This window comes from Micromonospora zhanjiangensis (assembly GCF_042650605.1).
GTDB classification, from domain to species: Bacteria; Actinomycetota; Actinomycetes; order Mycobacteriales; family Micromonosporaceae; genus Micromonospora_J; species Micromonospora_J zhanjiangensis.
Window position 1 is genome coordinate 1 of sequence record NZ_JBHSBN010000001.1, and the last position, 113,040, is coordinate 113,040.

The window sequence follows — 113,040 nt, forward strand, 5'->3', positions numbered from 1 at the left end:
CGCTGGGACAACTCAAACGCCTGTGGAGCGCAGGTAAGACCGGACCCCGTGCCGGCACCGCGCCGAGAAGCAGGAATCCACCCGGACGCCGCGTGTTCCACGCGCAGCGTGGAGGGAATCTCCGTCCTTTAGGGCGGAGAGATCGTCAACCGTGGGAACACCGGCGGGCGTACGAGGACGAGATGCTCGGGGTGCTGTTGGCCGACGCCCGGCCCGGGCAGCGACGCCCCACGGTCGGGGAGGCCGCCGACCTCGTGCTGTCCGGCCTGGGTACCCGGCTCGCCGCGGGGCTGCGCGGCTTTCGCGACCGGAGCTGGGCCGAGGCGGCGGCCACCGTCGGCCTGCTCGGTGCGTCTCTGCTGCTGTTGCACCGGCTGCTGCGGCTGACCGGCCCGCTCATCGCGGGCGCGTACTGGCCGCCGCCGAACGGCCCGGCCGGTCCGTCCGTCCAGCTCGGGCTGAGCGTCCTGACCTGCCTTGCCGTGGTCATCGCGGCGGCCACGGGACTGCGCCGGACCGCGGCCGTCCTCGGCTGGGCGGTGGCGATCGCCCAGGCGCTGACGGTGGTGACGTACCTGCCGGCCAACCCGATGGCACCCTCCTACGCGGTGTGGCCGGTGGCCCTCGGGTTGGTCACCGCAGCCGCGCTGTCGGTGCCGGCGGCCGGGGTCGTCGCCACCCGGATCATCGGCGGACGTGGCCTGGTGCTCTTCGGGGTGGCTGCCGTGGCGGTGCTCGCTGCCGGCGTGTTCCGGGACGCCACGATCGTCGGAACCGCCTTCTCCTGGCCGGGTGGGCTGGCACTGTACGGCCGGGTCTTCTTCGTACCCGACCTGCTGCTGTATCTCGTCGCGGGCCTGTGCGCCCTGCTGGCAGTGGCGCGCGTTCCGGGACCGGTCCGGCGCCGGATGGCGTTGATCCTGCTGCCCGTGCCGGTGGCGGTGCTGGCGGCCGACAGCTGGGGAGCCGGCTTCCTCGACGCCCAACTCGGGGACGTGAGCTACGTGAGCGCCGACCGGTGGGTGACGATGGCCATGGCGCCCGTACTGACCTTCCTGATCGGAGTCGCCCTGCTCCGGCGGCGGGAGCGGACCCTGCGCCTGCTTGCGCTCGGCCGTCGGGCCGACCATCCGGACTGGACCGCCGGCCGGCCGGACGAGGGGACGGATCGGGGTCGGTAGGGTGACCGCGTGACGAGCCAGCCTGTGACGTACGGGGCGCCGATCCTGCGCACCGACTTCTCCGCCGACTCCGCCTGGGCGGCGTTGTGCGCGGCCGTCGCCGGCGCGGCCGACGATGGCGAGGGACCGGACTGCGTCAGCGATCCGGAGTACGACGGGCTGACCGTCGAGGAGCTGGTCGCCGTCGGGCGGGACGACCGGGACTGCGCGTACGCCTTCGTGGCCGACCGGCGGACGATGACCGACCCCGAGCTGTCGGTGCTGGTGGTCGACCTGGACCGCGAGCCGGGCCGCACCTTCCGGGCCGTTCCGTCGCTGCTGATCGCGATCGACGGCAACCTGTCCTCGTCCGGGGTGGACTTCCACCGGTACGCCGAGAGCATCGACGCCGACGGGGTCCTCCGCGTCCTTCGGTAGTTCCCACGCTGTTGCCGGGACGGAGCCCTAGCTCTGGGGCGGCTGGCGGCTGCGCCAGAGCAGACTGATCGGTAGTGCATGTCGGGCGGGCCGACGCGGGCGGGCGGGATCGGAGTCGAGGATGGCGGAACAGGCGGCGGCGGGACAGGTCCGACTGGTGCCGTGGACGGCGGCCGACCTGGAACTGGAACGGCGGTTCAACGTACCGGAGATGAAGCTGCACCTGGGCGGGCCAGAACCGGACGAGCGCATCGTCGGCCGGCACCGGCGGATGCTGGAGATGGCCGAGCGCGGCACCGGCCTGATGTTCCGGGTGGAGGCGCCGCCGACCGGCGAGGTTGCCGGCAGCGTGGGCTACTGGGAGCGGGAGTGGGGCGGCGAGACCGTCTACGAGATGGGTTGGAGCGTGCTGCCGGAGTTCCAGGGCCGGGGAATCGCCGGTGCCGCCGTGGTGACCGTCCTCGCGGGTCTGCGGGAGAACGGCCGGCACCGGTACGTGTTCGCCTATCCCTCGGTCACGAATGGCGCGTCCAACGCACTGTGTCGAAAGGCCGGTTTCACGCTGCTCGGCGAGTGCGACTTCGAGTTTCCCAAGGACCATCAGTTGCGCTGCAACGAGTGGCGGCTCGATCTGGAACCAACGACCTGACCGTTCCGGGTTCCGTCGGTGCAGGTACGGGTGCGCGGCACGCACGCCTCGGCCGACCGGGTGCCGTGCGCGGGCCGGCACACCTGGGAGAGTTACGCGCTGGTGACCTGCCGGTCGCCGCGACCGCCGACGACTACCAGACCGTCAAGGCCGAGCCGGCGGTGCGGTTGGTCTGCGGCGCCGGCACCTTCAAGCAGAGCATCGGGCTGCCCGCCGCGGCGGACTGGAAGTTCGAGGTGCTTCCGCCGACGCCCGAGGCGACGGCCGGCGGTGAACGCACCTACCGCTGCCTCGCCGGTAAGGGCGCGGGTGCCCTGGCCGGTCCGACCCTCGGCCGCTGACCGGGCCGGGTTTCCCACCGAAGTCCCGCCCGGCCGGTGTCCCCCTCCCGCGTCTCCCTCCCGCCGGCTGCTCCGTCCCGGTGTCGCTTCCCGTCGGCTTCGACGACGCCGTACCGGACAGTCCCGGACGACGCGGTGATCAGAACCGCGTCCCGTGCCGTCCGGCTCTGTCCTGTTCCGTCCCGTACCGCCCTGGACAGCGGGTGGAGAACGTCTTTACATTGGACGGCCGCCGGGGTGAACTGTTCGACGAAACGGGACAGGTCCCGTTCTGCTGTGCACTGACGGGGGATCGGTCGGAAATGGGTGATGCGGGGGCCGCACCACGGGCCGAGGGCGGGACGCCGCCCGAGCGGGACGTCGGTCGGATCGCTCCGGCGCCGGACCACGCGTCCTCGCCGGCGGAGTTCATCGGCGTCATGCGGGCGTTGAAGGAGTGGTCCGGACTCACCTACCGGCAACTCCAACGCCGGGCCGGAAAGACCGGTGACACTCTCCCGCACAGCACCATCGCCGCCGTGCTGAGCCGCGGCACCCTGCCTCGCGAGGAGCTGGTCGCCGCCTTCGTGCGGGCCTGCGGCCAGGACGAGACGGCGGTGACGATCTGGCTGGCCGCCCGAAAACGACTGGCCGCGCAGGCCGCGCTGGACACCCCCGTCCCGGGTGCCCCGGCCGTCCCCGAGCCACCCGCCGGTGGCTCCGCTCCGGACCCTGCCGACCTCCCCGCCCCGGCCGCCGTGGATGTCCCGCGCCCGGTGGCCCAGCACCGACCGACCCCGCCGGCGGCCAGCCTGCCGAACCTGCCCGCCGTCGAGAGTCCGACCCCGGGCGTGCCGGTCGTCGAGGAACGGTCCGCGGCCGCCCCGGAGGTGACCGCGGTCGACACCGTGCGCCCGGCCGCGGCGGGCGGTCCGGACCGTCCGGACGCGCCGATGGCCGAGATCGGGTTCCCGGCCGTGGCCGGCCCCGGTCCGGAACAGCCGGGCCCGGTTCCGGCTCAGTCGCCGGTCCCGCCGGAACGGCCGGTGACCCGGGCCGAGGCCCGGAACTCGGCGCCGGTCTTCGCCTCGGGCCGGCTGGCGTCGGTGGCGGCGCGGCGGAAGAAGGAGGGGTGGGTCGGCATGCACCGGCACGACCCCGCCACCGAGGTACCGCGCCCGGCCGGACTGCGCTGGCTGGTGCCCCCGATCATGTACCGGACCGGCTGGGCCAGCCGGGTGCTCTCCGGCGTACTGGTGCTGGTAATGGCGGCGGTCGCCGTGGCGGTGATCGCCCGGGCGGTGCGTGACTCGCACCCGCCCGAGGGTGCCGTGCAGGATCAGGGCCTGTCGGTCGAGGAGTCGGATCAGCCCGGTGAGGCGCCGAAGCAGACGCCGACCGGTTCACCGACCAGCCCGCGCACCCAGGCGAAACCGGCGGCTACCGGATCGAAGGCGACTGGCGCGCCGTCGCCGACCAATCGACCTGCCGCGGCGCCGCTCGCCGGACCGTACCGGATTCATCTCGCGCACACCGGGCTGTGTGTCGGCGAAGGGCCGGAGCTCTATACCGCCAAGCCGAGGACCGTGCTCGGCCAGCACACCTGCTCGACCGCCGGTCCGCCGACCAGCCTCGAACACGTCTCCGGGAACATCTACCGGATCAAGCTCGACCATCCGCAGTACGGGATCGGCTGCGCCACCGTCGACTACGGTGCCCAGGGCGACGGTCTGTTGATCGCCGGGGACGACTGCGGTAAGGACCGCAATGACCAGAAGTTCAGCCTGGAGCCGGTCAAGTCCCCCGTCGGGGGGTACCGGATGCGCTCGGCGGCCGGGGCGGGCTACTGCATCGGCATTTACGACGCCCGTCGGGACAACGGGGTCCAACTGGTCCAGACCAAGTGCTACGGGGGCCCGGAGCAGACCTTCACCTTCGAACGCCGCTGACCCCCGATCGGACGAGAACGTCTCGCACGCAACGGCCCGGTGCCGCCGCTCGGCGACACCGGGCCGTCCTCATCCGGTGCAGGCTATCTGCCGTAGTTGTACGGCAGCCGGTCGCAGGTGAAGGCCGCGAGGCAGTTCGGGTTCAGGTACTGGTGGGTGAAGATCCTGGTCAGCTTGGTGTGTCCGTCCGAATAGATGTCCTGCCGGTACACCTCGTGATTGGGCATCTGGTCATGCGTGCCGTGGATTTCGTACGTTCCGTTCTGCCGGAACGTCACGTAGGCGACGTAATCGATCGAGGCGACCCGGCTGCAGTACGGATTGGTCGCGCTGTGCCGGATCGCCGCAGAGCCGACGGATCCGGTGCTCTTCACGCCGACCAGGGTGATGCCCTTGGTGCTCTCGGTGCGAGCCGAGTCGTACACCAACTTGCCCTTCACCTTCTTGTACCGCTTGGTGGGGCTGATCGCCTTGTAGGCGTGGGCCGTTTTCTTCGAGAAGTCGAACTCGATCGCCACTCGGGTACGGTACTTGCCCGTGTTGAAACCGGGCCCCCGGTTGTCACCGGAGTACCACCAGTCGGCGCCGCCCTCGCAGGTGAGCGGCAGTCCTTCGGGAGCGTCCAGGTAGGCCATCGGAATGTAGGTCTCGTAGGTGAGCCACGACTTGGTGAGGTAGACCCGCCGCTTGTTGGCGGCGTGCCCGATCGTGGCGATTCCGGCGATCAGGCTCGATATCACCAGTAGCGCGGCGAGCAGCAGGAAAGTCTGACCGGGATGCCTTCTGACAAGTGCGGGAAATCGCGTCATGGCGAATAGGCAAGCTGTCCGCCGGATGTCTGTCGAGGAGCTTCGGTGTATCGGCCTGTCCCGGACCGGTGGCGGGAGTCCGGCCCGCCCGGCCGCTGTCCGAGCGAGTCCGGGTTGCTTGTCCGAAACAGTTCCGAGCAGCGGAATCACTGGCTGGACAGGATGGTCGGGGGTGCACTGATGGCTCACCACGACGACCTATGGGAGCACGCTGTGCAGCCAATCGATCCGACGAACGGCCGGCGCCGGCCGGCTCTTCCGTCCATCATCAAGCTGTTTCTCGCCCTCTTCGTGATCGGTGGCGCGATCGCCGCAGTGGGAAGTCTGGCCAGCGCGGCGAGCCGGTCCTGCAGCGGCGATCTCGGCGAACGGGCGGTTTGCCAGGCGGAGCGGCAGACCGGCGACCGATACGTCTGGGGTGCGGAGGGACCGAGCGTCTTCGACTGCTCCGGCCTGACCTACTTCGCGTACAAGCAGGCCGGGCTGAACTGGGGACGTCAGACTGCGGCCGGCCAGTACGAGTTCGGCCGCAAGAAAAAATTGACCGTTCCGACCAGCAAACTGCGACCGGGTGATCTCATCTTCTTCGACTGGAAGGGCGATGGCATCGACCACGTCGGCATCTATGCCGGAAAGGGCAAGATGGTGCACGCTTCCAGCACTTCCGGGAAGGTCAAAAAGGTGACCCTCAGCAAGTACTACCGCGACCACATGAAGCCTTATGCGGTCCGGCCGGAGGCGGCCCACAAGACCAAAGCGACGAAGCCCGACACCAAGCGTACGGAACCCACCTCGCCGAAGACCAAGTCGCCGGAGACAAAGTCGCCGGAGGTCAAGTCACCGAAGGTGAAGGAGAAGTCGCCGAAGCCCAAGCGGTCCGGATCAAAGAAGCCGGAGGACAAGGAGACCGATTCCACGGTAACGCCGATCTACGTGATCACCGGGATCGGAGGGGTGCTCCAATGAGGTCGCGGATGGTGGCGAAACTGTTGCCGTTGCTGCTCGCGCTCGGGGCGATCGGCGGTGGCGTGGCGGTGACCGCCGGGCTGGCCAGCGCCAGCTCGGGCTGCAAGGGGGAATTGAACCAGCAGGCGGTGTGCCACGCCCAGGAGATGGTCGGCAAGAAGTGCGTCTGGGGCACGCCGAAGAAGCAGGACGATCGCCGCTGTGCCCGGTTGACGTACGACGCGTACACCAAGGCTGGGCTGAAGATCTCGTACCGTGCGCCGGCCGCCGAGTACCGGTACGCGGCGCAGCGGAAGTGGACGGTTCCGGTCGGCGACCGCCGGCCCGGAGACCTGCTGTATTTCGGCGCGAGCGCCAAGAAGATCAACCGGACCGGGATCTACGTCGGCTACGGCCGGATGGTCTTCTCGAGCGGGCAGCCCGGCGGCAAGGCGGCCAAGTCGGCGACCATCGAACTGGTGGAACTGACCCCGGCCCGGCTCAAGCAACTGCAGAAGTTGGCGGTCCGCCCGGTCGCCAAGGTCGCCGGCCCCAAGCCCGACAAGACCGCCGTCCAGAAGGTCGCCGATCCACCGTCAACCGACGACGGCGGCACGGCGGACGGCCCGTCAACGCAGGCACCCACCGATACCTGTGCCGAGCCCGACGCGCAGCCGACCGACGGCGAGCCGAAGAGCGACGCTCAGCCGACGGGTGACGGTGAGACGTCGACGGACGATTCGACGGGTGACGGTGAGACGTCGACGGACGATTCGACGGGTGACGGTGAGACGTCGACGGACGATCCGACGAGTGACGATGGGACGTCGACGGACGATTCGACGGGCGACGATGGGACGTCGACGGACGATTCGACGGGTGACGGTGAGACGTCGACGGACGATTCGACGGGCGATGGCGAGCCGGTGGCCGAGGGCGAGCCGACCAGCGATGGGGAGCCGACCAGCGATGGGGAGCCGACGGCCGATGGGAAGCCGACGACGGACACGCCGACCGGGGACGGGCAGCCGGACGGTGCGGGTCAGCCCGACCGCGACGGAGGGCCGACGGCCGACGCGTGTGCCGGAGACAACGACGGCAAAGACGCAGGCGACACCGCGACCGCGTGCCCGGAGTTGGACACCCGGAGCGTCCCGAACCGGATCGTGATCATCGACCCGAAGGCGGACGACGGCAAACCGGGACAGGTGGAGCCGGGACGGGCCAGCGGGAGCGGCGACACCGCGCTGCGCGACGCGGGTGGTGCCGACCCGACGCGGTCCGGCGGGTCGGCCAGGAAGTCCTGTCAGGGGGTACCACTTTGAGCGGCGGGGATCTGATCCGAACGAGATGATCACCCCGGGTGCCCGGCCTGATGGCCGGGCACCCGCCGGTTCCGCCGCCAGCGCCAGGCCCGTTCGCCGGCCTCCGGCGCCGGACCGGGCGGCGGCGGTCTCTCGGGGTGTACGTCACGCGGCCGTTCTCGTTCCCGTCCGGCGATCCGGCCGAGTTCGCCGACCTGTCCGAGGCGGATCAGGCTGCGCTGGCCCCCTGCAATGAACCTTTTTCAACCTCCCCTTGCGTTCCGGCGTCGGCCGAGGTCGAAGACGCGGCTTGCGCACCGCCCTGCCCGTCCGGCCCGGATCCGGACGGGCAGGCACCTGCCACGGGACAGTCCCGGACGATCCACATTGGTAGAGTCCGTTGCCCAGGGATCTGCTGGCTCGACAGGGAGACTTCGACGTGGCGGGGGACGACGGGGTGGAATCCGTCCGACCGGCACACGGCGGCGGGCTTCCCGGACCACCGGGCGACGGGGCGACGCCGGCTGGCTACGTGATCGCGCTCCGGGCGCTCAAGCAGTGGTCCGGACTCACCTACCGGCAGTTGCAGCGCCAGGCGGAAGCGGTGGGCGACGCCTTGCCGCACAGCACCGTCGCGGCGGCCCTCGGTCGGGGCACGCTGCCCCGCCCGGATCTGGTTCGCGCCCTGGTCCGCGCCTGCGGTGCCGGGGAGGCCGCCGTGGACGGCTGGCTCGCGGCCCGGGACCGGATCGCCGCGGCGGTCGAATCCCCCGCCGCCACGACCGCCGTACCGCCCGCCCGGCCGGCGACCACCCCGCCGACCGACGTCCCGGAGCCGGCTCCGACCGCCTCCGTCGCCGCCGGCTCCGATCCGGCCGCGGCGACCGCTGCCGGCTCCGACCCGACCGCCTTCAGCGTCGCCGGGTCCGACCTGACGGCTCCGGCCGCCGGCGTGGCCGACCAGCGCGACCAGCACGACCAGCGCGAGGAGCGCGAGGAGCGCGACCGGCCGGGGGCGGGAACGATCGGGCCGACCGCCGACCAGGCCGCGCGGCCGGTCACCGGGGCTGACGCGTCGGACCGCGACCTTGTCCCGGTCGCGTCGGACCGCGACCTTGTCCCGGCGGCGTCGGACCGCGACCTTGTCCCGGTCGCGTCGGACCGCGACCTTGTCCCGGCGGCGTCGGACCGCGACCTTGTCCCGGTCGCGTCGGACCGCGACCTCGTCCCGGCCGTGACGAAGCGGGAGCGGCGGGACCGGCCGGTCGGCCGGCACCGGCAGCACGACCCGGCCGACGACGTGCCAAAGCCGGCTGGCTTCGGCTGGCTGTTGCCGCCGATCCTGTACCGCGCCGGCTGGGCGGCGCGGGTGCTCTCGGTGGGGATGGTGCTGCTGCTCGTCCTGGTCGCGATCGGGTTCACCGTCCGGGCGTTGCGGGACGGTGGGGAGTCCGGCGGCGGTACCGCGATCGGCACCCCGACGCCACCGACGGAGGAACTGCCGCCGGTAGTCCCGTCCGGTTCTTCGCCGGCCGCGCCGGGCACCACGAAACCGGCGACCGCCGGGCCGGCCCGCGGTCCCGTCCGGTCCACCACACCGGGCGCCAACAATGGGACCGGCGCCAGCCGGACCACCCCGAAGTCATCGGATCCGGCCCCGGCGGCCCAGCCGGCCCAGGCGTACCTGACGGCCTCGGCGAGCGCCTTCTGCCGCGGCGACGGGAGTTGGGCGTTCACCATCTCCGGGCGGCTGCACAACGCCTCCGTGGGGTACGACCCGACCGGCTATGCCGACCACGGGAATGGCACCAGCTACGGATATCCGATCAGCGGCGACGGGTCGACCAGCTTCTCGGGAAGCGTCCCACCCTTGGCGTACGGCGGCGAGCACCGGCTGACCTCCGCCACCGCCGGCTGGCGGCTGGACGTCTACGTCGACGGCGATCTGGTGACCGGCCGCCGGATCTCGGTCTCCGGCACGACGAGCCGACCGTCGGGCTGCTGATCGCGGCCCGGCCGAGGCGCACCCGCCCGACTCGTCGGCTACCCCGTGGCCGGGCACCGGGGACCGGGTCGGCGGGTACCGGACTGTCCCACCCGCCGTCCGGGCCGCCGGCCGCGGTCCCGCCGCGCTCCGGACTGTCCCGTACGTCGTCCGGCCTGGTGGGACGCTGTCGCTCGGGTTGAGCTTGGTCTGCCTGTCGATCACCTGGCGAACCGGACCGCCGGTCAGCCGATCGACCCGGCACGTTCATCACCCAACCCGATTCAAGGGAGCATCATGAGGTTTCTCCCGCGCTCAGCGGAGTACACGAAGCGGTTCCTCGGACTGGCCGTCGCCGCGCTGGCCGTCACCGGGCTGCTGATCGGCACCGTGCAGCTCAGCAGCGCCAAGGCGAAGGCGAAGGCCGGGGTCTGGCACTCCGTCTCGATCGACAAGCACCCGCAGCAGGACTCGACCTGGTGCGGCCCGGCCGCCGGCGAGACGTTGCTCAGCGCCTTCGGTCTCAGGTTCAAGCAGCAGAAGACCCTGGCCGACCAGATGCACACCGGGTTCCTCGGCACTGCGCCGAGCGATGCGACCGCCGCACTGAACGCCCAGTTGAAGAAGAACAACAAGAGCATCCGGTACGGCCACAAGGCGGGCATCGGTCCGAACGAGCTCTACACCGCCGCGAAACGCGGGCTCGATCACGGCGCACCCTCGATGATCGTCGTGAAGTCCCGCAACATCTGGTACCCGCACGCCTCGATCGGCACCGCGCACTACCTCGTCATCTACGGCTACAACGACAACTGGGTGGTGGGTAAGAAGTCCTACGGCAAGACGTGGGCGGTGTACGACCCGGCCGACAACACCCTGCACCATCTCGCGGTCAAGGACTACGGCTCCGAAGGCAAGAACGCCGGCTACTGGGGCGGCGACGTCATCGTCCCGCTGATCTGACGACCCTCCGGTCCGGCCGACCCGGAAGGATCGGCCGGACCGGCGCCGACCCGCCGGCCACCGTTCGCGCTCGGCCGTAAGGCCGATCGACCGTCCGGACCGGACCGGACCGAGGCGGACGAGCGGCCGGATCCGGGGTCGGTAGGGTGAGCCGCGTGACGAGCCAGCCTGTGACGTACGGGGCGCCGATCCTGCGTACCGACTTCTCCGCCGACTCCGCCTGGGCGGCGTTGTGCGCGGCCGTCGCCGGCGCGGCCGACGATGGCGAGGGACCGGACTGCGTCAGCGATCCGGAGTACGACGGGCTGACCGTCGAGGAGCTGGTCGCCGTCGGGCGGGACGACCGGGACTGCGCGTACGCCTTCGTGGCCGACCGGCGGACGATGACCGACCCCGAGCTGTCGGTGCTGGTGGTCGACCTGGACCGCGAGCCGGGCCGCACCTTCCGGGCCGTTCCGGCCGCGTTGATCGCCATTGACGACGCCCTCTCGGCGTCCGGGGTGGACTTCCACCGGTACGCCGAGAGCGCCGACGCCGACGGGGTCCTCCGCGTCCTTCGTTAACTCGACGGAAAGTGCCCTGGCGAGTTCGCTCAGATTCACTTCCTGGGCCGTGCGGGCTGCGATTGACTTTCTCCACCGCCATGAATGGCGGGGATTCCCTCCACCCTCGGACCGTTCGATCTTGTCGGTGTCGTGCGCTTTGCTGTCCGTCGGCGACGCGTCGGACGGGCCGACGCGGGCCGGCGGGATCGGAGTCGAGGATGGCGGAACGGGCGGCGATGGGACAGGTCCGATGCCGTGGATGGCGGCCGACCTGGAACTGGAACGGCGGATCAACGAACCGGAGATGAAGCTGCACCTCGGTGGCCCGGAACCAGACGAGCGCATCGTCGGCCGGCGTCGGCGGATGCTGGAGATGCCGAGCGCGGCACCGGCCTGATGTTCCGGGTGGAGGCGGCCGGCGAGGCGGCCGGCAGCGTGGGCTACTGGGAGCGGGAGTGGGGCGGCGAGACCGCTCGGCGAGTGTGACTTCGAGTTTCCCAAGGACAAGCAGTTGCGCTGCGACGAGTGGCGGCTCGATCTGGAACCCACGACCTGACCGTTCCGGGTTCACCGCAGTGGCGTCGAACGAATACGCTGGGTGCTCATTCCGCTCCAGTTTCGACGGACCGAGGTCAGCCGATGAACGTGACGCCCGTAGCCACGCGCCTCCGGTCGGTCGCCACCGCCGTCGCCGTCGTCCTGTCGCTGACCCTGGCGGCCGGCGCGAGCTGCGACAGCCAGAAGAAGCCGCAACTGCCGTCGGTGCAGGAGAAGCTGAAGAAGACGCACATCTACGGACAGCCCAAGCTCAAGATCGGCGTGGCGACCATCGAGCCGCTGATGGGCACCCTGACCAACGGCGTGTACGCGGGCTTCGACATCGAGATCGCCCGGTACATCGCGGCCTCCCTCGGCTACGTCGGCGACGAGGGGCTCCAGTTCGTACCGCTCGCCACCGAGGACCGGATCCAGGCGTTGCAGGGCGGCCGGGTCGACCTGGTGGTGTCCAGTTTCTCGATGACCGAGGAGCGGGCCAAGCTGGTGAGTTTCGCCGGTCCGTACTTCGTCACCACCCAGGAGGCGCTGGTACCGACCCGGCTGAAGGAGAAGATCCGCACCATCGAGGACCTGCGCAACTACCGGGTCTGCACCAGCGGCGGCTCGACCAGCGAGGCGGAGTTGGGGAAGCACCAGATCAAGGTGCTGGTGGTGAAGACCGTGGGTGACTGCGTGGCCGGTATCCGGCAGGGCAGGTACGACACGGTCAGCTCCGACGAGACCATCCTGGCCGGCTTCCGCTCGCAGTATCCGAAGGAGTTCGAGATCGTCGACATGCCGTTCGGCACCAGCGAGTCGTTGGGCGTCGGCGTGCCGATCACCGATCCGGACCTGCGGGACCTGGTCGCGTACTTCCTCAACAAGAGCTATCTGATGGGGCGGAACGGCAAGAGCAGTCCGTGGTTGACGGCGTACAACAAGACCCTCGGGCCGTGGCTGGACGCGGACCGGCCGCAGCCACCCCCGCTGAATGTGCCGGACCTGGTCGACTTCGACAACAAGTCGCCCAACCGATGAGCACCCTGCCCGAGCAACGACACCCGCCCGACCCGGCCGGCACCGGTGACGTCGAGGCGCGACCCGGGTACGATCCGGCCGACCGTCGGGCCCGGGCGAGCCAGTCGTTCTGGACGCTGGTGGTCGGCGTACCGGCGATCTTCTCGGTCCTGCGGCTCGGCGTGGAGGCCGGCGGCGAGTTGCAGACCACTCTGCTCCTGGTCGCCAACGTCGGTCCGGTCAACCTGGTGGCCGCGCTGTTCACCACGGCCGCCCGGCTGGTCTCCACCGGCCTGGTCGTGATCTTCGCGCTCGGCGCGGTGCTGTCGGTCAGCGCGGACCACGCTCCCGGCCGCCGGGTCGCCCGGCGTCGACCCCTGTTCGCCCGCTGGTCGGAGATGACCCCGACCTGGCTGGTGATGGCCACCTTCGCGGTGGCGCTGGCCACCTGGAAGATCCTCTACCTGCCGCTGCTGGTGCCGGCGCTGGTGGCCGCCTTCCAGGTGTCACCCGGCCGCCTGCACGAGCACCCGGCCGTGCGGACCGTGCTGGTCGTGGTGCCGCTCGCGGCGTACGGGTGGTTGGTCCTGCCCACCCTGGCCGACGCCGCCGGGCAGCACGAGTACCTGGTCGTCGCCCTGCTTGCCGTCCCGCCGCTGCTGGCCCCCTTCGTCGCCGGGCCGGTTCCCGTGCTGGTCGCGCGGACGTTGGCGGTGACCGCGCAGCCGGCCGTGCTGGCGCTGCTGGTCTGGGCGGCCGTGCCGGTGCTGACCACGCCGATCCTGCCGTTGACGGTGACCACGGTGCGCACGGACGGCGGCGGCACCGAGGACATCCGCGGCCATGTCATCACGGTCGACGACGTGGACACCGTGATCCTCCAGGAACGCGGTGGCGTGCGGTACGTGCCGGTCGACACGGTGAAGTCGCAGGTGCTCTGCCCGAGCGAGGGGGAGTTGCCCCGGCACCGGCTGCGGGTGCGTGACTTCCACGTCGAGGACTCGCTGCTGGAAGGGCTCGGTCGCCGGGTCCGCCCGGTGACCCGGATCGACGCCGCGTGCCGGGCCATCCCGCCCGGCTGAGAGACGCCTCGCCGGTACCGGTTCCGGTCAGTACGACTTTTCCTGTCCGAGGACGTGCTGGGCGACGAAGTTGAGGATCATCTCCCGGCTGACCGGGGCGATCCGCCCGGCCCGGACGGCGCCGAGCAGGGTGGCGACGCCGTACTCGGTGGTCATGCCGTTTCCGCCGAGCACCTGGATGGCGGTGTCCACGGCCAGCGTGGTCGCCTCGCCGACGGCGTACTTGGCCATGTTGCCGCAGACGCCGGCCTCCAGGTCCCGACCCGCGTCGTACAGGGTGGCCGCCTTGTAGACCATCAGCCGGGCCAGTTCCACCTGGATCGCCGCGTGGGCGAGCGGGTGCGCCACCCCCTGGTGCGAGCCGATGGTCCGACCGCCCCACACCTTGCGGCCGGCGGTGTACTCGCCGGCCCGCTCGACGGCGTACCGGCCGGTGCCGGCGCCCATCGCGGCCACCGTGATCCGTTCCGGGTTCAGCCCGGAGAACAGGGCCGGCAGGCCGGCGTCCAGCGACTCGCCGACCAGCGCGTCGGCCGGCAGCCGGACGTCGTCGAGGTAGAGCAGGAACTGGTTCTCCGGCGAGAGGATCTCCATGTCCAGCTTGGATGTCGCCAACCCGGGCGCGTCGGTCGGCACGACGAACAACGCCGGCTTCAACCGCTGCCCGGCCGTCCCCGCGGTGCCGGCCGGTCCGTCGTCGACCGCAATCCGCGCCACCACCAGCACGTACGACGCCTCGTCGACCCCGGAGATGTAGCACTTCCGGCCGGACAGCAACCAGTCGTCGCCGTCCCGGCGGGCCACCGTGCCGAGCCGGTGGAAGTTGGAACCGGCCTCCGGCTCGGTGATCGCGAAGACCACCTTCAGTGACCCGTCGGCGAAGCCGGGCAGGAACCTCGCCCGCTGTGCCTCGGTGCCGTGCCTGGCGATCACCGTCGCGGCGATGGCCGGGGAGACGACCAGCAGCAGCAGCGGGCAGCCGGCGGCGGCCAACTCCTCGCAGACGATGGCCAGTTCGGTGATCCCGCCACCACCCCCGCCGTACTCGGCGGGGACGCTGACGCCCAGGTAGCCGAGCCGGCCGGCCTCGTCCCACAGCTCGGTGGTGTGCCCGCCGGTCTTGGCCTTGTCGACGAAGTAGCCGTGCCCGTAGCGCCGGCCGAGGGCCCGGACGGCGTCGCGGAGCTGGTCCTGTTCCGGGGTGAGATCGAAGTCCACGGGAGCCTCCAGGGGATTGTCGGGACGGGTCCCCGCCGGAGCGGAGGCGACGGGGACCCGTTCGCTCACTCGGTGTCGAGCACGGCGAGAACGGCGCCGGTGTCGACCTGGGCGCCGACGGCCACCGGCAGCTCGGTCACGGTGCCGTCCGCCGGGGCGAGTACGGGGTGTTCGAGCTTCATCGCCTCCAGGGTGAGCAGCAGGTGGCCCCGCTCGACCCGCTGACCGGCGACGACGTGCACCCGGCCGACCGTGCCGGGCAGCGGGGCGAGCAGCGAGCCTGCGGCCGGGTCCGGCGTCGGGTCGGGGAACCGGGGCAGCTCGGTCAGCGTCACCGATCCGTCCGGCCCGTCCACGAAGGACGCCTCGCCCACCCGGTGTACCCGCAGCTCGTGCCGCACCCCGGCCACGTCGAGCAGCACCGACGACGGGCCCGCCGACAGCACCTCCACCGCCGGCAGGCCGATCTCGGCGTCGGCGGTCGGCGTGGCGTCGGCGGTCGGCGTGGCGTCGGCCGGGGCGAGCCGGTCGAACGACCAGTCGGCCAGCCGGCCGGTCCGGTCGAGCCGGTAACCGATCTCGATCGGGCCGGCCGTGGAGTCGTACCGGATGGTCTGCCGGGCGGACGGGACGTTGCGCCAACCGGACGGCAGCGAGCGCAGCACCGGCGCGGCCGCGCGCCGGGCCGCGGCCCCGGCCAGCGCGGCGGCCAGCCCGGCCACGGCGAGTCGTGCCGGCTCGGCCAGCAGCGGGGCGAACACCTCGGGATGCCGGTCGAGGAACCCGGTGTCCACCTCGGCCCGGCCGAACTCCGCCGACCGCAGCACCCGGACCAGCAGGTCCCGGTTGGTGGTCACGCCGTGCAACTCGGCCCGACTCAACGCCCCGGCCAGCAGGCGCACCGCCTCGGCCCGGGTCGGTGCCCAGGCGATCAGCTTGGCCAGCATCGAGTCGTAGTGCACGCCCACCACCGACCCGTCCGTCACCCCGGAGTCCAGTCGCAGCCCTGGCCGGTCCGGCACCCCGAACTCGGTGGACACCCCGGGGATCGCGAACCGGTGCAACACCCCGGTCGACGGCAGGTAGCCGTTCGCCGGATCCTCCGCACACAACCGCACCTCGACCGCGTGCCCGCGTACCGGAAGCGGAGCGGCGGGGTCCGCGGACCCGGCGCTGGAGACCGCGACCGCGCCGGCGGCGGGGCCGCCGTGCCCACCGCCCAGCAGGCCGCCGTGCCCACCGCCCAGCAGGTCGGCCAGCGCGCCACCCTCGGCCACCAGCAACTGCAGCCGGACCAGGTCGAGACCGGTCACGCACTCGGTCACCGGGTGCTCGACCTGCAGCCGGGTGTTCATCTCCAGGAAGAAGAACTCGCCGGTCGGTGCCAGCAGGAACTCGACCGTGCCGGCGCCCACGTAGCCGACCGCCCGGCCGGCGGCCACCGCCGCCTCGGCCAGCGCGGTACGCAGGTCGGCGGGGATGACCGCCGGGGACTCCTCCACCAGCTTCTGGTGCCGCCGCTGGATCGAGCACTCCCGCTCGCCGAGGGAGACGACGGCGCCGTGCGTGTCGCCGAAGATCTGCACCTCGACGTGCCGGGCCCGCTCGACGTACCGCTCGATGAAGACCGTCCCGTCGCCGAACGCGCCGGCCGCCTCGCGGCGGGCCGAGACGACCGCCTCGGCGAGTCCGGCCGGGTCCCGGACGATCCGCATGCCCCGGCCCCCACCGCCGGCGGACGCCTTCACCAGCACCGGGAATTCGGTGACCCGGTCGAGGTCGGTGTGGCTGGGCAACATCGGCACGCCGGCCTCGGCGAGCAGCGCCTTCGCCCCGATCTTCGATCCCAGCACCGCGATCACCCCGGCGGGCGGCCCGATCCAGGTCAGCCCGGCGTCGACCACGGCGGCGGCGAACCCGGCGTTCTCGGCGAGGAATCCGTAACCCGGATGCACCGCGTCCGCCCCGGCCCGCCGCGCCGCCTCGACCAGCAGATCCCCCCGCAGGTACGTGTCCCCCGGCGCCTCCCCCGGCAACCGCACCGCCCGATCCGCCTCCCGCACATGCCGCCCCCCGACATCCGCGTCCGAATAGACCGCCACCGCCTCAACCCCACCCCCCCGACAGGCGGCGATGACCCGACAAGCGACCTCCCCCCGATTGGCCACCAGGACCCTACGAACCACCCCAACCACCCACCCTCCCCAACCGGTCCCTCCAGATTCGGTTGATCATGAAGTTGTTGTCGCGACACGCCGTGCCCGTCGACAACAACTTCATGATCAACGCTTCGGTCACATGCGGAAGACGCCGAAACCTTTGGCGCCGTTGATCGGGGCGTTGTGGGTTGCGGAGAGGGCCAGGGCCAGGACCGTGCGGGTGTCCCGGGGGTCGATCACGCCGTCGTCGTAGAGGCGGCCGGAGAGGAACAGGGCGCCGGACTGCGACTCGATCTGCTGCTCGACCATCATCCGCATGGCGGCGTCGGAGTCCTCGTCGTAGTCGCGGCCGCGGGCGGCGGCCGCCTGCCTCGCCACGATCGACAGCACCCCGGCCAACTGCGTCGGACCCATCACCGCCGACTTGGCGTTCGGCCAGGTGAACAGGAACCTCGGCTCGTACGCCCGGCCGCACATGCCGTAGTTGCCGGCACCGTACGAGGCGCCCAGGTTGACCGTCAGGTGCGGAACGGTGGAGTTCGACACCGCGTTGATCATCAGGGCCCCGTGCTTGATGATGCCGCGCTGCTCGTACTCGGTGCCGACCATGTAGCCGGTGGTGTTCTGCAGGAAGACCAGCGGGGTGTCGGTGGCGTTGGCGAGCTGGATGAACTGGGTGGCCTTCTGCGCCTCCTCGGAGAACAGCACGCCCCGGGCGTTGGCCAGCACCCCGACCGGGTAGCCGTGCAGCTCACCCCAGCCGGTCACCAGCGCCGTCCCGTACGCCGGCTTGAACTCGTCGAAGTCGCTGCCGTCCAGGATCCGGGCCAGCACCTCGCGCGGGTCGAACGGCACCTTCAGGTCGGCCGAGGCGATGTCCAGCAACTCCTCCGGGTCGTACCGGGGTGGGGCCGGGTCGGCGGTACGGGGCGGCAGTCCCTGCTTACGCCAGTTCAGCCGGCGTACGCACCGGCGGGCCAGCCGGATGCCGTCCGGCTCGTCCTCGGCCATGAAGTCCGCCAGGCCGGACCGGGTGGCGTGCATGGCCGCGCCGCCCAGCGACTCGTCGTCGGTGACCTCGCCGGTGGCCATCCTCACCAGGGGCGGTCCGGCCAGATACACCTGGGAGCGGTCCCGGATCATGATCGTGTAGTCGGACATGCCCGGCACGTACGCCCCGCCGGCGGTGGCGTTGCCGAACACCACCGACACGGTCGGGACGCCGGCGGCGGAGAGTCGGGTCAGGTCGCGGAACACCCGACCGCCCGGGATGAAGATGTCCGCCTGGCTGGGCAGGTCCGCACCGGCCGACTCGACCAGGTTGACCATCGGCAGCCGGTTGGCCAGCGCGATCTCGCCGGCCCGCCGGGTCTTCGCCAGCGACCACGGGTTGACCGCGCCGCCGCGTACCGTCGGGTCGTTGGCGACGATCAGGCACTCCACGCCCTCGACCACGCCGACGCCGGTCACCACGCTCGCCCCGACCGGGAAGTCGGTGCCGAAGCCGGCCACCGGAGACAGCTCCAGGAACGGCGCGTCCCGGTCCAGCAGCAGCTCGATCCGCTCGCGGGGGAGCAGCTTGCCCCGGGCGTGGTGCCGGGTCACGTACTTCTCCCCGCCACCGGCCCGCGCGGTGTCCAGGGCGTCCGCCAGCTCGGCCAGCCGGTCCAGCATCGCGGCCCGGTTGGCGCCGTCGGTCCCGGCGAGGGCGGTCCGCAGCGTGGTCATCAGATCCCCAGGCCCTTCGCGATCAGTTCGTTCATGATCTCGGTGGTGCCGCCGCCGATGCCCAGGATCCGGGCGTCCCGGTAGTGCCGTTCCACCTCGGCGTCGCGCAGGTAGCCGTAGCCGCCGTGCAGTTGCAGGGCCGCGTCGACCACCTGGTCGCAGGCGGCCACCGCGACGTTCTTGGCCATCGCCACCTCGGTCACCACCGGCTCGCCGGCGGCCACCCGGGCCGCCACCTCGTGCACGTACGCCCGGGCGGACTCGGCGCGGGTGTGCATCTCGGCCAGCCGGTGCCGGACCACCTGCCGACTGGCCAGCGGCCGGCCGAAGGTGGTCCGGTCCCGGCACCAGCGCACGGTCAGCTCGACGCAGCGCTGCGCGGTCGCGTACGCGCTGGTGGCCAGCGTCAGCCGCTCGGCGGCGAACTGCTGCATGATGGCGAGAAAGCCGGTGTCCTGCGCGCCGATCCGGTTACGCACCGGCACCCGGACGTCCACGAAGGACAGCTCGGCGGTGTCCGAACAGTGCCAGCCCAGCTTCTCCAGCCGCCGGCCCACGGTGAAGCCGGGGGTACCCTTGTCGATCACCAGCAGGCTGAGCGCACCGCTGCCCGGCAGCATGGTGCAGACGGCGGTGGTGACGAAGTCGGCCCGTACCCCGCTGGTGATGTAGGTCTTCGACCCGTTCACCACGTAGTGGTCGCCGTCGAGCCGGGCGAAGGTGCGGATGCCGGCCACGTCCGAGCCGCCGTCCGGCTCGGTGATCGCCAACGCGCCGATCATCGTCCCGGCGAGGGTGGGCCGGACGTACCGGTCGATCAGGTCGTCGTCGGCGTCGGGGGTCCGGCCCAGCCGACCGCCGAGGGAGCCGACCTGCCGGGCGCCGGCCGCCGCGACCATGTGCGGCAGCGCGATGCCGTGCGTGAAGAGCGCCGCGACCAGGCCCGACGAGCCACCCGACCGGATGATCTCCTCGGTGACCACGATGGAGTCGAGCAGGTTCCCGCCGCTGCCGCCGACCGACTCGGGGAAGCCGATACCGAGCAGGCCGATCTTCGCGGCGGTGGCGTGCAACTCGCGCGGGACCTCGCCGGCGCGTTCCCAGTCGGCCAGGTGGGGCAGGACCTCCCGGGTGACGAAGGCCCGGGTCAGCTCGCGCAGCTGCCGCCGTTCCGGGGTGTCCGCGATGGTCATGGCCGGTCCTCCCGGGAGGGTGTCGGCGGTGGTGCCGGCGCCGAGGTCGCTGCCCGGACGGCGGCGGGACCGTCGGCGTCCGGCGTGATCGGACCGGTCGAAAGCTGGGCCGGCAGGTCGACGATCCGGGACCGCAGCAGCTCGCCGAGGGCCTTGGCCTGCGGGTCGAACCGGGTGGACCCGGCCACCCCCGGCCCGAGCAGGCCGGGCAGGACGAAGTTGACCGCGCGCAGGTTGGCCAGCTCGTACCGCTCGACGGCCAGCCCCGCGGTCTCCGGCAGCAGGTCGGCCAGCCGCCCGACGGTCAGCCAGGAGCGCAGCCAGGCCCAACCGGCGTCGTCGCGGGCCCACACCCCCAGGTTCGCGTTTCCGCCCTTGTCCCCCGACCGCGCCCCGACCAGCTCGCCGAGCGGGCCCCGCCGGATCCCCCCGCCGGTCCCGCCGGCAGTCGGACCCGTGGCGTCGGCCGCCGGCGCCGGGCCCGCACCGACCGCGGTCGGCGGGGGCGGGATCGGGACCCGCTCGCCGGTGGGCAGGACGGCGACGTGGGCGACCGCGTCCTGCGGCGTCCGGTGCGAGGTGAAGACGCCGTACGGGGTGGCGTCGCCGGGCAGGGTGGTCAGCGTACAACCGGGGTAGGAGACCAGCGCCAGCTCCACCGCGGCCGCCGAGAAGGCCCGCCCGGCCCGTGCCTTGTCGCCGTCCCGCAGGTGTACGTGCAGCAGCGCGCTCGCCGTCTCGGTGTCCGTGGCGTCCGGGTGGTCGGTGCGGGCCAGGGTGAACTCCAGCCCGTCCGGTCCGACCGCGTCGGTGAGCTGGGCGCGGACCAGGTCGGCCTTGGCCTCGACGGCCAGTCCGCACAGGACGAAGGTCATCGAGTTGCGGAACCCGCCGAGGTTGTTGACGCCGACCTTGAGGGTGGCCGGTGGCGGCTCGCCGCGCACCCCGCTGACGCGTACCCGGTCCGGGCCGTCGGCGGTGAGGGTGACCGTGTCCAGTCGGGTCACCACGTCCGGACCGAGGTACGCCGGTCCGCCGACCTCGTACAGCAGTTGGGCGGTGACGGTTTCCGGGGTGACCGCGCCGCCGGTGCCGGGGTGTTTGGTCAGCACCGCCGAGCCGTCGGCGTGCAGCTCGGCGATGGGGAACCCGGGCCGCCGGCCGCCGTCCGGCAGCTCGGTGAAGAAGCTGAAGTTGCCGCCGGTGACCTGCGCGCCGCACTCGATCAGGTGCCCGGCGACCGTGGCGCCGGCCAGCGCGTCGAGGTCGTCGCGACCCCAGCCGAAGTGCGCGATGCCGGGACCGACCAGCAACGACGCGTCGGTGATCCGGCCGGTGACCACCACGTCCGCGCCGGCGGACAGGCAGGCCGCGATGCCGAACCCGCCGAGGTAGGCGTTCGCCGTCAACGCGTCCGGCCGGTCGACCGCGTCGCCCTCGACGTACCCGATGGCGGCGCGGACGCCGAGCCGGGCGGCGAGTTTCTCCAGCGCGGCGGCCAACCCGGCCGGGTTGAGGCCACCCGCGTTGGTCACGATCCGCACGCCGCGATCGACCGCGGTGCCCAGGCAGGTCTCCATCTGTCGCAGGAAGGTGCGGGCGTAGCCGAGGTCCCGGTCCCGCAGCCGGTCCCGGCCCAGGATCAACATGGTCAACTCGGCCAGGTAGTCGCCGGTCAGCACGTCCAGTTCGCCGCCGTCGAGCATCTCCCGCCAGGCCGTGAACCGGTCGCCGTAGAAGCCGGAAGCGTTGCCGACCCGGATCACGCGGCGTTCACCGCACCCGGCTGCCGGCCGGCGCCGGGCGGCCCGGCGAACGCCTGGGCCACGTCCAGCCACTCGTCGGCGACCGGCCCGGTGGCCACCAGGGCCAGGTCGGCCCGGTGCCGTCGCTGGGTGACCAGCAGGCAGAAGTCCAGCGCCGGCCCGGTGACCCGGTCGGCCGCGTCCGCCGGTCCGAAGTGCCAGGTGGCACCGTCCGGCGCGGTCAACTCGACGTGTACGGGGGCCTCGGGCACCGCCCGGCCGTGCGCGGCGAAGCCGTGACCGAGGGTACGGGTGCCCAGGTGGGCGACGTGCCGGAGCCGACCGGTCGGGGTACGGGCGACGCCGAGCGCGTCGGCCACGTCCTGACCGTGCGCCCAGGTCTCCATGATCCGTCCGGTGACCATCGACGCGGGTGACATCCGGGTGCCGTACCAGGGCAGCGTGGTGCCGACGGGGACGGCGGCGAGGGCGCCGGCCAGCGCGGTCCGACCGTCCCGCCACCGGGCGAGCAGGGTGGCCGGCGGCGCCAGGAACTCCTCGGCGCCCCGGTCGACGAAGCCACCCGGGTCGGTGGCGGCGCGCGAGACGGAGGCGAGGAAGCCGGCGGGGTCGGTGGCGGCCAGCCGGGCGACGTGATCGGTCCAGGCGAGGTGGGCGATCTGGTGGGCCACCGTCCAGCCCGGTGCCGGGGTCCGGCGCTGCCAGTCGACCGCCGGCAGCGGTGCGACCAGCGCGTCGAGGTCGGCGGACTCGTCGGTCAGGTCGGTCAGCAGGCGGTTCAGGTCGACCATGATGCCTCCGGATTCGGGGATGTGCCCTGGTCGCCGGTGAGCATCGCGGCGAGCTGTCGTTTCCAGGTGTCGAGCAGCGCGCCGCGGCGGGCCGAGTCGTCCGAGAGGAGGTTGGCCACGCCGAGCCCGCGCAGCAGGTCGAGGGTGGCCTGCACCGCCTCCCGTACGCCCGGGGTCCGCTCGTCGGCGCCGAGCAGCTCCACGGTGAGCCGGTGCATCTCCCGGCCGACCCGGGCCTCCAGCGGCACCAGCGCGTCCCGCAGTTCCGGGTCGGTCCGGGCGGCGACCCAGACCTCCAGGCCGGCCACGTAGAGCGGGCCGGTGAAGACGGCGGCCAGCATGTCGATGACCCGGTCCAGCCGGCCGGCGCCGGCGGGCAGGACGGCCGCCTCGGCCCGGATCTCGGCGGCCCGGCGCTCGGCGAGGTGTTCGACCGCGGCCATCACCAGGGTCGCCTTGGTGGGGTAGTGGTGCAGTTGGGCACCCCGGGAGACGCCGGCCCGGGTGGCGACCACGGTGGTGGTGGTGCCGGACCAGCCGTGCTCGACCAGGCATTCGACGGTCGCCTCCAGCAACCGGGCCTGGGTCGCCCGGCTGCGCTCCTGCTGCGGCGTCCGGGTCGGGCTGGCGGGCATGCGGACAGCGTGCCCCGAGCGAAACAAACAGTCAAGACTGCTTTTTTCTGGCTCGGCCGCACCGGCGGCCCGGCTCGGCCGGATCGCTGTCACAGCTCCAGATCGGCCAGCTCGGTGCGGCTGGACACCCCCAACTTCGGGTACGCCTTGTAGAGGTGGTACGCGACGGTCTTGGGGCTGAGGAAGAGCTGCGCCGCGATGTCCTTGTTGGACAGCCTCTGCCCCGCGAGCCGGGCGATCTGCAACTCCTGCGGGGTGAGGTCGGCGGTCACCGACCGGATCGCCTGCGGGGCGGCGAGCCCGGTGGCGTTCAGCTCGGTGCGCGCCCGCGCCGCCCAGGGCGCCGCGCCGAGCCGGTCGAAGGTGTCCAGCGCCCGGTGCAGCCAGCCGCGGGCGTCGGTCCGGCGGCGGGCCCGGCGCAACCACTCGCCGTACAGCAGCTCCGTGCGGGCCTGCTCGAAGGGGCGGCCACCGATCTTGAGAGCCAGCAGGTAGTCCTGTTCGTCGCCGGTCAACAGCGCCCGGCACCGGTGTGCCGACGCCCGGGCCCACGGCCGGTCCACCCGTTCCGCCCAGCCGGTGAAGCGGGTGGCCGCCTCCCGCGCCCGCTCGGGCACGCCGGCCCGGACGGCCGCCTCGACCAGGTCGGGCACGCTGCGGTAGGCGCAGACCTGGTGGGCGTACGGCTCCTCGCGCAGGGTGGCGAGGTGGGCCACGGCCGACTCGGCCCGGCCCAGGCCGAGGTCGAGCAGGCCGAGTGCCCAGAACGTCCAGGCCCGCCCGCCGGCCTCGCCGACCGTGCGGGCATCGGACAGGGCCGCCGCGACCTGCTCCCGGCAGCGCGGTTCGTCGCCGGCGACGGCGGACAACACCGCCTGCACGGCGAGCAGTTGGCTGTTCCACAGTGGCTGGTCGGCGTCCCGGGCGATCTGGACGGCCTCGTCCAGACTGACCGCCGCGTCCCGGTGCCGGCTGTGGAAGAACTCCGCCTCGGCGAGGAAGAACAGCAGGGTGGGCAGCAGCCCGACGACGCCATCCGCGCGGCACCGGGCGACCAGGGCCGCGGCCATCTCGTACGTCTCGGCGTCCTGCCCGGCGACGAAACCGAGCCCGCAGAGCTGCACCCGGTCGCGGGGTTCGGCACCGATCCGGGCGGCCGCCTCGGCCAACGGCACCGGTCGACCCCGCAGCGCGGCGACCTGGTACCGGGCGACGGGGTGGTCGAGCGTGGCGAGCCGGTCCAGGCAGGCGCCCAACCAGGGCTCGCCGAGATACCAGGCCGGATGGAAGGCCGCCACCAGCAACTCGGCGCGTCGCCGGGGGTCCAGGTCCGCGCCACCGGTCATCAGGTCGTACGCGGTCCGGTGGCCGCCCTGCCAGAACCAGGCGTGTCCCTCGACCCAGGCGACCCGGGCGTGGAACTCCGGGTCGTCGACCAGGCCGGCGGCCCGCTCCGCGAGTCGGACGGCGTCGCCGAGGTGACCCGACTGCAGGCCGCTCTCAGCGGCCAGCAGCAGCCGGCGCGCTCGCGCGTCGTCCTGCTCGCTGAGCTCGGCGGCGCGCTCCAACGCGGTCAGCGCGGCGAGCTGACCGTTGCGGTCGCGAGCCTGCTCGGCGGTGCGTTCCAGGGCACCGGCCACGTCCTCGTCCGGCCCGGTGGCCGCCGCGGCCCGGTGCCACGCCCGCCGGTCCGCGGTGTCCGGACCGGTGAGCGCGTCCGCGAGCGCCCGGTGCACGGCGAGCCGCCGCGGGTACGTCGCGGCGGCGTGCACGGCGGCGCGGACCAGCGGATGACGGAACCGTAGCCGTCCGTCCCGGACCTCGACGAGCCGAGCCTGCTCCGCCGGTGGCAGGTCGGCCGGACCCGCACCGAGCGAACCGGCGGCGCGCAGTAGTACGGCCAGCTCACCGGTGTCCTCGGCGGCGGCGACGAGCAGCAGTGTCCGGGTACCGACGGGCAACGCCGCCACCTGACCGTGGAACGCGTCCCGCAACCGGTCGGTCAGCGGCAGCATGCCGCCGGACCCGCCGGACGGCAGCACGCGGGGCAGTTCGACGAGCGCGAGCGGGTTGCCCCGCGCCTCGCCCAGTACCCGCATCCGCACGTCCGGGGCGAGCGTCGGGTCGAGCAGCCGGACCGCGTCCGCCGGGGCGAGCCCACCGAGGGCCAGTTCGGGCAGGCCCGGGGCCGCCAGGGCGCCGTCCCGGGCGGCGAAGATCAGCACCACCCCCTCCGCGCGCAGCCGGCGGGCGGCGAACAGCAGCGCCGCCGCGGAGACGGTGTCCAGCCAGTGCGCGTCGTCGACCAGGCAGAGCAGCGGGCCGTCCTCGGCCAGGTCGGCCAGGAGGGACAGTACCGCCAGGCCGACCAGCAGCCGGTCGGCCGGCTCGCCGCTGCCCAGCCCGAACGCCGCGGCGAGCGCCCGCCGCTGCGGTTCCGGCAGCCGGTCGAGGCGGTCCAGAGCGGGCCGGAGCAGTTGGCTCAGCCCCGCGAAGGGCAACTCGGCCTCGAACTCGACCGCGTCGGCCCGCAGCACGCGCAGCGGCCGGTCGGTGGGCGAGGGCAACCGGGCGGCCCAGTCCAGCAGGGCGGTCTTGCCGATACCGGGCCCACCGCGCAGCACCAACGCCGCGCTCACCCCCTCGGCGGTGCCGGCCAGCAGGGCTGCGATCCGGTCCTGCTCCTGCGCCCGGCCGTGCAACATGTCCGCACTCTATCCAGGTACCCGGTACCTAAGCGCTACCGATTCCGCGAGCCCGGATCGCCCATAGCGTCGTACCCATGGAACTGATCGAGAAGTACCTGGCCACCTGGAACACCACCGACCCCACCGCCCGCCGGGCCCTCATCGACGAGGTCTGGACGGTCGACGGCAGTTACACCGACCCGCTGGCCGCCGTCGCGGGACGGGACGCGATCGACGCCCTGATCGCGGCCGTGCAACAGCAGTTCGCCGGCCTGGAGTTCCGGCTCGCCGGCCCGGTCGACGCGCACCACGACCTGGCCCGGTTCACCTGGCACCTCGGCCCGGACGGCGCCGAGCCGATCGTCATCGGCTTCGACGTCGCGGTCATCGCCGACGGCCGGATCGCGAAGGTGCACGGCTTCCTGGACCGGGTGCCGGCGTGAGCGTCCTGGCCACCACCGCACCGGTGACGGGGGCGGCTCCGGCCGCCCCGTCCCGGGGTTTCCTGCCGGTCCTGCTCACCCCGATCTTCATGACCTCGATCGACGCGTTCATCGTCAACGTCGCCATGCCGGTCATCCAACGCGACCTGCGTACCGGTCCGGCCGGGCTGGCGTGGGTGGTGGCGAGCTTCGTCCTGGCGCTGGCCGCCGGTCTGATCATCGGCGGCCGGCTCGGCGACCGGTACGGCCGTCGCCGCGTCTTCGGCCTCGGCACCGGGCTGTTCACCCTCGCCTCGGTGCTCTGCGGACTGGCGCCCACCGTGGGCGTGCTGATCGGCGCCCGGGCCCTGCAAGGGCTGGCCGCCGCGCTGCTCATGCCGCAGGTGCTGGCCATCGTGCGGACCGGCGTCGCGCCGGCCGAACAGCCCAGGGCGTTCGCCCGGTACGGCCTGACGATGGGCCTGGGTGCCGTGTTCGGCCAGGTGATCGGCGGACTGCTGATCAAGGCGGACCTGTTCGGCCTGGACTGGCGGATGTGTTTCCTGATCAACCTGCCGGTCGGGCTGGCCGCGCTGCCGCTCCTGCGGCGGATCCCGGAATCGCGTCAGCCGGCGACCCGGCTCGACCTGATCGGCGTGGCCCTGATCAGTGCCGCCCTGGTGGCGCTGGTACTGCCGCTGATCCAGGGCCGCGAGCAGGGCTGGCCGGTCTGGACCTGGCTGAGCCTGGCCGCCTCGGTGCTGCTGTTCGCGCTCTTCGCGGTGAGCCAGCGCAGGACCGGGCAGCCGCTGGTGGACCTGGCCCTGTTCCGGGAACGGGCGTTCTCGGTGGGGCTGCTGGCCACCCAGGTGTTCTGGATGGGGCAGGCGTCCTTCTTCCTCATCCTCGCCCTCTACCTCCAGGTGGGACGGGGGCTGTCGGCCCTGGAGTCGGGCACCGTGTTCATGGCGATCGGCGCCGGCTACCTGCTCACCTCGATGTACGCCGACCGGCTCGCCGCCCGGCTCGGCCGACAGGTCGTCAGCATCGGTGCGCTGGTGATGGCGGTCGGCCTGTTCGGGATGTGGGCGGCGGCGGGGCACGGGAACGGCTGGCTGGTCCCGGGGCTCGCCGTTGACGGCATCGGGATGGGCATGGCGATCGCACCGCTGACCACGACGGTGCTGTCCCGGGTCACGCCACGGCACACCGGGGCCGCTGCGGGAGTGCTGGCCACCGTGAACCAGACCGGCAACGCGGTCGGGGTCGCCCTGATCGGGATCGTGTTCTACCAGGGCGTCGACCTGGTCGACGGGTTCCGGATCGGGCTGGTCGCGCTGATGGTGCTCGAGCTGGCGCTGGCCGGAATGGTCCAGCTGCTGCCGAGAAGGTGACGCCCCGGATCACCGGCCGCCGGCCGGCTCCGGCATTACCTCCGACGTAATGGACGAACCGGTAGTACACCGCCCAAGCTGACAACGGGTGCGGGAACCGACCCGCCGAGGGGAAGGACGGAGAACCATGGAAACGCGCACGGCGCACTTCGCCCTGCACCTGACGGTGCGGGACGGGCTGGTCACCCGGCACCACGTCTACGAGGACAGCCTGTCGGTCGCCCGCGCCTGGGAACCGACCGAAGAACCGGTCGACGGCTGAGGCGTCAGCGGCCGTCGAGGGGGCCGAAGACGGTCAGCGCGTCGATGTCGCTGTTGCGGGAGCGCAGGTACTCGTCGGCCCAACCGGCGGCGTCCGGGAAGCCCGACTCGGCGGCGACCCGGGCGCAGGCGGCGTCCACATCGAACCGGGTACGTCGTAACTGCACCCCCGGCCCGAGCAACGCCCAGTACGCCCCCGGTCCGCCGTACGGCATGCCCACGCTGCCCGGGTTGACGACCAGCCGGCGGTCGGCCAGCCGGGTGAACGGCATGTGGGTGTGCCCGCAGACGATCGTGGTCACCTCCTCCGGCAGGTCGGTGAACACCTCGGTCCATCGCGCCGTCCGGGTGTCGACGAGCACGACCTCCTCGTCGTCCCTCGGGGTGGCATGGCAGAAGAGCACCGGCCCGAGGCCCGCGATCTCCAGGGTCACCGTCAACGGGAGCGCCGCCAGCCTGGCCACCTGGTCCTCGCGCAGTTGCCCGGCCGCCCAGTTCGAGACCTCGAAGGGGGTGCCGCGGCCCGCGCGAGCCTCGACCAGTTCCCGGTCGGCGTTGCCGCGTACCCAGCAGGCCCGGTCACCGAGACCGGTGAGCAGGTCCAGGACCTCGACCGGCTGCGGGCCGGCGGCGATGTCGCCGGTGAGCACGATCTTCTCGGGGGTGGCGACGTCCGGCTCGGCCAGCACGGCCTCCAACGCGGGCAGTGCGCCATGGATGTCGGACAGGACGGCGACTCGGGTCAGCATGGCCCCACCCTGTCGGGAGACGCCGTCGCCGTCGAGGAAATCTGCCCGTGGCAGACGACCCGCGCCGCGTCGATGGTCGGGGAGGGGTCGGTGTCGCGGCCGGGGCATGCCCGGTCGCGCGGGTCAGACGCGGGCGCGGCGGGCCAGGCGCTCCGGGTCGAGGATGATGATGCTCTTACCGTCCAGCCGCAGCCAGCCGCGCGAGGCGAAGTCGGCAAGGGCCTTGTTGACGGTCTCCCGGGAGGCGCCGACCAGTTGGGCGATCTCCTCCTGGGTGAGGTCGTGGGTGACCCGCAGGACGCCGCCGTCCCGGGTGCCGAACCGGCCGGCCATCTGCAGCAGGTTCTTGGCCACCCGGCCGGGCACGTCGGTGAAGATCAGATCGGCCAGCGAGTCGTTCGTCCGGCGTAGCCTGCGGGCCAGCACCCGGAGCAACTGCTCGGCGATCTCGGGACGGTTGTTCAGCCAGGGGCGCAGCGCCTGCTTGCGCAGCCGGACCAGCCGGGTGTCGATCACCGCGGTGGCGGTGGCCGTCCGCGGGCCCGGATCGAACAGGGACAGCTCGCCCACCATGTCCGAGGGGCCCATCAGCGCGATCAGGTTCTGCCGGCCGTCGGCGGCGCGCCGGCCGACCTTGATCTTGCCGGTCAGCACGATGTACAGGCTGTCACCGGGCTCGCCCTCGTTGAAGACCACCTCGCCCTTGCGGACGTCGATCGTCTCCATCTCCTTGGCGAGCGCCTCGGCAGCTTCCGGGTCCACACCCTGGAAGATCCCGCTGCGGGCCAACACCTCGTCCATCGAGCACCTCCGCCTGCACGTGCGTCCCGCCGGCCAGGGCCGCCGGCTGGTCAACCGTCGCGCGCCGCCAGTCTAGGCGCACGTGAGCGCTATTCGGAGCGCACCCCGGGAATCTTGATTCGGCAGCGTACCCGCCGGTACGGCAAACAGCTATCATCCGCCGCCCCATCCGGCGGGCACGACCCGTGGCAGCTCACGACCTGGCCCGTAGGGTCGGGCGGTGTTCTCCGAACCCGTGCTGCGCTTTCGTGCCGAGGACGGCGACGACGTCCCGTTCCTGCTCTGGCGGACCACCCGGCCGCTACGGGCGGTGAGTACCGCCCCGCTCGGCGGGGGTCTCGGCGTACGGCACTGGGTGCTCAACGCGACCGTGCCGATGTCGTACCGGCGGGACGACCCGGACGCGCACCTGGCCGAACTCGCCGGTGACCTGGGGTTGTCCGGGCCCGGGGTCGGGCACCTCACCGGCGTCGACGTGGCCGAACTGGTGGTCCGGTCCGACGACGGGGTCCGGGTGTGGGCGACCGTCGGGCTGGGCGCCCCGGTCTGGGCCGCCGCCCCGGCCGGGCCGGTGGTGGACCCGGCCGGCCCGGCGGACCAGGTCGACCCGGTCGGTCCGGCCGGGGTGGATGCCGGTCATCCGGTCGGTACGGTCAACATCGTCGCGCTGCTGCCGGTCGGGCTGAGCGACGCCGCGCTGGTCAACGCGGTCGGCACGGTGACCGAGGCGAAGGCGCAGGCGCTGTGGGACCTGGGCCTGCCGGCCACCGGCACGGCCACCGACGCGGTCACCGTCCTCTGCCCGACCGAGGAGCCCGCCGAGCGGTACGGCGGACCGCGATCCCGCTGGGGCGCGCCGCTGGCCCGTGCCGTGCACCGGGCGGTACGCGACGGCGGCGCGGTGGTCCGGCCCGCCTGGTCCGACCGGGTCGGGCCCACGGCGCCCGGGCCCACGGCGCTCTGAGGTCCGGCGGATCCCGAGGTCGGGGGTCGCGCCGCTCCGGGCCGGACGCGGACCAGCCGGAACCGCCGCGGCGCGGGCCGGCACGAGGGCTGGTTTCGCGGTCGTCCGGTTGGTCGGTGCCGCGACGTAGGCTGTCCGGCGTGGGTGTGCGCGGAAAGTCAGCCGCCGGCGCGGCGGAAACGAGTCAGGTCGGATCGGGCCGGGTCGGATCGCAACAGGTCGAACCGGATCATACCGGTCTGGATCGGGCCGAACCGGTGACCCGCCGCGCGGCCCGGGTGGAGACGGATCTCGGGCGCACCCGACGGGCCCGCCGGATGCACCGGGTGCTGGCCGAGACCCACCCGGACGCGCACTGCGAACTCGACCACGACGGTCCGCTGCAGCTCGCGGTCGCCACGATCCTGTCCGCGCAGTGCACGGACAAGCGGGTCAACGAGGTGACGCCGAAGCTCTTCGCCCGGTACCGGTCCGCGGCCGACTACGCCGGCGCCGACCGGGCCGAGCTGGAGGAACTGATTCGCCCCACCGGCTTCTTCCGGAACAAGACGGACGCCCTGATCAAGCTGGGCCAGGCGCTGGTCGACCGGTACGACGGCGAGGTGCCCGCCCGGCTCGCCGATCTGGTGACCCTGCCGGGCATCGGTCGCAAGACCGCCAACGTCATTCTCGGCAACGCCTTCGACGTACCCGGCATCACCGTGGACACCCACTTCCAACGACTGGTACGGCGCTGGGGCTGGACGGCCGAGACCGATCCGGTCAAGATCGAGCACGCGATCGGGGCGATGTTCAAGCGACGCGACTGGACCCTGCTGTCGCACCAGATCATCTTCCACGGGCGTCGGGTCTGCCACTCCCGGACGCCCGCCTGCGGGGCGTGCACGCTGGCCAAGCTCTGCCCGTCCTACGGGACCGGCCCGACCGACGCCGCGCCGGCCGCCAAGTTGCTCAAGGGTCCCCGGGCCCGGGAGTTGGCCGGTCAGGCCGGCCTCGACCCGGAGCTGGTGCCGGCGCAGGCCGTCGCCGCGGAGGCGCCGTGAACCGACCGCTCGCCGGTCTGCTGCTGCCCCTGTTGCTGCTGGTCGGAGCGTGCGACGGGACGCCGCCGCGTCCGGCGGCGGGACCGACCTCGGCCGCGCCGTTCGCCGACTGCACAACCCTGGCCCGCCCGCCCGGCCCGTCGACGTCCGGCTCGGCCCAGCCCGGCTCATCCGGCTCGGCCGGCCCGACCCAGGCCGGCTCGGCCCAGCCTGGCCCGACCCAGCCCAGCCCAGCCCAGCCCGGCTCGGGCGCGGCCGGTGGGCCGGCGGGTGACGCCGCCGCCGGAACGGTGACCCGGCTGCCCGATCTGCGGCTGCCCTGCTTCACCGGTGGCGCGCCGGTCGGCCTCGCCGAGCTACCCGGCCCAGCGGTGATCAACCTCTGGGCCTCCTGGTGTCCCCCCTGCCGCAAGGAACTGCCCGCCTTCCAGCGGCTGGCCGTCCGGGCCGGCGACCGGCTGCACGTGCTGGGCGTGGACACCCGGGACGATCGGGCCGCCGCCGAGTCACTGGCGACCGACTTCGGCCTGACCTATCCCACCCTCTTCGACCCGGACGAGCGGCTGCGCCGGGCGTTGGCCCGCACCGCGCTGCCGGTCACGCTGTTCGTCGACGGCCAGGGCCGGGTACGGCACGTCGACAACACCGGGGCACTGACCGATGACACCCTCGCCGCGCTGGTCGAACGACACCTCGACGTACCGGTGCGGTGACGATGCGCCGCCACGTTGACAGGAAGCAGGTGACCACGTGAACCGCGAGCTGCCCGCCGGGACCGCGTCGCCGGCCGGTATCGAACCGCCGGACTGGATCCAGCCGCTGCTCGGTCGGGTCCGGTCGGCCCGGGCCGAGGACTTCACCCGGCTGGTCACGCCGACCAGCGGCGGACGGCCGAGCGCGGTCCTGGTGCTGCTCGGTGAGGACGCGGAGCACGGGCCGGACGTACTCATGCTTCAACGCGCCGCGACGCTGCGCAACCACGCCGGGCAGCCGGCGTTTCCCGGCGGTGCCGCGGACCCGGGCGACCCGGGTCCGGCCGGTACGGCGCTGCGCGAGGCCCGGGAGGAGGTCGACCTCGACCCGGACAGCGTGACCGTGCTGGCCGAACTGCCCCGGCTGTGGATCCCGGTCAGCGACTTCGTGGTCACCCCGGTCCTCGGCTGGTGGCACCGGCCGCACCCGGTGCGATCCCGCGACCCGGGAGAGGTGGCGCACGTGGCCCGGTTGCCGGTGGCCGAGCTGGTCGACCCGGGCAACCGCCTGCGGGTACGCCACCCGAGCGGCTGGATCGGTCCGGCCTTCCAGGTGCGCGGCATGCTCGTCTGGGGTTTCACCGCCGGCGTCCTGGACGCGCTGCTGACGATGGGCGGCTGGGCCCGGCCCTGGCACGCCGACCGGGTCGCCGACCTGCCCGCCGCTCCGGCACCGGCCGCCGCCGCCGACGAGGTCGACGAGCTGGCCGGACCGTTACCCTGAGAAACAGTACGGAAGCGGAAAGCTCGCAGATCCCGTCCGGCTGAGGACCTTCACAGCCGGCACCCGTAGGCTGGACGGGTGTCGGCGGTGGATGTGGTCCTGCTTCTGCTCATGCTCGTGTTCGCGATCAGCGGGTACCGGCAGGGTTTCGTCATCGGGGTGCTGTCGTTCACCGGGTTCTTCCTCGGTGCGCTGATCGGTCTCCAGATTGGTCCGCTGATCGCCCAACAGTTCATCGATCCGTCGACCCGGGTGGTCGTCTCGCTGGTCGCGATCTTCGGTCTGGCCGTGCTCGGCCAGGCGGGCGCCGGTTGGATCGGTTCCCACCTGCGGCACGCGATCACCAGCCGGATCGGTCAGCGGCTGGACGACGTCGGTGGGGCGTTCGTCTCGCTGTTCGCGGTGCTGCTGGTGGCCTGGCTGGTCGCCGTACCGCTGGGGTCGTCGTCGTTGCCCTGGCTGGCCAGCGCCGTCCGCAACAGCGCCCTGCTGCCGGTGGTCGACCGGGTGCTGCCCGCGCAGGCGCAGGCGCTCTCCGACGCGCTCCGGGACACCGTCGACACCAACGGCTTCCCGGACGTCTTCGGCGGCCTGGCGCCGACCCGGGCCCGGGAGGTGTCGCCGCCCGACCCCGCGCTGGCCGGCTCGCGGGTCGTCGCCAACGGCCAGCGGTCGGTGGTGAAGGTGCTCGGCACCGCGCCGAGCTGCTCACGCCGGATCGAGGGCTCCGGGTTCGTGTACGCCGACGACCGGGTGATGACCAACGCGCACGTCGTCGCCGGCACCCGCAGCCTGACCGTCGAGGTCGGTGGGGACCGGTACAACGGCCGGGTGGTGGTCTACGACCCGCGCCGCGACCTCGCGGTGATCTACGTGCCGGGCCTGCCCGCGCCGGTCATGCAGTTCGCCGGTCGACCCGCGGCCAGTGGCGCCGACGCGATCGTGCTCGGCTACCCGCAGGACGGCCCGTACGACGCGCAGTCCGCCCGGGTGCGTGACCTGGGTCGGATCACCGGTCCGGACATCTACGAGTCGGGCAACGTGACCCGGGACATCTACACCATCCGGGCGCTGGTCCGCAGCGGCAACTCCGGTGGGCCGCTGGTGGCGCCGAACGGTCAGGTGCTCGGCGTGATCTTCGCGGCGGCGGCGGACGACCGGAACACCGGGTTCGCGGTCTCCGCCGAGGAGGCCCGACCGGTCGCCACGGCGGGCGTCGCGAGCACCCGCGCCACCGGCACCGGCAACTGCACCTGACCTACTACCAACTACGCCGCCGGTGGGCGCCGGGTCGGCGACGGAGCGCCGCGCAGCCGGCGGCCCGCCACCAACAGGGCACCGCCGGTCAGCATCAGGATGCCCAACAGCGCCCAGCCCCAGACGTTCTCCCGGTCCATGCCGGTCGTCTGCCCGCCCGTCCGGGCCTCCCAACGCGGCTTGGTCGACGGCGCGAAACCGCCACCGAGCTGGCTGGGCCGCGGATTTTCCGGCGGGGTCGCCGTCGCCCGACCGGGCGCCGGACCGAATCCCTCGGTGCCCGGTGACAGGTTGTCGTCCAACGGGTTGCGGGCCACCCCGGGCACCGGCACCGGACCGGTGAGCGCCGCGACCGGATCCACCAGGCCGAAGCCGTAGATGTCGTCCCGACCGGGCACGCCGAGATCCCGGGCGGTGCCGACCAGCCGACTGATCACGTCACCGGCGGACATCTGCGGCCAGCGGGACCGCACCAGGGCGGCCGCCGCGGCTACCAGCGGGGCCGCGAAGCTGGTCCCCTGCACCTCCCAGAACCCGCCGGGGCGGGCGCCGGTCAAGCCGGTCGCCGGGGCGGTGAGCACCGTCTCCGCACCGGTGATCGACCCGGACCACAGGTCGTTGCTGTCGTGGTCGAGGCCGGCGACGGCCAGCACCCCCCGCTCCCGCGCCGGGTACCAGACCTTGTTGACCGGGGTGCTGCTGGTGAGGTTGCCGGTGCAGGCCACCACGACGACGTCACGGGCGAAGGCGTAGTCCAGGGCCGCCGCCAACGCCGGGCTGTCGCCGGTGCCACCGAGCGACATGTTGATCACTTGCGCGCCGTTGTCGACCGCCCAGCGCACACCCCTGGCGACGATCAGCGCGTCGTCGTACCGGTTCTCCTCGTCGAGCACCCGGACCGGGAGGATCTTCGCCTCCGGCGCCAGGCCCACCACGCCCCGGGAGTCGTCCCGGCGGCCGGCGATCAGGCCGGCCACGGTGGTGCCGTGCCCCACCGGGTCGAACTGTCCGTCGCCGGACTCGCGGACCAGGTCGGTGCCGGGCAGCACCTGACCGGCCAGGTCCGGATGCGATCCGTCCACACCGGAGTCGATGACCGCGACGGTGACGCCCTGGCCGGTGGACAGCTTCCACGCCGTACGGGCGTCCAGCTCCTGGATCTGCCACTGCTGGTCGCGTACGGCGTCGGTGCGGATCGGACGGACGACGGGCGTGCCGATCGGTGCGGCGACAGCCGGGGACGCGACCGGGCCGGCGACGGTCGCGACGAGTCCGGCCATGGCGAACGCGGCCGTCCCGGCGATTCGCCGGACGGTCCGTCGACGCAGGCGACTCAGTCCAGTCACATCGATGCCATTTCATCCCGCCGACCACGTGATGCACGGAGGTTATCGCGTTTCACCGGGGCCGGAGGTACAAATCGGGATTCCTGCTCACGCCGGTGGCAGGTAACCGAGCTGGACCAGCCGGACACCCTCCTTCCGGGTCACCAACCGTCCCCGACCGGGTGGCATGGCGCCGGGGCGGACGTTGCCGACCAGGGCACCCTCGTCGCGGTCCCCGGACATGATCAGCCCCGGTGAGGAGAGTTCCCGCAGCCGCTGGATGATCGGTTCGTAGAGCGCCCGCGCCGCGCCGCCGGACCGGCGGGTCAGCACCAGGTGCAGTCCGATGTCACGGGCCTGCGGCAGGAACTCCTCCAGCGGCCGCAGCGGGTTCGCCGGACCGGTGGCGACCAGGTCGTAGTCGTCCACCAGGACGAACAGCTCGGGTCCGGTCCACCAGGACCGGTCCCGCAGTTGCTCGGTGGTGACGTCCGGCCCGGGCAGCCGCCGACGCATGTAGCCGGCCACCGACTCGATCAGTTCGACGGTGCCGGCCGCCGCCGTGCCGTACCCGATCAGATGCTCGGACTGCACGGTGCCGAGCAGGCTGCGCCGGTAGTCGACCAGGATCAGCCGGGCCTGGTCCGGGGTGAACCGCCGGGTCACCGACGTGGCCAGCGCACGCAGGAACGACGACTTGCCGCACTCGGCGTCGCCGAAGAGCAGGAAATGCGGCTCGGTGGCGAAGTCGACGGTCACCGGTTGCAGGTCGGCCTCGGCGATGCCGATCGGCAACCGCAGGCCGGTGCTGGCGGCCAGGTCGAGCCGGGCGTACGGCAGCTCGGGCGGCAACAGCCGGACCCGGGGCGCCGGCGGTCCGGACCAGGCGTCGGCCACCGCCTTCACCAGCGCCGCGGTGTCGCCGCCCGGGCCGGACAGTTCGGGCAGCACGGTCAGCAGGTGCAGGCTGTCGGCCGTGATGCCCCGACCGGGCGACTTCTCCGGCACGTTCGCGGCGGCCCGGCGGGAGACGATCGAGTCGCTCGGATCGCCCAGCCGCAACTCCAGCCGAGCACCGAACAGGTCCCGGATGGCCGGCCGGAAGTCCATCCAGCGGGGCGCGGTCGCGACCACGTGCACGCCGTACGACAGGCCGCGGGTGGCGATGTCGGTGAGCATCGGCTCAAGGTCGTCGTACTCGCCGCGCAGCGTCGGCCACCCGTCGATGACCAGGAAGACGTCGCCGAACGGGTCGTCGGGCACCGTGCCGGCGACCCGGCGCTTCCGGTAGGCCGCCATCGAGTCCACACCCGACTCGCCGAACCGTCGCTCCCGGTCGGTGAGGAGCGTGGTGACCTCGCCGACGGTGCGCCGCACGGCCGCCGCGTCGAGCCGGCCGGCCACGCCGCCGACGTGCGGCAGGTCGCGCACCGCGGCCAGCGAACCGCCGCCGAAGTCCAGGCAGTAGAACTGCGCCTCGGCCGGGGTGTGGGTGAGCGCCAACCCGCAGATGAGCGTCCGCAGCACGGTCGACTTGCCGCTCTGCGGGCCGCCGACCACGGCCACGTGCCCGGTGGCGCCGTGCAGCGTCAGCCAGAGCGGGTCCCGGCGCTGGTCCAGCGGCTTGTCGACCAGCGCCACCGGCACCTGCAGGGCGCCGTGCAGCTGCGGGTTGGCGACGGTGAGGCCGCGGACCGGGTCGGGCCCGACCGGACCGAGCAGTTCGTCCAGGGGCGGCGCGGTGGCCAGCGGCGGCAGCCACACCTGGTGGGCCGGCGGGCCCTGGCCGACCAGCCGGGCGACCAGCACGTCGAGCAGGCTCCCGGCGTCCGGCGCGTCGGCCGGTGCCGCCGGCCGGGCCGGCACCTGCGGCTGGAGCACCGGGGTGAAGTGCGTCGAGTACGTCAACAGCCGGTGCCCGGCCGCCCCGTCCGCCCCCGGCGCGTCGCCCCCGGTACGGCGGTACGGGCCGGACACGTACGCGGCCTTGAACCGCGTCAGCGGCTCGGTGCCGAACTTGAGGTACCCGTGACCGGGACTGCGCGGCAGCTCGTACGCGTCCGGCACGCCGAGCACCGCCCGGGACTCCAGCGCCGAGAAGGTGCGCAACCCGATCCGGTACGACAGGTGGGTGTCCAGGCCGCGCAGCCGCCCCTCCTCCAACCGCTGCGAGGCCAGCAGCAGGTGCACCCCCAGCGACCGGCCGACCCGTCCGATCTGGACGAACAGGTCGATGAAGTCCGGTTTGGCGGTCAGCAGCTCGGAGAACTCGTCGCAGATCACCAGCAACGACGGCAGCGGCGCGATGGCGGATCCGGCGGACCGGGCCTTCTCGTAGTCCCGGACGCTGGCGAAGTTGCCGGCCCGGCGGAGCAGTTCCTGGCGGCGGATCAGCTCACCGTTGATGGCGTCCACCATCCGGTCCACCAGCGGCAGTTCATCCTTCAGGTTGGTGATCAGCGCCGCGGTGTGCGGCAGCCGGTCCAGCGTGGCGAACGTGGCGCCGCCCTTGAAATCGACAAGCACGAAGTTGAGCAGCTCGGAGGAGTGCGTCGCGGCCAGCCCGAGCACCAGGGTGCGCAGCAGTTCGGACTTGCCCGACCCGGTGGCGCCGATCAGCAGCCCGTGCGGGCCCATGCCGTCCTGCGCGGACTCCTTCAGATCCAGCTCGATCGCGCCACCGTCGACGCCGACCCCGATCGGCACCCGCAACCGGTCCCGGCCCGCCCGCGGCGCCCAGCCCTGGGCGACGGTGAAGTTCTCCGGGTCGCCGACGCCGAGCAGTTCGGCCAGGCCCAGCTCGGCGGCGAGCGGACTGTCCGCGCTCTTGGCCGCGGCGGCCAACCGCAGCGGCGCGAGCCGGCGGGCCACCGCCTCGGCCTCGGTGATCGCCAGCCGGTCCGGTACGCCCACCTCGGCCGGCCCGTCCATGGCGTAGGTGTGCAGCCGGTCGCCGACGATCTCCAGCACCACCGTGGAGCGGTCCAGCAGGCGCGGCGGCGGGCTGTCCAGGTCCAGGATGGTGACCGCGTCGATGCCGCCGTCACCGGCGAGGTGGGCGGCGCCGGCCAACTCCCCGTCGTCCAGCACGATCACCACGTGCGGTCCGTCGGTGGCCGGGCCCAGCGGGCTGAACCGGGAACGGCTGCCCAGGACGTCGTCCAGCAGCCGCTCCAGCTCGGCGGCGGAGCTGGCGACCAGTCGTACGCCGCCGAGGGCGTCGGTCCGGGTGGGGTGCTGCGCGTGCGGCAGCCACTTGACCCATTCCCAGGCGGCCCGCCGTTCCGGGCCGGCGCAGACCGCGATCACCAGCTCGTCCGGGGAGTGGAACACCGCCAGCTGGGTGAGCACCGCCCTGGTCAACGCCTGGGCCGCGCCGTCGGGCGGGACGCCGCCGGCCGGTGAGCCGTCGGTCCGGACCGGCCGGGTCCGGACGTACACCCGGGCGAAGCCGCGCAGCGACAGCGCCACCGGCAGTTTCGGCACCACCGAGTACGTGTCGAGGAAGCGGCGCAGCGCGCCGGCCGTCATCGGCTCCAGCTCCTCCAACGGCCGGGTGACCGGCGGCACCAGCGGGGTGGCCAGCGTCTGCGGGCCGACGGCGACCCGGACCACGCCGAAGTCCGGGTCACCGGGGCGGCGTTCCCAGACCCGGTGGCTGCCCACGGTGGACCACAACTGGCCCGGGTCCGGGTGCCGGTAGAACAGCCCGGCGTGTTGCCGGGCCGCGGTCTGCCGGACACGTCTGCGCAGGGTGGCCAGGTGCCGCAGGTACTCGCGCCGGGCGGCCATCATCTCCGACTTCTTCGGTGAGCCGTTGGCGCTGCCCCACGAGGTGGCCAGCATGGCCAGGGAGGAGACGCCGAACATCGCGCCCACCACGTACGAGTAGGCGCCGCCGCCGCGGCCGAACATCATCGCCATGGCCACCGACCCACCCAGCATCGGCAGCACCATCATGGTCTGTTGCCAGCGCGAACCGGCCGTCGCCGGGATCTCCGGCGGCGCGTCGACCGGAAGGTCGCCGGTAGGGATCTCCGGTGCCGGTCGGCGCGGCGGCCGTTTGATCACAATGGTGCTCACGCTCGCCCTCCCCAGGACTTCGGCGACGGCCCGCGCCGCGGCGTGGCACCGCCTACCCGGGGGAACGTCGACGACCGGGCACCGGAACGGTGGGTGACCCGGACCGGACTCATCGTAGGTAAAGTGCGGTCGTCCACGCAGCACCGCACCCACCCCTGTGGATGGAGACGATCGATGAGCATCGGGCTCGCGAAGGTCACGATCAGCGCGCCGGAACGGCGGGTCGACGTGGCCCTGCCGGAGCACCTGCCGCTGGCCGAGCTGCTCCCCGAGGTGCTCCGGCACGCCGGGGTCGGACTGGCCGACGACGGCGAACGCCACGGCGGTTGGGTGCTGCGCCGCACCGACGGCGCGCCGTTGCAGGCGAGCCAGGCGCTGCTGCCGCAGGGCGTACGGGACGGCGAGGTGTTGCACCTGGTGCCGGCCCGCGCCCAGTGGCCCGAGCTGGAGTACGACGACGTGGTGGAGGCGATCGCCGAGAGTTCCCGGCGCCGGGGCAGCGCCTGGACCGGCGCGGCCACCCGGTCGGCCTGCCTGGTGGGCGGCGGGGTGCTGGTCGGCGCCGCGCTGCTGGCAGTGGTGCGCGGCGGCCCGGCGTGGAGCGCCGGGGGCTACGTCGCGGTCGGCATCGCGGTGCTGCTCCTCGCCGCGGCCACGGTCGCCTCCCGGGCGTACGGGGAGGCGGCCGTCGGCGCCACCCTGGGCGCGCTGGCGATGCCGGCGGCGTTCCTCGGTGGCGCGCTGCTGGTGTCGTCCGGCGACCCGGTCGGCGCGCTGTCCGCGCTGCCCTGGCTCGGCGCGGCGGAACTGCTCACCGGCACCGCGGCCGTGCTGCTGGTGGCGGTGCTGGGGATGGTCGGGACCGGGGTCGGACTGCGGATCTTCGCGGCCGGCACGCTGGTGGGGTTGCTCGGCGGGCTGACCGCGTCGGCCGGGTTCCTGCTCAGCGCGGCCGGCGCCGCCGCGGTCCTGCTGTCCGTCCTGGTCTGCGGGATCGGCCTGCTGCCGCTGCTGGCGATCCGGTTCGGCCGGCTGCCGATGCCGCCGATCACGCTGCCCACCGGCGCCGACGCGGACGACCTCGCGGCCCGTTCGGGCGGCACCGGTGCTGGACCGCGGGAGCGCCCGGACCGCGGCCGGGTGGCGGAAGCGGTGGTCCGGACCGAGGAGCTGCTGTCCGGCCTGCTGGTCGGGCACGCGGTGCTGGCCGGCGCCGCGGCGACCGTACTGGTGGTGGCGGGCGGGGGTGCCGGTCTGCTGCTGACCGCGGTGTCCGGCGCGGCTCTGCTGCTGCGGTCCCGGCTGTTCGTGACGCTGCGCCAGCGGGTGCCGCTGGTGGCGGCCGGCCTGGCCGGCGTCCTGGTGCTCGCCGTGGTGCTGGCCGGCCGGGCCGGCCCGGCCGGGCTGCTCGGTCTGGCCGTCGTCGGGTCGGTGGCCGGGTTGCTGGTGGCACTGGCCGGTGCGACCTGGTCCCGCCGGGCGCCGACGCCCTACCTCGGCCGGGCCGCCGACGTGCTGGACGCCCTGCTGGTGGTCTCGGTCGTGCCGGTGGCCTGCGTGGTGCTCGACCTCTACGCCCGGGCCCGGGACATGGTCGGTTGACCGTCCGCTGAGACGGTCAGGGACCGGCGGTCGCCGGTCCCTCGACGCCAGCTCTGGACGCGGCTCAGTGCGCCTCGCCGCGCTCCTCGGCCTCCCGCTGCCGCCGGTACGAGGCGTGGATCTCGGTCTCCGCCTCGACCCGGCCCACCCAGGTGGCGCCCTCGACCGACTTGCCCGGTTCCAGGTCCTTGTAGACCTCGAAGAAGTGCTGGATCTCCAGCCGGTCGAACTCGCCCAGGTGGTGGATGTCCCGCAGGTGCTCCTGGCGCGGGTCCTCGAAGGGGACGCAGAGCACCTTGTCGTCGCCGCCCTTCTCGTCCGTCATCCGGAACATGCCGATGGTCCGGCAGCGGATCAGGCAGCCCGGGAAGGTCGGCTCGGGCACCAGCACCAGGGCGTCCAGCGGGTCCCCGTCCGCACCGAGGGTGCCCTCGATGAAGCCGTAGTCCGCCGGGTACTGGGTCGAGGTGAAGAGCGTGCGGTCCAGGCGGATCCGACCGGTCTTGTGGTCCACCTCGTACTTGTTGCGGTGACCCTTGGGGATCTCAACCGTAACGTCGAAATCCATCTCACGCTCCCTCGTTTGCCCACGCTGGCTCACGGAACCGCGACGCCGGGGTGCGGGGTCTGGCCCCGCGGGTTGCTCCGCGCGTCGCATAGTGGTCGGACAACGACAGTGTCGCGTAGGCCGGTTCCCGGCCCGGGAGGAGGGGGCCGGTGGGGAGGGAAGATTCACACTACCGCCCGGACCGGCGACCCGACCGGGCCGCCGGGCGACCACCGGCGGACCATCCGCGCCCATCTTCCGACCCGCCGGGTCCGGCCTCCGGTCGGGCCCGGGTGCCCGACCCCGAATCCGGCCGAAGCGGACACCGGGCACGGCGTGGGCTGCGGTTCCGGCTGCTCGTCGCGTCGGTCGCCGTGCTCGTCGCGGTCGGCCTCGCGGTCGGTGTGCTGGTGGTCCGTCCCGGCCCGGTCGCGGACTGGCTGGGTGATCCGGCCGGGTCGCCGCCGCCCCCGCCGCCGGTGCTGGCCGCGCTCGGCACCGGCGGCCCCGAACCGAGCCCGGACGGGGTACGGGCCACCGTCGGCCCGCTGGTCACCGGCGCCGGGCTGGGTGACCTGCACGTCTCGGTGCTCGACGTGGTCACCGGCCGGACGCTGTTCGACCAGGGCGGTACGACCCCGACGGTGCCGGCCTCGACGACCAAGCTGGCGACCGCGGTGGCCGTCCTGGCCGCCCGGGGCCCCGGGTACCGGATCCCCACCCGGGTGGTCGCGGGCTCCGCGCCGGGCGAGGTGGTGCTGGTGGGCGGGGGCGACCCGACCGTCGCGGTGGCCGGTACCGGCAGCTATCCCGGTGCCGCCCGGCTGGACGTGCTGGCCGAACAGGTCCGGCGGGCACTGGGCGGCACCGCACCGACCAGGGTCGTCTACGACGGGTCGCTGTACGCCGGCCCGGTCACCGGGCCCGGCTGGGACCCGGACATCCCGACGGGCGGCTTCGGCGCGCCGATCACCGCGCTGATGACCGACGGTGCCCGCGTCGACCCGAAACAGGCCACCGGCTACGCGCCCCGGTACGCCGCCCCCGACCTGACGGCCGCCGGGCAGTTCGCCGGGCGACTCGGCCTGCCCGCCGGCGCCGTGACCAGGGGGGTGGCGCCGGCCGGGTCCGGCGCGGCCCCGGCCACCGGCGGCGCCGCCGTGAGCCCCGGCACCGAACTGGGCCGGATCGAGTCACCGCCGATGATCCGGATGGTCGACCTCATGCTCGGCGCCAGCGACAACATCGTCGCCGAGGCGTTGGCCCGGCAGGTGGCGCTGGCCCGGCAACAGCCCGCCTCGTTCGTCGGCGCTGCCACGGCGGTGACGGCCGAACTGGCCGACCTCGGCCTGACCGCCGACGGGCTGCGGCTGGTCGACGGCAGCGGCCTGTCCCGGGACAACCGGATCCCGCCGGTGGTGCTCACCCGGGCGCTCGCCCTGGCCGGCAGCGGCCGGCGTCCGGAGCTGGCCAGCGTCTTCGGCGGGCTGCCCGTGGCCGGCTGGTCCGGCACGCTCCGCGAGCGGTACGTGGCCGGGTCGGGCAGCGCGGCCGGCGCCGGGGTGATCCGGGCCAAGACCGGGACGTTGAACGGGGTGCACGCGATCTCCGGCGTACTGACCACCGTCGACGGCCGGCTGCTCGCCTTCGCGATCATGGGCGACCGGGTGCCGGTCGGCCCCGAGCAGGCCCAGCCGAAGCTGGACCGGATCGCCACGGCGATGGCCGGCTGCGGCTGCCGCTGACGGCCCCGGCAGCTCGCGTCCGGGTGACGGGTGCCGCACGCGGGTACGGTGGGTCCATGGCGCAGTTCGTGGACTGGGATCTGGCCGCCGCCACCGCCGGGGCGCTGGGGAAGTCGGGCCCGAAGGTCACCCTGGACGAGGCGACCGGGGTGGTGACCGACCTGCGGCGGCTCACCGAGGAGGCCGCCGGGCACGTGGTGGCGTACACCGGGCTGCGGTCCCAGATCGACCACCCGGCGGTACGGGTGGTCGACCGGGCGGACTGGGCCGCGACCAACATCGCCGGGCTCCGGCAGGTCATCACGCCGCTGATCGGCCGGCTCTCCGGCGACCGGCAGCCGGGTGCGTTCGGCGACGCGATCGGGTCCCGGCTGACCGGGGTGCAGGCCGGCACGGTGCTGGCCTACCTGTCCGGCCGGGTGCTCGGCCAGTACGAGGTCTTCTCCGCCGACCCGGGCCAACTGCTGCTGGTGGCGCCGAACATCGTCGAGGTCGAACGCAAGCTCGACGTCGACCCCCGGGACTTCCGGCTCTGGGTCTGCCTGCACGAGGTGACCCACCGCACCCAGTTCTCCGCGGTGCCGTGGATGCGGGGTCACTTCCTCGGCGAGGTGCAGGCGTTCGTGGACGCCTCCCAGGCCGGCGGCGAGCAGATCCTGGACCGGCTCCGGCGCGGGGTGTCCGCGCTCTCCGACTCGATCCGCGACCCGCAGAGCCGGGCCAGCGTGCTGGACATCGTGCAGACCCCGGGCCAGCGGGCCGTGCTGGACCGGCTGACCGCGATGATGACCTTGCTGGAGGGGCACGCCGAGTTCGTGATGGACGGGGTCGGACCGGAGGTGATCCCCTCCGTCGACCAGATCCGGGCCCGGTTCAACCAGCGCCGCCAGGCGGGCAACCCGGTGGAGAAGGCGGTCCGGAAGCTGCTCGGCATCGACGTGAAGATGCGCCAGTACGCCGAGGGCCGCAAGTTCGTGCACGGGGTGGTCGAACGGGTCGGCATGGCCGGCTTCAACAAGGTCTTCAGCTCGCCGCTCACGCTGCCCCGGTTGACCGAGCTGTCCGACCCGGACGCCTGGGTGACCCGGGTGCACGGCCCGGTCGGGCCGGTGTCCTCGGCCGGCTGAGGCGGACCGCCGTGGCCGCGCTCCCGCCCCCGGTGGCCGCCATCCGGCTGGCCGTCCGACGGGCGCTGACCCGGACGCCGGAGCACGCCACGGTGCTGGTCGCCTGTTCCGGCGGGGCCGACTCGCTGGCGCTCGCCGCCGCCACCGCGTTCGTGGCCCCGCGGCTGGGCCGCCGGGCCGGGCTGGTCACCGTCGACCACGGCCTGCAGGACGGATCCGCCGGGCGTGCCGCGGCGGTCGCCGACTGGGCGGCGACGGCCGGTCTCGACCCGGTCGAGGTGACCCCGGTCCTGGTGGCCGGGCGCCCCGGCGGTCCGGAGGCGGCCGCCCGGGAGGCCCGCTACCAGGCGCTGGTGGAGGCGGCCCACCGGCACGCGGCCGGCACCGTGCTGCTCGGCCACACCCGGGACGACCAGGCCGAGACGGTGCTGCTCGCGCTCGCCCGGGGAGCCGGACCGCGCGGGCTCGCCGGCATGCCCGAGGAGCGGGAACTGGCCGGCGTGACGCTGGCCCGCCCGCTGCTCGACGTCGGGCGGGACCAGACCCGCAAGGCGTGCGCCGCGCTGGGCCTGACCCCGTGGGAGGATCCGCACAACGTCGACCCGTCGTACGCGCGGGCCCGGGTGCGGTCCGACGTGCTGCCGGTGCTGACCGGTGCCCTCGGCCCGGGGGTGCTGGACAACCTGGCGCGTACCGCGAAGTTGATCGCGGCGGACACCGCTGCGCTCGACGCGCTCGGCCGCTCGGCGTTGGCCGACGCCCGGACCGCGGACGGCGGGCTGGCCGTACCGGTGTTGCGGGACCTGCCCGCCGCGGTGCGGACCCGGGTGCTGCATGGCTGGGCCCGGGAGGTCGGTGCCACCCCGGCGGCGCTGTCGCACCGGCATGTCGCGGCCCTGGACGCCCTGGTCACCGCCTGGCACGGGCAGGGCGCGGCGGACCTGCCCGGTCCGGTCCGGGTGACCCGGCGCGGCGACACCCTGACGGCCGCCCGGCGGCCGCCCGGCCGCGTCCACGCCTGACGCCGACCGGATTCGGCACCCTCCCGGAACTGGCGCCGGGAGCGTCCACGGCCGACGCCGGTCGCGTCCGGGACCGCGGGGTGGCCGGCCCGCGTCCGACGCCGGTCGCGTCCGGGACCGCGGGCGAAGCCGGGTGGCCGCCGGTCCGGGCCGCGCCGGGAAGCGGTAGACATGCGGCATGCCGCATCCCCGCCAACCGTTGTACGCGCCGAACGGCGCGGTCGCCACCAGCCAGCCACTCGCCGCGTCCGCCGGTCTCGCCGTGCTGCGCCGGGGTGGGAACGCGGTCGACGCCGCCCTGGCCACGGCGATCGCGCTGACCGTCCTCCAACCCGGCTCCAACGACATCGGCGGTGACCTGTTCGCCATCGTCTGGGACGGTGACCGGCCGCACGGGCTGAACGCGTCCGGCCGGTCACCGGCGGCGCTGACCCGGCAGGTGGTGCTCGACGCGACCGACGGGCGCGGCGCGGAACCGGTCGGCGCGCTCGGCGGCGCGCAGCTCGACGGACCGGCGATGCCGGCCCGGGGCTGGCTGCCGGTGACCGTGCCGGGCGCCCCGGCCGGGTGGCGCGACCTGCACGACCGGTTCGGGACGCTGCCGTTCGACGAGCTGTTCACCGACGCGGTCGGGTACGCCGAACACGGTTACCCGGTCTCCGCCCGGGTCGCCGCGGCCTGGGCCGGCGCGGTACGCGAGCACGCCGGCCTGGCCGGACCCGAGTACGCCGAGTGGGGCCGGGTATTCACCCTCGACGGGCGGGCGCCCCGGGCCGGCGAGCGGTGGCGCAACCCGGACGCGGCGGCCACCCTGCGCCGGATCGCGGCCAGTGGCGCGGACGACTTCTACCGCGGCCGGACCGCCGAGACGATGGTCCGGTACGCGGCCCGTACCGGTGGGCTGCTGACCGCCGACGACCTGGCGGGGCACGCCTCGACCTGGGTCGAGCCGGTGTCGGTCGGCTACCGGGGCAGCGAGGTCTGGGAGTTGCCGCCGAACGGGCAGGGCCTCGCCGCGCTGCTCGCGCTCGGCATCCTGGACGGGGTGGACCCGGCCGGTCTGTCGCCGGCCGACCGGTTGCACTGGCAGATCGAGGCCGTCAAGCTCGGCTTCGCCGACGCGCACGCCCATATCGCGGATCCGGACCGGGTCTCGGTGCCCACGGCCGAGCTGCTGTCGCCCGGTTACCTGGTCCGGCGTCGGGCCCTGGTCGGTCCGCGGGCGGCCGTACCGGTGGCCGGCCGGCCGGTTCGCGGCGGCACGGTCTACCTGTGCACGGCGGACCGGGCGGGGATGATGGTCAGCCTGATCCAGTCGAACTACCTGGGCTTCGGCTCGTTCGTGGTACCGCCCGGACTGGGGTTCGGCCTGCAGAACCGGGGCACCGGGTTCAGCCTGGTGGCGGACCATCCGAACGTGGTCGGGCCCGGTAAGCGGCCGTTCCACACCATCATCCCCGGCTTCCTCAGCCGGGGTGGCGAACCGGTCGGGCCGTTCGGCGTGATGGGTGGGCACATGCAACCGCAGGGCCACCTGCAGGTCGTCTCGGCCACCGTCGACGGCGGGCTGGACCCGCAGGCGGCACTGGAACAACCGCGCTGGTACTGGCACGCGGGCCGGCGGGTGGAGGTCGAGCCCGGGCTGGCCGCCGGCCCGGCCGGCCGGGACCTGCTCGCCGAGCTGGGCCGCCGGGGCCACGAACTCACCGTCGTGACCCACCCGGCGGCCTTCGGGTACGGGCAGGCGATCTGGCGGCTGCCCGACGGCGGCTACGTGGCCGGCTCGGAGTCCCGTGCCGACGGTTCGGCGGTGGGTTACTGAGAGCCGGGGCCGGGGCGGTGGTGGCCCGCCGCGCGCCCACCGGCCGGCCGCGGCGTCGCGTCCCGCGGTCGGCCGCCCGCCGGCTGGCCGTCAGCCGACCGGCGCGACCTCGCGGTGCCGGAAGGTCGAGCGGTAGGCGTGCGGGGTGGCGCCGACCCGGCGGGTGAAGTGGTGCCGCAGGGTGGCGGCGTCGCCGAACCCGCTGCGCACCGCCACCGCCTCGACTCCGAGGTCGGTCTCCTCGAGGAGTTGGCGGGCCAGCAGAACCCGCTGGCCGGTGAGCCAGTCGTGCGGGGTGGTGCCGGTCTCCGCCCGGAACCGGCGGGCGAAGGTACGCGGCGCCATGTGCGCCCGGGCGGCCAGCTCGTCCACGGTGACGGTCCGGTCGAGGTGGCCGAGCAGCCAGCCGAGCAGCGGTTCGAGGGTGGGTGCTTCCGGGGTACGCGGGATGGGCGCCTCGACGTACTGGGCCTGCCCGCCGTCGCGGTGCGGCGGCACCACCATCCGGCGGGCGAGCTTGGTGGCGACGGCGGAGCCGTGTTCCCGGCGTACCAGGTGCAGGCAGGCGTCGATGGCGGCGGCCGTACCGGCGCCGGTGATCAGTCGGCCGTCCTGGACGTAGAGGGAGTTGCTGCGCACCCGGGCCAGCGGGAACCGGGCGGCCAACTCGTCGGCCCACTTCCAGTGGGTGGTGCACTCCCGTCCGTCGAGCAACCCGGCCTCGCCTAGGACGAAGGCGCCCGAGCAGACGCTGAGCAGGTACGCGCCCCGGTCGTACGCCCCGCGCATGGCGGTGAGCGCCGGGGCCGGTATCCCGATGTCGACGGCCCGCGCGGGTACGGCGACCAGGTCGGCGTCCGCCAACGGGCCGAGGTCGGCCTGCGGGATCAGCTCGAAGCCGGACTGGGTGCGCACCGGCAGGCCGTCCGGCGTGCAGAGGTGGAACCGGTAGCCGGGGAAGCCGTCGGCGGTCCGGTCGGTGCCGAAGACCTCGCAGAGCACGCCGAGTTCGAAGGCGGCCACGCCGTCCAGCGCGAGCACCGCGACGTTGCGCAACATGCGGCAAGGGTAGCCGAAACTGGCAGTAATTCGATGCTCTATGGCATATCTGCCACTGCCCGGACCGGCCGGCCGCGCGCAGACTGAATGGGACGTCCGGTGCGCACCGGCGGCGAACCACCACCGATCCGAGAGAGGTATCCGCCGCCATGGAGTTTTTCCTGCTGTTCCTCTTCCTGTTGTCGCTCGGCGTCGCCTCCGCCGCGGGTTTCACGGTCGACAGTCGGGACTCCGCCGACTGGAAGCCGACCGACGGGGGCTGGCGCCGCCCCGCGTCCCCTACCAGCTGACCGACCGCGGGACGGGCCGAACCTGGCGCCGGGGTGACCATCAGCCAAAGGTGCCGCCCCGGCGACGGGCCCCAACCCGGATACGGCAGGCTATGACCATGGCTGACGGCTCCTGGTACGACGCCGATATCGACCACGTGATCATCTCCGAGGCACAGATCCGCGACAAGACCGCGGAGCTGGCCAAACAGGTGGCCGCCGACCACGCGTCGGTGCGGGACGGGCTGCTGCTGGTGTGCGTGCTCAAGGGCGCGGTGATGTTCATGGCCGACTTCGCCCGCGCGCTGGGCCGGTACGGGCCGCCGGCGGAGCTGGAGTTCATGGCCGTCTCCTCGTACGGGCAGGGCACCACCTCGTCGGGGGTGGTCCGGATCCTGAAGGACCTGGACCGGGACATCGCCGGCCGGCACGTCATCGTGGTCGAGGACATCGTCGACTCCGGACTGACGTTGTCCTGGCTGCTGCGCTACCTGGAGTCCCGGTCGGCGGCCAGCGTCGAGGTGGTGGCCCTGTTCCGCAAGCCGGAGGCGGTGAAGGTCGAGGTGCCGGTGAAGTACGTCGGCTTCGACATCCCGACCGAGTTCGTCGTCGGCTACGGCCTGGACTTCGGCGAGCGCTACCGGGAGATGCCGTACGTCGGGGTGCTCAAGCCGGAGGTCTACGCCCGGGCCTGACCCGGCGGAGCCGCTCGGTCACCGCCGTGGTGGCGCTCGGTCACGGTTTCGGGCAATATCGATCCGTCGTACAGCGCGCTTTCAGGAAACCCGGTTACGGTGTTGTCTGGTGGCCGCGGATGCTCCCGGCGCCGGATCCAGCGGCCCGTCACGACCGGACGGGGTGACGGGTCGGGCGTCGATCCGGGGTCACGCCGGCTCGGCGGGTGCGGTGGGTGCGGCTACGGAGGACTCGCAGGCTCACTCCGGGCGCTCAAGGTGTACCGTCGAATGGCCGCGGCGCGCACCTAACGCCCGGTGTCGAGGCCGGCCCGCACGGCGGTCCCGACCGCCGCTCGCGGCGAAGCCAACCAGACCGTCAGGACGTCGATCAGGAGGGTCCGGGCGCTGCGGCGCTCGACAACAGCATGGAACGTACGCGTTTCTTCCGCCGCCCGGTGGTCTGGATCATCCTGGTGATCATCGGTGCGATCGCGCTCACCCAATTGTTCACCGGTGGTCCGAGCTACCAGAAGGTCGACACCTCGGTCGCCCTGGACCAACTGCATACTGCCAAGATCAATAAGGTCGTCATCCAGGACAAGGAACAGACGATCAAGATTGACTTGGCCGAGAAGGCCAAGTTCGGCGACACCACCACGGACAAGATCCAGGCCCAGTACCCGTACGAGGTGGGCCGGGACGTCTGGAACCAGGTGCTGGACGCCAAGGCCGCCAACCGGGTCACCGGACCGGCGACGGCCGAGGTGACCGGCGACAACGTCCTGTTGTCCCTGCTGGTCAACCTGCTGCCGATCGCCATCCTGGTGATCCTGCTGCTGTTCTTCATGTCGCAGATGCAGGGCGGCGGCTCCCGGGTGCTCAACTTCGGCAAGTCCAAGGCGAAGATGATCACCAAGGACACGCCGAAGACCACGTTCTCCGACGTGGCCGGGGCCGAAGAGGCCGTCGAGGAACTGCACGAGATCAAGGACTTCCTGCAGAACCCGGCGAAGTACCAGGCGCTCGGTGCCAAGATCCCCAAGGGTGTGCTGCTCTTCGGCCCGCCCGGTACCGGCAAGACCCTGCTGGCCCGCGCCGTCGCGGGCGAGGCCGGCGTGCCGTTCTACTCGATCTCCGGCTCCGACTTCGTCGAGATGTTCGTCGGTGTCGGTGCCAGCCGGGTCCGGGACCTGTTCGAACAGGCCAAGGCGAACGCGCCGGCGATCGTCTTCGTCGACGAGATCGACGCGGTCGGTCGACACCGGGGCGCCGGCATGGGCGGCGGCCACGACGAGCGGGAGCAGACGCTGAACCAGCTCCTGGTCGAGATGGACGGCTTCGACACCAAGGGCGGCGTGATCCTCATCGCGGCCACCAACCGGCCGGACATCCTGGACCCGGCGCTGCTGCGGCCGGGCCGGTTCGACCGGCAGATCGCCGTGGACACCCCGGACATGGAGGGCCGCAAGGCGATCCTGCGGGTGCACGCCAAGGGCAAGCCGTTCGCGCCCGACGTGGACCTCGACGCGGTGGCCCGGCGTACCCCCGGGTTCACCGGTGCCGACCTGGCCAACGTGATCAACGAGTCGGCGCTGCTGACCGCCCGGGGTGACAAGCGGGCGATCTACAACGACGCCCTCGAGGAGTCGATCGACCGGGTCATCGCCGGTCCGCAGCGGCGGACCCGGGTGATGAGCGACCACGAGAAGAAGATCACCGCGTACCACGAGGGTGGGCACGCGCTGGTCGCCTGGGCGCTGCCGCACTCCGCGCCGGTGCACAAGGTGACGATCCTGTCCCGGGGTCGGTCGTTGGGGCACACCCTGGTGTTGCCGACCGAGGACAAGTACACCCAGACCCGCGCCGAGATGGTCGACACCCTGGCGTACGCGCTGGGCGGCCGGGCGGCCGAGGAACTCGTCTTCCACGAGCCCACCACCGGTGCCGGCAACGACATCGAGAAGGCCACCAGCCTGGCCCGCGCCATGATCACCCAGTACGGCATGAGTTCCAAGCTCGGCGCCATCAAGTACGGCACCAGCGGTGACGAGCCGTTCCTGGGCCGCAACATGGGCCACGAGCGGGACTACTCGGACGCCGTCGCCGCCGAGATCGACGCCGAGATGCGGGCGCTGATCGAGCTGGCGCACGACGAGGCCTGGGAGATCCTGGTCGAGTACCGGGACGTGCTCGACAACATCGTCCTGGAACTGATGGAGAAGGAGACCATCTCCACCGCCGACATGGCCCGGATCTGCGCCCGGGTGGTCAAGCGGCCGCCGATGGCCCCGTACAACGGGTTCGGCAAGCGGCAGCCGTCCACCGAGCCGCCGGTGCTGACGCCGACGGAGCGGGACAAGCTGAAGGCGCAGGCCCAGGCCGACGGCGAGCAGGCCGTCGTCTACGGCGGCAGCACCTCGCCCAACTCGGACGGTCCACACTGAGCGGAACGGTCGATCCGATTCCCGATCACGAGCTCCCGTCGCTGTCCGGTTCGTGCACCGAGCCGGACAGCGACGACTCGTTGGACTACCTCGCCGCGCGGCTGGTCAACGGGAGACTGACCGGACGTCCGGTCGAGCAGGCCGTCGACCTGGCCCGGATCGAGAAGGCGGTACGCGAGATCCTGATCGCGGTCGGCGAGGACCCCGATCGGGACGGCCTGGTACAGACCCCGGCCCGGGTCGCCCGGGCCTACGCGGAGATCTTCGCCGGTCTCCGGGTCGACCCGGCGCAGGTGCTCACCACCACGTTCGAGGCCAACCACGAGGAGCTGGTGCTGGTCCGGGACATCGACGTGACCAGTCTCTGCGAGCACCACCTGCTGCCGTTCCGGGGCAGCGCGCACATCGGCTACCTTCCCGGCCCCGAGGGCCGGATCACCGGGCTGTCCAAGCTCGCCCGGCTGGTCGAGGTCTTCGCCCGGCGACCGCAGGTGCAGGAGCGGCTCACCTCGCAGATCGCCGACCTGCTGATGGCGAAGCTCGAACCGCGTGGCGTGATCGTCATCCTGGACTGCGAGCACATGTGCATGGCGATGCGGGGCATCCAGAAGTCCGGGGCCAGCACGATCACCTCGGCCGTACGCGGCGTACTCCAGCGGGACGCCAAGACGCGGGCCGAGGCGATGAGCCTGATCCTGCGTTCCTGAGCCCGCACGGCTACCGCAGGAGCATCAACACGCCGACGCCGGCGCAGGCCAACAGCACGATCGCCACCACCGCCAGCACGGCGTAGATCACCAGTGTCCCGGTGCGGCCGGAACCGCCGAACGGCAGCGGGCGGGACAGTCCGTCCATCGCCGTGTCGGCGGCGTCCGCCGTGATCCGCGCCCGCCGCAGGGCGGCCAGCACGACCTCCGGGCCACCCGCCGTCGCCCGGGCCGCCACCACCCGTTCCGGTGGCGACGGCAACAGGTCCACCTCGGGTACGCCGAGCTCCCGCAACCGGGACTGCTGCGGCGCCAGTCTGGCGCGTACCCGGGTCAGCTCCTCGTGGGCGGCCTGGACCGCCTCGGCCCGCACGCCCGCGGCGGCGGTCGCGCCCTGCCGCACGGCGTCCAGCCGGCGTGCCGCCGCCAGGTACGCGTCCCACGGCTCGGTCATCGGAGGGCTCCGACGACGGGCCGGGCGAACGGCACGAACGTCGTCAGCCGATTGGCCACCGGGTCGAGCAGCACCGCGCGATCCGGCCGCGCAGGCCAGCCGACGGGCTGCTCCAGCAGGCCGGAGAGGTCGCCGACCGGCGCCCGCAGCAGGACGATCCCGCCGACCTCGGCCCGCCCCGCACCGCCGCCGACGGCGTCGGCGAACCGGTGCGGCTTACGCCACCAGGACAGCAGGTGAGCGCCCTTCGCCGGACCGGCCCGCAGGAAGGTCCGCAGTTGCTCGGCGGGCAACTCCCCGCCGAGCGCGTCCATGCCGAACGCCACCAGGTAGCCCGGTCGGTCCGGGTCCAGGGCCTTCACCAGGCCCGGCCCGTCCACCCGGTCCACCTCGTGCCGGCCGGTCAGCTCGGCGACCAGGCGCCCGGCCGCCTCGTCCGCCTCGGCCACCAGGGAGGCGACGACGAACCGCGCCCGGTCCCGGGAGTGGAACGCGGCGGCTCCCCGGGCCGCGCACCCGATCAGATGGACGCCGAGCGGTCCGGACCCGAGGACGGCCAGGTGCGCCCCCGGGGACCGGCCGAGCGGCACCCCGGCGGTCGACGGCCGTACGCCCACCACCCGGCCGACCGCGGCGACCGGTTCGGCGGCGTGGCCGGCCAGCGCGGCCAGGTAGCCGGGGTCCTCGGTCAGGCGGGGCGAGGTGAACCCGGCGTAGACCGGTGGCGGTGTGGCGTCCGCGTCCCGTGCCTCCCACAGCCGGCCACGCAGCGCCGCCAGTCGGGACGGGTCCGCGTGCGGGTCGGGAAACCGGACCACCCGCTCGTGTCCCCGGGTGGCGCCGCGCGGACCGCCGAGTCCGCCGGCGGTGTTGACCACCGCGGTGCCGAGCGGCAGCCCCGCCGCCGCGTCGTTGGTCGGCTCCAGGACATCGCCCCCGCCGGGCAGGGCGATCCGCACCGGGAACTGTCCGAACAGGGCGTCCCGCTGGGCGTACGAGGGCTCGGCGTCGGGCGCCGGCCGACCGGCCAACAGCAGGTGCACGCCGTACGACCGGCCGCGGCGCGCCACCGAGTCGAGCAGCGCGGTCGTCTCGGCGACGGCCCGGGCGTCGCCGGTCAGCAACTCCTGGAACTCCTCGATCACACACAGGATCCGGGGTGTCGGCGCCTGCCCCTCGGCGGCGGTCGCCCGACGAATCAGTTCCGCGTCGAGGTCACGCAGCACCGCGTGCACGTACTCGCGGTCGCACTCCATGCCGACCGCGCGCAGGTGCGGCAGCCACGAACCGGCCTGCTCGGTCGGCACGAACTCCGGGAACGCCGCGCCCTCCCGCAGGTCGAGCAAATGGACGGCGAGATCGGCGGGACGGTGCCGGAAGCACAACCCGTAGAGCACGTTGATCAGGAAAGCGCTCCGACCGGCCCCGGGCCGGCCACTGACCAGCCAGTGCGGCGTCAACTCGTTGAACCGCAGGGTCACCGCCCGGTCCCCGTCGTGGCCGACCGTGGTGGTCAGCTGCTCGGTGCCGTCGCCGGCCCAGAGGCCCTCCGCCTCGTCCGGCAGCAGATCGTCCAGGGACGGCCGGGAGTCCACCTCGAACCGGGCGCTCAGCTCACCGCACACCCGCTCCACCAGCGCCGCGGGCGGGTCCGCGTCGACGAAGACCGGCGAGTTGAGTCCGGTCGACGGCAGGTGCGACGCGGGGTTGCCGAACGACGTCCCGGGCGGGTCACCCACCAGCGCGTACGGATTGCGCAGGGTGACCATCGTCGCCCGCGGCAGGGGCGCCTGGGTGGTCTCGGCGGTCAGCGGCGGGGGCGGCCAACCGGCGACGACCAGGTGCAGCCCGGCCTCCGGGCCGTCCTGCGCCAGTGCCGCGATGCGGGCCAGGTCGACCCCCTCGGTCAGCTCCGGCATCGAGGCGATCACCACGAGCAGGGTACGGTCACGCCGCCGGTGCCGGGCGGCGGCGGGCCGGGCCGGCCTGATCCACTGTTCGGCCTCGGCGATCACCGCACGCAGTCCGGTCCGGTCGGTCGCCGGTGGCGGCAGCAACCCGGCACCGGTGAGGGTGGCGAACGGGGCGAAGACCGTGCCGGTGCCGGCCGCGTCGACCGCGCGGACCAGGAGCGAACCGGCCGGAGCGGCGGCGAGCAGCCGGAGCAGCAGCGACCGGAGCAGCCCCGTGACCCGCGGATCGCGGGCGTCCGCGTCGACCGTGAGATGACCGCTGCCGAGCAGCGGCACCACCGCCGGGAAGCACGCGCCGTCGAGCGGCTGCGCCGTTCCGATCCGGACGAACGCCGGCAGGCCCGTACCGCCCAGCGGCAGGTCCGCGGCCGTGCCGTCGAGGACGGTGCCGAGCCATCCGGGAGCCAGCGCGGCCGCGGCGGTCCGCAGCCGGTCGGCCAGCTCGCGTTGTTCGCGTTGGTCCGCCGAGGCCGGCCGGGTCGACTCCAGCGCCGCCGCCGCGGCGGCAGCCACCGCCGCGGCCTGCCGGTGCAGGGCGGCAGCCCGCCTGGTATGCGCCTTCACGCCGCTCACTGGTTCCGCCCTTCCGGGAACGGGATCCGCCGCGCGAACCTCGTCCTGATCAGAAACCGTATCCCAGGGCGGACCGAGTTTCCGGGAAGCGGACCCCGGTCCGCGGTGGACTATCTGTCGCCAGGTGCACATCGTCACGGCGTGCTCTCTTTCGGTCACCAAACCGTGATCTTCGGCTATTGGGTGTGATGCACCGGGCGGATAGCCTCAGGGGGTGGAATCAGTGCAGCCGCCCGCCGGTTCCCAGACCTCCCACGTACCGGCGCAACGCACCCCACCGGTCGAGACGCCCGGCGCCGAGCCGGTGGGTGGTCCGACCCCGATGCCCGTACCCGGTATCGAGCCGATCGCGACCCCCGCCGGGCCGGCCGGTCCCGCTCCGGCACTGCCGGCCGCGCCGCGCCGCAACCGTCGCCGGATCGTCCTGGCCGTCCTCGGCGGCCTGCTCGCGCTGGCGGTGATGGGCGCGGGCACCCTCTTCTACCTGTACGATCGGGCGACCGCTCCCGACCGCAGCGCGCCCGACGTGACGGTGGACAACTACCTACGGGCGTACCTGGTCGACCGCAACGACGCCCTGGCCGACCAGTTCGTCTGTGAGGGTTCAACAGATCTCGCGGCTCTGCGGGCGCTGCGCGCCGAGGCCGAACGCCGGGAAGCGCAGTTCAACGTGTCCGTGCGCGTTTCCTGGGGGCCACTGCAACGGTCGAAGACCGCAACTGGTGAGACGGTTCGGGTGACCTTGACGATCAGGAGCTTCGCCGACGGACAGGACAGGGCCGGACGACGCGAGGACTGGGCGTTCGACCTGGCCGAGGACGACGGCTGGCGAGTCTGTTCCGCCCGCAAGGAAGGATGATTTGCCACGGGCGGCGCTTCGGTCCCGGTGCGCGCTGAGCCCTCTGACGGACAGCGGCGCTCACTCGATCCAGAGCAGGTGGACCGGGACCTCCTGGGTCTTGGGTGTCTGCCCGCTCCACGCCCAGCGGTACCACTCGACCTCGGTGGTCACCCGCACGCAGATGTCGCCGTCGACGCTGGTGTGCACCTCGGTCACCGCGCGTAGGTCGCGCCGCTCGACCGCGTCGACCACCTGCACCACCCGTCGGCCGGCAACGGCGTCGGTCTCGCCGACCGGAACCGGTCGGCGGCGTGCCGGTCCGTCCAGCGAGACCAGCCGGGACAGTACGTCGGTGCGGCCGACCACGCGCGGCTCCGGTTCGCGTTCGCCCAGGGTTTCCACCCACACCCGCTCGGCCGGCACCAGCGGTGCGAAGACCTCGGTCTGCTCCGCCTCGGCCCGGTACCACTCGTGCTCCGGAATCACCGGAATGTAGGTGCGGCTGCCCTGCACCACCCGGTCGTCGGCCCGCAGGTCGGCCCGCCAGCCCAGGCCGGGCAGGCCGACCAGCACCCGTCGGCCACGCAACTCGGCGTCGTCCGTCGCCGGAACGGGCACTATCGGGCGCGGCGGCAGCGGTGCCCAGTCGGGTTCACCGGCGAACGGGTCGGGCAGCGGTTCTCGGGTCATCGCGGATCGGGCCGCCTCACGCCTTACCGCCGAGGGGGATTCCGCGTTCGCTCATGAACGGCGCCGGGTTGATCGCCCCCGCCGAGCCGCGGTTGCCGTTGACGTGCACCTCGAAGTGCAGGTGCGGGCCGGAGGAGTCGCCACTGGTGCCCACCTGACCGATCACCTGCCCCGCCTGCACGAGATCACCCACCTTGACCACCGGTCGGCGGACCATGTGGCAGTACCGGGTGATGATGTTGCCGGCGTGCAGGATGTCGACGAACCAGCCGCAGCCACCCTTGCCCGGATACCCGTCGACGTCGCAGCTGTACGACCCGTCCCCCGCGGGGTCGCACCGGGCGACCAGTACCCGCCCGTTGGCGGCGGCGTGGATGTCGGTTCCCCGCGCGGCGGCCAGGTCCACGCCGTTGTGGCCGGGCCGCTCCGAGGTCCGGAATCCGGAGACGATGTTCGCCCGGACGGGCCGCGTGTACCCGGACGCCGTGATGTCGCCGGCCGCCGCGCAGCGCAGTTGGTTCCCCACGTTGACGGCCCGGGCGGCGCCGTTGGTCAGGAGGTTCACGATCCGGGTGGCGATCGGTTCGTGTTTGGCGTAGGCGTCCGGAAAGGCGCTGATCTGTACCCGCTGCGCCGCGTCGGTCAACGGACGGGTCTGCCAGCCCGTCACCTTGAGCAGCTTCTCGTAGAACTTGCGGGCCGTGTAGGCGGGGTCCCGCAGTTGCTCCGGTTTACCCCAGCCCATGCTGGGGCGCTGCTGGAACAGGCCGATCGAGTCGTGGTCGTTGCGACTGCCCAGGTTGCCGAGGTTGGTCAGGTTCGACTCCTGCATGGCGGTGGCGACGGCGATGATCCAGCCACGCGGCGGCACCGACATCTGCTTACCGACGTTGATGATGATCGCCGCATTGCGGATCTTGTCCGGGCCGTAGGAGTCAACGGATGGCAGCTTGCCGTTGGCGTCGACCACCCCGCCCTGGCCACAGGCGTCGGCGGCCAGCCGGTCGACGGCCGGATCGTCCCCGTCGCCGGCAAAGCCCGACAGCACGACCAGGGTTCCGCCGCCGCAGCACAGCAGCAGGAATGTTCCCAGCAGCCCGATGAGGACGGCCAGCCGGCGCCGCGGCCGGCGCCGATCGGTCGGTGTGGCAGCCAGATCACTCATGATCGCTCCCAGTCCACGGTGTCGACCAGCCACCGGCCATCCGGGGCGACGAGTTGCAGTCGGAGCCGTCCGGCGTTCATCGGGACGGTGACCTCGACCAGGGTCGGCGTCCTCGGGTCCACGACCGGCTCGCCGGTCATCTCGTCGGCCGGTACGCCTGCCGGATCCACGCCGGAGAGCTTCTCGGACAGCGCCTTGGTCGAATGCGGCGCCAGAGCGGCGTGCCACTGCTCGGCCGGGACCCCCCGGTGCAGCAGCCAGGCGGTGGCGAACGCCTTGGCGACCGTACCGGGTGCCGCCGCGCCGGGGCTGGTACTCGGGGTGGGCGTTGACTCCGCGTCGATGACGCCGTCGTCGCCGGCCTCGGGATCGACGGTGGCGATCGGCGCGGGCGGCCGGGCCCGGACCACCGGGTCGGTCGGACCGGCGTACAGTCGGGCGGCGCCGACGATGCCGAGGACGACCACGGCGAGCCCCAGCGCTACCCCGATCCGGGACCGCAGCACCCGGGTGAACAGGAATTCGACCGCTTTGCGCACCCCGCTCACCTCGCTTCGGAACGGACCCGTGGCTCAGGTCGCGCGACTGGCTGCTGCTCACCCGCCGAGTCGGGCCGGTAGATCGCGAAGGACGGCGACTCCTCCGGGATGTCGGACTCCTCCCAGGCGGACGGATGCCTGCGGCGCGGCGCCGCGGGCGCGCGCTGCGCCGGGGCCGAACGCTCCGACTGCTCGGCGGGAGCCTCCTTTTCCCGGTCCGTGCCGTCCGGCCGGCCGGCCCGCGCGTGGGCCGGGTCCTCCAGCCGCGCCTCCGGCCGGAGGTTGGTCTGCTCGGCGACCACCTGGGCACGCCGGCCGGGCCGTGCGGCGCTCGGCTCCGCCGCGTCCGACCGGGAGGACTCCCGTACGTCCCGGATGAACCGGATGTGCCAGGCCCGCGAGTCGTTTCCGGCGTCCTTGCCGCCGAGTTGGGTGATCCGCCGGTAGGGGCGCAGCAACAGCCACCCGACCACGCCGGTGAGCCAGACCAGCACCACCTGCAACCAGCCGGGCAGTGTCGGGGTGCTCATGATCAGGTCGACGGCGAACAGATAGATCGCGGCCCCGGTGCCGAAGATCGCGATGTTGAAGATCGCCGCGACCACGGCGTTGCCCAGCCGACGCAGCCCGCCACTGGCCGGCCGGAGCAGGCCCACCGTGCCGAGGATCGGCGCGGCGATCACCGCCCACCGGAAGATCAGAAAACCGAGCAGCACGAGCAGCGACGCGACGAGGTCGAACATCGCGAACATCACCGCGGCCAACACGGCGATGAATCCGGACCCGATCCGGTCCATGTCCCGGGCACCTTGGAGATATTCGTATGCCTCCGGGTCCTCCACCTTGATTAGGTTGGCGACCTTCATCCACTGCGTCTGCTTGGCGGAAATGGTCGCGTCACGGGACGTCGGGTTGGCCCGCATCTTTTGGGTTTCTTCCCACGACAAGGACTTGGCATCGTAGAGGGCGAGACCGTACTTCTTGGCGGTCTCACTGTCGGCGGAGCCAAGCATGCCGCGTAACCAGTTGCGGTAGAGCATGCTCTCGGTCACGGTATTGCTGGCGCGGACGGCGGGCGGCCGGTTGTCGGTGCAGGCACCAGGCGTCGGGTCGTCACAGGCTCCCGGACCGGTGTCCGACTCTTGAGGTCCGATCGCGTCGTGTACCACGCCGAGCGACGTCGTCAAGGTGCCATCGGCGATGTTCGCCGACCGGACCGGCCAAGCGGCCAATGCGGTGACCGCGACCATCACGAACAATGCCCAGCCAGCCGTGGTCATCGCATTGCTCATGTCCGACTGACGAGAACGCCAGATCAGGTAGAGCCCGACCACGCAGAGGGTGATGATGCCGAAGACACTGAACACCTTCTCGTAGACGGCCTTGGTGGCCCGTTCCACCAGCGGGTCGGCCCAGCCCCACATCGACTTCGGGTTCCAGGCGCGTTCGCGCAGCGCATTGGACGCGCCGATGACCGCGGTGGCGACCATAAACTCGCCGTTGGCGATCGTGGTGGTGACTGCGTAGCCGGGATGGAAAACGCTTGTGAGACAGCCACTGCCTTCCAGGTCGTACGTGGTGTAGCTGTATCCGGCGTAGCCGTAGGTACTGTAGAGGCCGCGAGGCGCCGCGCCCTTGCTCAGGTCCGGAGCGGAGGAGAACCATCCGGCGAGCCCTGAGTCCGGAGCACTGGGAATCGGCGGCTTCTTGCAATCCACCGTCGCTCCGCCGGTGTCCTTCAGCTTGTCGACGCACGTCCGGAAGTTGGCCTGCCACTCCTTTGTGGTACAGACATTGGCGGCTGCCTGGGCGGACACCGGGGCTGCCGAGGCCGGCTGGGTGCCACCGAGGAAGGGCCAGGTCAGTGTCGCGACGGCCAGGATCCCGATGGCGAGAACGAGTGCGGCGACCCGCCTGCCCATGTCACTCCTCCAGATCCGGAATGGTGCTCGGCAGGGTGGAGACCGTGGCCTTGGCGGCCGTCGGTGTGGTGTCGAGATGGTCGAGCAGCCCGTCGACGTACGACACGTCGACCCGGACCTTCTGCACCCGGCCGTCCACGTCGCGCATCACGAACTCCCGGAAACCCAGGCGCGCCGACGAGGTTGCGTCCACGTTGGACAAGGAGGCGAGGGTGGCCTCGTAGCCGTCGTCGACCGGCACCCGGAGCAGTCGCAGCGCGTCGCTGGCGATCTCGGCGTCCTCGGCGATCCGGCCGACGAACACGGTGGAGACCAGGTTCTGCACGTCCAGGCCGAGAATGTCCCTGGGGTTCTGCGAGGACACCAGGGCGGCCAGGTTCCACTTCCGGGAGTCCCGGGCCAGCCGGACCAGGAAGGACCGACCGGAACGCCAGCCCTCCATGAAGTGCGCCTCGTCCAGACCGACCAGCTTGCGGGCGGACATCGAGCCGCCGTAGCAGCGGCGGACCGCCAGGCGGTGCGCGGTGTGCAGCATCGGCAGCGCCAGCGCCTCCTCGGCCGACCAGTACTCCCGTTCGATCTTCAGGTCGGGCAGCCGCAGCCCGGCCATGGTGATCACCGTCAACGCCGCGTCGGCGCCGAGCAGGCCCTCCGGCGGCCGGCCGAAGAAGAGCAGGGCCAGCGGCATCTCGGCGGTGTCGAGCAGGAGGTTGGCCAGCTCCTTGCCGTCGTCGTTGTCCAGCCCGGTTAGGCAGGCCACCACGTCGTCCAGGGTGGACGTCTCCTCGGCCGGCACCTGGCGGACCGCGTGCCGGAGCAGGGTTGCGGTGGACGCCTCGCGGGCCACCTGCGGCGGCACCAGCATCATGCAGATGTCCTGGACCAGCATCCGGCGCTCGGCGCGGGCGTTGGAGACCGCGATCTCGAACTCCCGGTCGCCGGCCGCGCCGGCCGCGAACTCGCCGCGGACCGGGGTGGGGATCAACGAGTACGGTGCCAGCGTCCCCTGCTCGGACCCGGTCAGGTTCAGCACCCGCGAGTACGGCCGCAGCTCGGGCATCGAACACAACCGGGCCAGCGGACCGGACGGGTCGAGCAGGGTCACCTGCACGCCGCGCCGGGCGGCCAGGTAGCCGAGCGCACCCAGCAGGGTCGACTTGCCACCGCCCGGCTCGGCGACGAACACGGCCAGCCCGGAGCGTTCGCGTACCTCCATGGGGAAGTGCAGGTCGAGGAAGACCGGCCGCCGGCAGGTCCCGGCGGTACGCCCGATCAGGTCGCCGCGCCGGTCACCGACGGTCGACGCGGCCTGGGGGAGTGCGGCGGCGAGCAGGTTGACCGGCATCCGGCGGATGTAACCGGTGTTCGCCACCGGTTCGCCCGGGATGAACTCGCGGGCCAGCCAGTCCTGGTTCTTCGGATGTTGCAGCGAGATGCGCAACTCCCGGGAGTAGAGCTGGATGAGCCGGCGGGCCCGCTCCAGGCACTCCTCCCGGCTGCGACCGCCCACCGCGATCCGGTGCCAGCCGTGTGCGCGGGCCGAGTCCACCGGCAGACCGGTGGTCATCTCGTCGCCGATGACCAGTGCCCGCTTGGCCAACCGTTCCAGTTCCGGTGGCGCGTCGATGCCGTGTTCGGCGTAATCGAGTTGCTGGGAGCGGATCATCCGCAACCGGTGCTCCAGGTTGCGGAACGAGTCACCCGGTCCGAGCAGGTCGACCCGGGTGGACAGCTCCATCGGCCAGGGCAGGCGCTCGTGGAAGTGCAGCCACGGCTCGTGCCGTTCCGGGATCTCCAGCGGTTCCATCCGGCCGACGGCGAGCACGGCGACGTGCCGTTCCTCGCCCGTCATCCGGTTGACCAGCTTCACCGTGGAGCCGTACGGGGTGCGGTAGCGCTCCACCTGCTCGGTCAGGGCGAGCAGGTCGCCGCGTTCCCACCGGCCGTTGGTGGCCGGGGAGAGGGCACCGGGCGGGGCCATGCACAGCGCCACCGAACGGTAGAGCAGCCACTCCAGTTCCTGTGCCGTCACCCGTCGGCCGCGCATGCCGAACGCCCCGAGCACCTCGTCGAACTGCTCGACGGTCCGACCGAGTTTGCGCCGTTCGCCCTCGGCGACGCCCCGGCCGAAGGTGCGCAGGATCCGTTCGGTGAACGAGTCGCCGAGCGACCGGCGGGCGAAGGTGACACCGAGGTAGGTCTGGCCCTCGGCGTGGTTGACCGACAGCAGGTGCCGCTGCGCCGCGACCAGGTGGTCGGCCCAACTGTTCCCACCCTGCACGGTCGGTAGCGGGCGGGCGGTGTGCGCGTCGATGGTGCGCGCCCACTCGTCGGCCGGGAACGGGCGGGTGGTGCGGCGCAGGTGCACCCGGAATCCGGCGAGGCCGGCGTACTGCTCGGAGATGGCCGAGAGCAGTGCCTCCCGTTCGGCGTCCGGCCGGAACGCCCAGCGCACCTCGGGCAGCCAGTACCAGGCCGTGACGGTGTTGGGAGTGAAGGTGAGGTGCCCGGCGATCTCGGTGATGGCGAGGTCGACGGCCGGGTCGCGGTCGCCGAACTTGACCTTCGGGGGGCGTACCGCCGGGGTCTTCGCGGGCCGCGAGCGCTTCGCCTGCTTCTTGTCCGCGCGTCGCTCGGCCGGGGTGTTCGGAGGCTGCTCGACCGGTGCCGGCGCGGTGACCGGCGGGCCGGCCGGCGGCGGTCGGTGCGCCGCGCCGCCGGCGACCTGGTGCGGTACGGCCGCCGGCCGGGTGACCGGCGGTGCCGCCGGGTCCGGGCGTGTCTGGGCCGGCCGGTCGACGGGCGCGGTGGCGGCCGGCGGCGGCAGGGTCCGGTCCGACCCGGCTCGGTGGGCCTGCCCGGGTACGGGTTGACCGGTCGGCCGCGTGCTCCAGCCGGCCGGGGCGCCCGGCACCGGACCGTTCGCCGGCGGTACGGCCGGCCCGGCGTGACCGGGTGCCGCGGCCGGTGGACGCGGCGGCGCGGCGCGGACCGGAGTCGGGGCGGGCGGCGCCGGCGGCGGCGTTCCGGCCCGGGTCTCGGTCCGCCGCGGTTCCTCGGTGGTCCGGGGCGGCTCCGGCCGGTCGTCCGGTCCGGGACGCCGTTGGGTGGGCGGGATCAGCGGCGGGCGGGCCGCCGGGTGTCCGTTGCCCGGACCGGGCCGGGGCACCGGACCGCCGAACAGGTCGAGGAACGGGGAGTCGATGTCGGGGTGCTCGGCCGCGGGCCGTCGGGGTGCCGGGGTGGACGGTGTGTGCCGGCCGCGGATCGGCTGGGGCGCCTGGAACCGCGCCACCGGACCGTGCCCGGTGCTGCTGACCAGGGCCGGGTCGAGCTCCTCCAGCTCATCGGCCTCCGCGTCCGGGTAGTCGCGCGACTGCATACCGTTACCATCCGGGTCGTCTCGGCGTTCGGCCGGGCGGCGGGAGCCCGGCGGGGGGTAGCGGGTCATGCCGTCGCCTCGCAGGGGTGGTTCATGCCAACTCCTCACGGACCCGGATCCGGGTCGCCACCAGTCGGGGGTCGCGCTGCTCCGTGGCCGGCTCGCGGGTGCGTCGCCAGTCGGTGAGCGCGGTACGGATCACCATGCGGGCCGGCCGGTCGGGATCGACGTAGCGAAAGACGAACGAGGTGCTGACGATCGCGAGCGCGATCTCCCAGGCCGGGAAGAGGTCGACGGTGAAGGTGAAGAGCCAGTGGATGAACACGTACAGCGGGACCAGCAGGATGAACAGGCCGTACTGCGCGTAGGGCAGGTGAACGGGCAGCGTGTAACCCGGCGGGCCCAGGTAGACCAGGCGGGCCCGGTAGATGTCGTCGTCGGTGCGCAGCCGCATCTCGTGCCCGCGCCTACTGGAAGATCAGCTTGATCAGGTAGTCGCCGACGAAGAACAGGGTCGCGGCGCCGGCGATGAAGGCGAGCCCGACGATGGCGATGGCCGAACTGGTCAGCACCTTGGAGATCTCACCCCGGCTGGCCCGGCCGATGAAGATGACGCCGAGCACGGCGAGCAGGATCGGCGCCACCTTGCTGGCGAAGAAGGTGACGACGCCCTCGGTGTTGATGGTCTTCGGCGCCGGTGCCGCTGCCGGCACGGCCGCGGTAAGGGTCTGGAACGCGTGCGCGGCACCGGTCCACGCCGCGTCCACCAACTCCGTGGCGATCATCCGAACACAACCTCCCCAAGGCGCGGCCGGCGAAGCCGCGTTGCAGTTGTCAAGCCTGGCGGAAACACCTGGTCGGACGCTTCGTCGGCTGACGTCGCGTCCCGTTGCCGCCACGAGTCGTGACGGAAGTTGGGTGATTCATACCGCTTCGGCCCATCTCCCTAGACTTCGCCGTTCAGTGCCTCGCAGATGCAAAGCGTACGGCGCACCCTCTTCTCTAACAAGCTGCGAAGACATCGGCGACTCGTCCCCTCTGACCGGGCCAACCGTACACCTGTTCGACAGTGGCCGGTCGACGTGCGGCCGGGCGGGTGTGGGTACCGTCTAGCCGTGACATCCGAGGCTCGTGGCGCGCCCGGGGCGGCGCCCGACCCGGCGGCGGATCTGCTGCGGTCCGGCCGGCCGGTCGTGATGGGTGTTCTCAACGTAACGCCCGATTCGTTCTCCGACGGCGGCCGCTACGCCGACCGGGACCACGCCGTGCGGCACGGTCTGCGGATGTGGCGGGACGGCGCCGCCCTGGTCGACGTCGGTGGTGAGTCCACCCGACCGGGTGCGGACCGGGTGCCCGCCGCGACCGAGGCGGCCCGGGTCCTGCCGGTGGTCCGGGAGCTGACCGCCTTGGGCGTACCGGTGAGCGTGGACACCACCCGGGCGCGGGTCGCGGCCGCCGCGTTGGAGGCCGGGGCGGCGGTGGTCAACGATGTCTCCGGCGGTCTCGCGGATCCCGACATGGCGACGGTGGTCGCCGCGGCCGGCCGCCCCTGGGTGTTGATGCACTGGCGCGGCCACGCCAAGCGGATGGCCGAGCTGGCCAGCTACACCGACGTCGTGGCCGACGTGCGGACGGAACTGGCCCGGCGGATCGACGCCGCGCTCGCCGCCGGCGTCAGGCCCGACCGGATCGTGATCGACCCGGGGCTGGGCTTCGCCAAGGGCGCGGCGGACAACTGGGCACTCACCGCCCGGCTGCCGGAGCTGCTGGACCTCGGCTACCCGCTGCTCTTCGCGGCGAGCCGCAAGTCGTACCTGGGTCGGCTGCTGGCCGACCCGGACGGCACGCCGCGGCCGGTCGACGGCCGGGTGGCGGCCACCGTCGCCACCAGCGTGCTGGCCGTCGCGGCCGGCGCCTGGGGGGTGCGCGTGCACGACGTCCGCGCGACCGTGGACGCGCTCGCGGTCTGGCAGGCCAGCGGCCGGCCCTGCCTGGTCACCGCGGCGCCGCCGGACCGGTCGGCGGTCGGCGGGCCGACCCCGGAACCGCCGCCGGCCGGCGGAACGACCTCACCCGATACGGAGGACACCCGATGACCGACCGGATCACGCTGACCGGGTTGCGCGCCCGGGGCCGGCACGGCGTGTACGACGTCGAGCGGGAACACGGTCAGGACTTCGTCGTGGACGTCGCGCTGGAGCTGGACCTGGGCCCGGCGGCCGGCTCGGACGACGTCCGGGACACCGTCCACTACGGCGAACTCGCCGACCGGCTGGTGGCCATCGTGACCGGCGAGCCGGTCAACCTGATCGAGACCCTGGCCGACCGGCTGGTGGGCGCCTGCCTCGCCGATACCCGGGTGGCCACCGCCACGGTCACCGTGCACAAGCCGCAGGCGCCCATCCCGCACGAGTTCGCCGACGTGGCCGTCACCCTGACCAGGGGGCGCTGACCGATGACCAGGGCCGTGCTCTCCCTCGGCAGCAACCTCGGCGACCGGCTGGGCGAGCTGCGCCGAGCGGTGGCCGCGCTGCGGGACGTGCTGGTGCTGACCTCCGGGGTGTACGAGACGCCGCCGTGGGGGGATCCCGACCAGCCCGCGTACCTCAACGCGGTGGTGCTGGTGGTCGACCCGGCGGCCGGGCCGCGGGACTGGCTGACCCGGGCCCGGGCGGTCGAGGACGCCGCCGGCCGGGTCCGCGACCCGGCCCGCCGGTACGGCCCGCGCAGCATCGACGTCGACGTCGTCACGGTCTGGGACGACCGGGACGAACCGGTGCTGCGCGACGACCCGGAGCTGACCCTGCCGCACCCCCGGGCCCACCTGCGGGCGTTCGTCCTGCGTCCGTGGCTGGACATCCAGCCGTACGGCCGGCTGCCCGGGCACGGCTGGCTGACCGACCTGCTCAACGCGGCGCCGCTGGCCGACGACGCCGTTGCGCTTCGTCCCCGGCCGGACATGACGTTAGAGTCGACGGGATGACCGAGCGACAGTCGCCGCCACGAGGGCCCGCGTCCGACCGCCCGACGATGGGGCCGACCCGGCTGTCCACCCTGTTCGTCGCCGCGATGGCCGCCGCGGCGGTGGCCTGGCTGGTGATCAGCGGCCTCTACGCCGACATCCCGGCGTTGCCCTGGCTGCCGAACGTGACGCTGCTCGGGCTCGCCGTGCTGGAGGCGTACGCGGCGGTCAACACCCGGGCCCGGATCGACCGCAAGCCGGGCCGGGAGCCGGTGGAGCCGCTCGCCGTGGCCCGGTTCGCGGTGCTGGCGAAGGCGTCCTCGCTGGCCGGGTCGATCTTCGCCGGCTTCTACGCCGGCGTCTCCGTCTGGTTGGCCGTCGAACGGACCCGGGCGGCGTACGACGATCTTCCGGCCGCCGTCGGCGGACTGGTCGCGTCGCTGGCGCTGGTCGGCGCGGCGCTGTGGTTGGAACGGGCCTGCCGGGTACCGGACCGGCCCGACGAGGAGAACCGGGACGACGACCGGCCCGAGTGACCGGCGCCGGGGGCAGCCCCGACCGCCGCCGGCCGGGAGAAGGGTCGTCTCGGGGTCCGGCCGTGGTCGCCGACCGCGCGGGGGGTTACGTCCGGCACCCGACCCGAGTACCGTGCCTGCGACCGGTCCGGATCCCATCGTTCACCGTCGAGCCGATGGGCGGATGAGCAGGGGAGGCGCGCGGGATGGCGTACGACGAGCCGGGCTACCGACGGCGGGACACCGACAGCACGGACCCGGACGGCTACGGCACGTCGGACGACTCCGAGTACGGCTACCGGACGGGCCGGCGGGGGATCTCCACCGCCGAACTGGACGACGTGTTCGACGATCCGGCGCACGGCGAACCGGGCCGGGACCGGATCGGGGTGCACCTGGCCTGGGAGGCCCTTCTCCTGCTCGCCGTGGGCGTGGTGGCGTTCCTGCTCTATTCGGAGGACCCGGCCGCGCTGCGCGACACGGAGTTCACGACCCTGCTGGTCGGTGCGACCGCGCTCGGGCTGCTGGCGCTCGGCGCCGGCCTGTCGATGCGGGCCGCCGTGCCCAACCTCGCCGTCGGCCCGGTGGCCGTGGCGGCGGCGCTGCACTTCGCCGAGAACGGCGACCGGGGCCTCGTCCCGGCGATGCTCCCGGCCACCCTGTTCACCGTGGGCCTGGGCCTGGCGGTCGCCGTGCTGGTGGTCGGCCTGCACGTGCCGAGCTGGGCGGCCACCCTCGCCGCCGCGCTCGGAACGATCGTCTTCGTCCAGCAGCGCACCGCGCCGGTGGCGGTGCAGGGCGAGTTCGATCCGAAGCGTTCGGCCCTCTATTTGTTCGGCGGATTCGCCGCCGTGGCGGTGCTGAGCGGGCTGTTCGGCACGATCAAGCCGCTGCGCCGGGCGATCGGCCGGTTCCGGCCGACGGGCGACCCGGCCCGCCGCCGGGGCGGCCCGGCCGGTCTGTTCGCCACCCTCGCGATCATCGGGTCGATGGTGCTGGCGATGCTCGCCGGGGTGTTGATCGCCGCGAACGGCACCGGTCCGGTCGTCCCCGAGCCGGGACTCGAATGGACCGGGTTGGCGATCGGCGCCGCCCTGGTCGGCGGCACCAGCGCGTTCGGCCGTCGGGGCGGCATCTTCGGCACCCTGCTCGCGGTCGTCCTGCTCACCCTGTTCGTCAGGTACGCCGAGTACAAGAACTGGCACATCGCGCTCGGCGCGATCGCGGCGGTGACCGTCGCCGGCGGGTTGGTGGTCACCCGGCTGGTGGAGACGCTCGGCCGGCCGCGGGCCGCGCGAGCCGGCCGGTACGAGGAATGGCAGCCGGATCCGGACCCGGTCGACGGGTCCGGTTGGAGTGGCGGGCGAACCGGCGGGACGAACTCCTGGCCGACGATGCCCACCCAGCCGAGCGAGGCGCGCGCCGACCCGTGGAACGACCGCTGGGGCACCGACCGGTGATCCGCCCCCGGACCCGGCCGGACACGAGGCCCGCTCCCGGCCTACTCCGCTCCTCGTCGGCCCGGGCCGGATAGGCTCGGGCCATGAACGACTCGCCGACCGACCGCGGCCCCACCTTCGCCGAGCTGGACGCCCTGTCCACTGAGGAACTGCGCGAGCGGGCCTTCGAGGTGGCCCGCCACCGCCGGGACGTCGGTTTCTTCTGGTCGATCGTCCGGCACCTGCCCAACGCCGACGAGGCCGAGGCGCTGGACGGCTCACCCAATTCGGTGGGTCCCACGGTGGACGAGGCGGTGGCCCTCTGGCGGGAGCTCACCGGGCACGGGTACGAGGAGTCGGCGCCGTTGCTGCGGGCGGCCTTCATCGACTATCTGATGAAACACTGACCGCCCCGGACGACCGGCGTCTTCCACGCTTTCCGGACCGGCAGCCATATTTACGGATATGACTCCGCCAGGTTTGGTCGACGCGGCACGCTGGGAATTAACGGCGCCATGGCTCTCACCAACCGCTACAAGACAGCAGTGGGCGCGGGTACGCTGACCGCCCTCGTGCTGGTCCTGGTCTTCGGCAGCCCCTGGTATGCCGACTGGGCCCGGGACAACACCAACGGCAGGACGGCCGGAGGCTGGTTCCTGCAACTGCTCGCCTGGCCCGGCTGGAGGTTCGACTCCGGCGACTCCGTCCAGGACGTGTTCGCGGCCGACCTCAAGGCGATCCTGGTGGTCGCGCTGACCGCGCTCTTCCTCTATCTCCTGCCCGGCTCCCAACTGGCCCGGGCCCGCGGGACGCTCAGCCAGTTCTTCGCCGGCTGGGCGGCCTACATCTTCGCCGGGGCCTTCGCGGCCCTGCTCACCGCGTTGGTCCAGTCCAACCCGTCGCTGCTCGGCGCCTTCCAGGCGGCCGGCGTCGGCGCCGGATACGGCCTGTTCGTCGGCTGGATCATCGGCATCGCCACCCTGGGGGCCCGCCGGGGCCGCGGCTGAGCCCACGTCGTGACGCACCGCCCCGACGCGCGGCCGGTCCGTTCGCGGGCCGGCCGCGCCTCGGCGAGTGCGGGGCGGCTACGCCCGTTCCACCGGGTCCGCGGGATAGTCGATGCTCAGCAGCCGGTGCCGGCTGAGCAGGCCGAGCGGCTCGCCGTCGCCGGTCACCCGGGCGTGGTCGGCGTTCGAGGTGAGCATGGTGGCCAGCGCGTCGTACAGCGACGAGCCGAGCCGTACGGTGGGCAGGCCCGGCTCGGTCGAGGCGTCCGGCGGATCCAGCAGGTCGCGGGTGACCGGGGTGACGGCCAGCCGGCGGATGCCCCGGTCGGTGCCGACGAACTCCCGCACGAACGGGGAGGCGGGTTCGCCGAGCAGGGCCGCCGGCGTGTCGTACTGCTCCAGCTTGCCGCCCTGGGACAGGATCGCGATCCGGTCGCCCAGCCGGACGGCCTCGTCGAGGTCGTGGGTGACCAGGACGATGGTCTTGCGGACCTCGGCCTGCAGGCGCAGGAACTCCTCCTGCAGCCGGGCCCGGGCGATCGGGTCGACCGCCGAGAACGGCTCGTCCATCAACAGCACCACCGGATCGGCCGCGAGGGCGCGGGCCACCCCGACCCGCTGCCGCTGCCCGCCGGACAGCTCGTGCGGGTAGCGCCGGCCGAACGTCGCCGGGTCCAGCCCGACCAGTTCCAGCAGTTCCTCGGAGCGGGTCCGGATCCGCGCGGACGACCAGCCGATCAGCCGCGGCACGGTGCCGACGTTGGCGAGGATCGTCTGGTGCGGGAAGAGCCCGACGTTCTGGATGACGTAGCCGATCCGGCGCCGCAACCGCACCGGGTCGGCGGCGGTGACGTCCTCGTCGTCGAGCAGGATCCGGCCGGCGGTCGGCTCGATCAGCCGGTTGATCATCCGGAGCACGGTGGACTTGCCGCAGCCGGACGGACCGATGAGCACGACCAGTTCGCCGGCCTTCACCTCGAGGCTGAGGTCGGCGACCGCGACGGTGGAGTCCGGGTACTGCTTGCGGATGTCCTGTAGTGAGATCGCCGCGGCGCTGGCCGGTAGGCCGCCGGGTGCGGCGGGGGAACTGCCCCCCGGGGTAACGTCCACGTATGTCCTTCCACTTGATCTACCGGGCGGACCCGGCGAATCCGTGGTTCTCCTGGCAGTATGTGCGGGACAATTCAGACACAATCCTCGCGGCGCTGCGGGAACACGCCGTCCTCACCGCCCAGGCGGTGGCCATCGCGGCGCTGGTGGCGATCCCGCTGGCCGTCTCCGCGTACTGGTTCCGGTCCCTCACCGGACCGATTCTCGCATTGTCCGGCGTGCTCTACACGATCCCGTCGCTGGCGCTGTTCGCCTTCGTCGCCCCGTACGTCGGGACCGGCACGGGCACGGTTCTGATCGGTCTGGTGCTGTACGCCCTCCTGCTGATCATCCGCAATTCGCTGGCCGGTCTCAACCAGGTGCCGGCGGAGGTGCGCGACGCCGCCCGGGGCATGGGCTACGGACGCCTCGCCCGGTTGGTACGGATCGACCTGCCGCTGGCCCTGCCCGGCATCGTCACCGGCGTACGACTGGCCACCGTCTCCACGGTCGCGTTGGTGACCGTGGGGGTGTTGGTCGGGCACGGCGGACTCGGTCAGCTCATCCTCGGTGGCTTCCGCAACAACTTCTACAAGGCCGAGATCGTCACCGGCACCGTGCTCTGCGTGGCCCTGGCGCTGGTGCTCGACCTCGTCCTGGCCGGGATCGGTCGGCTGCTGACCCCGTGGCAGAGCACCCGCCGGAGCGCCCGGTGACCGCCGACGACACGGCCGGAAAGAGGCTCAGGTGAATCCGATCCAGCAGGCCGTGGTGTGGCTGAACGATCCGCTCAACTGGACCAACCCGGGCGGCGTGCTCGACCGGCTCGGCGAGCACCTCACCATCTCCGCCGCCGCGGTGGCGCTGGGTTGCCTGGTGGCCTGGCCGATCGGCCTGTGGCTGGGACACACCGGCCGGGGCGGCGGGCTCGTCGTGCTGCTGTCCAACGTCACGCTCGCCATTCCCACGGTCGCGCTGCTCACCCTGCTGCCGTTGACCTTCCTGGGGTTCGGCCAACGGCCGGTGATCATCGCGTTGGCGGTGTTCGCGGTGCCGCCGCTGCTCGCCAACGCCTACACCGGGGTACGCCAGGTGGACCCGGAGGCGCGGGACGCGGCGCGCGGGATGGGGCTGTCCGGTGGCCAGTTGCTGCGCCGGGTCGAGCTGCCGTTGGCGGTGCCCTACCTGGCGGCCGGGTTCCGCACCGCCGCGGTGCAGGTGGTGGCGACCGCCGCGCTGGCGTCGTTCGTCAACGGCGGTGGCCTCGGCCAGATCATCAGTGCCGGGTTCGGCCTCGGGATCGCGGTCGGCGGCGGGCAGATCCTGGCCGGCGGCGTCCTGGTCGCCCTGCTGGCCCTGCTGGTGGAGGTGATCCTGGCCGTGGTCGAACGGATGGTCACGCCCCGGCCGCTGCGTCGCCGGCGGACCCGCGCCGACCGTCGCGCCGCCGCCGCGATCCAGGGCACCTGAGCCCGCGACGTACCGTCCGGACCGTTTGTCCGGTTGACCACCCGGTGTCCGGAATCCTGATCCACGACTCAGTGACGATCTGGTGACAAGCGTCGCTCCGAGTTGTCGGTGCGGTAGGAACGATGTTGGGGTGGAAAGTCGCGGGCGACCGTCGGAAAGATCGCCCGTCGGACACGCGGCCGGCCCGTCACGGGTCGCGCCGGGACACGGAAGGCGGGCAGCATGAGCCCACGTGCACGTTTAGCCATCGGAGCCGTCGGCGCGCTCGCCGCGGCCGGAATCCTCAGCGGATGCGGCAACGCCGGCTCGTCCGGCACCCAGGCGCCGGCGGCGGGCGCCTCCGGCGCGGGCTGCGCCCCGGTCGCCGGCAGCAAACTGGTCGTCCTCGACGACGACAAGAAGCTGCAGAACACCGACAACGTCATCCCCGCCATCAGCGCCAAGGTGGCCAAGCCGGAGTTGGTCGCCGCCCTGGACAAGGTGTCCGACGCGCTGGACACCAGCAAGCTGATCGCCCTCAACAAGGCGGTCGACGTGGACCGCAAGACGCCGAAGGTGGCCGCCGAGGAGTTCGCCGCGGCTCAGAAGATCACCGACGGGCTGGCCAAGGGATCCGGCAAGATCGTGGTCGGGTCCGCCGACTTCAGCGAGGCCAAGATCCTCGGTGAGCTCTACCGGATCGCGTTGACCGGCGCCGGTTACCAGGTGACCGTGCAGACCATCGGCAACCGGGAACTGTACGAACCGGCCCTGGAGAAGGGCGAGATCCAGGTCGTACCGGAGTACGCCGCGACGATGGCGGACTTCCTCAACGGCAAGGCCAACGGCAAGGACGCGGCCTCCGTCTCGTCCCCCGACCTGGACAAGACGGTGTCCGGCCTCAAGACGCTCGGCGACAAGGTGGGCATCACGTTCGGCAAGCCGTCCACCGCGCAGGACCAGAACGCGTTCGCGGTGACCAAGGAGTTCGCCGACAAGTACGGCGTGAAGACCATCTCGGACCTGGCCGACAAGTGCTCCGGTCAGGCGACGGTGCTCGCCGGCCCACCGGAGTGCCCGCAGCGGCCGAAGTGCCAGGCCGGTCTGGTGCAGGTCTACAACTTCAAGGCGGGCACCTTCAGCTCGCTGGACGCGGGCGGCCCGCAGACCAAGTCCGCCCTGAAGTCCGGCTCGGCCAGCGTCGGACTGGTCCTCTCCTCGGACGGTGAACTCGCCGGCTGACCCGGTCCGGCCGTCGTCGACGGCACGGCGGTGCGCCGGCCGGGCACGTCCCGGTGGCGCACCGCCTCGGCGGCCGGCCGGAACTCTCGGTAGGCTTTCCTGCCATGGCCGGAACCGATTCCACCGCAGGGCGGAGCCGAAACCGGCTGCTGCCCGTACTGTTCTGGGTTGGCGTCGGGTTGGCGCCGATCGCCGCGTTGCTGCTCCTGGTCGGACAGAGCAACGGCATCCTGCGGGTCGCCGCGGTGCTGGGCATCCTGTGCGTCGTGCTGATCGGGCTGTCCGTGGTGCTGGGCGGCAACGCCGAGTCGGTGCGCGACGCCATCGAGGACACCCTGCATGAGGACCTCGACCTGCTGCGCGGCGAGATCGCGACCGCGACGCACGCCAGCCAGCAGGCGCTCGGGGAACGGCTGCGCGTTCTGCAGCACAACGTCGACGTGCTGCGCGGTCAACTGGAGGCGGTGCGCGGCGCGGGCGTACCGGGGCAGCGCGCCCCGGAGCCCGGGCCGACCGGACCGCGACCGGCGGAGCAGACCCGGGCCGCCGCGCCTCGACCGGCAGACGCCGCGCCGCGGGCGGCCGCACGGGTGCCCGACGTGCCGCCGCGCGCCGCGGGTCGTACCCCGGACGTGCCGCCGCTGGCCGCGGCGCGGGTGCCGGACGCCCCGCCGCGGGCCGCCGCGCGGGTGCCGGACGTGCCGTCGCGGGCCGCCGCGCGGGTGCCGGACGTGCCACCGCGGGCCGCGGCCCGGGTGCCGGAACGCGGTCCCGCGCCGGCCGAGCCCGAGCAGGGCGGCTATCCGGCTCCGCCGGGCCCGGGCGGGTCGTTCCGGTCGGCCGAGCGGGTGGCGGGCGGACACCACAGCGGTGACGTGCTGCAACCGGGCCCGGTGCCCGCCGAGGGCCCGCCGGCCCGGCAGCCGGGCGGCCGGGCCCAGGTCCCGCCGCCGGGCCCGCGCGGCCCGATGCCGCCGGAGCCCGGCCGGCCCCGGACCGGTCCGTTCCACGGCCCCGCCGCCGCCCCGGTCGGCCGGCCGACCGGGGACACCGAGGACCCGACCGGGACCGGTCACCGGTACGCCGGCGTCGGCGCCCACTACTCGGAGCCGGAACCGGACACCGGGCAGGGCAACTGGTCGGAGCACGCGCCGTCGGGCACCGGCCAGTGGGACGCGCACCGCGACCCCGAGTTCACCGGCGACCAGTACGGCTCCGACCAGCGGCACGGTCGGGCGGTCGAACCGACCGACGATCCGGCCGACGTCGACTACTGGTCCGACCTGCGCTCCGGTGGCCGTTGGTCGACGGACGGCGACGACGGGCGCGGCGGTCGGCCCGGCGCGCACGCCGGGGCGCCCGGGTCGGACCGGTACGCCGCGCTGCGCAGCGACGACGAACCGTACGAGGAGCCGTACCCGGTCCCGTCCGGCGCGGGTGCCGACCGGCACCGGCGCCCCGACGACTGGCCCGGCGGTGCCGACACCGCGGACGGTGGCCGGGAGGCCATGGCCGGCGCCCGTCGCCGGTACGACGACAACGAGTACGGCTATCCGCCGAACGACGAGGTACCCCGGGCCGGCGGAGCCCGGCGGCGGGCCGAGCCGGACTATCCCGAGGAGCGCTGGCGCTGAACCGCCCGGTTCACCGGTTCACTTGTCGATGTCGCCGACCACGAAGAACATCGACCCGAGAACGGCGATCAGGTCGGGCACCAGGCAGCCCGGCAGCAGGGTGGACAGCGCCTGCACGTTGGCGTACGAGGCGGTGCGCAGCTTCATCCGCCAGGGCGTCTTCTCGCCCCGGGAGACCAGGTAGTAGCCGTTGATGCCGAGCGGATTCTCGGTCCACGCGTAGGTGTGCCCCTCCGGCGCCTTGACCACCTTCGGCAGCCGGACGTTGACCGGCCCGGTCACCCGGTCCACCCGGTCCAGGCACTGCTGCGCCAGGTCCAGCGAGACGTACACCTGGTCGAGCAGCACCTCGAAGCGGGCGTGGCAGTCGCCGGCGGTCCGGGTCACCACCGGCACGTCCAGTTCCCCGTACGCCAGGTACGGCTCGTCGCGGCGCAGGTCCAGGTCGAGCCCGGAGGCCCGGGCGACCGGGCCGGACGCGCCGAACGCCGCGGCGTCGGCGGCCGACAACACCCCGACCCCGGCGGTACGGGCCAGGAAGATCTCGTTTCGCCGGATCAGGTTGTCCAGGTCGGGCAGCCGCCGCCGGACCTCGTCGATCGCCTGCCGGGCCCGCCGGGTCCAGCCGGCCGGAACCTCCTCCTTGAGGCCGCCGACCCGGTTGAACATGTAGTGCATCCGCCCGCCGGAGACCTCCTCCATCACCGTCTGCAGCGTCTCGCGCTCGCGGAACGCGTAGAAGACGGGGGTGATCGCGCCGATCTCCAGCGGGTACGAGCCGAGGAACATCAGGTGGTTGAGCACCCGGTTCAGCTCGGCCAGGGCGGTCCGCAGCCAGGTGGCCCGCTCCGGCACCTCGATGCCCATCAGCCGCTCGACGGCCAGGGCCACGCCCAGCTCGTTGGCGAAGGCGGAGAGCCAGTCGTGCCGGTTGGCCAGCACCAGGATCTGCCGGTAGTCGCGCACCTCGAACAGCTTCTCGGCGCCCCGGTGCATGTAACCGACGATCGGTTCGCAGGCGACCACCCGCTCGCCGTCGAGCACCAGCTTGAGCCGCAGCACGCCGTGGGTGGACGGGTGCTGCGGTCCGATGTTGAGGACCATGTCGGCGCCGAGCTGGCGGCCGTCGCCTCCGGTCCCGGCGACCAGACCGGCTCCGGTGCCGACGGTCAGTTCCCGGGTGGCCCCGGTCTCCGTGGTCATGTCCGTCATCGTGCCATGACCGCCGCGGGCTCGACGCCCACCGGTTGCAGCAGCCACCAGTGCCCGCCGAGACCGGCCGGGTCGGTGAGTTCGGCCGCCGCCGAGGCCGCGGCCAGCGCCCGCAGGTAGCCGGCCGGGTCCGTCGAGGCCAGCGAGAGCGGTGGCCGGCGCCCGTCGACACCGAGCGCGCGCAGCGCGTCCCGCTGCGCCATCAGGGTGTACGGCAGTCCGGCCACCGCCTGACCGGCGGCCGCGACCGCGTCGATCGCCACGTGGGCGGTCAGGTCACACGTCCCGTCGGGCACCGGCGGGACCTGGCGACCGGCCCGGAAGCCGGTGAGCGAGCCGGCCACCGGCCGCTGCCCGCCGCGGTGGCCGTAGTCGACGGCCACCGCCAGTCCCCGGTCGACGGCGCGGACCGCGTCGGCCCAGGCGAGGTCGCGGGTCCGGCCCACCTCGGCCCGGAAACCGGCCGGCCACCAGGTCCGCAGCCACTGCGCGTCGAGCGGGCCGACGGGTCCACCCACCGTCTCGGTGCCGGTGGTCGGATCGACCAGCACCGTTCGCCAGCCGCCGGCGCCGTCGGACTCCACCACCTCCAGCGGTACGTTGTCCAGCCACTCGTTCGCCAGCAGCAGCCCGGTGACCCGGTCCGGCAGGGTGTCCCGCCACTCGATCCCGTCGACCGGGCGGTCCGGCGCCGGGGCGAGTTCGACGGCGGTCAGCCGGAGCCGGCGGGCCAGCTCGGGCGGCGCGAGCGCGGCCAGCCCGGTGAGCAGCTCGGCCCGCCCGGCGCCGACGTCGACGACCTGGAGCCGCGCCGGCCGGCCGAGCGCGGCGTCGACCCGGTCGAGCAGCCGCAGCACCGCCGCGTCGAAGCCGGCCGCCGTGTGCACGCTGGTCCGGAAATGGGCGCCGGGCCCACCACCGGACACGAAGAACCCGTCGGGGCCGTACAGTGCCCGGTCCATCGCCGTACGCCAGGGGAGCGGACCGGAGGCGGACGGTGCCGGGACGGATGGGGTCACCGGTGAAGGTTTTCACATGTTCTGTCCGCGCCCGCGCGGACCGGCGCATACTTGCGATCGACCGGTACCCACATGTCGAGGACTGGATCATCGCTATGAGCACACCATCGCGTGGTGCCCGTACCGCCTTCTCCGCCCGGTCCGGTGCCGGACCGCGCCGGACGGTCGGTTCGCTCACCGTCGGTGTCATCGGCGCCGGGCGGGTCGGCGCCGTGCTGGGCGCCGCCCTGGCCCGTGCCGGGCACCGGGTGGTCGCCGCCTCCGGCGTCTCCGCGGTGGCCCGCGGCCGGATCGGACGGCTGCTGCCGGGCGTCGCCAACCTTCCGGCGGACGAGGTGGCCGGGGCTGCCGACGACCTGCTGATCATCGCGGTACCGGACGACTCGCTGCCCGGCGTCGTCGCCGGGCTGGCCGCGACCGGGGCGCTCCGGCCGGGACAGGTGGTGGCGCACACCTCCGGTGCGCACGGCCTCGACGTGCTGGCCGCCGCCGCGGCGGCCGGGTGCCACCCGCTCGCCCTGCATCCGGCGATGACCTTCACCGGCACCGCCGCCGACCTGGCGAACCTGCCCGGCATCTCGTACGGGGTCACCGCGCCGGCCGAGCTGCGGGCGTTCGCCGCCCGGCTGGTCACCGACCTGGGTGGCGTTCCGGAGTGGGTCGCCGAGCCGGACCGCCCGCTCTACCACGCCGCCCTCGCGCACGGCGCCAACCACCTGGTCACCCTGGTCAACGAGGCGGCCGACCGGCTCCGGGAGGCCGGCGTGGCCGAGCCGGAGAAGGTGCTCGGGCCGCTGTTGCAGGCCGCTCTCGACAACGCCCTGCGGCTCGGCGACGCGGCCCTGACCGGGCCCGTCTCCCGGGGCGACGCCGGCACCGTCGCCCGGCACCTGGACCGGCTCGCCGCCACCGCGCCGCAGGCCGTTCCGGCCTACCGGGCGCTGGCCCGGCGGACCGCCGACCGGGCCATCGCGGCGGGCCGGCTCCGGCCGGTGGACGCCGAGTCGCTGCTGGGCGTGCTGGCCGACGCGCACCGGGAAACGGTCGGATGACCGCCGTCGTGCACACCCGCGCCGACCTGGCCGAGGCCCGGGCCGCGATGCCCGGCGCGGTCGCGGTGGTGATGACGATGGGCGCGCTGCACTCCGGGCACGAGGCCCTGTTGCGGGCCGCCCGGCAGCGGGCCGCGCACCTGGTGGTCACCATCTTCGTCAACCCGTTGCAGTTCGGCCCGAACGAGGACTTCGACCGCTACCCGCGCACCCTGGAGGCGGATCTGGAGATCTGTCGCCGGGCCGGCGCGGACCTGGTCTTCGCACCGGACCGCGACGAGATGTACCCGCGAAGCGAACCGACGGTCCGGGTGGATCCGGGCCCGCTCGGCGAGGACCTGGAGGGCGGCACCCGGCCGGGTTTCTTCCGCGGGGTGCTGACCGTGGTGCTCAAGTTGCTGAACCTGGTCCAGCCGCGGTACGCGTTCTTCGGCGAGAAGGACTACCAGCAGCTGATCATGGTCCGGCGGATGGTCCGCGACCTGGATCTGCCGGTGGAGATCGTCGGCGTGCCGACCGTGCGTGAGCCGGACGGGCTGGCGCTGTCCAGTCGCAACCGTTACCTGTCGCCGACCGAGCGGGCCGCCGCCCGGGCGCTGTCCGCCGCGTTGCGCGCGGGTGCGTCCGCCGCCGCGAGCGGGGCGGACGCGGCCGGCACGCTCGCCGCCGCGCACAAGGTGTTCGCGGACGCCGCCACTTCGCAGACCCGCCTGGACTACCTGGCGCTCACCGATCCGGATCTCGAACCGGGGCCGCAGGCCGGACCGGCCCGGCTGCTGGTGGCCGCCTGGATCGGTCGGACCCGACTGATCGACAACCTTCCCGTACATCTGGCCAAGCCGGCCCGACGCGGGCTTGTCTGACCCGGAGGACCACCCCGATGCTCCGCACCATGCTCAAGTCGAAGATTCACCGGGCCACCGTCACCCAGGCGGATCTGCACTACGTCGGCTCGGTCACCATCGACGCGGATCTGCTCGACGCCGCGGACCTGCTGCCCGGTGAGCAGGTGGCGATCGTGGACATCACCAACGGCGCCCGGCTGGAGACGTACGCGATCCCCGGTGAGCGGGGCAGCGGCGTGATCGGCATCAACGGCGCGGCGGCGCACCTGGTGCACCCGGGGGATCTGGTCATCATCATCTCGTACGCGCAGCTGGAGGACGCGGTCGCCCGGGAGTACCAGCCCCGGGTGGTCCATGTGGACGCCGACAACCGGATCATCGAGCTGGGCGCCGACCCGGCGGCGGCGGCCCCCGGCATGGTGGGCGACCCGGTACGGGGTGACCTGACGGCGGCCGGCGCGCACTGAACCGGGGCGGTTTCGCCGACCGGTCGGCTGGTCCCGCTGTCGTACCCTGAGAGGCGTCCGTACCGGCCGATCAGGGGAGGTGCGCCATGCGTCGTTGGTCGACCGTCGTGGCCGTCGCCGGTGCGGCCGTCCTGTTGCTGACCGGCTGCGGCGCACCGGCCGGGGTGGACCGGGACCTGACCGACGACTGGGCCGCGCTGACCGAACCCAAGGCGTTCACCCCACCGACGGGAGTCTGCCAGAGCGGCGAGTTCGCCGAGACCGCCTACCTGTCGGCGTTCGACCCGGTCGACTGCGCGTCGCCGCACATGACCGAGACCGTCCACGTGGGTACGTTCACCGCCGCGGCGGCCACCCGGCAGACCCCGCCCCCGCCGGGCTCCGCGGAGTACCGCACCGCCTACCGCGAGTGCGACGCCAGGGCCAGCGGGTACGTGGGCGCCGACTGGCGGTCCGGCCGGCTCTGGCTCGGCGTCGCGTTGCCGTCCACCCAGGCCTGGGCGGGCGGCTCGCGTTGGTTCCGCTGCGACCTGGTCGAACTGACCACCGTCGAGGACGAGGGCAATCCGACCACCCGCACCGGCAGCCTCCGCGGCGGCCTGAAGACCGGCTCCCCGCTCGCCCTGCGCTGCTACGCCGTCAAGCTCGACAGCAAGAAACGCATCGACAAAATGCCGGCCGCCGAGTGCACGAAGACGCACAACGGCGAGTTCACCGGGGTCTGGACGGCACCGGAGGGCAACTACCCGACCAGGGACGCCGACTGGGTCCGGTTCTACGCCGAGTGTCGCAACGTCGTGGCGAAGTACGTCAACGCCCCGGCCGACGCCAACATGCGGTTCCGGACCGGCGTGGTGGCGCTGCCCGGCACGCCGGACGACTGGAAGGCCGGGAACCGGGGCGTGCGCTGCTACCTCTGGATCAGCAACCGCAACCTGACCGCGTCGCTGAAGGGCGCCGGAGTGGCCGCGCTGCCGATCCAGTTCGAGTAGGCACCCGCAAGGCGGCCGGCTCCTGCCACCGCCCGGCTCCTCCCACCGTCTGGTCCCGGACACCGCCCGGTCCCGGACACCGGGGCAGGAAATGCGCTCTGGCCCACTCGGTTCGCCCCCGCGCGCCCGTGCGTCCCCGGGGCGCGGTTGACTGTCCCCATGCACCTGCCCACCGTTGACCTGCCGGCGCTGCCCACCCTGCTCGCCGCGCCGCCACCCGGCTGGGTGGAGACCACCGACGTCATCGTCGTCGGGTCGGGCATCGCCGGGCTCACCGCCGCGCTCAACCTGCGGCAGACCGGACTGCACGTCACCGTGGTGACCAAGGTCAACATCGACGACGGCTCGACCCGTTGGGCGCAGGGCGGCATCGCCGCCGTACTGGATCCGCTGGACACCCCGGCGGCGCACGCCTCGGACACGGAACTGGCCGGGGTGGGCCTGTGCGACCCGGCGGCGGTGCGGGTGCTGGTCGAGGAGGGGCCGACCCGGCTGCGGGAGTTGATCCGGGCCGGGGCCGAGTTCGACCGCAATCCGGACGGCTCCCTGATGCTGACCCGCGAGGGCGGGCACCGGGCCGACCGGATCGTGCACGCCGGCGGCGACGCCACCGGCGCCGAGGTGCAGCGGGCGCTGCACGCCGCGGTGTCCCGCGACCCGTGGATCCGGCTGGTCGAGCACGCCCTGGTGCTGGACCTGCTGCGCGCGCCGGCCGACGGTGACGCCCCGGGCCGGGCCTGCGGGATCACCCTGCACGTGCTCGGCGAGGGCAGCGAGGACGGGGTCGGCGCGATCCTGGGCCGCGCGGTGGTGCTGGCCACCGGCGGGATGGGGCAGATCTACGCGGCCACCACGAACCCCGCCGTCTCCACCGGGGACGGGGTGGCGCTCGCCCTGCGGGCCGGCGCGGCGGTCACCGACCTGGAGTTCGTCCAGTTCCACCCGACCGCGCTGGTGGTCGGGGCCGGCGGGGTCGGCGACCCGGCCGGCGAGGCGCGGGCCCGGCAGCCGCTGGTGTCGGAGGCGCTCCGCGGCGAGGGCGCGTACCTGGTCGACGCGGACGGCAAGCGGTTCATGGTCGGCCAGCACGAACTGGCCGAGCTGGCGCCGCGCGACGTGGTGGCCAAGGGGATCCACCGGGTGCTGCTGGCCACCGGGGCGGACCACGTCTTCCTGGACGCCCGGCACCTCGGCGGGGAGTTCCTGGCCCGCCGGTTCCCGACCATCGTGGCGTCCTGCCTGGCCGTCGGCGTGGACCCGGCCACCGACCTGATCCCGGTCGCCCCGGCCGCCCACTACGCCTCCGGCGGGGTCCGTACCGACCTGGCCGGTCGTACCTCGATCCCGGGCCTGTACGCCTGCGGCGAGGTCGCCTGCACGGGCGTGCACGGCGCGAACCGGCTGGCCAGCAACTCGCTGCTGGAGGGGCTGGTGTTCGCCCGCCGGATCGCCGAGGACATCGCCCGCGAGCTGCCGGAGCAGGCCGAACCCGCGCCGGACGGCGCGTGGCGGGGCGGCGCCGGCTGGGTGCTGGACCCGGCCGCCCGGCCGGCGTTGGCCCGGTCGATGAGCCGGGGCGCCGGGGTGCTCCGGTCCGCCGCGTCGTTGCGCGCCACCGCCGCCGAACTCGTCGGGCTCGGCGCCGGACGGGTCGCCCCGCGCACCGCGAGCTGGGAGGCGACCAACCTGCTCACCGTGGCGACGGCGCTGGTCGGCGCGGCATACGCCCGGCAGGAGACCAGGGGCTGCCACTGGCGGGAGGACTTCCCGACCGCGGTCGACGAGTGGCGCGGCCATCTCGTCGCCGCCGTCGGCGCCGACGGAGAACTGCGCCACACCTGGGAGGTAACACGGTGAACCCTGTCCAACCCGATTCGGGCGGCCCGTCGACGCCGCCTCCGCACTCCACCGGCACCGGCAGGGAAACCGGGACCGGCACCGGCACCGGCACCGGGCCGGAAGTGCCGTTGTCCCCGTCCGGCGTTGCCGCGCTCCGGGCCGTCGGGCTCGACCCGGTGATCGTCGAGAAGATCGTCCGGGAGGCGTTGGCGGAGGATCTCGGGCCGGACCGGATCGACGTCACCAGCGTCGCGACGATCCCGGCCGAGCAGACCGACACCGCCGAGCTGGTCGCCCGGGCCGACGGCGTGGTCGCCGGGCTGGCGGTGGCCGGTGCGGTCTTCGAGACGGTGGGTCGGTGGACCGCGGCCGGTCATACGGTCGAGGTCACGCCGCTGGTCGCGGACGGCGACCGGGTGGTCCGCGGTGACGCGCTGGCGAGGGTGACCGGTCCGACCCGGGTGCTGCTCACCGCCGAGCGGACCGCGCTCAACCTGCTGAGTCGGATGTCCGGGGTGGCCACCCACACCCGCGCCTGGGCCGACGCGCTGGCCGGCGGCAAGGCGACCGTGCTGGACACCCGGAAGACCACGCCGGGCCTGCGGGTCCTGGAGAAGTACGCGGTCCGGGCCGGCGGCGGCACGAACAAGCGGATGGGCCTGTTCGACGTCGCGATGATCAAGGACAACCACAAGCTGGCGGCGGGTGGCATCGCCGCCGCCTACCGGCGGGTCCGGTCCGCCTTCCCGGACGTGCCGGTGCAGGTCGAGATCACCACCCTGGCCGAGGCGGTCGAGGCCGTCGAGGCGGGCGCCGACTTCCTGCTCTGTGACAACATGACGCCGGACGCGCTGCGTGCGGTGGTGGCCGAGGTGGGCGACCGGGCCGAGCTGGAGGCGACCGGCCGGCTCACCCTGGACACCGTCGCCGGGTACGCCACGACCGGGGTCGACTATCTGTCGGTGGGGGCGCTCACCCACAGCTCGCCTATCTTGGACATCGCACTCGACCTCCGGCCCCGGGACTGACGCATGCTGCTGTGCATCGACATCGGTAACACCAACACGGTGTTGGCCACCTTCGAGGGCGACAAGCTGGTCCACTCCTGGCGGATCAAGACCGACGCCCGGTCGACCGCCGACGAACTCGGCCTCAAGTTCCGTGGTCTGTTGACCGACGACGCGGTGGAGATCACCGGCGTGGCCGCCTGCTCGACCGTGCCGGCCGCGCTGCGTTCGCTGCGGACCATGCTGGCCCGCTACTACGCCGAGACGCCGAGCGTGATCGTCGAGCCGGGGGTGAAGACGGGCGTCCAGTTGGCCATCGACAACCCCAAGGAGGTCGGCTCCGACCGGGTGGTCAACACGCTGGCCGCGTACACCCTCTACGGCGGGCCGTCGGTGGTGGTCGACTTCGGTACGACCACCAACTTCGACGTGATCAGCGGCCGGGGTGAGTTCCTCGGTGGCGCCTTCGCCCCGGGCATCGAGATCTCCTTCGACGCGCTCGCCGCCCGGGCCGCCCAGCTGCGCAAGGTCGAGCCGACCCGGCCGCGGTCGGTGATCGGCAAGAACACCGTGGAGTGTCTGCAGTCCGGCATGTACTTCGGGTTCGCCGGTCAGGTGGACCGGATCGTCGAGCGGATGGTCGAGGAGTTGGGCGGCCTGCGGGCGGTGATCGCCACCGGTGGCCTGGCTCCGTTGGTGATCGGCGAGTGCCGGACGATCACCCACCACGAGCCGATGATCACGTTGATCGGGCTGCGGATGGTCTACGAGCGCAACATCTGACCCCGGACGCGCCGGGCCCGTACCGCCGCCGGGGTCGGCCGCCGCGGGACTCAGCGTCGCCGGGCCCGGAAGACGAACGTCCGGTACGGCAGCTCGACGGTCTGCCGTCCGGTCAGATCGGGATGGCCGGCGAACAATTCCCACAGCTCCCGGTCGACCCGGTCCCGTTGCCGTCGCTCGGCGGTCAGGTAGTACGACCGGGTGTGGACCAGTTCGATCACCTGCTCCGGGGCCAGGGCGGTGCGGTGGCCGAACTCGCCCAGCTCGATCGCGTCGAAGGCCGGGCCGAAGTCGGTGAGCTTCCCGACCAGGGTGTCCGCGCTGTCGCCCAGGTGGGCGATCCGACCCAGCTCGACCACCCAGTCGACGCGGTCGTCCCGCATGTTCCAGATCGGAGCGAAGGTCCCCGCCGGGCGCAGCACCCGGGCCACCTCGGCGTGCGCCCGCTCCTTGTCGAACCAGTGGTACGCCTGCCCGACCAGTACCGCGTCCGCGTCGCCGTCCGGCAGCGGTATCGACTCGGCACTGCCGGCCAGGGCGGTGCTGCCCGGGGTGCCGGCGGCCAACTGTGCCCGCATGCCCGGATCCGGCTCCACCGGCACGACGTGGTGTCCCTGGGCGAGGATTTCCCGGGAGAGGATGCCGGTGCCCGCGCCGAGGTCCACCACCCGGGCGGCGGGCCGGGTGAGGTCCAGCGCCCAGCGCACCGCCTCCCGCGGATAGCGCGGGCGGAACCGGTCGTAGGCGGCGGCGGCGGACCCGAAGGACAGGGCGGGAGTGGGTTCGGTCATGGCGGGCAGGTTATCGGCTAACGGTCGACTGGGCGCTTGAGTACGCTCGTGGCCTGACCCCGCCCGATATCTCCTTCTGAGGAAGCGTGCCGTGACCGAGCAGAACGCCGTACCAGCCGACCCCGCTGACGATCTTCCGGAGCAGATGCGGGTCCGCCGGGAGAAGCGGGACCGGATGCTCGCGGAGGGAATCGAGCCGTACCCGGTGGGCTACCCGCGTACCGCCACGCTGGCCGAGATCCGGACCCGGTACGCCGATTTGCCCACGGACACCGCGACCGGGGACGTCGAGGCGGTGACGGGACGGGTGATCTTCCTCCGGAACACCGGCAAGCTCTGCTTCGCCACCCTGCGGGACGGTGACGGCACCGAGTTGCAGGCGATGCTCTCCCTGGACAAGGTCGGCCGGGAGCGGCTCGACGAGTGGAAGCGGCAGATCGACCTGGGCGACCATGTCGGAGTGACCGGCGAGGTGATCACGAGCCGCCGGGGCGAGCTGTCGGTGCTGGCGAATTCCTGGACGCTGACCGCCAAGGCGTTGCGGCCGCTCCCGGTGGCGCACAAGCCGCTCAGCGAGGAGGCCCGGGTCCGCCAGCGGTACGTCGACCTGATCGTCCGGCCGCTGGCCCGGCAGACGGTACGCGACCGGGCGACGGTGGTGCGCAGTCTGCGGGATTCGCTGCACGCGCGGAGTTTCCTCGAAGTCGAAACGCCGATGTTGCAGTTGCTGCACGGCGGCGCCGCGGCCCGCCCATTCGTGACGCACAGCAATGCGCTGGACACCGATCTGTATCTGCGAATCGCGCCCGAGCTTTATCTCAAGCGGGCCGTCGTGGGCGGGATCGACCGGGTCTTCGAGATCAACCGTAACTTCCGCAATGAGGGTGTCGACTCGTCGCACTCGCCGGAGTTCGCCATGCTGGAGACGTACGAGGCGTACGGCGACTACGACACGATGGCCGCGCTGACCCGGGAGTTGGTGCAGAACGCGGCCGAGGCGGTCAGCGGCTCGCACGTGGTGACGCACGCCGACGGCACCGAGTTCGACCTGGGTGGCGAGTGGAGTTCGGTGACGCTCTTCGGCTCCCTTTCCGAGGCCCTCGGTGACGAGGTCACCGTGCGGACCGATCGGGCCCGGCTGGTGCAGTACGCCGAGAAGGTGGGCCTGTCGGTCGACCCGAAGTGGGGGCCGGGCAAGCTCGCCGAGGAACTCTTCGAGGAACTCGTCGTGCCGGGCCTGCAACAGCCGACCTTCGTCCGGGACTACCCCGAGGAGACCAGCCCGCTTACCCGGGCGCACCGCTCCGAGCCGGGGCTGGCCGAGAAATGGGACCTGTACGTCCGCGGATTCGAACTGGGAACGGCCTACTCGGAGTTGGTCGATCCGGTGGTGCAGCGGGACCGGTTGCTGGCCCAGGCCCGGTTGGCGGCCCGGGGGGACGACGAGGCCATGCTCCTGGACGAGGACTTCCTGCGCGCCATGGAGTACGGAATGCCCCCGGCCGGCGGCATGGGAATGGGAATCGACCGGCTGCTGATGGCGCTGACCGGGCTCGGAATTCGGGAAACGATCCTCTTCCCGTTGGTGCGCGCGGAGTAGTCGTCCGGCTCTTGCTGAGTTAGTTTCCGGGTCCTATTGACGCCGGAAGCATCGTGCGGGCTATTGTTCTCTTGTTTAACGGGAGCAGCCCGCTGGAAAGGACTATGGCACGTGGCCAAGCAGATCATTCACAAGCTGGTCGATGACCTGGACGGCGGCGACGCCGACGAGACGGTCAAGTTCGCGCTCGACGGCGTTCAGTACGAGATCGACCTCTCGAAGAAGAACGCCAGCAAATTGCGTGACCTTTTCGCGCCGTACGTGGCGGCCGGATCCAAGGTGGGTCGCGGCGGTGTGGTCGTCGGCGGTCGCGCGGCCCGGGGCCGGGGCGGGGCCACGGCCGACCGGGAACAGAACAAGGCGATCCGTGCCTGGGCCAAGAAGGAAGGTCGGGACATCTCGGATCGTGGACGCATCCCGCAGGAGATCGTCGACGAATACCACGCCAAGGCCGGCCGCTGATCGACGACGAACCCCGACCGGCGGTGGCGCCGGGTCGGTGAGCGATGCTCGCCGGCCCGGCGCTGCGTCGTTTGCGGGGTCGGAAGTGACCTCTCGTCCGATTTACGGTTGATTGTCGCCTCCGGGCGCCGGTGGCCGGGCTGCCCGACCGGCGGATCCGGCCGGCGAAAGTTCGTCGATCCGGGAACTGACCAGGTGCTTTCCGCGTTGTCCACACCAGTGGACGAAGTTGTCCACAGCCTGTGGACGCGCCCGGGTGTGTCGGTGGACGACCGCTCGCGGCCGGTACGGGATTTCGCTTTGCGCGTACACCCGGGGTCGGGAACACCGGCTGAGCGCGTGAGGTTGGGATAAAGGGTGCGAAGCCGACGTGGTCCCGCAACACAGGACCTCAGGTGAGTCGGCCCGCGGCGATAGAGTAAGAGAGCCGGACGTCCGGCTTGGACGTCCAGGCACCGGCCCCGCCAAGATGCTTGGACCATCAAGATCGAGTGCGCACGGCACGTGAGGAGCACGAGGGCATGTTCGAGCGGTTCACCGACCGAGCGCGACGGGTTGTCGTCCTGGCCCAGGAAGAGGCCCGGATGCTCAACCACAACTACATCGGTACGGAGCACATCCTGCTCGGCCTCATCCACGAGGGTGAGGGCGTGGCGGCCAAGGCCCTGGAGAGCCTCGGTATCTCCCTGGAGGGCGTCCGCCAGCAGGTGGAGGAGATCATCGGCCAGGGCCAGCAGGCGCCGAGCGGGCACATCCCGTTCACGCCGCGGGCCAAGAAGGTGCTGGAGCTGTCGCTGCGCGAGGCGCTGCAGCTCGGCCACAACTACATCGGTACGGAGCACATCCTGCTCGGGCTGATCCGCGAGGGTGAGGGCGTCGCCGCCCAGGTGCTGGTCAAGCTCGGCGCCGACCTGAACCGGGTCCGCCAGCAGGTGATCCAGCTCCTCTCCGGCTACCAGGGCAAGGAGCCGGCCGCCGCCGGTGCCGCCCCGGGCGAGGCCGCGCCGTCGACCAGCCTGGTGCTGGACCAGTTCGGTCGCAACCTCACCCAGGCCGCCCGCGAGGGCAAGCTCGACCCGGTCATCGGGCGGGAGAAGGAGATCGAGCGGGTGATGCAGGTGCTCTCCCGCCGTACCAAGAACAACCCGGTCCTGATCGGCGAGCCCGGCGTCGGCAAGACCGCCGTGGTGGAGGGCCTCTCCCAGAAGATCATCAAGGGCGAGGTTCCGGAGACGCTCAAGGACAAGCAGCTCTACACCCTCGACCTGGGCGCCCTGGTGGCCGGTTCGCGCTACCGCGGTGACTTCGAGGAGCGCCTCAAGAAGGTGCTGAAGGAGATCCGCACCCGGGGCGACATCATCCTGTTCATCGACGAGATCCACACCCTGGTGGGTGCGGGTGCGGCCGAGGGCGCGATCGACGCGGCGAGCATCCTCAAGCCGATGCTGGCCCGCGGCGAGCTGCAGACCATCGGTGCCACCACCCTCGACGAGTACCGCAAGCACCTGGAGAAGGACGCCGCCCTCGAGCGACGTTTCCAGCCGATCCAGGTGGGCGAGCCGTCGCTGGCGCACACCATCGAGATCCTCAAGGGCCTGCGCGACCGCTACGAGGCGCACCACCGGGTGAGCATCACCGACGGTGCCCTGGTGGCCGCCGCCACCCTGGCCGACCGCTACATCTCCGACCGGTTCCTGCCGGACAAGGCGATCGACCTGATCGACGAGGCCGGTGCCCGGATGCGGATCCGCCGGATGACCGCGCCGCCAGACCTGCGCGACTTCGACGAGCGGATCGCCCAGGTCCGCCGGGACAAGGAGTCCGCGATCGACGCGCAGGACTTCGAGCGGGCCGCCCAGCTGCGGGACAAGGAGAAGCAGCTGCTGGGTCAGAAGGCGCAGCGGGAGAAGGAGTGGAAGGCCGGCGACCTGGACGTCGTGTCCGAGGTCGACGACGAGCAGATCGCCGAGGTGCTGGCGAACTGGACCGGCATCCCGGTCTACAAGCTGACCGAGGAGGAGACCTCCCGGCTGCTGCGGATGGAGGACGAGCTGCACAAGCGGGTCGTCGGCCAGTCGGACGCGGTCAAGGCGGTGTCCAAGGCGATCCGGCGTACCCGGGCCGGTCTGAAGGACCCGAAGCGGCCCTCCGGCTCGTTCATCTTCGCCGGCCCGTCGGGTGTCGGTAAGACCGAGCTGTCCAAGGCGCTGGCCGAGTTCCTGTTCGGCTCCGAGGACGCGCTGATCCAGCTGGACATGTCCGAGTTCCACGACCGCTACACGGTGTCCCGGCTCGTCGGTGCGCCCCCCGGCTACGTCGGTTACGACGAGGGTGGCCAGCTGACCGAGAAGGTCCGCCGGCGGCCGTTCTCGGTGGTGCTGTTCGACGAGATCGAGAAGGCCCACCCGGACGTGTTCAACACGCTGCTGCAGATCCTCGAGGACGGGCGGCTCACCGACGGTCAGGGTCGGATCGTGGACTTCAAGAACACGGTCATCATCCTGACCACCAACCTGGGCACCCGGGACGTGGCCAAGGCGGTCTCGCTGGGCTTCCAGGCGTCGGAGGACATCGAGTCCAACTACGAGCGGATGAAGCAGAAGGTCAACGACGAGCTGAAGCAGCACTTCCGCCCGGAGTTCCTCAACCGGATCGACGACACCATCGTGTTCCACCAGCTCAACCAGGGCGAGATCCTGTCGATCGTGGACATCATGATCCAGCGGATCGAGACCCAGCTGCGGAACAAGGACATGGGTCTGGAGCTGACCGACAACGCCAAGAAGTATCTGGCGAAGAAGGGCTTCGACCCGGTGCTGGGCGCCCGGCCGCTGCGTCGGACCATCCAGCGGGACATCGAGGACAACCTGTCCGAGCGGATCCTGTTCAACGAGCTGACCTCGGGTCAGATCGTGGTGGTGGACTGCGAGGGCGACCCGGAGAACATCGACAAGTCCAAGCTGGTCTTCCGTGGCGCGGACAAGCCCGTCGAGGTCCCCGACGCGGTACCCGCCGACCTGGGCGGCGCCGCCGCCGCGGGGGAGTGACCTGACCCGCTGAACCCGGCTCCGGCCGGCAATTGAAGATCACGACCAACGGCTCCGGCCGGCGACCACCGCCGACCGGAGCCGTCGGCGTTTCCGCCCGGACGATGAAACAGGTGGTGACCACGTTGAAGATGATGCCGGTGGCCGAAGCGGTCAGTCTCCCGCTGCGTCGGTGCCGGGAAGGCGACGGACGCCGGCTGCCCACCGGGCCGATGAACGAGTCGGCGAAGGCCATGCTCGACGAGTCGGCCCGGCTGACCGCGGCGCTCACGACGATCCGGACCCGGTCGTGACGGCGGCGTTGTGGACGTTGATCGGCCGTACCGGCCGCGGCGTGCTGGTGACCCTCAAGCGGGACGGCCGGCCACAGCTGTCCAACGTGGATTATCTCGCCGATCCGGTGGACCGGTCGATCCGGATCTCCACCACCGACGGCCGGGCGAAGGTGCGCAACCTCCGGCGCGATCCCCGCGCCAGCTTCTACGTCACCAACCCGGACGGATCCGCGTACGCCGTCGCGGAAGGCGAGGTCCGGATGTCGGCGCCGGCGGCCGAGCGGGACGACGCCACCGTCGAGGAGCTTGTCGAGGTCTACCGCGGTGTCCAGGGCGAGCACCCGGACTGGGACGACTACCGGCGCGCGATGGTCGCCGACCGGCGCCTGGTGGTACGCCTGCGCGTCGACCGGCTGTACGGCTGGTCGCCGGGGCGGTGACCGGAACGCGGTTGGCGGCGGCTCAGATCAGGCGGCGGTCGCCGGCCAACGTGTACGCGTCCGCACCGGCCCGTTCCACCAGCCCGTCCTGGACCAGACCGGCCAGGGCCCGGGCCCGTTGCACGTCGTCGGTCCAGACCAGATCCAGCCGCTCGCCGGGCACCGGACCGACCGTTTCCCGGAGCACCGCGAGCAGCAGGCCCCGGACCTGCCGGTCGGTGCCGGCGTACTGCTGGGGTCGGCGGGTCGGGCCCGGAGCGGCCGGCCGCCCGGCCGCCCGCCAGGCGCAGACCTCGGCGAGTGGGCACTCGCCGCAGCGGGGTCCCCGGGCCGTGCACACCAGCGCGCCGAGTTCCATGAAGGCGGCGCTGGCCCGGGCCGCGCGGGCCGGCTCGACGGGTAGGAGTTCCTCGGTGGCGACCAGATCGGCGGGTCGGGTCGCCGGGCCGGCGTCGGGGAGCCCGGTCACCGCCCGGGCCACCAGGCGCCGGACGTTGGTGTCCACCACCGGATGCCGTTGCCCGTACGCGAAGGCGGCCACCGCCCGGGCGGTGTAGCTGCCCACGCCGGGCAGGGCGAGCAGCGCGTCCAGATCGGTCGGCACCACGCCGTCGTGCCGTTGCGTCAGGGCGACCGCGCACTCGCGCAGCCGCAGCGCCCGCCGAGGGTAGCCGAGCCGACCCCACATCCGGATCGCCTCGGCCGGTGTGTCGGCGGCCAACGCGGCCGGCACCGGCCAGCGCGCCAACCACGCCCGCCAGGCCGGCAGGACGCGTACCACCGGCGTCTGCTGCAACATGATCTCGCTGACCAGGATCGCCCAGGCGCCGACGTCCGGCTCCCGCCAGGGCAGGTCACGAGCGTTCTGGTCGTACCACCGGGTGGCCATCTCGGCGAACTGGGTCTCGGACATCGCGCCGTCGATCCTGCCATGCCCGGGCTCCCACCCGGCGTGCGGCCGGCCGGGACGACGGTCGGCGACCACGACGTCCCGCACCGTGGGCCGGACCGCCGGTCCGACGCCCGCGCCGGGCGGGCATCGGGCACACTGCCCTGATGAGCGAGCTTGCGATCACCGTGATCGGACACGACCGGCCCGGCATCGTGGCCGACGTAGCCGAGGCGCTCGCCCGGCTCGGAGCCAACCTCACCGATTCGACGATGACCCGGCTGCGCGGGCACTTCGCGATGACGCTGATCTGCACCGGCCCGACCGCCGCCGAGGTCGAGGCCGCGCTGGCGCCGCTGCACGCCGACGACCGGCTGCTGGCCACCGTACGGACGGTCGGCGCCGACGTCGAGGCGAGCCGGTCCGGCGAGGCGTATGTGCTGGCGGTGCACGGCGCCGACCGGCTCGGCATCGTCGCCGCGGTGACCCGGGTGGTCGCCGAAGCCGGCGGCAACGTCACCGACCTGACCACGCGGCTGGTCGGTCCGCTCTACGTGGTGATCGCGGAACTCGATCTGTCGCCCGGAACGGCGGCGGAACTGACACCCCGGTTGGCCGAGGTCGGTGCCGGCCTCGACGTGGAGATCACGCTCCGGCCGGCCGAGTCGGACCTGCTGTGACCGCCGGGTCGACGGGGCTCGGCGACTGGACCCCGGCCGTGCTCGGTCCGCCCGGCCGGGTCCGGCCGGTGGTCGCCGCACCCCACTCGGTGTTGAGTCGGGCCGGCACGGAGGTCGACCCGCTCGCCGACGAGGTGGTACGCCTCGCCGCGGACCTGATCGCCACCATGCGGGTCTCCCCGGGCTGTGTCGGCCTGGCCGCGCCGCAGGTCGGCGTGGGCGCCCAACTCTTCGCGGTCGACGTGACCGGCCACCCCAAGTCGGTCACCGTGCACGGCGAGTTCGTGCTCTGTAACGCCCGGGTCGTCGAGGCGACCCGGTGGCGGCCCGGGCGGGAGGGTTGCATGTCGGTCCCGGACCTGACCGGCGACGTGAAGCGGGCCAGCCGGCTGGTGGTCGAGGGCGTCCTGCCCGGCACCGACAAGCCGGTCCGGTTGGTCACCGACGGTTTCGAGGCGCGGGCCCTGCAGCACGAGATTGACCATTGCGCCGGTCTGCTGTTCCTGGACCGGGTGGCCGGCGCGCACGCCATCTACCAGCGCAAGGTCTATCTGTGACGCCGATCCGAGCGGTACGCCCCGACAGGCGGATGCCGGACTCTCGGCGCGTCGTGACGATCAACTTCCGCGGCCCCGCTACGGTATGCGCATCATGCGTCTGACGGTTGGCCCCCTCCCCTCCGCCGTTTACTGGCGGCGGCGCGCTGTCGTGCTCGGCGCCGGGCTGCTCTTCCTCATCGTGTTGCTCTACTCGTGCGGCGGACCGGGTGACTCCGGCGACAAGCCGAAGGGCGCCGGCGGGTCACCGACGCCGACCGTCGGGTCGACGAAGGCCGGGCCGACACCCGACCCGGGCGGCACGACGTCGCCCGGAGCCGGTGAAGCCTCGCCCGGTGCCGGTTCCAGCCCCGGCGGGGACCAGTCGGGCGATTCGGCCCAGGGCGGTCCGCAGCAGGTCGGCCCGCCGCAGGGCGGCGGGGTCGTCGACGTGCCGAACGTCCCGCCACCCGCGCCCGGCTCGTGCACCGACAGTGAGATGTCGCTGATCGTGTCGGCCACCCCGAGCGCCGTCCAGCGCGGCGAGGATGTGCCCGTCAAGCTGGGCATCAAGATCAAAAATATTTCGAACCGGACCTGCAGCCGCGACGTCGGGCCGGACCTGCAGGAGCTGTTCATCAAGATCGGGGCGCAGCGGGTCTGGTCCTCGGACACCTGCGGCACCGGGAGGGGCTCCGACGTCCGCTCGTTCCCGCCGGGTCAGGAGAACGAGTACGGCCTCGACTGGAACGGCCGGGAGAGCAGCAGGTGCGGTGGCGGGGTGGCGGCTGGTGACCGCGCCGGCGCTGGCCAGTACCAGGTCTTCGCCCGCCTCGGCACCAAACTCAGCGCTCCGGTGAAGCTCACCATCTCCGACTGACGGCCCGCCGGCGCCCACGGCCGGACCTCCCACGGCCCGCCCGGCCCGGAGAGTCAGCGGTCAGACGTACCGCTCCAGGATGGACGCCTCGGCCAGCCGGGACAGCCCTTCCCGGACCCCGCGGGCCCGTGCGTCGCCCACGCCGTCGACCGCCTGCAGATCCTCCACGGTCGCGCCGAGTAGCCGCTGGAGGCTGCCGAAGTGCCCGACGAGCCGGTCCACCACGAGGGCCGGCAGCCGGGGCACCTTGGCGAGCAGCCGGAAACCGCGCGGGCTGACCGCGGCGTCGAGCGCGTCCGACGCGCCGGGGTAGCCGATCCCCTTGGCCACGGCGACCAGGTCGATCAGCTCGGTGGCGGTGAGCAGGTCGAGCTCGACCAGCGCCTCGTCGAGGGTCCGAGCCTTCCGGCCGACCGGCAGGTAGTCGCGGATCACCAGGGTCCGGTCGGCGTCGACCCCGGCCATCAGCTCGTCGAGCTGCAGGGCCAGCAGTCGACCGTCGGTGCCGAGTTCGACCACGTAGCCGGCGATCTCGTCGGCGATCCGCCGAACCATCTCCAGTCGCTGCACCACCGCGACCGCGTCCCGTACGGTGACGAGGTCCTCGATCTCCAGGGCGGAGAGGGTGCCGGAGACCTCGTCCAGCCGCAGCTTGTAGCGCTCCAGGGTGGCCAGGGCCTGGTTGGCGCGGGACAGGATGGCCGCCGAGTCGTCCAGCACGTGCCGCTGGCCGTTGACGTAGAGGCTGATGATCCGCATCGACTGGCTCACCGAGATCACCGGGTAGCCGGTCTGCCGGGCGACCCGTTCGGCCGTCCGGTGCCGGGTGCCGGACTCCTCGGTCGGGATCGACGGGTCGGGCATCAGGTGCACGGCGGCCCGGACGATCCGGGTGCCGTCGCTGGACAGCACGACGGCGCCGTCCATCTTGCACAACTCGCGTACCCGGGTGGCGGAGAACTCGACGTCCAGTGGGAAGCCGCCGGTGCACAACGTCTCCACGACCTTGTCGTAGCCGAGCACGATGAGCGCCCCGGTACGGCCGCGCAGAATCCGTTCCAGGCCGTCCCGCAGGGCGGTGCCGGGGGCCATCAGCGCCAGGTTGGCGCGCAACGGGTCGCCGGTGCTGCTGGGCCCGGTCATCGGTAGGCCGGCGCTGACGGTGCGCGGCGGGGAGGCCGGGGCGCCGGCGCGAACCTGTGGGATCGCGCCGGTGATTCTGTTCGCATCGCGGTCGATCGGCACCAGGACAGTCTACGGACTGTCATGCGGTGGGTGCTGTTGTGGTTACTGTGATGTGCCACCGCGCCTACTCCTTGCGGGCTCTGATCGGCGCAACTTCCGCCCCAACGGCCGGAAGTCGGGCCTGCCGGGCGGATGGCCGGTCTTGTCTGGCTTAGGTTATCCACCCGATCTTCGGCGAGGTATCCCTCGACGGTACGTCGTCCGGTCGTCACTCCACCGACAGACTCGCGGCCAGCCGGAGCGCGGAACGGAGGTCGGTGACCTCGGTCACCTGCATCCCGGCCGGGGTGATGCCGCTCGTCTCGGGGCCGCAGCCCTGCGGGACGAGCGCGTGCCGGAAGCCCAGCCGGGCGGCCTCCGCGAGCCGGCGCGGTACGGCGCCGACCCGGCGCACCTCGCCGGTCAGGCCGACCTCGCCGATGGCGACCAGGTGCGGGGCGATGGCGAGGTTCAGTCCCCCGGAGGCGACCGCGAGGGCGACCGCCAGGTCGGCGGCCGGCTCGACCACCCGGATCCCGCCGACGGTGGCGGCGAAGACCTCCCGATCGTGCAGGGTCAACCGGTCGGTGCGGCGCTGCAGCACGGCCAGCACCATGGCCAGCCGGGCGCCGTCGAGGCCGGAGACGGTGCGCCGCGGTGAGCCCGCCACGGTGGCGCCGATCAGCGCCTGAACCTCGGTGACCAGGGCCCGCCGCCCCTCCATGGACACCGTCACGCAGGTGCCGGGCACCGGTTCGGAATACCGGGTCAGGAACAGTCCGGAGGGGTCGGCCAGGCTGCTGATGCCGCCCTCGTGCATCTCGAAGCAGCCGACCTCGTCGGCCGCGCCGTAGCGGTTCTTGACCCCCCGCACCATCCGCAGCGACGAGTGCTTGTCGCCCTCGAAGTGCAGCACCACGTCCACCAGGTGTTCGAGCACCCGTGGACCGGCCACCTGGCCGTCCTTGGTGACGTGTCCGACCAGCACGGTGGCGATGCCGCGCTCCTTGGCGACCGCGACCAGGGCGGCGGTCACCGCCCGGATCTGGGTCACGCCGCCGGCCACGCCCTCGGTGCCGGGTGCGGAGATGGTCTGCACCGAGTCGAGCACCAGCAGGCCCGGCTGCACCGCGTCCAGGTGTCCCAGGACGGCCGCGAGGTCGCTCTCCGCGGCCAGGTAGAGCCGCTCGTGCAGGGCGCCGAGCCGCTCGGCGCGCAGCCGCACCTGACTGACCGATTCCTCGCCGCTGACCACCAGCGACGGGCTGCCCACACCGGCGGCCCACTGCTGGGCGACGTCCAGCAGCAGGGTCGACTTGCCGACCCCCGGCTCGCCGGCCAACAGCACCACGGCGCCCGGGACCAGCCCGCCGCCGAGCACCCGGTCCAGCTCGGCGACCCCGGTGGGCCGGGCCTTGGCCGGGGCGGCGCTGATGGTGGCGATGGGCCGGGCCGGCTCGACCGGGGCGCGGGAGGTCACCACCCGCCCCGCCACCGTCGGTCCGGTCACGGTGGACTCGACGACCGCGCCCCACTCACCGCACTCGGGGCACCGGCCGACCCACTTCGGTGGCTGGTGGCCGCAGGCGTCGCACTCGTAGGCCGGTCGGGGTTCGCGGGTCGCGGCGCGGGACCGGGTGGTCGTTCGGGAGGTCACCTGCGGAACGCTATCCGACCGGTACGACGGAACGGGCCGGGCGGGGAAAGCTCCCCGCCCGGCCCGACGGCTCGGTGTCGGCCCGGCCGACCGTGTCCGGTCAGCCCTCGTGGCCCTCGGACACCACCGGGGACGACGTCGGTGCCGGGGTCAGCGGCACGGCGACCGGCGCGTTCACCGTGAGTTGCTGGCCGCCGAAGTCGAAGGTCAACTCCACCGCCTGGCCCACGGCGACGGCGTCGGTCAGACCGACGAGCTGCAGGAAGCGGCCGCCGTCGGGGTTGAGGATGAGGTAGCCCTGGGCGGGGATCTGCAGGCTCGCCGGCGCGCCGGCCGGGGCCTCGGCGGTCGCCGACGGGCTGGCCGAGCCGCCGGCGGACGGGTTCGCCGAGCCACCGGCGGACGGGTTCGCCGAGCCACCGGCGGACGGGATGGCCGACCCGCTCGGCGTGGCGCCGGCGGACGCGCTCGCCCCGGCGGACGCGCTCGCGCTCGCGCCGCCCGACGGGGCCGCGCCACCGGAGAGCACCACCGAGCGGGCGCCGGCCACGGTGACCTTCACCGTCACCGGGCTGTGCGAGTCGTTGTAGATGCCGACCTCGACCGGCGCGTTGCCGCCGGCCGGGTAGCCCTTCTCGCCGGGGTAGGCGAGCAGCAGATTACGGATCTTGTAGTTGCCGTCCGTCGTCTGGGCGTTGGCGCCCGGAACGGTCGGCGCCATTTCGGCGGTATGGGCGATCTGACCCGCGCCGCACCCGGACAGCAGCAGCGTCGCCGCGGTCGCGGCCGCACCGGCCAGCGCGGCCCGCCGGGGTCCCCTGATCGAGCGCGTCACGTCGGTCCTCCTCGTTACGATCCCGCCCGGCTGTCAGCCGGGGCGTGGTGGCCATACCCGCGCAGACCGGGCTCCAGGGTAGTGGGACGTGATCGTCGTTCACACGCCGACCCGGCAACCCGGTCGCGGTGCCGGTGTTTCCCCGCTTCGCGCAGGTCACACCACTCGGCCGCTGGCCACCAGGAGTGCGACGTCGATCACCGCCACCAGCATCACCGCGCGGAACGCCGCCACCGGTCGGGCCGCCCGCCCGCCGGTCGACCGGGCCGCCCGCCAGCCCACCGGCAGCACCACCGCGGCGGCCACGACCGCCGCCAACCCGGCCCAGGAGGGCGGCCCGGGCGGTCCAACGACCAGCACCACGGTCGCCGCGAGCAGCAGCACGCCGGCCGCCGTCCGGGACCGGCCGGCGCCCAACCGGTGCGGCAGGCCGCGTACCCCGGTCCGCCGGTCGTCGTCCAGGTCGGGCAGCACGTTGGCGAAGTGCGCGCCGGCGCCGAGCAGGCCGCCGGCCAGTGGCAGCCAGGCGGGCGGCGTGGGCACGCCGGGCAGGGCGAGCACCACGAAGGCGGGCAACGTGGCGAACGATACCGCGTACGGCAGCACCGAGACCGGGGTCGACTTCAACGGCCAGTCGTACGCCAGGGCGGACAGCAGCGCGACGGTGGCGGCCAACGCGGCGACCGGGTTCAGGGTGAGCGCCGGCAGTGGTGTCACGGCGGCGGCGATCACCCCGGCGAGCCCGACCGTCCGCCGGCCGACCGCCCCGGTGACCAGCGGCTTGTCCGTCCGACCGACGGCCGTGTCCCGGTCGGCGTCGAGCCGGTCGTTGACCCAGCCGATGGCCAGCTGACTGGCCAGCACGGTGGCGGCGACCGCCAGGATCCCGCCCGGCCGGTGGCCGACCCCCCAGGCGAGCAGGGCGGCGACGGTGGTCACCGCCGCCGCCGGCTCCGGATGACTGGCCCGGACCAGCCCTAACACCATTCGCGGCATAAGGGAAGTCTGGCCGTTACCCGCCGGTCGTGCCACGCTCGATCCATGCGGGCGGCGGACACGACCACGGATGGTGACCCGACCGCGTCCGCCCGCCGACCCCGCAACGACCCCGGTCAGTACGACGACCTGGCCGACGAGTGGTGGCGGCCGGACGGCGCGTTCGCGATGCTGCACTGGCTGGCCGCGGCCCGGGCCGCGCTGGTGCCGCCGGCGTCCCGACCGGACGCGCTGCTGGTCGACATCGGGTGCGGCGCCGGGTTGCTGGCCCCGCACGTCGTCGACAAGGGCTACCGGCACGTCGGGGTGGACCTGGTCGGCTCCGCGCTGCGGCAGGCGGCCGGGCACGGCGTCGTACCGGTGAACGGTGACGCCACGGCGGTGCCGTTGGCGACCGGCTGCGCCGACGTGGTCGCGGTCGGCGAACTGCTCGAACACGTGCCCGACTGGCCGGCCGCGGTGGCGCAGGCCTGCCGGGTGCTGCGGCCCGGCGGAACCCTCGTGCTGGACACGCTGAACGACACCGCGCTGAGTCGGCTGCTCGCCGTCGCGGTGGCCGAACGACTGCCCGGGGTGCCACGCGGCATCCACGACCCGGGCCTGTTCGTCGACGCCCGCGCCCTGGTCGCCGAGTGCGCCCGGTACGGGGTGCGGCTGCGCGTCCGGGGTGTCCGGCCGGAACTGCCCGGCACGCTGCGCTGGCTGGCCCGGCGCGCGGTGCCCGGCCGGCGCGGGCGTCCGACGCCCGCCGGTCGTGCGCCGCGGATCGTGCCGACCTTCTCGTCCGCCGTGCTCTACCAGGGCCGGGGGATGAAGGACGGGTAGTCCGGCCGACCGGGGCCGGTCCGAGGGAAAGGGGGGACACGATGGTCGACGCAGTGGACGCCGCACGCCGGTTGGCACCGCGGTTGGCGGCTCGGGCCGCCGGGCACGACCGGGACGGCACCTTCCCGGAGCAGGACTTCACCGACCTGCGGGAGGCCGGCCTGTTCGGCCTGATGGTCCCGCCCGAGTTGGGTGGCGCGGGCGCCGACTTCGCCCGGTACGCCGCCGTCGCCACCGAGTTGGCCCGCGGCAACGGCGCCACCGCCCTGGTGTTCAACATGCACGCCTCGGTGACCGGGGCGCTGACCGCGGTCACCGAGGAACTGGCCGAGGCGCTGGGTGTCCCGGCGGAGGCGCTCGCGGCCCGGGACCGGGCGCTGGCCGACGCCGCCGCCGGCTCCTGGTACGGCGTGGCGATGAGCGAGCGCGGCGCCGGTGCCCGCCTCTCCCGGTTGTCCACCGTCTACGAGCCGGTGGACGGCGGTTACCACCTCAAGGGGGTCAAGACCTTCTGCTCCGGGGCTGGGCACGCGGACGCGTACCTGGTGGCCGCGCGCAGCGTCGCCGACCGGTCGGTGGTGTCGCAGTTCCTGGTGCCGGCCGGCGCCGGACTGCACGTCGAGCGGACCTGGGACGCGCTGGGCATGCGGGCGACCGCCTCGCACGACCTGCATCTGGACGTGACCGTGCCGGCCGACCGGCTGCTCGGTGGGGTCGAGGGCCTGGCGCTGGTGGTGGCCCAGTTGATGCCGCACTGGCTGGTGGCCAGCTACGCGGCGGTCTACGTCGGGGTGGCCCGGGCGGCCGTCGACGCCGCCGTCGAGCACCTGAACGACCGCGGCCTCGCCGGGCTGCCGGCCGTACGGGCCCGGATCGGTCGGGCCGACGCGGCGGTGTCGGCCGCCGCGCTGGTCGTCGCCGAGGCGGCCCGCCGGGTGGACGAGGCGCCCGGCGACGCCGAGACCAACCGGTGGGTGTGGCGGGCGAAGCTGCTGGCCGGGACCACCGCCGCCGAGGTGGCGGCGTCCATGTTGGAGGCGGCCGGCACGTCCGCCACCCGACGGGGCCATCCGCTGGAGCGGTTGTACCGCGACGCGCGCTGCGGCTCGCTGCACCCCGCCACCTCCGACGTCTGCGCCGACTGGCTGGGCATCGCCGCACTGGGCGGCGATCCGGACCGGGACGGAACCACCCCCCGATGGTGACCGGACGATTCGCCGGGAGTGACGAATCAGCCCTACGAACGGAGCAGATCGTGACAGCAACACCGGTGATCGCCGGCCTGGGTATCGGCCTACCGCCGCGGACCGGCCAACAGGAGATGTGGGAGGGCTTCTTCGCCGGACACTTCGCCGGCACCACCCGCGCCCTGGCCGGGCGCATCTTCGCCAACTCGGGCGTGTCCACCCGGCAGGCGGCGGTGAACCCGCTGGTCGAGGACATCTCCGAATGGTCCACCGAGCGGCGGATGCGGCGTTATCTGACCGAGGTGCTCCCGCTCGGCAAGGAGGCGATCGACCGGGCCCTGACCGAGGCCGGCGTGCCGGCGCCGGAGATCGGCTTGTTCGCGGTCTGCTCCTGCACCGGTTACGTCACGCCCGGACCGGACATCCTGCTGGCCCGGGACATCGGGCTGGCCGCCGACGCCCAGCGGCTGTTCATCGGCCACATGGGCTGCTACGCGGCGCTGCCCGGGCTGGGCGTGGTCACCGACTTCGTCACCGCGCGCGGCCGGCCGGCGCTGCTGCTCTGTGCCGAACTGCCCAGCCTGCACATCCAACCGGCGTCGACCCGGATGGACACCCAGCAGATCGTGTCGCACGCGCTGTTCTCCGACGCCGCCGTCGCGGCCGTGGTGACCCCGCCGGATCGGCCGGGCTACGCGGTACGGGACGTGGTGGCGGTGACCGACACCTCGACGGCCGACCAGATGACCTGGGAGGTGACCGAGCGGGGGTTCCGGATGGGCCTGTCCACCCGGGTGCCCGCGGTGCTCGCCGGCTACGTCGGTGGACTGGTGGACGACCTGCTCACCCGGCACGACCTGAAGCGCTCCGACGTGACCGGGTGGGCGGTGCACCCGGGCGGTCCGCGGATCCTGACGGTGGTGGAGCAGGAGTTGGCCCTGCCGCCGGACGCGCTCTGGGCGTCCCGGGAGACGCTCGCCGAGCACGGCAACTGCTCGTCGGCGACCGCGCTGCTCATCCTGGACCGGTTCCGGCGGGCGCCGCAGCCACCGGAGTGGGTGGTGATGCTCGCCTTCGGGCCGGGGTTGACCCTCTACGCCACCCTGCTGCGGCACACCGGTGTGAGCTGACCGAACGTCGCCGGAACGCGGATGGCGTCGGAACCGGCGTCCCGACGCGAGCGGCGGAACCGCGGGGTGCGCATTACAGTCGATGTGTGGCGGCGGAGACGGACGGACGCGGCGGTGGCCCGCTGCTCGCGGTGCTGACCGGGGCGGCGCTGCTGGGCGGCGGCTGGTGGTGGACCGCCTCGGCGCCCGCCCCGACACCCCGGGAGCCGGCCGCGTCCACCGCCCCGCGGCCGCCGTCGAGCGGCGCGACGTCGTACTGGCACGACCCGTCCGACGCGCTCTCGTCCCGGCTGATCCTGGTACCCGACGCCTACGGGGTGCCGGCCGCCGGCAGCACCGTGTCCGCCCCGGGACTGCGCCGGTACGACGCCACCGGCCGGCTCAACTGGCCGGGTCTGTGGCCGGACGTGGCCGGCGGGCGGGTCGTCCTCGACGTGGCCACCGGCCGGATCCGGGTCGACGTGCCCGCGGCGGCCCGGCTGCGGGCCGTGGACCACGACCTGCCGGCCGTCGACGGGACCCGGTTCCGGTCGACGGTCGAGCTCGACGACTCGACACCCCACCAGTTCCCGCTGTTCGTGCGGCCGGGCGAGCGGTACCTGTTGCAGCACGTCTGCATCGGCGCCGGCCGGCTACGGGTCGGCGTCGTCGGCGCCCGCGGACCACAGCTGCGGGTGTTCTCCCGGTGCGACGACGGCCTGGTCAACACCGAGCTGGTGGCCGACCAACCGAACCTGCTGGTCACGGTGACCCGGACGGGCTCCGAGCCGGTCACCGTGGGCGTCCAACTCGTCGGCCTGCCCTGACCTGCGCTGGCGCCGGGCGGCCGACCACGGTGGACGGGCGGCGGTGCGGTGCCCGGCCGGCTCTCAACTGGTGGCCAGTCGCAGCAGATCGGCCCGGTAGTCCTCGACCGAGCCGACGCTCGGCACCACCCGGGCGACCAGGCCGGACCGGGTGGCCAGCAGCGCGGTGCCGGCGCCAGGGCTCGGCGTGACCTGGAGGAAGGCCCGCAACTCGCCGGTCGGGTCGGCCAACGAGCGGACCGGCGCCACCGGCGTCACGGACCAGGGCGCGGGCAGCGGGCTGGGCGCACCGCGTCCACTGGTCAACGCGACCACGGTTACCCCGGGCGGTGCCGCCCGGCCGGCCGCCTCGATCTGGGCCGCGCAGTCGCACCCGTCGACCAGCAGCACCACCACGGGCAGCAGGCCCCGCAGGGGGACCGGAGCACCCGACTCGCCGACCAGGTCCAGGGCCGGCACGGTGTCCCCGCGGGGCCGGCCGGGTGCGCCGCTGGGCACCGGCCCGGCGCTCGGCGTGCGGTTGCCGGACTGCCGGCCCGGCCCGGGCCAGACCATGGCGAACAGGCTGGTCAGCGTGGCCAGGATGGCGACCAGCATGAGCAGCAACGGCAGTCGCAGGGTGGGCGTGCCGCCGGGCCTGGTGGGAAGCCCGAAGCGTTGACGCCAGGCCGCCCGGCGGGAGGTCCGGCGCAACTCGCGGCGCAGCTCGGCGGCCTCGGCGGCCAGCTCCGCGGCGTCCTCGGGAATGACGATCGGCCCCCACTCGGGCGGCAGGTCGGGCAGCGGTTCGGACGGACCGTTGCCGTCCGCCCATCCGTCGTTGCCCGACGAGCCCATCGCGCGCCCCCTGAGTGGATCGCTCCTGCTCCAGCGTCCCGCACCTGCGGTCGTACCGTCTAGGGGTGGCGAGGGGGCAGATGCGAGAGGCGCACACAACGCCATACATCCGATTTGGCCCGTTCCGCCCCTGTCGCCTGGTGATCCGTTGGTCACTCTGAGTGGCGAAACGGGTGGATCGGTCGGCTGTCAAGCCGAAGAAAGACCTCTCACAGGGCCTCTGAGCTGCGCTTACGGTCCGGCCTGCAGTGAGACATCGGTGCCTGAGCGTGTTACCCTAGACACAGCGAAAGGGGTTTCGAACCTATGGTTTTCAGTGTCGGCGAGACCGTTGTTTACCCCCACCACGGGGCCGCACTCATCGAGGCAATCGAGACTCGGGTGATCAAGGGCGAGCCTAAGCAATACCTCGTCCTGAGGGTTGCTCAGGGTGACCTTACCGTCCGGGTGCCTGCTGAGAACGCCGAGATCGTGGGCGTGCGCGAAGTGGTCGGTGAGGAGGGCCTGGGCAAGGTCTTCGACGTCCTCCGCGCTCCGCACACCGAGGAGCCCACCAACTGGTCGCGGCGTTACAAGGCGAATCTGGAGAAGCTCGCCTCCGGAAATCCGCTCAAGGTGGCCGAGGTCGTCCGCGACCTGTGGCGGCGGGAGCGCGAGCGGGGTCTGTCCGCGGGCGAGAAGCGGATGCTCGCGAAGGCCCGGGACATCCTGGTCGGTGAGGTGGCTCTCGCCGAGAAGAGCACCAAGGACGAGGCGGAGAACCTCCTCGACAAGGTACTGACCGAGGCCTGACACCCAGCCCCGGCCCGTACGATCGAATTTTCAGTGTGAGGACCGCGACGTGACCGCGCAGCTCAATCCGCGCGGTGACGTCGCGGTTCTTGTTCCGGCCGGCGGCGCGGGCGTACGCCTGGGGCCCGGTGCCCCGAAGGCGTTGCGGCACCTGGCCGGCGTGCCGCTGCTGGTGCACGCGGTCCGCCGGATCGCGGCCGCCCCGTCGGTGCGACACGTCGTGGTCGCCGCCCCGGTCGCGGAATTGAGTCTGGTGGTCGACCTGCTGACGCCGGTGGCGCCGGTCACGGTGGTGGCCGGTGGGCCCACCCGGCAGGAGTCGGTCGCCGCGGCGCTGGCCGCCGTCCCGGCCGGCCCGGAGATCATCCTGGTGCACGACGCGGCCCGGGCGCTGACGCCGTCGGCGGTGTTCGAGTCGGTCGCCGCCGCGGTCCGGGACGGCGAGGACGCCGTCATTCCGGTCCTCCCGGTGGTGGACACGATCAAGGAGGTCTCGACCGCCGGCGTGGTCCTCGGCACCGTCGACCGGTCCGTCCTGCGGGCGGTGCAGACCCCGCAGGGCTTCCGCCGGGACGTGCTGGTCGCGGCGCACGCCGCCGCCGTGGACCCGCTCACCGACGACGCCGGCCTGGTCGAGAAGCAGGGCGGGCGGGTCGCCTGCGTGCCCGGTTCCGAGTACGCCCTGAAGATCACCCGTCCGTTCGACCTCGCCCTCGCCGAGCACCTCTTCGCCACCGACCCGACCGCCGACCCGGCCTGACTCGGTACGCTTCCCGGCGTGATCGTTCCCCGGGTCGGCCTCGGCACCGACGTACACGTCTTCGCAGCCGGCCGACCCTGTTGGCTGGCCGGCCTGTACTGGCCGGACCAGGACGGACTGGCCGGGCACTCGGACGCCGACGTGGTGGCCCACGCCGCCTGCAACGCCCTGTTCTCGGCGGCCGGCCTGGGCGATCTCGGCTCGAACTTCGGGGTGTCCCAGCCGGAGTGGGCGGGCGCGGCCGGCCTCGCCCTGCTCGCCGAGGCCGCCCGCCGGGTCCGGGCCGCCGATTTCGAGATCGGCAACGTGGCGGTCCAGGTGATCGGGACACGCCCCAAGATCGGACCGCGCCGGGCCGAGGCGGAGGCGGTGCTCAGCGAGGCCGCCGGCGCCCCGGTCGGCCTCGCCGCCGCCACCACCGACGGCCTCGGCTTCACCGGCCGGGCCGAGGGCCTGGTCGGCATCGCCACGGCGCTGGTCTACCCGACCCAAGGCGCCGGCCCGGACATCCGCCTCCTCGCCACCTGACCCGCCGACCGAGCCCGGCGCGCGACCTCGGGCCGGGCGTTCTCGGGCTGGGCGGCTTCAGGCGGTGCGGTCTCGGGCGGTGCGGTCTCGGGCGGTGCGGTCTCGGGCGGTGCGGCCTCAGGCGGTGCGACCGGACCAGGTCCAGGCGTAACCGGGGTCTTCGCAGGACAGCCCCGGGTCGCACAGGTCGAGCGGGCGGAAGGTGTCCACCATCACCGCGAGTTCGTCGAAGTAGTCCGCGCCGATGGCCCGTTCCGCCGCGCCGGGCTGCGGCCCGTGGGTGAACCCGGCCGGGTGCAGCGAGATCGAGCCCTGCTCGATGCCCGAGCCGCGGCGCGCCTCGTAGTTCCCGCCGGTGTAGAAGAGCATCTCGTCCGAGTCGACGTTGTGGTGGTTGTACGGCACCGGGATGGCCTGCGGGTGGTAGTCCACCTTCCGCGGCACGAACGAGCAGATCACGAAGTTCGGGCCCTGGAAGGTCTGGTGCACCGGCGGTGGCTGGTGCACCCGGCCGGTGATCGGCTCGAAGTCGTGGATCGAGAACGCCCACGGGTAGAGGTGACCGTCCCAGCCGACCACGTCGAACGGGTGGTGGGCATAGATGTAACGCGTCCAAGCTGTGGCACTGGCACCCGGCCGGGACGCCCGGGACCGGTGCCGGACGTAGACCTCGACGTCCTCCTCGTCGATCAGCAGCGGCTCGCCGGGCCCGCGGACGTCCCGTTCGCAGTACGGCGAGTGCTCCAGGAACTGCCCGCGGACCGACAGGTAGCGCTTGGGCGGCCCGATGTGCCCGGTCGCCTCGACGGTCAGCAGCCGGGCCGGCTCGTCCCCGACGGGCACCAGCCGGTGCACCACCGAGGTCGGGATGATCACGTAGTCGCCGGCGGTGACGCCGAGCGCGCCGAAGGTGGACTCCACCCGGACGGCCCCGGATTCGACGTAGAGGCACTCGTCGCCGATCGCGTTCCGGTACAGCGGTGAGGGTCGGTCGGCGACCACGTAGGCGATCCGGACGTCGTCGTTGGCGAGCAGGTACTGCCGGCCCAGCACCGGGTCGGCGCCGCAGGCGTCCAGCTTGTGGGTCCGCAGGTGGCGCGGCTTGAGCGGCAGGTTGGGCACCCGGGACCAGGCGGGCGGGGTGAACTCGTCGGCCGCCACGATCGCGGTCGGCAGGTGCCGGTGGTAGAGCAGCGACGAGTCGGAGGAGAAGCCCTCCTGGCCCATCAACTCCTCGGCGTACAGGCTGCCGTCCGGCTGGCGGAACTGGGTGTGGCGCTTGCGGGGCACCTCGCCGACGCTGCGGTAGTACGGCATGTCCACCTCCGTTTTGTCCCAGTCACCGGCCAATCGCGTCCGATAATCGGACGCTGTTGTCCGTTACTCGTAGCGTCCCGTAAGTTCTCTGTTCGTGTCAACGCAGGTGCCCCGGCTCTTCCACGGCCTGATCGACGATGCCGCCGTCTTTCCGCCGGGCAACGCCCCGCTGCCCGAAGCGGTCCCCGCCCATCGCGCGCACCGCGCCGCCTGGTACGCCGACCTGGTCGGCCCGCTGCTGGTGCCGGCCTCGGCGGTGACCGCCGGCGAGCTGTCCGGCCTGGTCGACCCCGGCACGGAGATCGGCCTGATCGGCGACACCGGCGTCGACCGGCTGCCGTTCGCGCTCTCCTTCCTCGAACCGGACGGCGTCCGGGTCCGGCAGATCGAGACCGCGGTGGCCAAGCGCGGCGAGGACCCGCAGCCCGGCCTGGCCGCGCTGGTCGAGCTGACCGACCGGCTGGACGGGATCCAGGTGTACGCCGAGATCCCGCTGGCCTGGGGCCTGCTCGGCGCGCTGGACACGGTGGCCCGGGCCCGGGCGTCCGGCGTACCGATCGCGGCGAAGTTCCGCACCGGCGGGCTGGCAGCGGAGCTGTTCCCCACCCCGGTCGAGCTGGCCGCGGTCATCTGCGCCTGCCGGGACCGGGAACTGCCGTTCAAGCTGACCGCCGGCCTGCACCACGCGCTGCGGCACACCGACCCGGAGACCGGGTTCAACCACCACGGCTTCCTCAACGTGCTGGTGGCCACGTCCGCCGCCGTCGACGGCGCCGAGGTGGGCGAGGTGGCCGAGCTGCTGGCCAGCACCGATCCGCTGCGCCTGATCGACCCGATCCGGGTACGCCGGGAACAGAACCGGCGGCTGTGGGTCGGCTTCGGGTCGTGCAGCATCATCGAGCCGCTGACCGATCTGGTCCGGCTCGGGTTGATCAACGGAGGATATTCCGCATGAGCGAACGCACCGAGCGCAGCGAGGGCCATGAGCGCATGCCGGGCCAGCACAGCATGAGCGAACGCACCGAGCGCAGCGAGGGCCATGAGCGCATGCCGGGTCAGCACAGCGTGAGTTGGGTCGAGGGATCGGCGGGGTCGCCGTACGGGGTGCACAACCTGCCGTACGGGGTGTTCCGGCACGCCGGGGCGGAGCCCCGGATCGGCGTACGGATCGCGGACCACGTGTTCGACCTGGCCGGTGCGGAACGGGCCGGTCTGATCCTGGCCGGTGACGCGCTGCGGGCGCCCACGCTGAACGCCTTCCTGGCCCTGGGCCGGCCGCAGTGGACGGCGGTCCGGCGGCGGATCGTCGAGCTGCTCACCGGGGACGTACACCGGGCCGCCGTCGAGCCGTTGCTGGTCCCGCTCGCCGAGGTGGACCTGGTCCGGCCGTTCGACGTGGCCGACTACGTCGACTTCTACTCCTCCGAGCACCACGCCGGCAACGTCGGGCAGATCTTCCGACCCGGCCAGCCGCCGATCCTGCCGAACTGGAAACATCTGCCGATCGGCTACCACGGCCGGGGCGGGACCGTGGTCGTCTCGGGCACGCCGGTGGTCCGGCCGTCCGGGCAGCGCCCGAGCAAGGACGGCCCGGTGTTCGGCCCGTCGGCCCGGCTGGACATCGAGGCCGAGGTCGGCTTCGTGGTCGGGGTCCCGTCGGCCCTGGGCGAGCCGGTCGGCGTCGAGGACTTCGCCGAGTACGTCTTCGGCGTGGTGCTGGTCAACGACTGGTCGGCCCGGGACATCCAGGCCTGGGAGTACCAACCGCTCGGTCCGTTCCTGGGCAAGTCGTTCGCCACCTCGATCTCGCCCTGGGTGGTGCCGCTGGACGCGCTGGCCGACGCGTGGGTGCCGGCTCCCGAGCAGGATCCGCCGGTGCTGGACTACCTGCGGGACGTTCCGCACCTCGGCCTCGACCTGCGGTTGGCGGTGGACTGGAACGGCCGCCGGGTCAGCAAGCCGCCGTTCGCGACGATGTACTGGACGCCGGCCCAGCAGTTCGCCCACCTGACCGTGAACGGCGCGTCGCTGCGTACCGGTGATCTCTACGCGTCCGGGACCGTCTCCGGGCCGGACCGCGGTCAGGTCGGCTCGTTCCTGGAACTCACCTGGGGCGGCGCGGAGCCGGTCACCCTGGACGGCGGGGACACCCGGAGCTTCCTGCTGGACGGCGACACCGTGACGATCAGCGGCACGGCCCCCGGCCCGGACGGTACGACTGTCGGTCTGGGCGAGGTCACCGGCACGATCCACCCGGCCCGTCCGGCCTGACGGCCGGCGCCGGACCGGCCGGCCGACGTCGGCCCGAGCGGCGGGACCGGCCCGGCCGGGTGCGGATCGGCCGGGGTGCGGATCGGTGCCGCCGGGTCAGCCCGGATTGGTGGCGTAGTCCAGCCAGTGCAGTTGGGGCGGCTGCTCGCCGGTGGCCACCACCCGGTGGACCCACCGTCGGATCAGGTCCCGGCGTCGGTCCGGGTCGGTCCGCCGGCGGGCGATCCGGCGGGTACGCACCCCCTGCAGGGTGTAGCGCGGCAGTTGGCTCAGCGCGGTCTCGACGACGGCCCGGAACACCTGGATCTCGACCCGGGTGGCGAGCACCGGCGGACGCCCGCAGCCGGCGTCGCAGCGGTAGAAGCGTTCGACGTCGGGGCTGCTGTCCACCAGCCGGTCCAGGGGCACCATCGGGGTGCCGCAGTAGCACCAGATCAGCCCCCAGAGCAGGTACGGGGTGGGCTGCCCCGGGTTGTCCCACCAGGCGTCCGCGTGACCGTACGACCGGTCCGGTGAAGGGGCGCCCCCGCCGCTGTCCCACCGCATCCGCGATGCCGCCTCCCCGCCAACCCGCCGGTGTCCGCCACGGCGAGCCCCGGTCGGTGCCGCGCCGGGTGTTCATCCGGTGACGCTGGGATCTCATCGAGTCTGCCGCCTTGCGGTCTGCCACGCAATGCTCACAGAATGACACGAAGAGATACGTACGAATGGCCGGGCCGCCCCGTCGATCGGACGACGGGTGCGGGGCGGGCGGCTGTGACGAGCCGTCCGTCACGTTCTCATCACTTTGCGGCAATATCGGGACGGCGGGTCGGGGTCGGGTCGTACCGTGGGGAAGCGGTGCGGGAGGTGTCATGTCCACGGTCGCGGTCAGCAAGCTGGTTCGGGCATCCGTCGGGGAAATCTGGCGGGCCTTCACCGACCTGCCCGCACGGGGGCGGTATCTGTCCACCGTGGAGACCGTCGAGGTGTTGACCCCCGGCCCGTTCGGCACCGGCACCCGGTGGCGAGAGACCCGGTCGCTGCCCGACGGCACCCGGGTCACCGAGGAGTACGTGGTCAACGAGGTGGTGCCGCGGGTGCTGTGTGCGATCACCTCGCCGGGGGTGGGCGCCGACTACCGGATCACCTACCGGTTCACCCCGGTCGACGTGGGGCGCCGACGCGGCGGCACGGTGGTCACCGTGGTGCAGGACGGCGGCCCGACCGCCCCGTACGGGCGGTTTCTGGCCCTGATGTTCGGCGGGCTGGCCGCCCGGAGCGTGGAGAGCGCGCTCCGTTGCGACCTGGCCGACCTGGCCGTCGCCGCCCAATCACTCGGCGCCGACCCGACCGGCAGGTCCGCCGAGCCGACCGGCCGTCCCGGCGGCGGGACCGACAAGGTCGTGGACGGGGAGGCCGCCTGACGGGAGGCGTTGGTCGGAGTCCGCGCCGACCGGCGGATCCGTAGTCGGTAGGGTCGCAAGGCGTGGGGACCTCGACGAACCCGCCGCGCTGGCGGAAGATCACTGTGTTCGCGGTGGCCGCGGTGCTGGCCGCCGGCGCGGCGGCCGTGATCATCTACCGGGTCCTCGCCCCGGCGGAGGTGAGCACGCCGGCCAAGGGCGCCTACAAGGCCGCTCCGAAGACCTCGCCCGGGGTCCGGGGCACCTTCCCGTCCGCCCCGCTGCTCGTCGACGGCCGGCTGCGGGTGTACGCCACCACCCGCCAGGTCAGCGCCGACCAGCCGGCCAACGCGACCACCAAGGGCACCCCGTACTGGTCCTACCGGCGCTGGCCGGAGCAGCTGACCGGGGTGATCAAGACGGCCGCGCCGGGCGGGCCGCTGGTGGTCAGCCAGTGGTCGGACGGCGAGGTGGTCGCGCTGGTGGCGGCCACCGGCCGGATCGCCTGGCGCACCGCCGGTCCCACGCCGGACGGCGGGTACACCGGCCGGCGGACCGGCGCGAGCACCGTCTACGCCCCGGCCGGCCTGCACCTGGCCTCGGCCAACGGCACCGGCCCGGCGGTGCTCGCGGTGACCGGCCGGGACGAGGTGCGCGGCGTGGACCCGGCCACCGGGCGCGAACTGTGGCGTACCCCGGTCCGGTCGGCCTGCCGGACCGACGAGCTGGCCACCGCCGGTGGTCAACTGGTCGCCGTGGACGCCTGTGCCGAACGGCCCGCGGTGGAGTTCCGGGACGTGGCCACCGGCGCGGTGGTCCGGCGCTGGCAACCCGAGGGTGTTCCGGCCGCGGGGTTGACCATCACCGGTGTCTCCTGCGCCGACGGCGTCTCCGGCTGCCGGGCGATCCGGACCACCGGCGCCGGGATCAACCGCGGCTGGCTGGTCGACCGGGCCGAGCCGGCGCCCGCCCCGGCGCTGGATTCGCCCGCCGCGATGCTGGTCGGCGACCTGGCGGTGGCGCCGGAGGGCACCGACGTGGTGGCCCGCACCCCGGCCGGTCGGGAGGTGTGGCGGCGCTCGTTCGTCCGACCGGTACGCCTGCTCGCGGTGCAGCCCGGCCGGGTGCACCTGCTCAGCCCGACCAACGAGCTGATCACCCTGGACGAGGCGCGCGGGGCCGAGCGGTCCCGGTTCCGGCTGCGCTACGGCGACGGCGGGATGGCCTGGGCGGCCGGCTACGCGTACGCGGCGGGCGGCTACGTGGCGGTGGAACGGCTGGCCCAGCCGGTCGAACCGGACGCCAAGGACGCCCAGTACTACGCGGCCGCCCGCCCGGTGATCTGGTCGGCCACCTGAGTCGGTTGGGTGCCGGGTCCCCCCGCCACCCGGTTCCCGGCAGGTCAGGCCGACCCGGACTCCGCGGTGATCAGGCCAGTGCGGACTCGGCGGCGGCCAGGAAGGTGTCGTTCTCCTCGGGTGTGCCGATGGTGACCCGGACCCCGTCGCCGGCGAACGGGCGGACGATCACGCCGCGCGCCTCGCACGCCTTGGCGAAGTCCACCGCGCGGTCGCCCAGCGGCAGCCAGACGAAGTTGGCCTGGCTGGCCGGTACGTCGGGGACCAGCTTGCGGACCAGCTCGGTGACCCGCTCCCGCTCGGCGACCACCAGCGCGCTGCGCCGGCGTACCTCCTCGGCCTGGGTCAGCGCGGCGAGCGCGGCCGCCTGCGCGGCCAGGCTGGTGGAGAACGGGGTGACCACCTTGCGCACGGCGTCGGCCACCGCCGGCTGGCCGACCAGGAAACCGATCCGCAGCCCGGCCAGGCCCCACGCCTTGGACAGGGTGCGCAGCACGACCACGTTGGCCCGGTCGCCGTAGGCGGCCAGGCCGTCCGGCACCTCCGGGTCGGTGACGAACTCGCGGTACGCCTCGTCCAGCACCACCAGCACGTCGTTCGGCACCGCGTCGAGGAACCGGTCCAGCTCGGCCCGGCGCACGCTGGTGCCGGTCGGGTTGTTCGGGTTGCAGACCAGGATCATCCGGGTCCGGTCGGTGACCGCCGCGGCCATCGCCGCCAGGTCGTGCCCGTGTCCGGCGTCGTTGGGCACCTGCACGCTGGTCA

The 113,040-nt window shown here is 73.1% G+C and carries 105 protein-coding genes (1 of these 105 only partly in view); 68 read left to right on the forward strand and 37 right to left on the reverse strand.

Annotated elements, in window-relative coordinates; translation table 11 throughout:
• The first annotated feature begins 182 nt into the window (after window positions 1–182).
• The 5 genes from ACFOX0_RS00005 to ACFOX0_RS00025 all read left to right on the forward strand — a co-directional run bounded on the left by ACFOX0_RS00005 (window position 183) and on the right by ACFOX0_RS00025 (window position 4,516).
• The gene (locus ACFOX0_RS00005; RefSeq protein ID WP_377541249.1) at window positions 183–1,181 is read left to right on the forward strand and encodes a hypothetical protein; all 999 of its coding nucleotides are present in this window, start codon (window positions 183–185) and stop codon (window positions 1,179–1,181) included.
• Window positions 1,182–1,190: 9 nt separating this feature from the next.
• Complete coding sequence (locus ACFOX0_RS00010; protein ID WP_377541250.1) at window positions 1,191–1,598, forward strand: DUF6924 domain-containing protein; 408 nt, start codon at window positions 1,191–1,193, stop codon at window positions 1,596–1,598.
• Window positions 1,599–1,719: 121 nt separating this feature from the next.
• A complete protein-coding gene (locus tag ACFOX0_RS00015) occupies window positions 1,720–2,247 on the forward strand; it encodes a GNAT family N-acetyltransferase (RefSeq protein ID WP_377541251.1) in 528 nt (175 codons plus the stop codon).
• 65 nt (window positions 2,248–2,312) lie between these two features.
• Window positions 2,313–2,588: a hypothetical protein gene (locus ACFOX0_RS00020; RefSeq protein WP_377541252.1), complete on the forward strand. Its 276-nt coding sequence runs from the start codon at window positions 2,313–2,315 to the stop codon at window positions 2,586–2,588.
• A 302-nt stretch (window positions 2,589–2,890) separates the two neighbouring features.
• On the forward strand, window positions 2,891–4,516 hold the full coding sequence (locus ACFOX0_RS00025; protein WP_377541253.1) for a helix-turn-helix domain-containing protein: 1,626 nt from the start codon (window positions 2,891–2,893) through the stop codon (window positions 4,514–4,516).
• An 83-nt stretch (window positions 4,517–4,599) separates the two neighbouring features.
• On the opposite strand, the gene ACFOX0_RS00030 is transcribed toward ACFOX0_RS00025, so the two are convergent.
• Window positions 4,600–5,325, reverse strand: coding sequence for a DUF3238 domain-containing protein (locus ACFOX0_RS00030; RefSeq protein ID WP_377541254.1), 726 nt, complete (start codon window positions 5,323–5,325; stop codon window positions 4,600–4,602).
• Window positions 5,326–5,505: 180 nt separating this feature from the next.
• Here ACFOX0_RS00030 and ACFOX0_RS00035 point away from each other — a divergent pair, with 180 nt between their 5' ends.
• The 8 genes from ACFOX0_RS00035 (at window position 5,506) to ACFOX0_RS00070 (ending at window position 13,702) form a co-directional block, all read left to right on the forward strand.
• Complete coding sequence (locus ACFOX0_RS00035; protein ID WP_377541255.1) at window positions 5,506–6,291, forward strand: C40 family peptidase; 786 nt, start codon at window positions 5,506–5,508, stop codon at window positions 6,289–6,291.
• An 8-nt stretch (window positions 6,292–6,299) separates the two neighbouring features.
• Entirely contained in the window at window positions 6,300–7,595 is a 1,296-nt protein-coding gene (locus ACFOX0_RS00040) for an NlpC/P60 family protein (RefSeq protein ID WP_377541256.1), read from the forward strand.
• 418 nt (window positions 7,596–8,013) lie between these two features.
• Window positions 8,014–9,579 (forward strand): hypothetical protein, encoded by a 1,566-nt coding sequence (locus tag ACFOX0_RS00045; protein ID WP_377541257.1) that lies wholly within the window; start codon window positions 8,014–8,016, stop codon window positions 9,577–9,579.
• Window positions 9,580–9,855: 276 nt separating this feature from the next.
• Complete coding sequence (locus ACFOX0_RS00050; protein WP_377541258.1) at window positions 9,856–10,521, forward strand: C39 family peptidase; 666 nt, start codon at window positions 9,856–9,858, stop codon at window positions 10,519–10,521.
• A gap of 155 nt (window positions 10,522–10,676) precedes the next feature.
• Window positions 10,677–11,084 (forward strand): DUF6924 domain-containing protein, encoded by a 408-nt coding sequence (locus ACFOX0_RS00055; protein ID WP_377541259.1) that lies wholly within the window; start codon window positions 10,677–10,679, stop codon window positions 11,082–11,084.
• 241 nt (window positions 11,085–11,325) lie between these two features.
• Window positions 11,326–11,463 (forward strand): hypothetical protein, encoded by a 138-nt coding sequence (locus ACFOX0_RS00060; RefSeq protein WP_377541261.1) that lies wholly within the window; start codon window positions 11,326–11,328, stop codon window positions 11,461–11,463.
• Window positions 11,464–11,705: 242 nt separating this feature from the next.
• Window positions 11,706–12,641: a transporter substrate-binding domain-containing protein gene (locus ACFOX0_RS00065; RefSeq protein WP_377541262.1), complete on the forward strand. Its 936-nt coding sequence runs from the start codon at window positions 11,706–11,708 to the stop codon at window positions 12,639–12,641.
• On the forward strand, window positions 12,638–13,702 hold the full coding sequence (locus ACFOX0_RS00070; protein WP_377541263.1) for a hypothetical protein: 1,065 nt from the start codon (window positions 12,638–12,640) through the stop codon (window positions 13,700–13,702). The genes ACFOX0_RS00065 and ACFOX0_RS00070 overlap by 4 nt, the downstream gene beginning before the upstream one ends.
• Window positions 13,703–13,729: 27 nt before the next feature.
• On the opposite strand, the gene ACFOX0_RS00075 is transcribed toward ACFOX0_RS00070, so the two are convergent.
• The 8 genes from ACFOX0_RS00075 to ACFOX0_RS00110 form a co-directional block, all read right to left on the reverse strand.
• Complete coding sequence (locus ACFOX0_RS00075) at window positions 13,730–14,920, reverse strand: acyl-CoA dehydrogenase family protein (protein ID WP_377541264.1); 1,191 nt, start codon at window positions 14,918–14,920, stop codon at window positions 13,730–13,732.
• A gap of 65 nt (window positions 14,921–14,985) precedes the next feature.
• Entirely contained in the window at window positions 14,986–17,106 is a 2,121-nt protein-coding gene (locus ACFOX0_RS00080; protein WP_377541265.1) for an ATP-binding protein, read from the reverse strand.
• Window positions 17,107–17,214: 108 nt separating this feature from the next.
• The gene (locus ACFOX0_RS00085; protein ID WP_377541266.1) at window positions 17,215–18,807 is read right to left on the reverse strand and encodes an acyl-CoA carboxylase subunit beta; all 1,593 of its coding nucleotides are present in this window, start codon (window positions 18,805–18,807) and stop codon (window positions 17,215–17,217) included.
• A complete protein-coding gene (locus ACFOX0_RS00090; protein ID WP_377541267.1) occupies window positions 18,807–20,000 on the reverse strand; it encodes an acyl-CoA dehydrogenase family protein in 1,194 nt (397 codons plus the stop codon). The genes ACFOX0_RS00085 and ACFOX0_RS00090 overlap by 1 nt, the downstream gene beginning before the upstream one ends.
• Window positions 19,997–21,706 carry an acyclic terpene utilization AtuA family protein gene (locus ACFOX0_RS00095; RefSeq protein ID WP_377541835.1) on the reverse strand — a complete coding sequence of 570 codons (1,710 nt, stop codon included), beginning with the start codon at window positions 21,704–21,706 and terminating at the stop codon, window positions 19,997–19,999. The genes ACFOX0_RS00090 and ACFOX0_RS00095 overlap by 4 nt, the downstream gene beginning before the upstream one ends.
• A gap of 56 nt (window positions 21,707–21,762) precedes the next feature.
• On the reverse strand, window positions 21,763–22,557 hold the full coding sequence (locus tag ACFOX0_RS00100; RefSeq protein ID WP_377541268.1) for a TIGR03084 family metal-binding protein: 795 nt from the start codon (window positions 22,555–22,557) through the stop codon (window positions 21,763–21,765).
• On the reverse strand, window positions 22,545–23,192 hold the full coding sequence (locus tag ACFOX0_RS00105) for a TetR/AcrR family transcriptional regulator (RefSeq protein WP_377541269.1): 648 nt from the start codon (window positions 23,190–23,192) through the stop codon (window positions 22,545–22,547). Before ACFOX0_RS00105 ends, ACFOX0_RS00100 begins: the two co-directional genes overlap by 13 nt.
• An 89-nt stretch (window positions 23,193–23,281) precedes the next feature.
• A complete protein-coding gene (locus tag ACFOX0_RS00110; protein WP_377541270.1) occupies window positions 23,282–25,897 on the reverse strand; it encodes a helix-turn-helix transcriptional regulator in 2,616 nt (871 codons plus the stop codon).
• A 77-nt stretch (window positions 25,898–25,974) separates the two neighbouring features.
• On the opposite strand from ACFOX0_RS00110, the gene ACFOX0_RS00115 reads away from it, so the two are divergent.
• From ACFOX0_RS00115 to ACFOX0_RS00125, 3 genes are all read left to right on the forward strand, one after another.
• Entirely contained in the window at window positions 25,975–26,322 is a 348-nt protein-coding gene (locus ACFOX0_RS00115) for a nuclear transport factor 2 family protein (protein ID WP_377541271.1), read from the forward strand.
• Window positions 26,319–27,695: an MFS transporter gene (locus tag ACFOX0_RS00120; RefSeq protein WP_377541272.1), complete on the forward strand. Its 1,377-nt coding sequence runs from the start codon at window positions 26,319–26,321 to the stop codon at window positions 27,693–27,695. Before ACFOX0_RS00115 ends, ACFOX0_RS00120 begins: the two co-directional genes overlap by 4 nt.
• Before the next feature lie 127 nt (window positions 27,696–27,822).
• Window positions 27,823–27,957 (forward strand): hypothetical protein, encoded by a 135-nt coding sequence (locus ACFOX0_RS00125; RefSeq protein WP_377541273.1) that lies wholly within the window; start codon window positions 27,823–27,825, stop codon window positions 27,955–27,957.
• Window positions 27,958–27,961: 4 nt separating this feature from the next.
• Here ACFOX0_RS00125 and ACFOX0_RS00130 read toward each other — a convergent pair whose 3' ends face one another.
• Window positions 27,962–28,705, reverse strand: a complete 744-nt coding sequence (locus ACFOX0_RS00130) for a metallophosphoesterase family protein (protein ID WP_377541275.1) — start codon at window positions 28,703–28,705, stop codon at window positions 27,962–27,964.
• A 123-nt stretch (window positions 28,706–28,828) separates the two neighbouring features.
• On the reverse strand, window positions 28,829–29,506 hold the full coding sequence (locus tag ACFOX0_RS00135) for a Crp/Fnr family transcriptional regulator (protein WP_377541276.1): 678 nt from the start codon (window positions 29,504–29,506) through the stop codon (window positions 28,829–28,831).
• 220 nt (window positions 29,507–29,726) lie between these two features.
• On the opposite strand from ACFOX0_RS00135, the gene ACFOX0_RS00140 reads away from it, so the two are divergent.
• From ACFOX0_RS00140 to ACFOX0_RS00160, 5 genes are all read left to right on the forward strand, one after another.
• On the forward strand, window positions 29,727–30,470 hold the full coding sequence (locus tag ACFOX0_RS00140; RefSeq protein WP_377541277.1) for an adenosylcobinamide amidohydrolase: 744 nt from the start codon (window positions 29,727–29,729) through the stop codon (window positions 30,468–30,470).
• A 317-nt stretch (window positions 30,471–30,787) separates the two neighbouring features.
• Window positions 30,788–31,513, forward strand: a complete 726-nt coding sequence (nth, locus tag ACFOX0_RS00145) for an endonuclease III (protein WP_377541836.1) — start codon at window positions 30,788–30,790, stop codon at window positions 31,511–31,513.
• Window positions 31,510–32,226: a TlpA family protein disulfide reductase gene (locus ACFOX0_RS00150; protein ID WP_377541278.1), complete on the forward strand. Its 717-nt coding sequence runs from the start codon at window positions 31,510–31,512 to the stop codon at window positions 32,224–32,226. Before nth ends, ACFOX0_RS00150 begins: the two co-directional genes overlap by 4 nt.
• Before the next feature lie 79 nt (window positions 32,227–32,305).
• Complete coding sequence (locus ACFOX0_RS00155; protein WP_377541837.1) at window positions 32,306–32,989, forward strand: NUDIX hydrolase; 684 nt, start codon at window positions 32,306–32,308, stop codon at window positions 32,987–32,989.
• A 78-nt stretch (window positions 32,990–33,067) separates the two neighbouring features.
• A complete protein-coding gene (locus ACFOX0_RS00160; protein WP_377541279.1) occupies window positions 33,068–34,246 on the forward strand; it encodes a MarP family serine protease in 1,179 nt (392 codons plus the stop codon).
• Window positions 34,247–34,257: 11 nt separating this feature from the next.
• Here the strand turns inward: ACFOX0_RS00160 and mycP are convergent, their stop codons facing one another.
• A complete protein-coding gene (gene mycP / locus ACFOX0_RS00165) occupies window positions 34,258–35,592 on the reverse strand; it encodes a type VII secretion-associated serine protease mycosin (protein WP_377541280.1) in 1,335 nt (444 codons plus the stop codon).
• 87 nt (window positions 35,593–35,679) lie between these two features.
• Window positions 35,680–39,654: a type VII secretion protein EccCa gene (eccCa, locus tag ACFOX0_RS00170; RefSeq protein ID WP_377541281.1), complete on the reverse strand. Its 3,975-nt coding sequence runs from the start codon at window positions 39,652–39,654 to the stop codon at window positions 35,680–35,682.
• A gap of 174 nt (window positions 39,655–39,828) precedes the next feature.
• Between eccCa and eccD the strand changes: the two genes are divergently transcribed.
• Window positions 39,829–41,256 carry a type VII secretion integral membrane protein EccD gene (gene eccD, locus ACFOX0_RS00175; protein ID WP_377541282.1) on the forward strand — a complete coding sequence of 476 codons (1,428 nt, stop codon included), beginning with the start codon at window positions 39,829–39,831 and terminating at the stop codon, window positions 41,254–41,256.
• 64 nt (window positions 41,257–41,320) lie between these two features.
• Here eccD and ACFOX0_RS00180 read toward each other — a convergent pair whose 3' ends face one another.
• Window positions 41,321–41,824, reverse strand: a complete 504-nt coding sequence (locus ACFOX0_RS00180) for an inorganic diphosphatase (protein WP_377541283.1) — start codon at window positions 41,822–41,824, stop codon at window positions 41,321–41,323.
• A gap of 272 nt (window positions 41,825–42,096) precedes the next feature.
• Here ACFOX0_RS00180 and dacB point away from each other — a divergent pair, with 272 nt between their 5' ends.
• The 4 genes from dacB to ACFOX0_RS00200 all read left to right on the forward strand — a co-directional run bounded on the left by dacB (window position 42,097) and on the right by ACFOX0_RS00200 (window position 47,519).
• Entirely contained in the window at window positions 42,097–43,548 is a 1,452-nt protein-coding gene (gene dacB / locus ACFOX0_RS00185; RefSeq protein WP_377541284.1) for a D-alanyl-D-alanine carboxypeptidase/D-alanyl-D-alanine endopeptidase, read from the forward strand.
• 56 nt (window positions 43,549–43,604) lie between these two features.
• Complete coding sequence (locus tag ACFOX0_RS00190; RefSeq protein WP_377541285.1) at window positions 43,605–44,675, forward strand: zinc-dependent metalloprotease; 1,071 nt, start codon at window positions 43,605–43,607, stop codon at window positions 44,673–44,675.
• Between the two features lie 11 nt (window positions 44,676–44,686).
• Window positions 44,687–45,697 (forward strand): tRNA lysidine(34) synthetase TilS, encoded by a 1,011-nt coding sequence (tilS, locus tag ACFOX0_RS00195; protein ID WP_377541286.1) that lies wholly within the window; start codon window positions 44,687–44,689, stop codon window positions 45,695–45,697.
• Between the two features lie 178 nt (window positions 45,698–45,875).
• On the forward strand, window positions 45,876–47,519 hold the full coding sequence (locus ACFOX0_RS00200) for a gamma-glutamyltransferase family protein (protein WP_377541287.1): 1,644 nt from the start codon (window positions 45,876–45,878) through the stop codon (window positions 47,517–47,519).
• Between the two features lie 90 nt (window positions 47,520–47,609).
• On the opposite strand, the gene ACFOX0_RS00205 is transcribed toward ACFOX0_RS00200, so the two are convergent.
• On the reverse strand, window positions 47,610–48,578 hold the full coding sequence (locus ACFOX0_RS00205; RefSeq protein ID WP_377541288.1) for a GlxA family transcriptional regulator: 969 nt from the start codon (window positions 48,576–48,578) through the stop codon (window positions 47,610–47,612).
• 149 nt (window positions 48,579–48,727) lie between these two features.
• On the opposite strand from ACFOX0_RS00205, the gene ACFOX0_RS00210 reads away from it, so the two are divergent.
• The 4 genes from ACFOX0_RS00210 to folE all read left to right on the forward strand — a co-directional run bounded on the left by ACFOX0_RS00210 (window position 48,728) and on the right by folE (window position 52,675).
• Complete coding sequence (locus tag ACFOX0_RS00210; protein WP_377541289.1) at window positions 48,728–48,868, forward strand: hypothetical protein; 141 nt, start codon at window positions 48,728–48,730, stop codon at window positions 48,866–48,868.
• 98 nt (window positions 48,869–48,966) lie between these two features.
• Window positions 48,967–49,542, forward strand: coding sequence for a hypoxanthine phosphoribosyltransferase (gene hpt, locus ACFOX0_RS00215; protein ID WP_377541290.1), 576 nt, complete (start codon window positions 48,967–48,969; stop codon window positions 49,540–49,542).
• A 407-nt stretch (window positions 49,543–49,949) separates the two neighbouring features.
• Window positions 49,950–51,968 (forward strand): ATP-dependent zinc metalloprotease FtsH, encoded by a 2,019-nt coding sequence (ftsH, locus tag ACFOX0_RS00220; RefSeq protein WP_377541292.1) that lies wholly within the window; start codon window positions 49,950–49,952, stop codon window positions 51,966–51,968.
• Window positions 51,969–52,009: 41 nt separating this feature from the next.
• Window positions 52,010–52,675 carry a GTP cyclohydrolase I FolE gene (gene folE / locus ACFOX0_RS00225; protein WP_377541839.1) on the forward strand — a complete coding sequence of 222 codons (666 nt, stop codon included), beginning with the start codon at window positions 52,010–52,012 and terminating at the stop codon, window positions 52,673–52,675.
• Window positions 52,676–52,685: 10 nt separating this feature from the next.
• On the opposite strand, the gene ACFOX0_RS00230 is transcribed toward folE, so the two are convergent.
• Together ACFOX0_RS00230 and ACFOX0_RS00235 are read right to left on the reverse strand one after the other, a co-directional pair.
• The gene (locus ACFOX0_RS00230) at window positions 52,686–53,129 is read right to left on the reverse strand and encodes a hypothetical protein (RefSeq protein WP_377541293.1); all 444 of its coding nucleotides are present in this window, start codon (window positions 53,127–53,129) and stop codon (window positions 52,686–52,688) included.
• On the reverse strand, window positions 53,126–55,675 hold the full coding sequence (locus tag ACFOX0_RS00235) for an FtsK/SpoIIIE domain-containing protein (protein ID WP_377541294.1): 2,550 nt from the start codon (window positions 55,673–55,675) through the stop codon (window positions 53,126–53,128). The genes ACFOX0_RS00230 and ACFOX0_RS00235 overlap by 4 nt, the downstream gene beginning before the upstream one ends.
• A gap of 223 nt (window positions 55,676–55,898) precedes the next feature.
• On the opposite strand from ACFOX0_RS00235, the gene ACFOX0_RS00240 reads away from it, so the two are divergent.
• Window positions 55,899–56,534 carry a hypothetical protein gene (locus tag ACFOX0_RS00240; RefSeq protein WP_377541840.1) on the forward strand — a complete coding sequence of 212 codons (636 nt, stop codon included), beginning with the start codon at window positions 55,899–55,901 and terminating at the stop codon, window positions 56,532–56,534.
• Window positions 56,535–56,594: 60 nt separating this feature from the next.
• On the opposite strand, the gene ACFOX0_RS00245 is transcribed toward ACFOX0_RS00240, so the two are convergent.
• The 7 genes from ACFOX0_RS00245 to ACFOX0_RS00275 all read right to left on the reverse strand — a co-directional run bounded on the left by ACFOX0_RS00245 (window position 56,595) and on the right by ACFOX0_RS00275 (window position 64,999).
• Window positions 56,595–57,206: a hypothetical protein gene (locus tag ACFOX0_RS00245; RefSeq protein WP_377541295.1), complete on the reverse strand. Its 612-nt coding sequence runs from the start codon at window positions 57,204–57,206 to the stop codon at window positions 56,595–56,597.
• Window positions 57,207–57,222: 16 nt separating this feature from the next.
• On the reverse strand, window positions 57,223–58,371 hold the full coding sequence (locus ACFOX0_RS00250) for a M23 family metallopeptidase (protein WP_377541296.1): 1,149 nt from the start codon (window positions 58,369–58,371) through the stop codon (window positions 57,223–57,225).
• The gene (locus ACFOX0_RS00255; protein WP_377541297.1) at window positions 58,368–58,919 is read right to left on the reverse strand and encodes a hypothetical protein; all 552 of its coding nucleotides are present in this window, start codon (window positions 58,917–58,919) and stop codon (window positions 58,368–58,370) included. The genes ACFOX0_RS00250 and ACFOX0_RS00255 overlap by 4 nt, the downstream gene beginning before the upstream one ends.
• Window positions 58,916–60,832, reverse strand: coding sequence for an MFS transporter (locus tag ACFOX0_RS00260; RefSeq protein WP_377541298.1), 1,917 nt, complete (start codon window positions 60,830–60,832; stop codon window positions 58,916–58,918). Before ACFOX0_RS00260 ends, ACFOX0_RS00255 begins: the two co-directional genes overlap by 4 nt.
• 1 nt (window position 60,833) lies before the next feature.
• Window positions 60,834–64,214: an ATP-binding protein gene (locus tag ACFOX0_RS00265; protein WP_377541299.1), complete on the reverse strand. Its 3,381-nt coding sequence runs from the start codon at window positions 64,212–64,214 to the stop codon at window positions 60,834–60,836.
• Between the two features lie 91 nt (window positions 64,215–64,305).
• Window positions 64,306–64,668 (reverse strand): hypothetical protein, encoded by a 363-nt coding sequence (locus ACFOX0_RS00270; protein ID WP_377541300.1) that lies wholly within the window; start codon window positions 64,666–64,668, stop codon window positions 64,306–64,308.
• Window positions 64,669–64,681: 13 nt separating this feature from the next.
• Window positions 64,682–64,999 (reverse strand): hypothetical protein, encoded by a 318-nt coding sequence (locus ACFOX0_RS00275; protein WP_377541302.1) that lies wholly within the window; start codon window positions 64,997–64,999, stop codon window positions 64,682–64,684.
• Between the two features lie 411 nt (window positions 65,000–65,410).
• Here ACFOX0_RS00275 and folP point away from each other — a divergent pair, with 411 nt between their 5' ends.
• From folP to ACFOX0_RS00310, 7 genes are all read left to right on the forward strand, one after another.
• A complete protein-coding gene (gene folP / locus ACFOX0_RS00280; RefSeq protein WP_377541841.1) occupies window positions 65,411–66,310 on the forward strand; it encodes a dihydropteroate synthase in 900 nt (299 codons plus the stop codon).
• A complete protein-coding gene (gene folB, locus ACFOX0_RS00285) occupies window positions 66,307–66,666 on the forward strand; it encodes a dihydroneopterin aldolase (protein ID WP_377541304.1) in 360 nt (119 codons plus the stop codon). The genes folP and folB overlap by 4 nt, the downstream gene beginning before the upstream one ends.
• 3 nt (window positions 66,667–66,669) lie before the next feature.
• Window positions 66,670–67,197, forward strand: a complete 528-nt coding sequence (gene folK / locus ACFOX0_RS00290) for a 2-amino-4-hydroxy-6-hydroxymethyldihydropteridine diphosphokinase (RefSeq protein WP_377541305.1) — start codon at window positions 66,670–66,672, stop codon at window positions 67,195–67,197.
• Window positions 67,194–67,712: a DUF3180 domain-containing protein gene (locus ACFOX0_RS00295; RefSeq protein ID WP_377541306.1), complete on the forward strand. Its 519-nt coding sequence runs from the start codon at window positions 67,194–67,196 to the stop codon at window positions 67,710–67,712. Before folK ends, ACFOX0_RS00295 begins: the two co-directional genes overlap by 4 nt.
• 185 nt (window positions 67,713–67,897) lie before the next feature.
• Window positions 67,898–69,151 (forward strand): ABC transporter permease, encoded by a 1,254-nt coding sequence (locus ACFOX0_RS00300; RefSeq protein ID WP_377541307.1) that lies wholly within the window; start codon window positions 67,898–67,900, stop codon window positions 69,149–69,151.
• 83 nt (window positions 69,152–69,234) lie between these two features.
• Window positions 69,235–69,537: a hypothetical protein gene (locus tag ACFOX0_RS00305; protein WP_377541308.1), complete on the forward strand. Its 303-nt coding sequence runs from the start codon at window positions 69,235–69,237 to the stop codon at window positions 69,535–69,537.
• 108 nt (window positions 69,538–69,645) lie between these two features.
• Window positions 69,646–70,137: a hypothetical protein gene (locus ACFOX0_RS00310; protein WP_377541309.1), complete on the forward strand. Its 492-nt coding sequence runs from the start codon at window positions 69,646–69,648 to the stop codon at window positions 70,135–70,137.
• Window positions 70,138–70,215: 78 nt separating this feature from the next.
• Here ACFOX0_RS00310 and ACFOX0_RS00315 read toward each other — a convergent pair whose 3' ends face one another.
• Window positions 70,216–71,247, reverse strand: coding sequence for an ABC transporter ATP-binding protein (locus ACFOX0_RS00315; protein ID WP_377541310.1), 1,032 nt, complete (start codon window positions 71,245–71,247; stop codon window positions 70,216–70,218).
• A gap of 2 nt (window positions 71,248–71,249) precedes the next feature.
• Here ACFOX0_RS00315 and ACFOX0_RS00320 point away from each other — a divergent pair, with 2 nt between their 5' ends.
• The 4 genes from ACFOX0_RS00320 (at window position 71,250) to ACFOX0_RS00335 (ending at window position 75,551) form a co-directional block, all read left to right on the forward strand.
• Window positions 71,250–71,942, forward strand: a complete 693-nt coding sequence (locus ACFOX0_RS00320; RefSeq protein WP_377541311.1) for an ABC transporter permease — start codon at window positions 71,250–71,252, stop codon at window positions 71,940–71,942.
• A 31-nt stretch (window positions 71,943–71,973) separates the two neighbouring features.
• Complete coding sequence (locus tag ACFOX0_RS00325) at window positions 71,974–72,696, forward strand: ABC transporter permease (protein ID WP_377541312.1); 723 nt, start codon at window positions 71,974–71,976, stop codon at window positions 72,694–72,696.
• Window positions 72,697–72,918: 222 nt separating this feature from the next.
• Window positions 72,919–73,917, forward strand: a complete 999-nt coding sequence (locus ACFOX0_RS00330) for a glycine betaine ABC transporter substrate-binding protein (protein WP_377541313.1) — start codon at window positions 72,919–72,921, stop codon at window positions 73,915–73,917.
• Between the two features lie 104 nt (window positions 73,918–74,021).
• Window positions 74,022–75,551: a hypothetical protein gene (locus ACFOX0_RS00335; protein WP_377541314.1), complete on the forward strand. Its 1,530-nt coding sequence runs from the start codon at window positions 74,022–74,024 to the stop codon at window positions 75,549–75,551.
• An 18-nt stretch (window positions 75,552–75,569) separates the two neighbouring features.
• Here the strand turns inward: ACFOX0_RS00335 and ACFOX0_RS00340 are convergent, their stop codons facing one another.
• Window positions 75,570–76,763 (reverse strand): NADH-quinone oxidoreductase subunit D, encoded by a 1,194-nt coding sequence (locus ACFOX0_RS00340; protein ID WP_377541315.1) that lies wholly within the window; start codon window positions 76,761–76,763, stop codon window positions 75,570–75,572.
• Window positions 76,760–77,725 (reverse strand): SAM-dependent methyltransferase, encoded by a 966-nt coding sequence (locus ACFOX0_RS00345; protein WP_377541842.1) that lies wholly within the window; start codon window positions 77,723–77,725, stop codon window positions 76,760–76,762. Before ACFOX0_RS00345 ends, ACFOX0_RS00340 begins: the two co-directional genes overlap by 4 nt.
• Before the next feature lie 152 nt (window positions 77,726–77,877).
• On the opposite strand from ACFOX0_RS00345, the gene ACFOX0_RS00350 reads away from it, so the two are divergent.
• The 7 genes from ACFOX0_RS00350 to ACFOX0_RS00380 all read left to right on the forward strand — a co-directional run bounded on the left by ACFOX0_RS00350 (window position 77,878) and on the right by ACFOX0_RS00380 (window position 84,767).
• On the forward strand, window positions 77,878–78,834 hold the full coding sequence (locus tag ACFOX0_RS00350; protein ID WP_377541316.1) for a Rossmann-like and DUF2520 domain-containing protein: 957 nt from the start codon (window positions 77,878–77,880) through the stop codon (window positions 78,832–78,834).
• Window positions 78,831–79,697, forward strand: coding sequence for a pantoate--beta-alanine ligase (panC, locus tag ACFOX0_RS00355; RefSeq protein WP_377541317.1), 867 nt, complete (start codon window positions 78,831–78,833; stop codon window positions 79,695–79,697). The genes ACFOX0_RS00350 and panC overlap by 4 nt, the downstream gene beginning before the upstream one ends.
• Before the next feature lie 17 nt (window positions 79,698–79,714).
• Entirely contained in the window at window positions 79,715–80,146 is a 432-nt protein-coding gene (gene panD / locus ACFOX0_RS00360) for an aspartate 1-decarboxylase (protein WP_377541318.1), read from the forward strand.
• Between the two features lie 86 nt (window positions 80,147–80,232).
• Entirely contained in the window at window positions 80,233–81,138 is a 906-nt protein-coding gene (locus ACFOX0_RS00365; protein WP_377541319.1) for a septum formation family protein, read from the forward strand.
• Between the two features lie 159 nt (window positions 81,139–81,297).
• Window positions 81,298–82,995 carry an L-aspartate oxidase gene (locus ACFOX0_RS00370; protein WP_377541320.1) on the forward strand — a complete coding sequence of 566 codons (1,698 nt, stop codon included), beginning with the start codon at window positions 81,298–81,300 and terminating at the stop codon, window positions 82,993–82,995.
• A gap of 110 nt (window positions 82,996–83,105) precedes the next feature.
• Window positions 83,106–84,005: a carboxylating nicotinate-nucleotide diphosphorylase gene (gene nadC / locus ACFOX0_RS00375; RefSeq protein WP_377541844.1), complete on the forward strand. Its 900-nt coding sequence runs from the start codon at window positions 83,106–83,108 to the stop codon at window positions 84,003–84,005.
• Window positions 84,006–84,008: 3 nt separating this feature from the next.
• A complete protein-coding gene (locus ACFOX0_RS00380) occupies window positions 84,009–84,767 on the forward strand; it encodes a type III pantothenate kinase (RefSeq protein WP_377541321.1) in 759 nt (252 codons plus the stop codon).
• Window positions 84,768–84,817: 50 nt separating this feature from the next.
• On the opposite strand, the gene ACFOX0_RS00385 is transcribed toward ACFOX0_RS00380, so the two are convergent.
• Window positions 84,818–85,558 carry a class I SAM-dependent methyltransferase gene (locus ACFOX0_RS00385; protein ID WP_377541322.1) on the reverse strand — a complete coding sequence of 247 codons (741 nt, stop codon included), beginning with the start codon at window positions 85,556–85,558 and terminating at the stop codon, window positions 84,818–84,820.
• Window positions 85,559–85,649: 91 nt separating this feature from the next.
• Between ACFOX0_RS00385 and lysS the strand changes: the two genes are divergently transcribed.
• The 5 genes from lysS (at window position 85,650) to ACFOX0_RS00410 (ending at window position 91,382) form a co-directional block, all read left to right on the forward strand.
• Window positions 85,650–87,158 (forward strand): lysine--tRNA ligase, encoded by a 1,509-nt coding sequence (gene lysS / locus ACFOX0_RS00390; protein ID WP_377541323.1) that lies wholly within the window; start codon window positions 85,650–85,652, stop codon window positions 87,156–87,158.
• A gap of 111 nt (window positions 87,159–87,269) precedes the next feature.
• Complete coding sequence (locus ACFOX0_RS00395; RefSeq protein ID WP_377541324.1) at window positions 87,270–87,620, forward strand: histone-like nucleoid-structuring protein Lsr2; 351 nt, start codon at window positions 87,270–87,272, stop codon at window positions 87,618–87,620.
• 521 nt (window positions 87,621–88,141) lie between these two features.
• Window positions 88,142–90,667 (forward strand): ATP-dependent Clp protease ATP-binding subunit, encoded by a 2,526-nt coding sequence (locus ACFOX0_RS00400; RefSeq protein WP_377541845.1) that lies wholly within the window; start codon window positions 88,142–88,144, stop codon window positions 90,665–90,667.
• A 113-nt stretch (window positions 90,668–90,780) separates the two neighbouring features.
• Window positions 90,781–90,960, forward strand: a complete 180-nt coding sequence (locus ACFOX0_RS00405; protein WP_377541325.1) for a hypothetical protein — start codon at window positions 90,781–90,783, stop codon at window positions 90,958–90,960.
• Window positions 90,957–91,382 (forward strand): PPOX class F420-dependent oxidoreductase, encoded by a 426-nt coding sequence (locus tag ACFOX0_RS00410; RefSeq protein WP_377541326.1) that lies wholly within the window; start codon window positions 90,957–90,959, stop codon window positions 91,380–91,382. Before ACFOX0_RS00405 ends, ACFOX0_RS00410 begins: the two co-directional genes overlap by 4 nt.
• Window positions 91,383–91,404: 22 nt before the next feature.
• On the opposite strand, the gene ACFOX0_RS00415 is transcribed toward ACFOX0_RS00410, so the two are convergent.
• Window positions 91,405–92,295 (reverse strand): A/G-specific adenine glycosylase, encoded by an 891-nt coding sequence (locus ACFOX0_RS00415; RefSeq protein WP_377541327.1) that lies wholly within the window; start codon window positions 92,293–92,295, stop codon window positions 91,405–91,407.
• A gap of 143 nt (window positions 92,296–92,438) precedes the next feature.
• Between ACFOX0_RS00415 and ACFOX0_RS00420 the strand changes: the two genes are divergently transcribed.
• The 3 genes from ACFOX0_RS00420 (at window position 92,439) to ACFOX0_RS00430 (ending at window position 94,367) form a co-directional block, all read left to right on the forward strand.
• Window positions 92,439–92,951 (forward strand): glycine cleavage system protein R, encoded by a 513-nt coding sequence (locus ACFOX0_RS00420; RefSeq protein WP_377541328.1) that lies wholly within the window; start codon window positions 92,439–92,441, stop codon window positions 92,949–92,951.
• Window positions 92,948–93,508, forward strand: coding sequence for a peptide deformylase (locus ACFOX0_RS00425; protein ID WP_377541329.1), 561 nt, complete (start codon window positions 92,948–92,950; stop codon window positions 93,506–93,508). The genes ACFOX0_RS00420 and ACFOX0_RS00425 overlap by 4 nt, the downstream gene beginning before the upstream one ends.
• Before the next feature lie 94 nt (window positions 93,509–93,602).
• Window positions 93,603–94,367 (forward strand): hypothetical protein, encoded by a 765-nt coding sequence (locus ACFOX0_RS00430; protein WP_377541330.1) that lies wholly within the window; start codon window positions 93,603–93,605, stop codon window positions 94,365–94,367.
• A 60-nt stretch (window positions 94,368–94,427) separates the two neighbouring features.
• Here the strand turns inward: ACFOX0_RS00430 and disA are convergent, their stop codons facing one another.
• The 4 genes from disA to ACFOX0_RS00450 form a co-directional block, all read right to left on the reverse strand.
• Window positions 94,428–95,612 (reverse strand): DNA integrity scanning diadenylate cyclase DisA, encoded by a 1,185-nt coding sequence (gene disA / locus ACFOX0_RS00435; RefSeq protein WP_377541331.1) that lies wholly within the window; start codon window positions 95,610–95,612, stop codon window positions 94,428–94,430.
• A gap of 208 nt (window positions 95,613–95,820) precedes the next feature.
• Entirely contained in the window at window positions 95,821–97,248 is a 1,428-nt protein-coding gene (gene radA, locus ACFOX0_RS00440) for a DNA repair protein RadA (RefSeq protein ID WP_377541332.1), read from the reverse strand.
• 100 nt (window positions 97,249–97,348) lie between these two features.
• Entirely contained in the window at window positions 97,349–98,083 is a 735-nt protein-coding gene (locus ACFOX0_RS00445) for a hypothetical protein (RefSeq protein ID WP_377541333.1), read from the reverse strand.
• Window positions 98,084–98,239: 156 nt separating this feature from the next.
• Window positions 98,240–99,079, reverse strand: coding sequence for a UbiA family prenyltransferase (locus ACFOX0_RS00450; protein ID WP_377541334.1), 840 nt, complete (start codon window positions 99,077–99,079; stop codon window positions 98,240–98,242).
• Window positions 99,080–99,124: 45 nt separating this feature from the next.
• Between ACFOX0_RS00450 and ACFOX0_RS00455 the strand changes: the two genes are divergently transcribed.
• From ACFOX0_RS00455 to ACFOX0_RS00470, 4 genes are all read left to right on the forward strand, one after another.
• On the forward strand, window positions 99,125–99,904 hold the full coding sequence (locus ACFOX0_RS00455; protein ID WP_377541335.1) for a methyltransferase domain-containing protein: 780 nt from the start codon (window positions 99,125–99,127) through the stop codon (window positions 99,902–99,904).
• Window positions 99,905–99,945: 41 nt separating this feature from the next.
• Entirely contained in the window at window positions 99,946–101,109 is a 1,164-nt protein-coding gene (locus ACFOX0_RS00460; RefSeq protein WP_377541336.1) for an acyl-CoA dehydrogenase family protein, read from the forward strand.
• A gap of 50 nt (window positions 101,110–101,159) precedes the next feature.
• The gene (locus tag ACFOX0_RS00465) at window positions 101,160–102,221 is read left to right on the forward strand and encodes a type III polyketide synthase (protein WP_377541337.1); all 1,062 of its coding nucleotides are present in this window, start codon (window positions 101,160–101,162) and stop codon (window positions 102,219–102,221) included.
• An 86-nt stretch (window positions 102,222–102,307) separates the two neighbouring features.
• Complete coding sequence (locus tag ACFOX0_RS00470) at window positions 102,308–103,027, forward strand: hypothetical protein (protein WP_377541338.1); 720 nt, start codon at window positions 102,308–102,310, stop codon at window positions 103,025–103,027.
• 63 nt (window positions 103,028–103,090) lie between these two features.
• Here the strand turns inward: ACFOX0_RS00470 and ACFOX0_RS00475 are convergent, their stop codons facing one another.
• Complete coding sequence (locus ACFOX0_RS00475) at window positions 103,091–103,864, reverse strand: hypothetical protein (protein WP_377541339.1); 774 nt, start codon at window positions 103,862–103,864, stop codon at window positions 103,091–103,093.
• Window positions 103,865–104,170: 306 nt separating this feature from the next.
• Here ACFOX0_RS00475 and ACFOX0_RS00480 point away from each other — a divergent pair, with 306 nt between their 5' ends.
• Genes ACFOX0_RS00480 through ispF form a run of 3 tightly spaced genes read left to right on the forward strand, consistent with a single transcriptional unit; the run spans window position 104,171 to window position 105,944 of the window.
• Complete coding sequence (locus ACFOX0_RS00480) at window positions 104,171–104,656, forward strand: CarD family transcriptional regulator (protein ID WP_121157498.1); 486 nt, start codon at window positions 104,171–104,173, stop codon at window positions 104,654–104,656.
• A 49-nt stretch (window positions 104,657–104,705) separates the two neighbouring features.
• Window positions 104,706–105,416, forward strand: a complete 711-nt coding sequence (ispD, locus tag ACFOX0_RS00485; protein WP_377541340.1) for a 2-C-methyl-D-erythritol 4-phosphate cytidylyltransferase — start codon at window positions 104,706–104,708, stop codon at window positions 105,414–105,416.
• 18 nt (window positions 105,417–105,434) lie between these two features.
• A complete protein-coding gene (gene ispF, locus ACFOX0_RS00490) occupies window positions 105,435–105,944 on the forward strand; it encodes a 2-C-methyl-D-erythritol 2,4-cyclodiphosphate synthase (protein ID WP_377541341.1) in 510 nt (169 codons plus the stop codon).
• A 117-nt stretch (window positions 105,945–106,061) separates the two neighbouring features.
• On the opposite strand, the gene ACFOX0_RS00495 is transcribed toward ispF, so the two are convergent.
• Window positions 106,062–107,261, reverse strand: coding sequence for a homogentisate 1,2-dioxygenase (locus tag ACFOX0_RS00495; protein WP_377541342.1), 1,200 nt, complete (start codon window positions 107,259–107,261; stop codon window positions 106,062–106,064).
• Between the two features lie 94 nt (window positions 107,262–107,355).
• Between ACFOX0_RS00495 and ACFOX0_RS00500 the strand changes: the two genes are divergently transcribed.
• Together ACFOX0_RS00500 and fahA are read left to right on the forward strand one after the other, a co-directional pair.
• On the forward strand, window positions 107,356–108,216 hold the full coding sequence (locus tag ACFOX0_RS00500) for a hypothetical protein (protein WP_377541343.1): 861 nt from the start codon (window positions 107,356–107,358) through the stop codon (window positions 108,214–108,216).
• Between the two features lie 110 nt (window positions 108,217–108,326).
• The gene (fahA, locus tag ACFOX0_RS00505; RefSeq protein ID WP_377541846.1) at window positions 108,327–109,532 is read left to right on the forward strand and encodes a fumarylacetoacetase; all 1,206 of its coding nucleotides are present in this window, start codon (window positions 108,327–108,329) and stop codon (window positions 109,530–109,532) included.
• A 96-nt stretch (window positions 109,533–109,628) separates the two neighbouring features.
• Here the strand turns inward: fahA and ACFOX0_RS00510 are convergent, their stop codons facing one another.
• A complete protein-coding gene (locus ACFOX0_RS00510) occupies window positions 109,629–110,078 on the reverse strand; it encodes a hypothetical protein (protein ID WP_377541344.1) in 450 nt (149 codons plus the stop codon).
• Window positions 110,079–110,386: 308 nt separating this feature from the next.
• Between ACFOX0_RS00510 and ACFOX0_RS00515 the strand changes: the two genes are divergently transcribed.
• Window positions 110,387–110,938 (forward strand): SRPBCC family protein, encoded by a 552-nt coding sequence (locus ACFOX0_RS00515; protein WP_377541346.1) that lies wholly within the window; start codon window positions 110,387–110,389, stop codon window positions 110,936–110,938.
• A gap of 62 nt (window positions 110,939–111,000) precedes the next feature.
• Window positions 111,001–112,275: an outer membrane protein assembly factor BamB family protein gene (locus tag ACFOX0_RS00520; protein ID WP_377541348.1), complete on the forward strand. Its 1,275-nt coding sequence runs from the start codon at window positions 111,001–111,003 to the stop codon at window positions 112,273–112,275.
• A gap of 70 nt (window positions 112,276–112,345) precedes the next feature.
• Here ACFOX0_RS00520 and hisC read toward each other — a convergent pair whose 3' ends face one another.
• Window positions 112,346–113,040 carry the 3' portion of a histidinol-phosphate transaminase gene (gene hisC / locus ACFOX0_RS00525; RefSeq protein ID WP_377541350.1) on the reverse strand. The gene runs 412 nt beyond the window's last position, so the window shows 695 of its 1,107 coding nt (coding positions 413–1,107); the start codon falls outside the window, past its right edge; the stop codon is at window positions 112,346–112,348.

Excerpts from the sequence above, each read along its gene's own strand:
- ACFOX0_RS00005 (WP_377541249.1), top strand. The coding sequence starts at position 183 with ATGCTCGGGGTGCTGTTGGCCGACGCCCGGCCCGGGCAGCGACGCCCC.
- ACFOX0_RS00015 (WP_377541251.1), top strand. The coding sequence starts at position 1,720 with ATGGCGGAACAGGCGGCGGCGGGACAGGTCCGACTGGTGCCGTGGACG.
- ACFOX0_RS00025 (WP_377541253.1), top strand. The coding sequence starts at position 2,891 with ATGGGTGATGCGGGGGCCGCACCACGGGCCGAGGGCGGGACGCCGCCC.
- ACFOX0_RS00030 (WP_377541254.1), bottom strand. The coding sequence starts at position 5,325 with ATGACGCGATTTCCCGCACTTGTCAGAAGGCATCCCGGTCAGACTTTC.
- ACFOX0_RS00035 (WP_377541255.1), top strand. The coding sequence starts at position 5,506 with ATGGCTCACCACGACGACCTATGGGAGCACGCTGTGCAGCCAATCGAT.
- ACFOX0_RS00040 (WP_377541256.1), top strand. The coding sequence starts at position 6,300 with ATGGTGGCGAAACTGTTGCCGTTGCTGCTCGCGCTCGGGGCGATCGGC.
- ACFOX0_RS00050 (WP_377541258.1), top strand. The coding sequence starts at position 9,856 with ATGAGGTTTCTCCCGCGCTCAGCGGAGTACACGAAGCGGTTCCTCGGA.
- ACFOX0_RS00060 (WP_377541261.1), top strand. The coding sequence starts at position 11,326 with ATGGCGGCCGACCTGGAACTGGAACGGCGGATCAACGAACCGGAGATG.
- ACFOX0_RS00065 (WP_377541262.1), top strand. The coding sequence starts at position 11,706 with ATGAACGTGACGCCCGTAGCCACGCGCCTCCGGTCGGTCGCCACCGCC.
- ACFOX0_RS00070 (WP_377541263.1), top strand. The coding sequence starts at position 12,638 with ATGAGCACCCTGCCCGAGCAACGACACCCGCCCGACCCGGCCGGCACC.
- ACFOX0_RS00085 (WP_377541266.1), bottom strand. The coding sequence starts at position 18,807 with ATGACCACGCTGCGGACCGCCCTCGCCGGGACCGACGGCGCCAACCGG.
- ACFOX0_RS00090 (WP_377541267.1), bottom strand. The coding sequence starts at position 20,000 with ATGACCATCGCGGACACCCCGGAACGGCGGCAGCTGCGCGAGCTGACC.
- ACFOX0_RS00095 (WP_377541835.1), bottom strand. The coding sequence starts at position 21,706 with ATGCTCGACGGCGGCGAACTGGACGTGCTGACCGGCGACTACCTGGCC.
- ACFOX0_RS00100 (WP_377541268.1), bottom strand. The coding sequence starts at position 22,557 with ATGGTCGACCTGAACCGCCTGCTGACCGACCTGACCGACGAGTCCGCC.
- ACFOX0_RS00105 (WP_377541269.1), bottom strand. The coding sequence starts at position 23,192 with ATGCCCGCCAGCCCGACCCGGACGCCGCAGCAGGAGCGCAGCCGGGCG.
- ACFOX0_RS00110 (WP_377541270.1), bottom strand. The coding sequence starts at position 25,897 with ATGTTGCACGGCCGGGCGCAGGAGCAGGACCGGATCGCAGCCCTGCTG.
- ACFOX0_RS00115 (WP_377541271.1), top strand. The coding sequence starts at position 25,975 with ATGGAACTGATCGAGAAGTACCTGGCCACCTGGAACACCACCGACCCC.
- ACFOX0_RS00125 (WP_377541273.1), top strand. The coding sequence starts at position 27,823 with ATGGAAACGCGCACGGCGCACTTCGCCCTGCACCTGACGGTGCGGGAC.
- ACFOX0_RS00130 (WP_377541275.1), bottom strand. The coding sequence starts at position 28,705 with ATGCTGACCCGAGTCGCCGTCCTGTCCGACATCCATGGCGCACTGCCC.
- ACFOX0_RS00135 (WP_377541276.1), bottom strand. The coding sequence starts at position 29,506 with ATGGACGAGGTGTTGGCCCGCAGCGGGATCTTCCAGGGTGTGGACCCG.
- nth (WP_377541836.1), top strand. The coding sequence starts at position 30,788 with ATGCACCGGGTGCTGGCCGAGACCCACCCGGACGCGCACTGCGAACTC.
- eccD (WP_377541282.1), top strand. The coding sequence starts at position 39,829 with ATGAGCATCGGGCTCGCGAAGGTCACGATCAGCGCGCCGGAACGGCGG.
- ACFOX0_RS00180 (WP_377541283.1), bottom strand. The coding sequence starts at position 41,824 with ATGGATTTCGACGTTACGGTTGAGATCCCCAAGGGTCACCGCAACAAG.
- ACFOX0_RS00190 (WP_377541285.1), top strand. The coding sequence starts at position 43,605 with ATGGCGCAGTTCGTGGACTGGGATCTGGCCGCCGCCACCGCCGGGGCG.
- ACFOX0_RS00200 (WP_377541287.1), top strand. The coding sequence starts at position 45,876 with ATGCCGCATCCCCGCCAACCGTTGTACGCGCCGAACGGCGCGGTCGCC.
- ACFOX0_RS00205 (WP_377541288.1), bottom strand. The coding sequence starts at position 48,578 with ATGTTGCGCAACGTCGCGGTGCTCGCGCTGGACGGCGTGGCCGCCTTC.
- ACFOX0_RS00210 (WP_377541289.1), top strand. The coding sequence starts at position 48,728 with ATGGAGTTTTTCCTGCTGTTCCTCTTCCTGTTGTCGCTCGGCGTCGCC.
- hpt (WP_377541290.1), top strand. The coding sequence starts at position 48,967 with ATGGCTGACGGCTCCTGGTACGACGCCGATATCGACCACGTGATCATC.
- ftsH (WP_377541292.1), top strand. The coding sequence starts at position 49,950 with ATGGAACGTACGCGTTTCTTCCGCCGCCCGGTGGTCTGGATCATCCTG.
- ACFOX0_RS00230 (WP_377541293.1), bottom strand. The coding sequence starts at position 53,129 with ATGACCGAGCCGTGGGACGCGTACCTGGCGGCGGCACGCCGGCTGGAC.
- ACFOX0_RS00245 (WP_377541295.1), bottom strand. The coding sequence starts at position 57,206 with ATGACCCGAGAACCGCTGCCCGACCCGTTCGCCGGTGAACCCGACTGG.
- ACFOX0_RS00250 (WP_377541296.1), bottom strand. The coding sequence starts at position 58,371 with ATGAGTGATCTGGCTGCCACACCGACCGATCGGCGCCGGCCGCGGCGC.
- ACFOX0_RS00260 (WP_377541298.1), bottom strand. The coding sequence starts at position 60,832 with ATGGGCAGGCGGGTCGCCGCACTCGTTCTCGCCATCGGGATCCTGGCC.
- ACFOX0_RS00265 (WP_377541299.1), bottom strand. The coding sequence starts at position 64,214 with ATGCAGTCGCGCGACTACCCGGACGCGGAGGCCGATGAGCTGGAGGAG.
- ACFOX0_RS00270 (WP_377541300.1), bottom strand. The coding sequence starts at position 64,668 with ATGCGGCTGCGCACCGACGACGACATCTACCGGGCCCGCCTGGTCTAC.
- ACFOX0_RS00275 (WP_377541302.1), bottom strand. The coding sequence starts at position 64,999 with ATGATCGCCACGGAGTTGGTGGACGCGGCGTGGACCGGTGCCGCGCAC.
- folP (WP_377541841.1), top strand. The coding sequence starts at position 65,411 with ATGGGTGTTCTCAACGTAACGCCCGATTCGTTCTCCGACGGCGGCCGC.
- folB (WP_377541304.1), top strand. The coding sequence starts at position 66,307 with ATGACCGACCGGATCACGCTGACCGGGTTGCGCGCCCGGGGCCGGCAC.
- folK (WP_377541305.1), top strand. The coding sequence starts at position 66,670 with ATGACCAGGGCCGTGCTCTCCCTCGGCAGCAACCTCGGCGACCGGCTG.
- ACFOX0_RS00295 (WP_377541306.1), top strand. The coding sequence starts at position 67,194 with ATGACCGAGCGACAGTCGCCGCCACGAGGGCCCGCGTCCGACCGCCCG.
- ACFOX0_RS00300 (WP_377541307.1), top strand. The coding sequence starts at position 67,898 with ATGGCGTACGACGAGCCGGGCTACCGACGGCGGGACACCGACAGCACG.
- ACFOX0_RS00305 (WP_377541308.1), top strand. The coding sequence starts at position 69,235 with ATGAACGACTCGCCGACCGACCGCGGCCCCACCTTCGCCGAGCTGGAC.
- ACFOX0_RS00310 (WP_377541309.1), top strand. The coding sequence starts at position 69,646 with ATGGCTCTCACCAACCGCTACAAGACAGCAGTGGGCGCGGGTACGCTG.
- ACFOX0_RS00320 (WP_377541311.1), top strand. The coding sequence starts at position 71,250 with ATGTCCTTCCACTTGATCTACCGGGCGGACCCGGCGAATCCGTGGTTC.
- ACFOX0_RS00330 (WP_377541313.1), top strand. The coding sequence starts at position 72,919 with ATGAGCCCACGTGCACGTTTAGCCATCGGAGCCGTCGGCGCGCTCGCC.
- ACFOX0_RS00335 (WP_377541314.1), top strand. The coding sequence starts at position 74,022 with ATGGCCGGAACCGATTCCACCGCAGGGCGGAGCCGAAACCGGCTGCTG.
- ACFOX0_RS00340 (WP_377541315.1), bottom strand. The coding sequence starts at position 76,763 with ATGACGGACATGACCACGGAGACCGGGGCCACCCGGGAACTGACCGTC.
- ACFOX0_RS00345 (WP_377541842.1), bottom strand. The coding sequence starts at position 77,725 with ATGGACCGGGCACTGTACGGCCCCGACGGGTTCTTCGTGTCCGGTGGT.
- ACFOX0_RS00350 (WP_377541316.1), top strand. The coding sequence starts at position 77,878 with ATGAGCACACCATCGCGTGGTGCCCGTACCGCCTTCTCCGCCCGGTCC.
- panC (WP_377541317.1), top strand. The coding sequence starts at position 78,831 with ATGACCGCCGTCGTGCACACCCGCGCCGACCTGGCCGAGGCCCGGGCC.
- panD (WP_377541318.1), top strand. The coding sequence starts at position 79,715 with ATGCTCCGCACCATGCTCAAGTCGAAGATTCACCGGGCCACCGTCACC.
- ACFOX0_RS00365 (WP_377541319.1), top strand. The coding sequence starts at position 80,233 with ATGCGTCGTTGGTCGACCGTCGTGGCCGTCGCCGGTGCGGCCGTCCTG.
- ACFOX0_RS00370 (WP_377541320.1), top strand. The coding sequence starts at position 81,298 with ATGCACCTGCCCACCGTTGACCTGCCGGCGCTGCCCACCCTGCTCGCC.
- ACFOX0_RS00380 (WP_377541321.1), top strand. The coding sequence starts at position 84,009 with ATGCTGCTGTGCATCGACATCGGTAACACCAACACGGTGTTGGCCACC.
- ACFOX0_RS00385 (WP_377541322.1), bottom strand. The coding sequence starts at position 85,558 with ATGACCGAACCCACTCCCGCCCTGTCCTTCGGGTCCGCCGCCGCCGCC.
- ACFOX0_RS00400 (WP_377541845.1), top strand. The coding sequence starts at position 88,142 with ATGTTCGAGCGGTTCACCGACCGAGCGCGACGGGTTGTCGTCCTGGCC.
- ACFOX0_RS00415 (WP_377541327.1), bottom strand. The coding sequence starts at position 92,295 with ATGTCCGAGACCCAGTTCGCCGAGATGGCCACCCGGTGGTACGACCAG.
- ACFOX0_RS00420 (WP_377541328.1), top strand. The coding sequence starts at position 92,439 with ATGAGCGAGCTTGCGATCACCGTGATCGGACACGACCGGCCCGGCATC.
- ACFOX0_RS00430 (WP_377541330.1), top strand. The coding sequence starts at position 93,603 with ATGCGTCTGACGGTTGGCCCCCTCCCCTCCGCCGTTTACTGGCGGCGG.
- ACFOX0_RS00450 (WP_377541334.1), bottom strand. The coding sequence starts at position 99,079 with ATGCCGCGAATGGTGTTAGGGCTGGTCCGGGCCAGTCATCCGGAGCCG.
- ACFOX0_RS00455 (WP_377541335.1), top strand. The coding sequence starts at position 99,125 with ATGCGGGCGGCGGACACGACCACGGATGGTGACCCGACCGCGTCCGCC.
- ACFOX0_RS00460 (WP_377541336.1), top strand. The coding sequence starts at position 99,946 with ATGGTCGACGCAGTGGACGCCGCACGCCGGTTGGCACCGCGGTTGGCG.
- ACFOX0_RS00475 (WP_377541339.1), bottom strand. The coding sequence starts at position 103,864 with ATGGGCTCGTCGGGCAACGACGGATGGGCGGACGGCAACGGTCCGTCC.
- ACFOX0_RS00480 (WP_121157498.1), top strand. The coding sequence starts at position 104,171 with ATGGTTTTCAGTGTCGGCGAGACCGTTGTTTACCCCCACCACGGGGCC.
- ACFOX0_RS00495 (WP_377541342.1), bottom strand. The coding sequence starts at position 107,261 with ATGCCGTACTACCGCAGCGTCGGCGAGGTGCCCCGCAAGCGCCACACC.
- ACFOX0_RS00510 (WP_377541344.1), bottom strand. The coding sequence starts at position 110,078 with ATGCGGTGGGACAGCGGCGGGGGCGCCCCTTCACCGGACCGGTCGTAC.
- ACFOX0_RS00515 (WP_377541346.1), top strand. The coding sequence starts at position 110,387 with ATGTCCACGGTCGCGGTCAGCAAGCTGGTTCGGGCATCCGTCGGGGAA.